103 protein-coding genes, 1 pseudogene and 1 riboswitch (1 of these 105 only partly in view) are annotated in these 111474 nt (G+C 71.6%); of the genes and pseudogenes, 52 read left to right on the forward strand and 52 right to left on the reverse strand.

The genetic code is table 11. The annotated features are described in order from the left end of the window. Nucleotides 1-96: pseudogene (locus tag ACWEJ6_RS32990) on the reverse strand (glycosyltransferase family 2 protein); the annotation flags it as partial. Between the two features lie 9 nt (nt 97-105). Between ACWEJ6_RS32990 and ACWEJ6_RS32995 the strand changes: the two are divergent. Beyond that, nucleotides 106-2637: an ATP-binding protein gene (locus tag ACWEJ6_RS32995; RefSeq protein ID WP_452428847.1), complete on the forward strand. Its 2532-nt coding sequence runs from the start codon at nt 106-108 to the stop codon at nt 2635-2637. 172 nt (nt 2638-2809) lie between these two features. Further along, nucleotides 2810-3826, forward strand: coding sequence for a fatty acid desaturase family protein (locus ACWEJ6_RS33000; RefSeq protein ID WP_449925370.1), 1017 nt, complete (start codon nt 2810-2812; stop codon nt 3824-3826). Between the two features lie 3 nt (nt 3827-3829). Here the strand turns inward: ACWEJ6_RS33000 and ACWEJ6_RS33005 are convergent, their stop codons facing one another. Then, nucleotides 3830-4045 carry a hypothetical protein gene (locus tag ACWEJ6_RS33005; protein ID WP_358000040.1) on the reverse strand — a complete coding sequence of 72 codons (216 nt, stop codon included), beginning with the start codon at nt 4043-4045 and terminating at the stop codon, nt 3830-3832. 47 nt (nt 4046-4092) lie between these two features. Between ACWEJ6_RS33005 and ACWEJ6_RS33010 the strand changes: the two genes are divergently transcribed. From ACWEJ6_RS33010 to ACWEJ6_RS33025, 4 genes are all read left to right on the forward strand, one after another. Then, nucleotides 4093-5214 (forward strand): sensor histidine kinase, encoded by a 1122-nt coding sequence (locus tag ACWEJ6_RS33010; RefSeq protein WP_452428850.1) that lies wholly within the window; start codon nt 4093-4095, stop codon nt 5212-5214. After that, nucleotides 5211-5879: a response regulator transcription factor gene (locus tag ACWEJ6_RS33015; RefSeq protein ID WP_352361586.1), complete on the forward strand. Its 669-nt coding sequence runs from the start codon at nt 5211-5213 to the stop codon at nt 5877-5879. The genes ACWEJ6_RS33010 and ACWEJ6_RS33015 overlap by 4 nt, the downstream gene beginning before the upstream one ends. 97 nt (nt 5880-5976) lie before the next feature. After that, nucleotides 5977-7227, forward strand: a complete 1251-nt coding sequence (locus ACWEJ6_RS33020; RefSeq protein ID WP_452428852.1) for a cytochrome ubiquinol oxidase subunit I — start codon at nt 5977-5979, stop codon at nt 7225-7227. Between the two features lie 11 nt (nt 7228-7238). Next, nucleotides 7239-7979: a cytochrome d ubiquinol oxidase subunit II gene (locus tag ACWEJ6_RS33025; RefSeq protein WP_452428854.1), complete on the forward strand. Its 741-nt coding sequence runs from the start codon at nt 7239-7241 to the stop codon at nt 7977-7979. Nucleotides 7980-8020: 41 nt separating this feature from the next. On the opposite strand, the gene ACWEJ6_RS33030 is transcribed toward ACWEJ6_RS33025, so the two are convergent. The 3 genes from ACWEJ6_RS33030 to ACWEJ6_RS33040 are packed head-to-tail and all read right to left on the reverse strand — an operon-like array spanning nt 8021 to nt 11303. Then, the gene (locus ACWEJ6_RS33030) at nt 8021-9772 is read right to left on the reverse strand and encodes a bifunctional metallophosphatase/5'-nucleotidase (protein WP_452428856.1); all 1752 of its coding nucleotides are present in this window, start codon (nt 9770-9772) and stop codon (nt 8021-8023) included. 25 nt (nt 9773-9797) lie between these two features. Next, entirely contained in the window at nt 9798-10571 is a 774-nt protein-coding gene (locus ACWEJ6_RS33035) for an alpha/beta fold hydrolase (protein WP_452428858.1), read from the reverse strand. A gap of 9 nt (nt 10572-10580) precedes the next feature. After that, complete coding sequence (locus ACWEJ6_RS33040; protein ID WP_452428860.1) at nt 10581-11303, reverse strand: SDR family NAD(P)-dependent oxidoreductase; 723 nt, start codon at nt 11301-11303, stop codon at nt 10581-10583. 67 nt (nt 11304-11370) lie between these two features. On the opposite strand from ACWEJ6_RS33040, the gene ACWEJ6_RS33045 reads away from it, so the two are divergent. After that, on the forward strand, nt 11371-11964 hold the full coding sequence (locus tag ACWEJ6_RS33045) for a TetR/AcrR family transcriptional regulator (protein ID WP_452428862.1): 594 nt from the start codon (nt 11371-11373) through the stop codon (nt 11962-11964). Between the two features lie 77 nt (nt 11965-12041). Here the strand turns inward: ACWEJ6_RS33045 and ACWEJ6_RS33050 are convergent, their stop codons facing one another. Continuing rightward, nucleotides 12042-13706 carry an alpha-amylase family protein gene (locus tag ACWEJ6_RS33050; protein WP_387681213.1) on the reverse strand — a complete coding sequence of 555 codons (1665 nt, stop codon included), beginning with the start codon at nt 13704-13706 and terminating at the stop codon, nt 12042-12044. A gap of 161 nt (nt 13707-13867) precedes the next feature. Here ACWEJ6_RS33050 and ACWEJ6_RS33055 point away from each other — a divergent pair, with 161 nt between their 5' ends. Then, nucleotides 13868-14329, forward strand: a complete 462-nt coding sequence (locus ACWEJ6_RS33055) for a MarR family winged helix-turn-helix transcriptional regulator (protein ID WP_358000015.1) — start codon at nt 13868-13870, stop codon at nt 14327-14329. 13 nt (nt 14330-14342) lie between these two features. Here ACWEJ6_RS33055 and ACWEJ6_RS33060 read toward each other — a convergent pair whose 3' ends face one another. Next, nucleotides 14343-15455: an NAD(P)/FAD-dependent oxidoreductase gene (locus tag ACWEJ6_RS33060; RefSeq protein ID WP_387681216.1), complete on the reverse strand. Its 1113-nt coding sequence runs from the start codon at nt 15453-15455 to the stop codon at nt 14343-14345. Nucleotides 15456-15621: 166 nt separating this feature from the next. Here ACWEJ6_RS33060 and ACWEJ6_RS33065 point away from each other — a divergent pair, with 166 nt between their 5' ends. From ACWEJ6_RS33065 to ACWEJ6_RS33075, 3 genes are all read left to right on the forward strand, one after another. Then, nucleotides 15622-16029: an SgcJ/EcaC family oxidoreductase gene (locus ACWEJ6_RS33065; protein ID WP_452428865.1), complete on the forward strand. Its 408-nt coding sequence runs from the start codon at nt 15622-15624 to the stop codon at nt 16027-16029. Between the two features lie 35 nt (nt 16030-16064). After that, nucleotides 16065-17042 carry a sigma-70 family RNA polymerase sigma factor gene (locus tag ACWEJ6_RS33070; protein ID WP_452428867.1) on the forward strand — a complete coding sequence of 326 codons (978 nt, stop codon included), beginning with the start codon at nt 16065-16067 and terminating at the stop codon, nt 17040-17042. A 94-nt stretch (nt 17043-17136) separates the two neighbouring features. Further along, a complete protein-coding gene (locus tag ACWEJ6_RS33075; RefSeq protein WP_452428869.1) occupies nt 17137-18525 on the forward strand; it encodes an MFS transporter in 1389 nt (462 codons plus the stop codon). On the opposite strand, the gene ACWEJ6_RS33080 is transcribed toward ACWEJ6_RS33075, so the two are convergent. Continuing rightward, complete coding sequence (locus ACWEJ6_RS33080; protein ID WP_452428871.1) at nt 18491-19474, reverse strand: aldo/keto reductase; 984 nt, start codon at nt 19472-19474, stop codon at nt 18491-18493. The two genes, ACWEJ6_RS33075 and ACWEJ6_RS33080, sit on opposite strands and share 35 nt — an antisense overlap. Before the next feature lie 62 nt (nt 19475-19536). On the opposite strand from ACWEJ6_RS33080, the gene ACWEJ6_RS33085 reads away from it, so the two are divergent. From ACWEJ6_RS33085 to ACWEJ6_RS33095, 3 genes are all read left to right on the forward strand, one after another. Further along, on the forward strand, nt 19537-20466 hold the full coding sequence (locus ACWEJ6_RS33085) for a LysR family transcriptional regulator (protein ID WP_452428873.1): 930 nt from the start codon (nt 19537-19539) through the stop codon (nt 20464-20466). A gap of 84 nt (nt 20467-20550) precedes the next feature. Next, nucleotides 20551-20751, forward strand: coding sequence for an EF-hand domain-containing protein (locus tag ACWEJ6_RS33090; protein ID WP_352324961.1), 201 nt, complete (start codon nt 20551-20553; stop codon nt 20749-20751). Between the two features lie 62 nt (nt 20752-20813). Beyond that, nucleotides 20814-21998, forward strand: a complete 1185-nt coding sequence (locus ACWEJ6_RS33095; protein ID WP_452428875.1) for a PucR family transcriptional regulator — start codon at nt 20814-20816, stop codon at nt 21996-21998. A 39-nt stretch (nt 21999-22037) separates the two neighbouring features. Here ACWEJ6_RS33095 and ACWEJ6_RS33100 read toward each other — a convergent pair whose 3' ends face one another. Further along, nucleotides 22038-23324: a hypothetical protein gene (locus ACWEJ6_RS33100; protein WP_397161646.1), complete on the reverse strand. Its 1287-nt coding sequence runs from the start codon at nt 23322-23324 to the stop codon at nt 22038-22040. Between the two features lie 272 nt (nt 23325-23596). On the opposite strand from ACWEJ6_RS33100, the gene ACWEJ6_RS33105 reads away from it, so the two are divergent. After that, nucleotides 23597-24847, forward strand: a complete 1251-nt coding sequence (locus tag ACWEJ6_RS33105; RefSeq protein WP_452428877.1) for an MFS transporter — start codon at nt 23597-23599, stop codon at nt 24845-24847. Here the strand turns inward: ACWEJ6_RS33105 and ACWEJ6_RS33110 are convergent. From ACWEJ6_RS33110 to ACWEJ6_RS33120, 3 genes are read right to left on the reverse strand one after another with little or no spacing between them, the layout of a single operon-like run. Further along, complete coding sequence (locus ACWEJ6_RS33110) at nt 24839-25318, reverse strand: hypothetical protein (protein ID WP_387681236.1); 480 nt, start codon at nt 25316-25318, stop codon at nt 24839-24841. The genes ACWEJ6_RS33105 and ACWEJ6_RS33110 overlap by 9 nt on opposite strands. A 57-nt stretch (nt 25319-25375) precedes the next feature. Then, entirely contained in the window at nt 25376-26530 is a 1155-nt protein-coding gene (locus ACWEJ6_RS33115; protein WP_452428880.1) for an NAD(P)/FAD-dependent oxidoreductase, read from the reverse strand. A gap of 39 nt (nt 26531-26569) precedes the next feature. Continuing rightward, nucleotides 26570-27208, reverse strand: coding sequence for a hypothetical protein (locus ACWEJ6_RS33120; protein WP_452428882.1), 639 nt, complete (start codon nt 27206-27208; stop codon nt 26570-26572). Between the two features lie 84 nt (nt 27209-27292). On the opposite strand from ACWEJ6_RS33120, the gene ACWEJ6_RS33125 reads away from it, so the two are divergent. The 7 genes from ACWEJ6_RS33125 to ACWEJ6_RS33155 all read left to right on the forward strand — a co-directional run bounded on the left by ACWEJ6_RS33125 (nt 27293) and on the right by ACWEJ6_RS33155 (nt 33866). After that, nucleotides 27293-27922: a helix-turn-helix domain-containing protein gene (locus ACWEJ6_RS33125; RefSeq protein ID WP_352361631.1), complete on the forward strand. Its 630-nt coding sequence runs from the start codon at nt 27293-27295 to the stop codon at nt 27920-27922. 77 nt (nt 27923-27999) lie between these two features. Next, nucleotides 28000-29169 carry a homogentisate 1,2-dioxygenase gene (locus tag ACWEJ6_RS33130; RefSeq protein WP_358298814.1) on the forward strand — a complete coding sequence of 390 codons (1170 nt, stop codon included), beginning with the start codon at nt 28000-28002 and terminating at the stop codon, nt 29167-29169. Then, nucleotides 29166-29924 (forward strand): hypothetical protein, encoded by a 759-nt coding sequence (locus ACWEJ6_RS33135; protein ID WP_452428884.1) that lies wholly within the window; start codon nt 29166-29168, stop codon nt 29922-29924. The genes ACWEJ6_RS33130 and ACWEJ6_RS33135 overlap by 4 nt, the downstream gene beginning before the upstream one ends. Further along, the gene (gene fahA / locus ACWEJ6_RS33140; RefSeq protein ID WP_357976260.1) at nt 29921-31024 is read left to right on the forward strand and encodes a fumarylacetoacetase; all 1104 of its coding nucleotides are present in this window, start codon (nt 29921-29923) and stop codon (nt 31022-31024) included. Before ACWEJ6_RS33135 ends, fahA begins: the two co-directional genes overlap by 4 nt. A gap of 78 nt (nt 31025-31102) precedes the next feature. Continuing rightward, a complete protein-coding gene (locus ACWEJ6_RS33145; protein ID WP_452428887.1) occupies nt 31103-32254 on the forward strand; it encodes an Ig-like domain-containing protein in 1152 nt (383 codons plus the stop codon). A gap of 90 nt (nt 32255-32344) precedes the next feature. Then, the gene (locus tag ACWEJ6_RS33150) at nt 32345-32776 is read left to right on the forward strand and encodes an NfeD family protein (protein WP_352324976.1); all 432 of its coding nucleotides are present in this window, start codon (nt 32345-32347) and stop codon (nt 32774-32776) included. 4 nt (nt 32777-32780) lie between these two features. Further along, nucleotides 32781-33866, forward strand: a complete 1086-nt coding sequence (locus ACWEJ6_RS33155) for an SPFH domain-containing protein (RefSeq protein WP_352361641.1) — start codon at nt 32781-32783, stop codon at nt 33864-33866. Between the two features lie 46 nt (nt 33867-33912). Here ACWEJ6_RS33155 and ACWEJ6_RS33160 read toward each other — a convergent pair whose 3' ends face one another. The 5 genes from ACWEJ6_RS33160 to ACWEJ6_RS33180 form a co-directional block, all read right to left on the reverse strand. After that, nucleotides 33913-35082, reverse strand: a complete 1170-nt coding sequence (locus ACWEJ6_RS33160) for a Gfo/Idh/MocA family protein (RefSeq protein ID WP_387681253.1) — start codon at nt 35080-35082, stop codon at nt 33913-33915. A 26-nt stretch (nt 35083-35108) separates the two neighbouring features. After that, nucleotides 35109-36731, reverse strand: coding sequence for a hypothetical protein (locus ACWEJ6_RS33165; RefSeq protein ID WP_452428890.1), 1623 nt, complete (start codon nt 36729-36731; stop codon nt 35109-35111). A gap of 16 nt (nt 36732-36747) precedes the next feature. Beyond that, nucleotides 36748-37614 carry a carbohydrate ABC transporter permease gene (locus ACWEJ6_RS33170; RefSeq protein WP_352325035.1) on the reverse strand — a complete coding sequence of 289 codons (867 nt, stop codon included), beginning with the start codon at nt 37612-37614 and terminating at the stop codon, nt 36748-36750. A gap of 11 nt (nt 37615-37625) precedes the next feature. Then, the gene (locus ACWEJ6_RS33175; RefSeq protein WP_357976243.1) at nt 37626-38537 is read right to left on the reverse strand and encodes an ABC transporter permease; all 912 of its coding nucleotides are present in this window, start codon (nt 38535-38537) and stop codon (nt 37626-37628) included. Nucleotides 38538-38690: 153 nt separating this feature from the next. After that, nucleotides 38691-39824, reverse strand: a complete 1134-nt coding sequence (locus tag ACWEJ6_RS33180; protein WP_387681259.1) for an ROK family protein — start codon at nt 39822-39824, stop codon at nt 38691-38693. A gap of 170 nt (nt 39825-39994) precedes the next feature. On the opposite strand from ACWEJ6_RS33180, the gene tdh reads away from it, so the two are divergent. The 4 genes from tdh to ACWEJ6_RS33200 all read left to right on the forward strand — a co-directional run bounded on the left by tdh (nt 39995) and on the right by ACWEJ6_RS33200 (nt 44338). Beyond that, nucleotides 39995-41023, forward strand: coding sequence for an L-threonine 3-dehydrogenase (tdh, locus tag ACWEJ6_RS33185; RefSeq protein WP_452428892.1), 1029 nt, complete (start codon nt 39995-39997; stop codon nt 41021-41023). Beyond that, nucleotides 41023-42195, forward strand: a complete 1173-nt coding sequence (locus ACWEJ6_RS33190) for a glycine C-acetyltransferase (RefSeq protein WP_387681264.1) — start codon at nt 41023-41025, stop codon at nt 42193-42195. Before tdh ends, ACWEJ6_RS33190 begins: the two co-directional genes overlap by 1 nt. A gap of 13 nt (nt 42196-42208) precedes the next feature. After that, nucleotides 42209-43111 (forward strand): LysR family transcriptional regulator, encoded by a 903-nt coding sequence (locus ACWEJ6_RS33195; protein WP_387681267.1) that lies wholly within the window; start codon nt 42209-42211, stop codon nt 43109-43111. 69 nt (nt 43112-43180) lie between these two features. Next, the gene (locus tag ACWEJ6_RS33200; RefSeq protein ID WP_452428895.1) at nt 43181-44338 is read left to right on the forward strand and encodes an MFS transporter; all 1158 of its coding nucleotides are present in this window, start codon (nt 43181-43183) and stop codon (nt 44336-44338) included. A 36-nt stretch (nt 44339-44374) separates the two neighbouring features. Here ACWEJ6_RS33200 and ACWEJ6_RS33205 read toward each other — a convergent pair whose 3' ends face one another. The 6 genes from ACWEJ6_RS33205 to lhgO form a co-directional block, all read right to left on the reverse strand. Further along, nucleotides 44375-45982 (reverse strand): GTPase family protein, encoded by a 1608-nt coding sequence (locus ACWEJ6_RS33205; RefSeq protein ID WP_452428897.1) that lies wholly within the window; start codon nt 45980-45982, stop codon nt 44375-44377. Further along, a complete protein-coding gene (locus ACWEJ6_RS33210) occupies nt 45979-47781 on the reverse strand; it encodes an ABC transporter (RefSeq protein ID WP_452428898.1) in 1803 nt (600 codons plus the stop codon). Before ACWEJ6_RS33210 ends, ACWEJ6_RS33205 begins: the two co-directional genes overlap by 4 nt. 109 nt (nt 47782-47890) lie before the next feature. Beyond that, nucleotides 47891-48550 carry a response regulator transcription factor gene (locus ACWEJ6_RS33215; RefSeq protein WP_352361783.1) on the reverse strand — a complete coding sequence of 220 codons (660 nt, stop codon included), beginning with the start codon at nt 48548-48550 and terminating at the stop codon, nt 47891-47893. A gap of 83 nt (nt 48551-48633) precedes the next feature. Next, nucleotides 48634-50046: a sensor histidine kinase gene (locus tag ACWEJ6_RS33220; protein ID WP_387681278.1), complete on the reverse strand. Its 1413-nt coding sequence runs from the start codon at nt 50044-50046 to the stop codon at nt 48634-48636. After that, complete coding sequence (locus tag ACWEJ6_RS33225; protein ID WP_352361663.1) at nt 50046-50738, reverse strand: response regulator transcription factor; 693 nt, start codon at nt 50736-50738, stop codon at nt 50046-50048. The genes ACWEJ6_RS33220 and ACWEJ6_RS33225 overlap by 1 nt, the downstream gene beginning before the upstream one ends. A gap of 17 nt (nt 50739-50755) precedes the next feature. Next, nucleotides 50756-52003 (reverse strand): L-2-hydroxyglutarate oxidase, encoded by a 1248-nt coding sequence (gene lhgO, locus ACWEJ6_RS33230; protein WP_452428901.1) that lies wholly within the window; start codon nt 52001-52003, stop codon nt 50756-50758. Between the two features lie 16 nt (nt 52004-52019). Here lhgO and ACWEJ6_RS33235 point away from each other — a divergent pair, with 16 nt between their 5' ends. Then, on the forward strand, nt 52020-52391 hold the full coding sequence (locus ACWEJ6_RS33235) for a hypothetical protein (protein ID WP_452428903.1): 372 nt from the start codon (nt 52020-52022) through the stop codon (nt 52389-52391). A gap of 4 nt (nt 52392-52395) precedes the next feature. Here ACWEJ6_RS33235 and ACWEJ6_RS33240 read toward each other — a convergent pair whose 3' ends face one another. Together ACWEJ6_RS33240 and ACWEJ6_RS33245 are read right to left on the reverse strand one after the other, a co-directional pair. Further along, nucleotides 52396-53394, reverse strand: coding sequence for a hypothetical protein (locus ACWEJ6_RS33240; RefSeq protein ID WP_452428905.1), 999 nt, complete (start codon nt 53392-53394; stop codon nt 52396-52398). Between the two features lie 35 nt (nt 53395-53429). After that, nucleotides 53430-54701, reverse strand: coding sequence for an MATE family efflux transporter (locus ACWEJ6_RS33245; RefSeq protein ID WP_452428907.1), 1272 nt, complete (start codon nt 54699-54701; stop codon nt 53430-53432). Between the two features lie 70 nt (nt 54702-54771). Between ACWEJ6_RS33245 and ACWEJ6_RS33250 the strand changes: the two genes are divergently transcribed. Continuing rightward, a complete protein-coding gene (locus tag ACWEJ6_RS33250) occupies nt 54772-55740 on the forward strand; it encodes an aldo/keto reductase (RefSeq protein ID WP_452428909.1) in 969 nt (322 codons plus the stop codon). Between the two features lie 148 nt (nt 55741-55888). On the opposite strand, the gene thpR is transcribed toward ACWEJ6_RS33250, so the two are convergent. From thpR to ACWEJ6_RS33270, 4 genes are all read right to left on the reverse strand, one after another. Beyond that, nucleotides 55889-56446: an RNA 2',3'-cyclic phosphodiesterase gene (gene thpR / locus ACWEJ6_RS33255; protein ID WP_387681292.1), complete on the reverse strand. Its 558-nt coding sequence runs from the start codon at nt 56444-56446 to the stop codon at nt 55889-55891. 30 nt (nt 56447-56476) lie between these two features. Then, nucleotides 56477-57718, reverse strand: a complete 1242-nt coding sequence (locus ACWEJ6_RS33260; RefSeq protein ID WP_452428911.1) for an MFS transporter — start codon at nt 57716-57718, stop codon at nt 56477-56479. A gap of 23 nt (nt 57719-57741) precedes the next feature. Then, nucleotides 57742-58188, reverse strand: coding sequence for a MarR family winged helix-turn-helix transcriptional regulator (locus ACWEJ6_RS33265; protein ID WP_357696577.1), 447 nt, complete (start codon nt 58186-58188; stop codon nt 57742-57744). 125 nt (nt 58189-58313) lie between these two features. Further along, nucleotides 58314-59759 (reverse strand): NCS2 family permease, encoded by a 1446-nt coding sequence (locus ACWEJ6_RS33270; protein WP_452428914.1) that lies wholly within the window; start codon nt 59757-59759, stop codon nt 58314-58316. 82 nt (nt 59760-59841) lie between these two features. Here ACWEJ6_RS33270 and ACWEJ6_RS33275 point away from each other — a divergent pair, with 82 nt between their 5' ends. Both ACWEJ6_RS33275 and ACWEJ6_RS33280 read left to right on the forward strand, forming a co-directional pair. Beyond that, nucleotides 59842-60054, forward strand: a complete 213-nt coding sequence (locus tag ACWEJ6_RS33275) for a DUF2530 domain-containing protein (RefSeq protein WP_358298770.1) — start codon at nt 59842-59844, stop codon at nt 60052-60054. 92 nt (nt 60055-60146) lie between these two features. Beyond that, entirely contained in the window at nt 60147-61607 is a 1461-nt protein-coding gene (locus ACWEJ6_RS33280) for an alpha/beta hydrolase (RefSeq protein WP_452428916.1), read from the forward strand. Nucleotides 61608-61690: 83 nt separating this feature from the next. On the opposite strand, the gene ACWEJ6_RS33285 is transcribed toward ACWEJ6_RS33280, so the two are convergent. Beyond that, complete coding sequence (locus ACWEJ6_RS33285) at nt 61691-64723, reverse strand: sacsin N-terminal ATP-binding-like domain-containing protein (RefSeq protein WP_452428918.1); 3033 nt, start codon at nt 64721-64723, stop codon at nt 61691-61693. Nucleotides 64724-64817: 94 nt separating this feature from the next. Further along, nucleotides 64818-65618 (reverse strand): DUF3027 domain-containing protein, encoded by an 801-nt coding sequence (locus ACWEJ6_RS33290; RefSeq protein ID WP_387681305.1) that lies wholly within the window; start codon nt 65616-65618, stop codon nt 64818-64820. Between the two features lie 125 nt (nt 65619-65743). Between ACWEJ6_RS33290 and ACWEJ6_RS33295 the strand changes: the two genes are divergently transcribed. Next, nucleotides 65744-67252, forward strand: a complete 1509-nt coding sequence (locus ACWEJ6_RS33295; protein ID WP_452428920.1) for an MFS transporter — start codon at nt 65744-65746, stop codon at nt 67250-67252. Here ACWEJ6_RS33295 and ACWEJ6_RS33300 read toward each other — a convergent pair. Both ACWEJ6_RS33300 and ACWEJ6_RS33305 read right to left on the reverse strand, forming a co-directional pair. Beyond that, the gene (locus ACWEJ6_RS33300) at nt 67249-67644 is read right to left on the reverse strand and encodes a cold-shock protein (RefSeq protein WP_352320910.1); all 396 of its coding nucleotides are present in this window, start codon (nt 67642-67644) and stop codon (nt 67249-67251) included. The genes ACWEJ6_RS33295 and ACWEJ6_RS33300 overlap by 4 nt on opposite strands. A gap of 90 nt (nt 67645-67734) precedes the next feature. Then, on the reverse strand, nt 67735-68343 hold the full coding sequence (locus ACWEJ6_RS33305; protein ID WP_397161672.1) for an HAD family hydrolase: 609 nt from the start codon (nt 68341-68343) through the stop codon (nt 67735-67737). A gap of 112 nt (nt 68344-68455) precedes the next feature. On the opposite strand from ACWEJ6_RS33305, the gene ACWEJ6_RS33310 reads away from it, so the two are divergent. Beyond that, complete coding sequence (locus ACWEJ6_RS33310; protein WP_387681313.1) at nt 68456-68845, forward strand: hypothetical protein; 390 nt, start codon at nt 68456-68458, stop codon at nt 68843-68845. A 34-nt stretch (nt 68846-68879) separates the two neighbouring features. Continuing rightward, the gene (locus ACWEJ6_RS33315) at nt 68880-69497 is read left to right on the forward strand and encodes a TetR/AcrR family transcriptional regulator (RefSeq protein ID WP_357976178.1); all 618 of its coding nucleotides are present in this window, start codon (nt 68880-68882) and stop codon (nt 69495-69497) included. Here ACWEJ6_RS33315 and ACWEJ6_RS33320 read toward each other — a convergent pair. After that, the gene (locus ACWEJ6_RS33320; RefSeq protein WP_452428923.1) at nt 69490-70251 is read right to left on the reverse strand and encodes a hypothetical protein; all 762 of its coding nucleotides are present in this window, start codon (nt 70249-70251) and stop codon (nt 69490-69492) included. The genes ACWEJ6_RS33315 and ACWEJ6_RS33320 overlap by 8 nt on opposite strands. 66 nt (nt 70252-70317) lie before the next feature. Between ACWEJ6_RS33320 and ACWEJ6_RS33325 the strand changes: the two genes are divergently transcribed. Next, nucleotides 70318-72648, forward strand: coding sequence for a helicase-associated domain-containing protein (locus ACWEJ6_RS33325; RefSeq protein WP_452428925.1), 2331 nt, complete (start codon nt 70318-70320; stop codon nt 72646-72648). Between the two features lie 25 nt (nt 72649-72673). Here the strand turns inward: ACWEJ6_RS33325 and ACWEJ6_RS33330 are convergent, their stop codons facing one another. Continuing rightward, a complete protein-coding gene (locus ACWEJ6_RS33330) occupies nt 72674-74026 on the reverse strand; it encodes a hypothetical protein (RefSeq protein ID WP_452428927.1) in 1353 nt (450 codons plus the stop codon). A 422-nt stretch (nt 74027-74448) separates the two neighbouring features. On the opposite strand from ACWEJ6_RS33330, the gene ACWEJ6_RS33335 reads away from it, so the two are divergent. The 3 genes from ACWEJ6_RS33335 (at nt 74449) to ACWEJ6_RS33345 (ending at nt 78066) form a co-directional block, all read left to right on the forward strand. Next, entirely contained in the window at nt 74449-75924 is a 1476-nt protein-coding gene (locus ACWEJ6_RS33335; RefSeq protein WP_452428929.1) for an AMP-binding protein, read from the forward strand. Between the two features lie 68 nt (nt 75925-75992). Continuing rightward, nucleotides 75993-76346: a hypothetical protein gene (locus tag ACWEJ6_RS33340; protein WP_358298748.1), complete on the forward strand. Its 354-nt coding sequence runs from the start codon at nt 75993-75995 to the stop codon at nt 76344-76346. A gap of 67 nt (nt 76347-76413) precedes the next feature. Then, entirely contained in the window at nt 76414-78066 is a 1653-nt protein-coding gene (locus tag ACWEJ6_RS33345; RefSeq protein WP_449914097.1) for a DNA repair helicase XPB, read from the forward strand. A 219-nt stretch (nt 78067-78285) separates the two neighbouring features. Here ACWEJ6_RS33345 and ACWEJ6_RS33350 read toward each other — a convergent pair whose 3' ends face one another. Next, complete coding sequence (locus tag ACWEJ6_RS33350) at nt 78286-78591, reverse strand: hypothetical protein (protein ID WP_387681326.1); 306 nt, start codon at nt 78589-78591, stop codon at nt 78286-78288. Between the two features lie 150 nt (nt 78592-78741). Between ACWEJ6_RS33350 and ACWEJ6_RS33355 the strand changes: the two genes are divergently transcribed. After that, the gene (locus tag ACWEJ6_RS33355; RefSeq protein ID WP_397161681.1) at nt 78742-80742 is read left to right on the forward strand and encodes a HelD family protein; all 2001 of its coding nucleotides are present in this window, start codon (nt 78742-78744) and stop codon (nt 80740-80742) included. 62 nt (nt 80743-80804) lie between these two features. Then, a complete protein-coding gene (locus ACWEJ6_RS33360) occupies nt 80805-81335 on the forward strand; it encodes a YbhB/YbcL family Raf kinase inhibitor-like protein (protein WP_397217311.1) in 531 nt (176 codons plus the stop codon). Between the two features lie 100 nt (nt 81336-81435). Here ACWEJ6_RS33360 and ACWEJ6_RS33365 read toward each other — a convergent pair whose 3' ends face one another. The 6 genes from ACWEJ6_RS33365 to ACWEJ6_RS33390 all read right to left on the reverse strand — a co-directional run bounded on the left by ACWEJ6_RS33365 (nt 81436) and on the right by ACWEJ6_RS33390 (nt 86887). Continuing rightward, nucleotides 81436-81996, reverse strand: coding sequence for a hypothetical protein (locus tag ACWEJ6_RS33365; protein ID WP_452428933.1), 561 nt, complete (start codon nt 81994-81996; stop codon nt 81436-81438). 152 nt (nt 81997-82148) lie between these two features. After that, complete coding sequence (gene groL / locus ACWEJ6_RS33370) at nt 82149-83777, reverse strand: chaperonin GroEL (RefSeq protein WP_357696638.1); 1629 nt, start codon at nt 83775-83777, stop codon at nt 82149-82151. 344 nt (nt 83778-84121) lie between these two features. Continuing rightward, nucleotides 84122-84322 (reverse strand): cold-shock protein, encoded by a 201-nt coding sequence (locus tag ACWEJ6_RS33375; RefSeq protein ID WP_106250594.1) that lies wholly within the window; start codon nt 84320-84322, stop codon nt 84122-84124. A gap of 243 nt (nt 84323-84565) precedes the next feature. Next, a complete protein-coding gene (locus ACWEJ6_RS33380) occupies nt 84566-84841 on the reverse strand; it encodes a MoaD/ThiS family protein (protein WP_352361720.1) in 276 nt (91 codons plus the stop codon). A 25-nt stretch (nt 84842-84866) separates the two neighbouring features. Continuing rightward, on the reverse strand, nt 84867-86099 hold the full coding sequence (gene thrC / locus ACWEJ6_RS33385; RefSeq protein WP_364339916.1) for a threonine synthase: 1233 nt from the start codon (nt 86097-86099) through the stop codon (nt 84867-84869). Nucleotides 86100-86112: 13 nt separating this feature from the next. Then, nucleotides 86113-86253: riboswitch (SAM riboswitch) on the reverse strand. 79 nt (nt 86254-86332) lie between these two features. Further along, nucleotides 86333-86887, reverse strand: coding sequence for an RNA polymerase sigma factor (locus ACWEJ6_RS33390; protein WP_189654051.1), 555 nt, complete (start codon nt 86885-86887; stop codon nt 86333-86335). A 31-nt stretch (nt 86888-86918) separates the two neighbouring features. Between ACWEJ6_RS33390 and ACWEJ6_RS33395 the strand changes: the two genes are divergently transcribed. Both ACWEJ6_RS33395 and ACWEJ6_RS33400 read left to right on the forward strand, forming a co-directional pair. Further along, nucleotides 86919-88343 (forward strand): alpha,alpha-trehalose-phosphate synthase (UDP-forming), encoded by a 1425-nt coding sequence (locus ACWEJ6_RS33395; RefSeq protein WP_452428937.1) that lies wholly within the window; start codon nt 86919-86921, stop codon nt 88341-88343. Between the two features lie 41 nt (nt 88344-88384). After that, nucleotides 88385-89569 (forward strand): MFS transporter, encoded by a 1185-nt coding sequence (locus ACWEJ6_RS33400; RefSeq protein WP_452428939.1) that lies wholly within the window; start codon nt 88385-88387, stop codon nt 89567-89569. Here ACWEJ6_RS33400 and ACWEJ6_RS33405 read toward each other — a convergent pair. The 3 genes from ACWEJ6_RS33405 to ACWEJ6_RS33415 all read right to left on the reverse strand — a co-directional run bounded on the left by ACWEJ6_RS33405 (nt 89547) and on the right by ACWEJ6_RS33415 (nt 91349). Next, a complete protein-coding gene (locus ACWEJ6_RS33405) occupies nt 89547-90131 on the reverse strand; it encodes a hypothetical protein (RefSeq protein WP_452428941.1) in 585 nt (194 codons plus the stop codon). The two genes, ACWEJ6_RS33400 and ACWEJ6_RS33405, sit on opposite strands and share 23 nt — an antisense overlap. A 108-nt stretch (nt 90132-90239) precedes the next feature. After that, a complete protein-coding gene (otsB, locus tag ACWEJ6_RS33410) occupies nt 90240-91010 on the reverse strand; it encodes a trehalose-phosphatase (protein ID WP_387681348.1) in 771 nt (256 codons plus the stop codon). 39 nt (nt 91011-91049) lie between these two features. After that, nucleotides 91050-91349 carry a DUF3263 domain-containing protein gene (locus tag ACWEJ6_RS33415; protein WP_364339926.1) on the reverse strand — a complete coding sequence of 100 codons (300 nt, stop codon included), beginning with the start codon at nt 91347-91349 and terminating at the stop codon, nt 91050-91052. 120 nt (nt 91350-91469) lie between these two features. On the opposite strand from ACWEJ6_RS33415, the gene ACWEJ6_RS33420 reads away from it, so the two are divergent. The 5 genes from ACWEJ6_RS33420 (at nt 91470) to ACWEJ6_RS33440 (ending at nt 95768) form a co-directional block, all read left to right on the forward strand. Then, nucleotides 91470-92276 (forward strand): SAM hydrolase/SAM-dependent halogenase family protein, encoded by an 807-nt coding sequence (locus tag ACWEJ6_RS33420; protein ID WP_387681351.1) that lies wholly within the window; start codon nt 91470-91472, stop codon nt 92274-92276. Nucleotides 92277-92405: 129 nt separating this feature from the next. Then, nucleotides 92406-92969 (forward strand): hypothetical protein, encoded by a 564-nt coding sequence (locus tag ACWEJ6_RS33425; RefSeq protein ID WP_452428944.1) that lies wholly within the window; start codon nt 92406-92408, stop codon nt 92967-92969. After that, nucleotides 92966-94150: a S8 family serine peptidase gene (locus tag ACWEJ6_RS33430; protein ID WP_452428946.1), complete on the forward strand. Its 1185-nt coding sequence runs from the start codon at nt 92966-92968 to the stop codon at nt 94148-94150. The genes ACWEJ6_RS33425 and ACWEJ6_RS33430 overlap by 4 nt, the downstream gene beginning before the upstream one ends. Before the next feature lie 26 nt (nt 94151-94176). Further along, nucleotides 94177-94584: a Zn-ribbon domain-containing OB-fold protein gene (locus tag ACWEJ6_RS33435; RefSeq protein ID WP_397217324.1), complete on the forward strand. Its 408-nt coding sequence runs from the start codon at nt 94177-94179 to the stop codon at nt 94582-94584. Between the two features lie 26 nt (nt 94585-94610). After that, on the forward strand, nt 94611-95768 hold the full coding sequence (locus ACWEJ6_RS33440; protein ID WP_452428970.1) for a lipid-transfer protein: 1158 nt from the start codon (nt 94611-94613) through the stop codon (nt 95766-95768). A gap of 48 nt (nt 95769-95816) precedes the next feature. Here the strand turns inward: ACWEJ6_RS33440 and ACWEJ6_RS33445 are convergent, their stop codons facing one another. The 5 genes from ACWEJ6_RS33445 to ACWEJ6_RS33465 all read right to left on the reverse strand — a co-directional run bounded on the left by ACWEJ6_RS33445 (nt 95817) and on the right by ACWEJ6_RS33465 (nt 101550). Next, nucleotides 95817-96833, reverse strand: coding sequence for an ABC transporter ATP-binding protein (locus tag ACWEJ6_RS33445; RefSeq protein ID WP_452428948.1), 1017 nt, complete (start codon nt 96831-96833; stop codon nt 95817-95819). Further along, complete coding sequence (locus ACWEJ6_RS33450) at nt 96817-97854, reverse strand: ABC transporter ATP-binding protein (RefSeq protein WP_352361745.1); 1038 nt, start codon at nt 97852-97854, stop codon at nt 96817-96819. The genes ACWEJ6_RS33445 and ACWEJ6_RS33450 overlap by 17 nt, the downstream gene beginning before the upstream one ends. A 13-nt stretch (nt 97855-97867) precedes the next feature. Further along, nucleotides 97868-98848, reverse strand: a complete 981-nt coding sequence (locus ACWEJ6_RS33455) for an ABC transporter permease (RefSeq protein WP_387681367.1) — start codon at nt 98846-98848, stop codon at nt 97868-97870. Next, nucleotides 98841-99785, reverse strand: coding sequence for an ABC transporter permease (locus ACWEJ6_RS33460; RefSeq protein WP_357999824.1), 945 nt, complete (start codon nt 99783-99785; stop codon nt 98841-98843). Before ACWEJ6_RS33460 ends, ACWEJ6_RS33455 begins: the two co-directional genes overlap by 8 nt. A gap of 130 nt (nt 99786-99915) precedes the next feature. Beyond that, nucleotides 99916-101550: a peptide ABC transporter substrate-binding protein gene (locus ACWEJ6_RS33465; protein WP_452428951.1), complete on the reverse strand. Its 1635-nt coding sequence runs from the start codon at nt 101548-101550 to the stop codon at nt 99916-99918. A gap of 470 nt (nt 101551-102020) precedes the next feature. On the opposite strand from ACWEJ6_RS33465, the gene ACWEJ6_RS33470 reads away from it, so the two are divergent. The 3 genes from ACWEJ6_RS33470 (at nt 102021) to ACWEJ6_RS33480 (ending at nt 104107) form a co-directional block, all read left to right on the forward strand. Then, a complete protein-coding gene (locus ACWEJ6_RS33470; RefSeq protein ID WP_352320850.1) occupies nt 102021-102956 on the forward strand; it encodes an ABC transporter permease in 936 nt (311 codons plus the stop codon). After that, entirely contained in the window at nt 102949-103815 is an 867-nt protein-coding gene (locus tag ACWEJ6_RS33475) for an ABC transporter ATP-binding protein (RefSeq protein ID WP_352361753.1), read from the forward strand. Before ACWEJ6_RS33470 ends, ACWEJ6_RS33475 begins: the two co-directional genes overlap by 8 nt. Nucleotides 103816-103951: 136 nt before the next feature. After that, nucleotides 103952-104107, forward strand: a complete 156-nt coding sequence (locus ACWEJ6_RS33480) for a hypothetical protein (RefSeq protein ID WP_185845322.1) — start codon at nt 103952-103954, stop codon at nt 104105-104107. Between the two features lie 510 nt (nt 104108-104617). Here ACWEJ6_RS33480 and ACWEJ6_RS33485 read toward each other — a convergent pair. Then, entirely contained in the window at nt 104618-105541 is a 924-nt protein-coding gene (locus ACWEJ6_RS33485; RefSeq protein ID WP_452428954.1) for a hypothetical protein, read from the reverse strand. Between the two features lie 465 nt (nt 105542-106006). After that, the gene (locus ACWEJ6_RS33490; RefSeq protein ID WP_358298713.1) at nt 106007-107323 is read right to left on the reverse strand and encodes a KamA family radical SAM protein; all 1317 of its coding nucleotides are present in this window, start codon (nt 107321-107323) and stop codon (nt 106007-106009) included. Nucleotides 107324-107498: 175 nt separating this feature from the next. Between ACWEJ6_RS33490 and ACWEJ6_RS33495 the strand changes: the two genes are divergently transcribed. The 3 genes from ACWEJ6_RS33495 to ACWEJ6_RS33505 all read left to right on the forward strand — a co-directional run. After that, entirely contained in the window at nt 107499-108059 is a 561-nt protein-coding gene (locus tag ACWEJ6_RS33495) for a DUF1707 SHOCT-like domain-containing protein (protein ID WP_452428957.1), read from the forward strand. A 155-nt stretch (nt 108060-108214) separates the two neighbouring features. Continuing rightward, on the forward strand, nt 108215-109234 hold the full coding sequence (plsX, locus tag ACWEJ6_RS33500; RefSeq protein WP_387681380.1) for a phosphate acyltransferase PlsX: 1020 nt from the start codon (nt 108215-108217) through the stop codon (nt 109232-109234). 41 nt (nt 109235-109275) lie between these two features. Further along, nucleotides 109276-111474, forward strand: partial view of an HAD-IC family P-type ATPase gene (locus ACWEJ6_RS33505; protein WP_452428959.1) — the 5' portion only. Its footprint extends 93 nt past the window's final position; only the first 2199 of its 2292 coding nucleotides appear in the window; it begins with the start codon at nt 109276-109278; the stop codon falls past the right edge of the window.

Consider the following 111474-nt stretch of genomic DNA (forward strand, 5'->3'; position numbering starts at 1 on the left):
GTTGGCGTACCAGCCGTCGTCGTCGAGGAACAGCACGACGTCGCCGGAGCACTCCTCGACGCCGCGGTTACGGCCGGCGGGAATGCCGGTGTTGTCGCGCTGGCGTTGTGGCGCGGGCCCGCGCTGGCGGACGCGGCCGGGCTGGCCTTCGCCGCCGCGCCCGCGGCCCGGCTGGAGGAACTGCGCCTCACGGCCCTGGCCGCCGCGATCACCGCCGACCTGACCGCCGAGCCCGCCTCCGCCCTCGCGGCCGAGCCCGTGGCCGAGCTGGAGGAGCTGGTCGCGGCGCACCGGCTGCGCGAGCCGTTCCACGCGCTGCTCATGCGGGCGCTGGTGGCGCGCGGGCGGCGCGGCGAGGCGCTGGAGGTCTTCGAGCGGATCAGGGCCGACCTGGCCGACGAGCTGGGCGTCGATCCCGGCCCCGAGCTGCGCGCGGCCCACATGGCGGCGTTGCGCGACCCGGCTCCCGCGCCGAGGGGCAACCTGCCCGCCCGGCTGACCGGTTTCGTCGGCCGGGCCGGCGACGTCGCCCGGCTGCACGCCCTGCTGGGCGGCCGGGACGAGCGGCTGGTCACGCTGGTCGGCCCCGGCGGCGTGGGCAAGACCCGCCTGGCGCTGGAGGCGGCCCGCGGTCTCGACGTGCCCGACGGCGTGTGGCTGGTCGAGCTGGCCTCCGCCACGGGGGTGCGGGCCGCGGTCGAGAGCGTGCTGCGGACGACCGACGTGGTCCGGGCGCTGCGCGGCACGTCGCCGCTCATCGTGCTGGACAACTGCGAGCACGTCGTGGAGGAGGCCGCCACGGTCGCGCGGTGGCTGCTGTCGGAGGTCGCCGGACTTCGCGTCCTGGCCACCAGCAGGGAGCCGCTCGACATCCCCGGCGAGGTGCTGCATCCCGTCCTGCCGCTGCCCGAGGCCGCGGAGCTGTTCCTGGCGCGGGCCGCGGCGGCCAGGCCCGGCCTGGAGGTGAGCGCGGCCGACGCCGGGCGCGTCTGCCGGGAGCTCGACGGCATCCCGCTGGCGATCGAGCTGGCCGCCGCCCGGCTGCGCACGATGCCGGTGTCCGTGCTGGTCCGGCAGCTCGGCGACCGGCTGGCCTTCCGCGGAGGGCGTACGTCCGAGCCGCGCCATCGCACGTTGCGCGACGTCGTCGACTGGAGCTGGAACCTGCTGTCGGCGCCCGAGCGCGAGCTGCTGCGCGGGCTGACGGTCTTCTCCGGCGGCGCGACGTACGAGGCCGTCGCGGAGGTGTGCGGCGGCGACCCGGACGATCTCGCCTCGCTCGTGGACAAGTCGCTCGTCTCGGTCTCCGGCGAGCGCTACTCGATGCTGGCCACCATCAGGCAGTACGCCGCCGCCGACCTGCCCGCCCTCCGGCAGGCCCACGCCCGCTACTACACCCGGCTGGCCGAGACCGCCGATCCACTCCTGCGTACCGGCGAGCAGCTCGCCTGGCTGGAGGTGCTGGACGCCGAGCAGGACAACCTCGACGCCGCGCTGCGCCACTCCGACGACCCGCTCAGGCTGATCCTGCCCCGGTTCTGGCCCTGGATCATGCGCGGACGGCGGCGCGAGATGAGCGAGCGGGCGGCGGCCGTGCTGCGCCGGGTCGGTGACGTGCCGCCGCCGGGACGCGAGCTGGCGCACGGGCTGTGCCGGGTGCTCACGGGCGGCGAGCCGACCCCGGCGGTGCTCGACTCCGACCATCCCGCCGCGCTGAACTTCTGGGCCATGAGCGGCGCGCAACGCCCGCCCGACGACGTCGTCGAGCTCACCGAGGACGTCGTCGAGCGCCTGCGCGACTCCCCCGACCTGTGGACGCGCTCGGCCGCGCTGCTGGTCGGCGGCATCGTCCGGTTCGAGTACGGCACGGTCGCCGGGGCGCAGGACCTGCTCGGCCCGGCGCTCGACGGCTTCCGCCGCACCGGCGACCGCTGGGGCCAGTGGGCCTGCCTCTACTGGTTGTCGCTGGTCGCCGAGAACCGGGGCGACTTCGCCGCCGCGCTCGCCCGTGCCGAGGAGCCGGGACGCCTGGCCGCGGAGCTGTCGGGGCTGGACGCGCCGTTCGGCCCGATGACGTTCCTGCTCCGGCTCGGGCAGCTCAAGGCGCGGGCGGGCGACCACGAAGGAGCCGCGACCACGCTGGCGGAGGCGTGGCGATCGGCGCTGCGGGCCGAGGACGCGGTGACCCAGGCCAGGGTCCTGCACGCCCGCGCCGAGCTGGCCCGGCGCACCGGCGACCGGTCGGAGGCGGCCCGGCTGCTCGACCGCGCGCTGACCCTGGACAACGGCGACGGGCCCGCGCAGTTCAGGGCGTTCATGCAGGTCGAGCTGGCCCGCGTGGCGGAGCCCGGGCCGCCGCTGCGCACGGCGCTGGAGCTGATGGAGACCTGCGGCGACCGGACGGCCCGCGCGACCGTGCTGGAAGGCGTCGCCGAGCACCTGCCGCCCCGGCCGGCGGCCGAGCTGCTGGGCGCGGCCCGCGCGCTGCGCGGCGTCACCGGCTCCGCCGACCCCGCCGTGGTGGCCCTGGTCGGACGGTGCCGCTCCGCCCTCGGCCCCGACGCCTTCCACGAGGCTCTGACCAGCGGAGCGGCGCTGCCGGACCCGGAGCGGCACGCACTGTCCCTGCTCGGCTGAGCCCGTCGCGTACGCGGCATGCGCCGCCGGGCCATATGGTCGGGGAAGAGGCCACGGAAACCGACGACGAACCCCTTCTCCGCCGCTCCCCGGACGAGCATGGAACACCTTCCGGTTTCGCGGCGGATACGCCAGGGTTGTGGCAACTTTCCACCGCAATGTGAGGAGATCTGTGGCCAGTCCAAGTGTGGTCGACACCCGGGGCAGTGACTTCGCCCGACTAGCCCGCCGAATCTCTGACGCCGGTCTCCTCGACCGGCGTCCGGTCTATTACGCGGTGCGGCTGACCATCGTGGTCGCCGCGTACCTCGGCTGCTGGGCGTTGTTCGCCTGGGTGGGCGACTCGTGGTGGCAACTGCTCGTCGCGGTCGCGCTGGCCGTGGTCTTCGCGCAGATCGGCTTCGTCTCCCACGACCTGGGCCACCGCCAGGTGTTCAGGAAGCGGCGGCCGAGCGACGTGACCGGCCTCCTGCTGGGGAACCTCGGCATCGGCCTGGGCTGGGGATGGTGGACCAGCAAGCACAACCGCCACCACGCCAACCCCAACCACGAGGACCACGACCCGGACGTCTCCCCCGCGGTGATCGTCTGGTCGGACGACCAGGTGGCGCGGAGCGCGGGCCTGCCGCGGGCCGTCGCGAGGTACCAGGCGTTCCTGTTCTTCCCGCTGCTCACCCTTGAGGCCTGGCACCTGCACATCGCCAGCTTCAAGGCGCTGCTCGCGCCGGCGGCCAAGCGGCCGTGGGCGGAGCTGGCGCTGCTGACCACCCACTTCGTGCTCTACTTCGGCGCGGTCTTCGCCGTGCTGCCGTTCGGCAAGGCGCTGGTGTTCCTGGCCGTGCATCAGGGGCTGTTCGGCCTCTACCTGGGCTCCACGTTCGCGCCCAACCACAAGGGCATGCCCGTCCTGACCAAGGACGACAAGCTGGACTTCCTCCGCAAGCAGGTGCTGACCTCCCGCAACGTCAGGGGCGGCCTGTTCACCGACGTGGCGCTCGGCCAGCTCAACTACCAGATCGAGCACCACCTGTTCCCGAACATGCCCGCGCCCAACCTGCGCAAGGCGCAGCCCATCGTCGAGAGCTACTGCGCCGAGGTCGGCGTCAGCTACCTGCAGACCGGGCTCGTCGCCTCCTACGGCCAGGCCCTGCGCCACCTGCACGAGGTGGGCGCTCCGCTGCGCCGCTGAGCCTCAGCCCTCCTCCTCGACCCGCCTCTCCAGATCGGCACGGCGTCGTTCGAGGTCGGCGATCAGCTCGGACTGCTCGTCGGCCTGGGCGATCATGGCCGCGGTCTCGATCTGGTCGGTCGCGCCCATGGTGCCCACCTGGTCGCGCACGTCCTGGTTCTCCGCCTTCAGCCGGGCCAGGTCCTCTTCGACCTGCCGGAGCTCATCCTTGGTACTCATCTCGGTCAACTACCCCATCACTCGCACGACCATACAAAATGGAGCACATGCCTAGATTGTCGGCGAGCACCGCGGTGTCCCTCGTGGTGGTCGCCGTCGCGCTCGCCGGCACCCTGGTCGCCGGGCTCAGGAGCGAGCAGTCTCCCAGCGCGCTCGACGTGCTGCTGCCGATCGTGTCGTGCGGCGCGCTGCTGTTGCGGCGGCGCCTTCCCGTCACGTCGCTGATCGTGGTCGTCGTGGCGGTGTCCGCCTACTATCCGCTCGCCCGGTTCGACGGGCCGCTGGTCGTGCTGGTGTTCGTGGCCCTCTACACCGCCGCCGACCAGGGACGGCTGGCCGCCGCGATCGCCACCGGGGCCGCCGTGCTGCTGGCGATGGGGTTCGGCGAGTCCCACGGGTCCAGGCACGTGGACGACGGCACGTTCGGCGCGATCACCGGCTGGGTGGTGGCCGCCATCGCGTTCGGCGGGGTCACCAGGAACCGCCGGGCGTACCTGCTGGAGGCGCAGCGGCGCGCGCTGGACGCCGAGCACTCCAAGGAGGAGGAGGCCAGGCGGCGCGAGAGCGAGGAACGGCTGCGCATCGCCAGGGAGCTGCACGACGTGCTCGGGCACAACATCTCCATGATCAACGTGCAGGCGTCGGCCGCGCTGCACGGGCTGGCCAGGCGTCCCGAGAAGGCCGAGGCCGCGCTGCGGACCATCAAGGAGACCAGCAAGGAGACGCTGCGCGAGCTGCGCACCACGCTGGGGGTGCTGCGCCAGGTGGACGAGGACGCGCCGACCAGGCCCGCGGACAGCCTGGCGCGGCTGCCGGACCTGGTCGCGGCGTCGGGGCTGGAGGTGGCCGTCGAGCCGTCCGGGCCCCTGGACGCCGTGCCGACCGAGGTCGACCTGGCCGCCGCCCGCATCATCAGGGAGTCGCTGACCAACGTCGCCCGCCACTCCGGCACGACGAAGGCCACCCTCTCGGTCAGCAACTCCTCAGGGAACATCCTGATCCGGGTCGAGGACGACGGCCCGGGCGCCACGTACACCGAAGGCAGCGGCTTCGGCCTGCAGGGCATGCGCGAGCGCGCCGCCGCGCTCGGCGGCGACCTGGAGGCCGGCCCGCGCCCCGAGGGCGGCTTCCGCGTCGTCGCCCGCCTGCCACTGAACGGAGTCCGATGATCCGCGTACTGCTCGCCGACGACCAGACCCTGGTCCGCGCCGGATTCCGGTCGATACTCTCCGACGAGGACGACATCGAGGTCGTCGGCGAGGCCGGCACCGGCGCCGCGGCCGTGGCGGGCGCCCACGAGCACCGGCCCGACGTGGTGCTCATGGACATCCGCATGCCCGAGCTCGACGGCCTGGAGGCCACCCGGCGCATCGCCGGCGACCCGCGGCTCGACGGCGTCAAGGTCATCATCCTGACCACCTTCGACCTGGACGACTACGTCTACGGCGCGCTGCGCGCGGGCGCGGGCGGGTTCCTGGTCAAGGACACCGAGCCGGCCGAGCTGATCCACGCGGTCCGCGTCGTGGCCAGGGGCGACGCGCTGATCTCGCCGTCGGTGACGCGGCGGCTGATCGCGGAGTTCGCCGGCCGGGTCAAGCGGCCGGAGCCGGGCCCCGAGCTCAACGCGCTCACCGAGCGCGAGCGGGAGGTCATGGGCCTGGTGGCGGCCGGGCTGTCCAACGACGAGATCGCCGCCCGGCTCGTGCTCAGCCCCGCCACGGCGAAGACGCACGTCAGCCGCATCATGACCAAGCTCGGCGTGCGCGACAGGGCCCAGCTCGTGGTGGTCGCCTACGAGGCCGGGATGATCACGCCGGGCTGGCTTACAACCTGAGTCGTACGACTTCAGTGATCTTCGGCCCGGGGTTGTACGCCGGATTGCAGACCGGAGGCTGACGCGGCGGAGCAGGCCGTGACGCCAAGCTCTCGGCATGGACACCGTCGACCTCGCCCGGCTGCAGTTCGCGTTCACCGCGGGCGCGCACTTCCTCTTCGTCGCGCTGACGCTCGGCCTGGCGACGCTGGTGGCCGTCGTCCAGACCCGGGCCACGTTCAGCGGCGACCCCGTCCACCTGCGGATGACGAGGTTCTGGGGGCAGCTCTACATCATCAACTACGCCATGGGCATCGTCACCGGGCTGGTCATGGAGTTCCAGCTCGGGCTGTCGTGGAGCGGGCTGACCGACTACGCGGGCAACGTCTTCGGCGCCTCGCTGGCGATCGAGACGCTGGTGGCCTTCTTCGTCGAGGCCACGTTCCTGGGCCTGTGGATCTTCGGCTGGAACCGGCTGAACCGCTGGGCGCACCTGGCGCTGATCTGGGTCGTCACGCTCACCGCGTACGCGTCCGCGTTCTGGATCATGATCTCCAACGGCTTCCTGCAGAACCCGGTCGGTCACGCCGTCGAGGGCGGCAGGCTGCGGCTGACCGACTTCGGGGCGATGATCGCCAACCCGGCCGCGCAGATCGCGTTCGGGCACGTCATCGGCGGCGCGATGATCGTCGGCGGGTTCTTCATGGCCGGGGTGAGCGCCTACCACCTGCGCAGACGCACGGCCGAGCAGGACCTGTTCAGGAAGTCGCTGCGGATCGGCGTCGGCGTCGCGCTGCCGGCCTCGTTCTTCACGGTGACGTTCGGCGGCCTCGGGTTCCAGACCCTCCAGCCGTCCAAGGCGGCGGCCTGGACGGGCCAGGCCGAGCGGCTGGCCGCCGTGCAGGCGGACATGACGGCCAGGTTCGGACCGGGCGACTACCTGCCGCCGACCGGCTGGGTGCAGGGGGCCGGCATCACGATGATGATCCTCTGGCTGGTGATGACCGTCGTGGCGGGGCTGAGCCTGCTGCTGATGTTCTTCCGGCCGGTCGTGCGCGGCTTCCGGGCCTGGCACTGGCTGCTGACGCTGATGATCCCTGTGCCGTTCGTCACCATGCTCGCCGGGTGGACCTTCCGCGAGGTGGGGCGTCAGCCGTGGGTGGTCTACGGGCTGCTGCGCACGTCCGAGGCCATGTCGCCGGTGACGGCGGGCGAGATGCGGCTGTCGCTGACGGCGTTCGTGTCGGTGTTCACGGTGCTGATCGCGGTCAACTACTGGCTGCTGGCCCGGGCGGCCACGCGCGGGCCAGGCGCGGTCGCGCTCGGCGCCCTCCCGGCCGAGACCCCCGTCCCCGTCCCCGCGTTCTGAGGGAGCCGATCATGGAGATCTTCGTCCTGGCCTTCTTCGCCCTCGGCTACCTCGTGCTGGGCGGGGCCGACATCGGGGTCGGCATGGCGCTGCCGTACCTCGGGCGGTCGGCGGGCGAGCGGCGCGAGGTGATCGCCGCCATCGCGCCGTTCTTCCTCGGCAACGAGGTGTGGCTGGTGGCCTCGGCCGGTGTGCTCGCGGGGCTCTTCCCCGATCTGGAGGGCCATCTCCTGAGCGGCAACTACGCGGTGGTCGTCGCGCTGCTCGTCTCGTGGGTGGTCAGGGACATGGGCCTGTGGCTGCGCGGGCGGGTGCCCGGGGCGCTCTGGCAGGCGTTCTGGGACGGCGGGATCGTGGCCGGGAGCTGGGGGCTGGCGCTGAGCTGGGGGCTGCTGCTCGCCGAGGTGCTGCTCGGCATCCAGGGGCCGCTCGTGCTGCTGGCCGCGCTGGTGGTGGCGGCGCTGTTCGCGGTGCACGGGCTGGCGTTCGCGGCGCTGCGGCTGCGCGGATCGTTGCGGGAGCGGGCCGGGGTGTTGTCCGGCGAGGCGGGCGAGGGCCGCACGTACGCGCTGACGGTCGGTGCGCTGCTGGTGGTCGGGGTGCTGGCCGGGCTGCGGCTGCCGCTGGTGGCGGGGTCGTCGGGGGCGCTGCTGACGCCGGTGATCCTCGTCCTGATCCCGCTGCTGGTGGCCTCGCAGGGGTGGATGTGGTGGACGTTCCGGCACCGGGTCAGCGGGCCCTCGTACCTGTGACCAGGCGGGTGACCCTGGTGGAGCACCCGCCTGGCGTCGGGTCAGAACAGCGGAGCGCCGTCGCGGGTCAGCCGCCAGTTGGCGGAGGCGAAGTCGGCGGGGTTGATCGTGCCCTTGGCGGTGGCGTACTCGATCAGCGCCTGGCGGATCTCCACCTGCGCGTTGTACAGCACGGGAGCGGTGGTGACGTGCGGGAAGCCGCCGCCGCCCGACTGGCGGTAGTTGTTGATCGCGACCACGAACTCCTTGCCGGCCGGGATCGGCGCGCCCTCGAAGGTGAGGTTGGCGACGCGCTGCCCGGCGGGCTTGGCCACGTCGATGTCGTAGGAGACGCCCGAGAGCTGGTCGTAGTTGTAGTCCGGGGTGTTGCCGGCGTTGGTCAGCTTGGTGACGTCCACCGGGTCGCCCGGGTTGAGCTGGTTGAAGTACCGGGCCGAGTACTCCAGGTAGTCCTTGATCTGGGCGCCGGTCAGCTTGATCGCCAGCAGCGTGTTGTCGTAGACGTAGAGCCCGGCCACGTCCCTGACCCGCACGTCACCGGCGGGGAAGACGGCGGTGCGGCTGAACGGCGCGGCGATCGACAACACCGGCAGCGTGTTGCCCGGCAGGGCGGCCTTCACCGTCTCGGTCTGCACCTGCTGGATGTAGTCGAGGATCGGCGTGTCCTTGTACGGCGACTCGGCCGCCGACAGTTCCTCGGCCGACTTGGCGACGACCTTGTTGACGTAGCCCACCGTGGTGTCGTGCTGCGGCTTGAGCAGCGAGACGATCTTCGGGTCCTCCGTCACCGTGTTGGTGTTGAGCGTGGCCGAGCTCTTGCCGGTGACGACCCACTTCCCGCGCTGCTTGGCGAGGGTGAAGTCGAGCCGCGACAGGCGCTGGCCCCACTTGCCCGGCTCGGTGAGCAGCACCTGCTGCCCGGTGGTCCTGTTGGTCACGAAGCGCTGGGCGACCTCGTTGTGCGCGTGCCCGAACAGCACCGCGTCGATGCCCGGCACCTGCTCGGCGACCATCGCCGAGGCGTTCTCCACGGGCAGGTCGGTGCCGTAGGAGGACATGCCGCTGTCGCCCGCGTGCGCGGTCACCACGACCACGTCCGCGCCGAGGCCGCGGATGACCGGCACCCACTTCCTGGCCGACTCGACCAGGTCGGTGAAGCGCAGCTTGCCCTCGACGTTCGCCTTGTCCCAGATGGCCACGCCGGGGTTGGTCAGGCCGAGCACGCCGACCTTGATCGGCTTGTCGCCCCTGACCTTCATGCTCTTGATCACGAACGGCCGGTACGCCGGCAGCCCGCTCCCGGCGTGCACGGCGTTGGCGCCCAGCACCGGCGCCCGCATCTGCCTGATCCAGGTGGCCAGCAGCGGCAGACCGTAGTTGAACTCGTGGTTCCCGAGGGTGACGGCGTCGTAGCCGATGGCGTTCATGGCCTTGGCCATCGGGTGGGTCTGCCCGGTCTCGGTGATCGGCTCGACCTTGGCGTAGTAGTAGGCCAGGGGCGTGCCCTGGATCGTGTCACCCGAGTCGAACAGCAGCGTGTGGTCCGCCCCGCGCTCGGCCCTGACCTTGTTGACCAGCGACGACACCTGGGCCAGGCCGATGGTGTTGCCCTGCTTGTCGGCGTAGGCGGCGTCCTTGAAGTAGTCCCAGTTGAGGGCGTTGCTGTGGATGTCCGACGTCCCCATCACGGTGACGGTGACGCTCTTGTCCCCGCTCGCGTGGGCGGGGAGCGCCACCAGGGCCAGCGCGGTCAGCGCGGCGGCCCCTGTGGCGGCGAGCTTCTTGGTCTGCATGTGCCTGGAGGGTAACCAGGACAAATTACTCGTTGGTTACGAAATCGCGGATCAAGGCTGTCACCTCTTCGGGACGTTCGTGTAGCACCACATGCCCGCTGTCCAGCTCGGCGTAACGGCTGCCGGGCAACGCGGCGTGCAGGGCGCGGGCGTGCCCGACCGGGACGAGGTGGTCCTGCGTGCAGCCGATCACCAGCGTGGGCGCGGTGATGCTGGGGAGCAGGTCCCTGATGTCGGTCCTGAGGTCCAGCTCGATCTGGCGCACCGTGCCAGGGGGCGGGTCGCCGGCCATCATGGCCTTCAGGCCGTCCTCGCCCTGGTCGCTGACGAAGGCCGGGCTGAAGCCGACCAGCGGGGCGTACGCCGCGAAGCTCTCGGGGTCGGTGGCCGCCAGCCGGGCCCAGGTGCGCAGGCCGAGCCGGAGCCGGGGGTCGCCGGCGTGCGTCCAGCCCGCGATGAGCACCAGCCGCCTGACCAGCTCGGGATGCCGGGCGGCGACCCCCGCCGCCACAACCGCGCCCAGCGAGAAGCCGACCAGGTCGGACGGGCCGCCCTCGGGGAAGGTCGCCGCGACCTGCTCGATCAGCAGGTCGAGGGTGAGGTCGCCGCCGGGGTCGGTGGTCTCGCCGCTGCCCGCGTAGTCGGGGGTGATCACCGTGCGGATGTCGGTGAAGTTCTGGACGAGGTGGCCGTAGTTGCTGACGGCGTCGCCGCCGGTGCCGTGCACCATGACCAGGCCGGGGCCGCTGCCCGCCCGGTTGAAGTGCACGCGTCCGCCGTCGTGGACGATTGTGGGCATGGGGGTCTCCTAGAGGTTTCCGCCGCCGGTGGCGTCGAGGGTGGTGCCGGTGATGAAGCTCGCCGCGGGCGAGGCGGCGAACGCGACCACGTCGGCGATCTCGCCGGGCTCGCCGATGCGGTTGAGCGCGTGCCTGCTCGCCGCGTAGGCGCGGGCCCCGGGGTCGCTCAGCCAGCCCGCGTTGACGTCGGTGTCGATGATGCCGGGCGCGACGTTGTTGACCGTGATGCCGCGCGGCCCCAGCTCCTTGGCCAGGGCCAGCGTGAACACCTGCACCGCGCCCTTGGTCATCGCGTACGCGATGCCCTCGGGATAGGCGATGCGGGCCGCGCCGGAGGTGATGTTCACGATGCGGCCGCCGTCGGGGATCAGCGGCAGCACCTGCCGGGTGAGGAAGAACAGGCCCTTGACGTTGACCGCGAACAGCCGGTCGTAGCCCTCCTCCGTCTCCTGCGCGAGCGGCTTGGACAGGCCGATGCCGGCGTTGTTGACCAGCACGTCGAGCACGTCGGTCTCCTCGGCCACCCGGCGGGCGAGCCGCTCGACCTCCTCGGGCACGCCCAGGTCGGCCCGCACGGCCACGGCGTTCGCCCCGATCAGCCCGACGACCTCCTCGGCCGCGGCGGCGTCCCTGGCGTAGTTCACGATCACGCGGAACCCGTCCTTGGCCAGGCGCAGCGCGATGGCCCGGCCGATGCCCCTGCCGGCGCCCGTCACCAGGGCAGTCCTCATCGCTCGAATCCTTTCTTTAGCGATCGATACAGAAACCATAACATAGCGATCGCTATAGAATGGGCGCATGGCGAGGCAGCGGGCATTCGACAGGGACGCGGCACTGGAGAGCGCGCTGCGCGCGTTCTGGGAGCACGGCTACGAGGCGACCTCGATCGCGGCGCTGACCGCCGCCATGGGCATCAGGCCCCCCAGTCTGTACGCGGCCTTCGGCGACAAACGGCGGCTGTTCGAGGAGGCGGTGCGCCGCTACCAGCTCACCCACGGCGCGTTCACCACCAGGGCGCTGGCCGAGGAGCCCACCGGCCGCCAGGCCGTCGAACGTGTGCTGCGCGAGTCGGCCGCCGAGTACACGAACGCGGACCACCCGCCCGGCTGCCTGATCATCAGCGCCGCGGTCAACTGCGGGCCGGAGTCCGCCGACGTGGCGGAGTTGCTGCGCGGGTTCAGGGAGGCGGCGAAGGCGGCGATCAGGAGGCGCGTGGACGACGACGTGGCGGCCGGCCGGCTGGCCCCCGGCACCGACACGGAAGCCCTGGCCACCTTCTTCGCGTCGGTGATCCAGGGCATGTCCACGCAGTCCCGCGACGGCGCCTCCTACGCCGGCCTGCTGGGGGTCGCCGAACTCGCCATGGCGGCCTACCCGCCGCCAGCGGACTGACGGCCGCACGACCGTCCGGCGCCCAAAAACCTGACCCGCGCGGCCGCCCGGCTCGTGAAGGCTTTCGCGCGTCCGGATTATTGCGACATGACGCCCGCGTCCTCCGGGGGCAGCTCGGGGGGCGAGGCGCGCAGCCAGCGGCAGCCGTGCGGTCCCAGCGCGAGCTTGGCCGTGCCGTCGGCCGACACCTTGATCGTGCCGTCCACCAGCAGGTCCGTGAGGTCGCAGTTCTCCAGGCCGTCCAGCCGCAGCTCGACGTCCCTGGCCGTGTCGCACAGGTTGTGGGCGACCACGACCGTCGCGCCGTCGGCGTCGCAGCGGTGCGAGAAGATCGCGTCGTCGCCGGTGTCCAGCACCGTGTACTGCCCCCAGGCCAGCTCAGGGCATTCGCGGTACCGCTCGATGAGGAGCTGGAACCAGCGCAGCAGCGAGTCGGTGTCGCGTTTCTGGTCGGCCACGTTGACCCGGTCGGGCGCGAACGAGCCCTCGGGGATCTCGCGGACCGTCTCCTCCTTCTGGCTGAAGCCGCCGTCCTCGGACCACTGCATGGGGATGCGGACGGCCATCCGCCCCTCTTCGTCCAGGTTCTCCCCCATGCCGATTTCCTCGCCGTAGAAGATCACGGGGGTGCCGGGAAGGGAGAACAGCAGGCTGTAGGCCATCTTGATGCGCCGCAGGTCGCCGCCGAACATCGTGGGCAGCCGCCGCCGCAGCCCGCGGCCGAAGATCTGCATGTCCTTACGGGGGCCGAACGCCTCGAAGATCTCCTGGCGTTCCTCTTCGGTGAGCTTGTCGAGGGTCAGTTCGTCGTGGTTGCGGAGGAACATCGCCCATTGACAGTCCTTGGGGGCCCGGGGGCGTTCCTGCAGGGCGTCCATCAGGGGGCGGGCGTTGTTACGGGCGAAGGAGAGCCAGCTGTTCTGCATGCCGATGAAGTCGAAGCACATGGTGATCTGGTCACCGAGCCCTTCACCGAAGTACCGCAGTAACTCCTTGTAGGGCAGGTTGACCTCGCCCAGCAGGATCGAGCCGCCCTTGCGCCTGGTCATGAAGGCCCGCAGGTCGGCCAGGAACTCGTGCGGGTTGGCCAGCTTGGGGTTGACGTTCTCGATGAGGAACGGCACCGCGTCCACCCGGAAGCCCGACAGGCCGAGCTCCATCCAGAAGCCGAGGATGCGGGTGATCTCGTCCCTGACCTCGGGGTTGCCGACGTTCAGGTCCGGCTGGTGACGGTAGAAGCTGTGCAGGTAGTACTGGCCGCTGCCCTCGTCGTACTGCCAGATGGAGTCCTCCTTGTCGGGGAAGACCACCTGTTTCGGGTCGTCGGGCTCGGGGGTGTCGGACCAGACGTACCAGTCGCGCATCGGCGAGTCCTTGCTCCTGCGCGACTCCTTGAACCAGGGGTGCTGGTCCGAGGTGTGGTTGACGACCAGGTCCGCGATCACCCGCAGGCCCCGGTCGTTGGCGGTCCGCATGAACTCCACGAAGTCGCCCAGGGTCCCCAGCCGGGGGTCGATGCTGTAGAAGTCGGTGATGTCGTAACCGTCGTCCCGGTTGGGGGTGGGGAAGAACGGCATCAGCCAGAGGCAGGTCACGCCGAGACCCGCGAGGTAGTCGATCTGCTGGGTCAAGCCGCGGAAGTCGCCCACACCGTCGCCGTTACCGTCCTTGAACGTCTCCACGTCCAGGCAGTACACGACGGCGTTCTTCCACCAGACGTCGGAGGTGTACGTCAGTCGCATGGCGGGCCTGCTACCCACCCGGCCAGAAGAAATGTCCTTTTGGTGGTTTGCGTCCGGTTCTAATCCCGTGACCTCGGGCCACCAGGGCATTGCCGAACCCGAGCAGCCGTGCGGATCCCGCGCAAATAGTTCGGGAGCCGAACTGATGGTAATCTGATCTCATGGCCAAGCCCGAGGAGCAGCTGGGAGTCGTCTCCGCCCTGGTGCGCTCGACCTTCCTGGTCAACGCCGTCTACGCCGAGTCCGCCCGCGCGTACGGGCTGACCTCCCAGCAGGGCCAGCTCCTGTGCGTGCTGATGGCCCAGCCGTACGGGATGAGCGAGCTGGGCGCGATGTTGCGCCTGGCCAAGTCGAGCCTCACCGAGCTGGTCGACCGCACCGCGCAGCGCGGCATGGTGCGCCGCGAGCCCAACCCCGCCGACCGGCGCGCCGTCCAGGTCACGCTGACCGAGGAGGGCGCCAAGCTCGCCGACGAGTTCTACACCGAGGCGTGCCGGCGCATCGACGAGCTTCCGTCGGGGCTCGACGAGGCCGAGCGCGCCACGCTCGCCGACCTGCTCTCCCGCCTGGTGCGGGACAACAACGCCCCCACGGTCTTCATCGAGCGCGCCGACACCCCCTGACCGCCGCGCGCGGTCACACCCCGGCCGGCGCCGGCTCGCCGGCGACCCCGAACAGCTCGGCGAACCGTCCGGTGAACAGGTCCCGGCCCTTGTAGTCGGCCACCGACTCGGCCGGCAGCACGATCGGCCCCTCGGGCGAGGGCAGCTGGCCGACGCCCCCTTCGGCCCCCAGCGGCAGCAGCACGAACGGCAGCGGCGAGGGCCGGTACACCGACGAGGGCCGCTCGCCGCGCAGCTGGGCGATGATGTTCGCGGCCACGACCTCGGCGTGCTGCATCGCGTTCCCGGCCATCTTGGCCTCGGCCAGGTCGGTGATGTCGCCGATCGCGTAGACGTGCTCGTGGCCCTCGACGTTGAGCCGTTCGGTCACCCGTACGTGGCCGCGGGGCGTGCGCGCGTCGCCGAGGTCGCCGTCGAGGTAGCCGGTCCGGACGCGCACGCCGTACGCGCGGAACCAGATGTCGGCCGACAGCTCCCCCGCCGTGGACCCGACGGTGAACGGCCCGGCCCGCCCCGGCCCGGTGGGCGGCTCGGCGTCCAGCGTGGTGCCGAGCAGCAGCTCCACCCCCAGCTCGGCGAGCTGCCTGCGCAGGTCGGCGCGCACCTGCGGCTCGAACGCCGGCAGCAGCTCCGTGCCGTGATCGACGATCGTGACCCGCTTGTCCGGCCACACGGCCTTGATCTCCCCGGCCAGCTCCAGCCCGACCGGCCCGGCCCCGGCGATCAGCACCCGACCGGCCCCCGCCAGCTCCCCGTGGACGGCGTGGATGCGCTCCCGCGCCTGCCCGGCCAGGTCGTCCTCGAACTTGAACGGGAAGGGGTACCCCGACCCGGTGGCCAGCACGAGGTAGTCGGCCTCCACCCGTTCCCCGGACGCCAGCAGCACGCCCCGCGAATCCACCGAGACCGCCCGCTCCCGGACGATCCGGCCACGCTCCATCAACCGGTCGTAGGGGAAGAACATCTTCCCGGCCCATTCCGGCCGGGCCAGCGCCCGCATGGACGCGGCGTTCTGGACGAAGGCGTCCTTGGGCTCGATGAGCACGACGTCCGCGTGCTCGTCCAGCGCCTTGGCGGCCGCCGCGCCGCCGTAACCACCACCGATGATCGCCACAGTACGGCTCATGGTGCACATCTCCCATCGGGACAACAGCTCGTTCGTATTACGAACCATAATAGTTCGTAACCCGAACCGCAACTGCTCGAAAGTTCTCCGTCCCGGCGCGATGAGTTCCGGCGGCCCCGCCGGTACGTATCCGTGAACCTGTCACCAGCGATGAGGAGAGACAGCCATGACCGAGACCCGAGAGCACGACGTGGCCGCCATCAAGAGCGTCCTTGAGCGCCTCTACCAGGCATGGGCCGACGGCGACGCCGACGCCTTCGTCACCGACTACACCGAGGACGCCACCGCGATCATGCCCGGCAGCGTGCGCCGGTCCAGGGAGGAGGTGCGCGGGAAGATGGCCGAGGGCTTCGCGTCCTACCTCAAGGGCAGCACGACCGCCGACCGGCTGGAGAGCATCCGTTTCCTGGGCGAGAGCGCCGCGATCGCGGTGAGCGAGACCGGCGTCCTCTTCCCCGGCGATGCCGAGGTCCCCGCCGAGCGTATGGTGTACGCGACCTGGGTGCTGGAGAAGCGGGACGGCGCCTGGCTGCTCGCGGCCTACCACAACAGCCCGGCCGTCGTGGCAGGCTGACGTACCCGTAGGCAGGCGGAAGGCAGGGCAAGGGCGTGGACGCGGTGACGCCGGGACAAGAGGGCTTCGATCGCCGGATCGAGCCGTTCCGCAAGGAGCTGCTGGCGTACTGCTACCGGATGCTCGGCTCACCCCACGACGCCGAGGACCTGGTCCAGGAGACGTACCTGCGGGCGTGGCGGGCGCGGGAGCAGTACGACGGCACCCGCAGCTCCCTGCGCACCTGGCTCTACCGGATCGCGACCAACGCCTGCCTGACGGCCCTGGAGGTGCGGGGGCGCCGGCCGCTGCCGTCGGGGCTGGTGGCCGCGTCCGACCCGCTGGCGCCGCTCGTCCAGGGGGAGAACCTGGCCTGGCTCCAGCCCCTGCCGGACTCGATGCTGGACGCGGGCGACCCGGCCGGCGCCGTGGTCGCGCGCAGCGGCCTGCGCCTGGCGTTCGCCGCCGCCCTGCAACACCTGTCGGCGCGCCAGCGCGGCGCGCTGATCCTGCGGGACGTGCTGAGCTTCTCCGCGTCGGAGTCCGCGGAGATCCTCGGCACCACCGTCGTGTCGGTGAACAGCTCCCTGCAACGGGCGCGCGCCCGGGTGAAGGAGGCCGGCGTCCGGCGCGAACCGCTCGGCGAGCCGCCGCTGGCCGAGCAGCGCGCCTGGGTCGACCGCTACATGCGCGCCTTCGAGCACGCCGACGTCGAGGAGCTCAAACGGCTGCTCACCGAGGACGTCGTCATGGAGATGCCGCCGATGCTCAACTGGTTCGCCGGGCGCGGCAACTACGGCCTGTTCATGGACTGGGTCTTCGAGGCGGCCGGCACCGACTGGCGGCTGGCGGCGGTCACGGCCAACGGCCAGCCGGGGTTCGGCGCCTTCCGGCGCGCCGGCGACCGGTACGAGCCCCACACGCTGCAGATCTTCACCGTCACCGCCGAGGGCATCAGCCGGAACTCGGTGTTCCAGGGGACCGAGATCTTCTCGGCCTTCGGTCTGGCGGCCGGATTCGACGCGCCCCGATGACCCCGGCGGGCCCGCAAGTTTCTTCAAGACCGGGCAGGGTCGGACGGCCGATGCTGGGCGGGTGATTTCACCCGTTTCTACCCTGGTGACCGGCGTGCGCCGTGGCCCGATGCTCGCCGTGCTGCTCACCGGTCAGGTCATGGCCTCCATGGACGGCTCGATCGTGTCGGTCGCCGCGCAGACCATCCGCCAGGACCTCCACGCCGGCGGCACGGCGATCCAGCTCGTCGTGTCGGGCTACCTGCTGACCGTCGGCGTGCTCCTGGTCACCTGCGCGCGCATCGGCGACCTCGTCGGGCAGCGGCGCGCGTTCCTGTTCGGGCTGGGCTGGTTCACCGCCGCCTCGCTGCTGTGCGGGCTGGCCCCCGACGTGGGCGTGCTGGTGCTCGCGCGCGTCGCGCAGGCCGCCGGGGCGGCGCTGCTCACGCCGCAGATCTTCGCGCTCATCCAGACGCACTGGCAGGGCGACGCCCGCCGCCGGGCGATCGGCCTGTACAGCATGGTGCTCGCCCTGGGCGTCGCGCTGGGGCAGGTGGTCGGCGGGCTGGTCGTCAGCGCGGACTTCCTGGGCCTGTCCTGGCGGCCGGTGTTCCTGATCAACATCCCGATCGGCGTGATCGCGCTGGCCGTGGGGCCGCGCCTGCTGCCGCCCTCGCCCGTGAACGCGCGGGCGCGCCTCGACCCGGGCGGCGTGGCGATCCTGACCGCGGCCATGGCCGCGATCACCGTCCCGCTGATCTTCGGCCGCGACCTCGGCCAGCCGCTCTGGATGTGGATCTCGCTGGCCTGCGGCGCCGCGCTGTCGGTGGTGTTCGTCCGGCACGAGACCAGGGCCCGGCACCCGCTGCTCGACCTGGCCTCGGTACGGCCGCGCGGGGTGCGGCCGGGGCTGGCGGCGTGCTGGATCGTCATGGGCTGCTACACCGTCTTCCTGCTCACCCTCACGCTGCACCTCCAGACCGCGCTGGGGTACTCGCCGCTGTGGGCGGGGCTGGCCTTCGTCCCGTACGCGCTGGGATTCGGCGCGCTCAGCCTGAGCTGGACCCGGTATCCGCAGAGGTTGCAGCGGGTCCTGCCGGTCGCGGGTCCGGTCGCCTTCGCGGTGGGGGCGGGCCTGCTGGCGCTGCTGTGCCGGGACGAGTGGCGGCCGGTCCTGGCCGTCCCGCTGCTGCTGCTGGCCGGGGCCGGGCACGCCGCCGGGTACAGCCCGCTGATCGCGCGCGTCACCACGCTGGTCGAGCCGCGGCTGGCGTCGGCGATCTCGGCGCTGAACGCCACCGGGCCGGTGCTGGCCGGGGTGACCGCCGTCGCCGGGCTCGGCAGCGTCTACTTCGCCGCGCCGTCCTCGGCCGACGGGCTGCTGCGGGTCGTGGCCGCGGTCGCCGTCCTGCTCGTGGGCGCGGCCCTGTGCGCCGTCCGGGCGACGCTGGGGAGCGGCGGCCCGGCGGTCACAGGAGGGTCCCGCCGGACACGTCGAACCTGACCAGCGCCTCGTCGATCCTGGCCAGGGTGTCCGGGTGCAGGGTGAGGTCGGCGGCGGCCAGGTTCTCCTCGATGTGGGCGGGGGTGCGGCTGCCCGGGATCGCCACGACGTGCTCGTCCTGGTGCAGCAGCCAGGACAGGGCCAGCTGGGCGGGGGTGATGCCGAGGTTGGTGGCCAGGGTGCGGATGGGGGCGTACCTGTCGTTGTTGCCGGCCAGGTTCTCCGCCGAGAACCGGGGCGCGTTGTGGCGGAAGTCGCCTTCCTCCAGCCGCTGGACCGTGCCGGTCAGGAAGCCGTTGCCCAGCGGGCTCCAGGCCACCAGGCCGACGCCGAGCTCGCGGGCCGCGGCCAGCAGGTCCGGGTCCACCGGCCGCCACATCGACCACTCGTTCTGCACGGCCGTCACCGGATGGACCGCGTGCGCGGCCCTGAGCTGGGCCGCCGTCACGTTGGACAGGCCGATGTGCCTGATCAGGCCGTCGCGCACCAGGTCCGCCATCGCGCCGACCGTCTCCTCCACCGGGACGCCGGGGTCCGGGTAGTGCAGGTAGTACAGGTCGATCACGTCGGTGTCCAGGTTGCGCAGGCTGCGTTCGGCGTAGCGGCGGACCAGGCGCGGGTCGGCGTTCACGCGCAGCTCGTTGAAGGCGTACCCGACCGGGTACGGGCGGCTGGGCTCGCCTTCGGGGATCGCCAGGCCGAACTTGGTGGCCACCACGACCTCGTCGCGGGGGCGGCCCTTGAGCGCGCGGCCGACCAGGCGCTCGTTGTGGCCGTCCACGCCGTAGGCGTCGCTGGTGTCGATGTGGCCGGCGCCGCCATCCAGGGCCGCCCGCAACGCCTTCTCGGCCCGGGTGTCGTCGATGTCGCCGTACACACCGGGCGAGAGCACCATCGCGCCGAAACCGAGCGCGGGGACCTGCAGTGTTCCGAGTTCGCGTGTCTTCATGACGATGATCGTGCCGCCGGGGGGCGCCCGGCGTCCAAGACCCTTTGCTATAACCATCGGTTATGGACGTGCACCTGCGGGACCTCCGCTACTTCGTCGCGGTGGCCGAGGAGCTGAACGTGACGCGCGCCGCCGAGCGCCTCTTCGTCTCGCAGCCGGCCCTGTCCAAGCAGCTCAGGGTGCTGGAGCGGCAGCTCGGGTTCGCGCTGCTGGAACGCGTGCACGGCGGCGTGACGCTGACCCGGCAGGGCGCGGCGCTGCTGCCCATGGCCCGCGACCTGCTCGGACGCTGGGCTACCGGCGTGGAGACGGCCCGCGCCGCCGCCCCCGCCGGGACGCTGGTCATCGGCATGCAGACGGCCGTCGGCCGGGGGTTGCAGCAGGAGGCGCTGCGGCTGTTCCGGCAGGCGCGGCCCGGATGGGAGGTGTCGCTCCGGCTCGTGGGCTGGGACGACCCGAGCGGCGGCCTCGCCGACGGCTCCTCCGACGTGGCGTTCATCTGGCTGCCGGTGCCGCCGGGGCTGGAGACGTACGTGCTGGTCACCGAGGAGCGGGGGGTGGCGATGCCGGCCGGTCACCGGCTGGCCGGCCTGGCCGAGGTCCCGTTCGCCGAGCTGCGGGACGAGCCGTTCATCGCGCTGCCCGCCGCGGCCGGCCCGCTGCGCGACTTCTGGCTCGCCCGCGACGCCCGGGACGACGACCCGGTCGTCGGCGTCACGGCGAACACGCCCGAGGAGGTGTTCGAGGCCGTGATCAGCGGGCTGGGCGTCGTCCTGGTCGCCGAGGGGAACGCGGCGCTCTACAAGCGTCCTGGCATGGTCTACCGCCCGGTGACGGGTCTGCAGCCGGGCCGGCTCGCCATCGCCTGGCGCCGCGGGGACGCCCGTCCCCACGTCACCGCCTTCGTCGAGGCCCTGAAACGGGCCGCCGCCACGGTCCGCGTCGTCGTCCCGGAAGCCGCAAATCCGGGGAAGGGCTCGCTTTTCCGGTGATCACCCCGAATTCATCGGCACGTTTCGGGAAGTCGCCACTAAGGTCTGACCCGACGCACCGGTAACACAGGAAAGGCACCCCCTATGAGCGACCACGCCATCACCTTCGACCTCATCGACGTCGACAAGGACGGCCGCATCTCCGCCGTCGAACTCGTCCGCCTGATGGAGATCCTCGGCCAGCCCATCACGCTGGACGCGGCCCAGGAAGGCGTGCGGAAACTGGACAAGGACGGCGACGGCCTGATTGACGTGGACGAGTTCGGCGCATTCCTGCAGAAATGACAGAAACAAGCTCTTGCTAGGCAAGTCTTGTCGCCTGAGCCACAATGGCGACATGAGGGACGATGGCCATCAAGAGTGACATCAACGAAACCGGGCTCCCCGCGGACATCGTGAGAACGCTCAGGGCGGGCATCGGAAAGGTCTCGGCCGAGGTGGTCGAGGAGATCCGGACCCGGATCCCCGAGTACGCCCGACCGGCCGACGAGATCTCCATCAAAGTCGTGAAGATGGCGGTCGAGGAGGCCATCGACGGCTTCCTCGACCGCATCGAGAACCCGGGCGCCCCCTTCGACCCCGAGCCGTTCCGCATGATCGGCAAGGGCGAGGCGGCCGAGGGCCGCAACCTGGAGCCGCTGCAGACGGCCATGCGGCTCGGCGCCCGCGTCTGCTGGCGGCGGCTGACGGAGATCGCCGACCCGCTCGGCCTGACCCCGCAGACCCTGTACGACCTGGGCGAGGCCATCTTCGTCTGCCTCGACCGGCTCGCCGACGCCGCCGCCCAGGGCTTCGACGAGGCCAGGGCGCACGCCGCCGGCGAGCTCGAACGCCGCCGCAACCGCCTGCTCGACCTGCTGCTCAGCCGGCCGCCCGCCGCCCCCGAGGCCGTCGCCGACCTGGCCAGGGCCGCCGGATGGCGGCTGCCGCGGACCGTGGCGGGCGTGGCGCTCGACGACCGGCACGGCACGTACCGGGCGCCCGCGCTGCCGCCGGACGTGCTCGGCGGCCTGGAGCGGCCCGCGCCGTGCCTGCTGGTGCCCGACCCGGACGGGCCGGGACAGGCACAGCTGCTCGACCACGCGCTGCGCGGCCACCGTGCCGCGATCGGCCCGGCGGTGCCGTTGGCCGCGGCGGCGACGTCCCTGAGGTGGGCGCGCGAGGCGCTGGAGCTGTCCCGGCGCGGCGTGCTGCCGCGCGGGCTGCTGCGCTGCGCCGACCACATGGCCACGCTCGTGGTGTTCAAGGACGAGGAGCTGGTCGGCGCCATGGCGCAGGCCCGCCTCGCGCCGCTGGCCCACCTGCGGCCCGCCCAGCAGGACCGGCTGGCCGAGACGCTGCTGGCCTGGTTGCGGCACGGCCGGGGCGCCGGCGAGGTGGCCGCCCGGCTGCACGTGCATCCGCAGACCGTGCGCTACCGGCTGCGGCAGCTCGAAGAGCTCTACGGCGACCAGCTCGCCGATCCCGACGTCCGGTTCGAGCTGGAGATCGTGCTCAGGGCCCGCCAGGCCCTCATCGCCGCCGGGCCGTGACCGGCGCGGCGAGGACCGGGCGGGGCCGGGCGGCTGCCGTCAGGCGGTGTGCAGGTAGACCTGGCCGAAGACCTCGGACAGGTTCTTGATGTCCGTGGCGACGTCGGCCTCGGGGCTGCTGTAGTCGTAGACCGTGGCCAGCCGCGGGCGCACGGTGCCGAGCTTCTTGAGCTGGTCCCAGGTGGTGTTGGCCGCCCACTTCTCGCCGTACACCCGGTTGACCTGGCCCTGCGCGTCCTGCCAGCGGCTCCACAGGACGACGGTCTCGGCGGCGTCGGCCTGGAGCGGGGCGGCGATGCGGTCGGTGATGGCCTGGGTGGCCTGCTCGGCGGTGAGCTTGGAGGTGCCGGCGGCGGTGAACCCGGCGTCCTCGGCGGCGATCTGGGCGTAGGCGTCCCAGGCGCGGGCGCGGACCTGGATCCACTGGTTGCGCTGGGCCTCGGCGGCGTCGATCTTCCAGGTGGCGTACTCGGTGGCCAGGTGGCCGGTGTCCAGGGTCAGCTGGTCGATCTGGCCGCCGGAGAGCCAGGCGCCGATGCGGGCGGGGTCGAGCAGCGGGTACTTCTTGGTCATCTCGGCCTTGCAGGCGTCGTTGGCGCCGCAGCCGAACAGCGGGACCACCGTGTGCGCCGCCAGCTTCCTGCCCGGCACGAGGTTGCGCAGCGCGGTCGTGGCCTCGGTGACGAACTTGTCCAGCTCCTCGGCCGTGGCGAAGGTCTGGTTGTAGCCGAGCTGCGAGGTGAACCTGATCCCGGCGACCCCCGGCTGCGCGGCCAGGGCGGCGACCTTCTTGGCGGCCTCGGCCAGCTTGCCGGCCTTGTAGTCGTCGGCCAGCTCGGTCTCGATCCAGGTCCGCAGGCCGGCCTCGACCGCGCTCTTCACGGCCTGGCCCGCCGGGCTCTCGGCGGCGGCCGTCTTGGCGGCGGCCGAGATCCCGTCGGGGTCGACGTGGCACTTCTGGCCGTCCGGGCACTGGTCGGGGGTGCCGCCGTCCTCGGCGCCGTCGACGTCCGGGGAGCCGACGTCGTGCATCTCGCCGTCGCCCTCGGAGTCGGTCGCGCACTCGTTGCCCGCTTCGCTGCAGTCGACCACGATCTCGTGCATCGGGCCGGAGTCGATCATGTTCTTGCCGTCGTTGTCCAGCCAGAACCGGGCGATGTCGGCGGCCTCCTCGGGAGTGGCCAGCCAGCGGCAGACGACGAACGCCGGGGTGTCGGCGGACATCAGGTCGTTGCAGCCCCGTGGATCGTCCTCCGACCAGGCGGGAACTCCGACGCCGAGCAACGACAGGGCCAGTCCGATGACGAAGATCTTCCGCAGTCGCATGGCGCCTTTACTCCCATGGGGGGCGATCGTGGGCAGATAGCACAATATCGGGACGATCAACAACCTTCAATGAGATCCACGGCGATCCTCACGCGGTTCTCGACGCGCAGTAGGCGTCGCAGTCGAGCGCGGGCGAGGCCGCAGGACGATCATCCCTCCGCCCGCGCTTCCCGACCGGCCCCGTCACCCCCATGACGAATATTGGGACGACACCGCACTGCCACAAGCGGCAGACTGGGACGGATTTGAACGTTTTCGAGGGGACCGGCCCAGTGCACAGCTATCTCCGCGACCTCGGGCTGCTCCGCGACCGCAAGTTCGCCCTGTTGTTGTCCGCGCGGACCATCTCCATGCTCGGCAGCGCCTTCGCGCCCGTGGCGCTCGCCTTCGGCATCCTGGAACTACCCGGCGCGGACGCCACGACGTTGTCGGTGGTGCTCACCGCCGAGTCACTGCCCATGATCGTGTTCATGCTGATCGGCGGGGTGATCGCGGACCGGCTGCCGCGGCAGCGGGTGATGATGGCCGGCGAGCTGCTCATGGCGCTGGGCTACTTCGCGCTGGCGGCGATGCTGCTGACCGGCTGGGCGCCGCTGCCCGTGATGAGCGTCGCGGCGGCGGCCTGCGGCGTGGGCACGGCGGTCATGTTCCCGGCGCTGACCGGCATCATCCCCGAGATCGTGCCCGCCGAGCGGCTGCAGGCCGGCAACGCGCTGCTCGGCCTCGGCGCGAACGCCTCGCGCGTGGCCGGGGTGGTGCTGAGCGGCGCCACGGTGCTGTGGTTCGGCGGCGGCTGGGCCCTGCTGGTCAGCGGTGCGATGTTCGCGGTGGCCGGCGTGCTGATCGCGCTGCTGCGCCCGACCCCCGCCGAGCGCGTGGCGGCCGAGCGGCACTCGGTGCTGGCCGACCTGCGCCACGGGTGGCGGGAGTTCCGCTCGCGGCAGTGGATCTGGGTGGTCGTCGCCCAGTTCTCGGTGCTGGTGATGGCGATCCAGGCCGGGCACGGCGTGCTCGGGCCGCTGCTGGCCAAGGAGACGCTGGGCGGGCCGGCGGCCTGGTCGGCGTTCCTGGCGGGCGAGGCCGTCGGGACGATCGCCGGGGTGCTGGTGTCGTTGCGGCTGCGTCCGCGCCGGCCGATCCTGCTCGGCACGCTGTTGTGCCTGCCGACCGCGCTGCCGTACGTGCTGCTCGGGCTGGACGCGCCGCTGTGGGCGATCGTGGCGGGGGCGTTCGTGCTGGGCGTGTGCTTCGACGTCTTCGGCGTGCTGTGGCAGACGACGATGCAGCGCGAGATCCCGGCGGAGTCGTTGTCGCGGGTCAGCTCGTACGACGCGCTCGGGTCACTGATGTTCGGGCCGATCGGGCTGATGCTGGCCGCGCCGGCGGCGGTGGCCTTCGGCACCGAGGGGGCGCTGCTCGGCTGCGCCGCCCTCGTCGTGCTGTCCACGCTCGCCGCGCTGACCGCGCCGGGGGTGCGCAACCTGCGCGCCCCCGAGCCGGAGCCCGAGCCGGTCTCACTCTGAGCGGAACCAGGCGTTGGCCCTCGGCTGGAACATCAGCGTGACGGCCCCGAGCACGGCCGTCACGTGCAGCACCCGGCTGATCGTGAAGAGCCAGGTCACCACGTCGGCCCCGGCGGCGGCCCCGGCGATCGAGCCGCCGTGCAGCAGCCACTGGATCGGCCCCACGACCAGCGACAACGTGCCGAACACGCCGAGCCCCACGGCCAGCGTGAGCCTGGCCCAGTTCTGCCCCGCGCGCATCCGCAGCGCCAGGAAGACCGCCGCGGCGAAGACGGCCACCCGCAGACCGGCGCCGGGCAGCAGGTCCAGGACGCCCGAAGTGCCCTCGTAGAGCTCCCTGCCGACGGCGAGCACGGTCTCGAACGCCCCCGCCGCGACGGCGGACATCCACAGCAGCGCGGCGGCGTGCACGACGGGCGGCGGCTGGGGGGTACGAGGCTCGGCGGTCTGCGAGGCGAGGGCGGTGGTCATGGCGGGCTCCCTGTCGTTTCGGCTACAGGGAAAGTCTGATCCGCGCGCCCGCGCCGATCACGCCCGTCGTCCCCCGAATCCCGGTGAGGCGGGCCCTACCCCGAGGTCTCCGCTCGTGCGCAGGCCGCGGGCCACCACGCGCTCGTGGCCGAGCCCGAAGCGCGGCTCGGGGGCGCGCTCGCCGTCCAGGATCTCGGCCACGTACGCGGCCAGGGCCGGGGCGTGCTTGAACCCGTGGCCCGAGTCGCCGCCGAGCAGCCACACGCCGGGCGCGTCCTCGGCGATGATCCACTCGGCGTCGGGGGTGAGCGCGTACTGGCAGACCTGGCTGAACAGCACCGGCGCGGCCGCCAGCGAGGGGAACCTGCGCCGCAGGTAGTCGCGGGCCTGCTCGACCGCGGACGGGTCCACCGCCCGGCTGCCCTCCTCCGGCTCGTACGGCTGCCCTTCGGCGTCGGAGGTGGCCTTCATGCCGACCCCGTCCACGTCGCCGTGCCCGTAGGCCGAGGAGCCGTAGTCCACCCAGGCGGGCGTCTCGGGGGACGACCACGCGGCGGGCGCGGCGAAGTGCACCGTGTCCTGCCTGGTCACCGTGACCGGCACGGAGAACAGGCCGGGCAGCCAGGCGCCGCACGCCCACACGACGCGGTCGGCCCGCCGCACCTCGCCGTCCACCTCGACCGCGCTCAGCCCCGGCACGGGCGCCGCCCGTCCTCTGACCAGCCGGACGCCGGCCGCCTGGGCCAGCCGGGCGGTCACCTGCGTCGCCCGCCGCGCCCTGAGCACGCCCGCGTGCGGCTCGCGGAGCAGGAAGCTCAGGTCGTCGCCGCGGTAGTCGGGGAAGAAGCGCCGGCCGTCCGCCGGGTCGAGCACCTCAACCGGGATGTCCAGATTTTTCAGTACTTGGGCGCTGGCGTGCTCCCACCCGTCCGGCCGGGCCGCGAACCACACCATGCCCGACTCCAGGAACAGTTCCTCGCCGGCCCGCTCGCCCAGCCGCCGCCAGCCCTCCCGCGCCTCCCAGGCCAGCCGCGCGTACCAGTCGTCGGCGCCGTGCGCGCAGCGCAGGAGCCGCGTCTCCCCCGCGCTGGCCTGCCGGACGTGTCCGGGCTTGTGCTGTTCGACCAGAGTCACCTGCCAGCCGGTTTCGGCCAGCCGCAACGCCAGCGACGACCCCCATATACCGGCTCCGACCACAATGACCGATTTCATGGAACCACCGTGACCGCAGGAACCGGCCCGCGCAAGGGTTCAGACGATGATCAACCGGACCACGACGCCCGCGCAGTTGCCCGCCACGCAGACACGCACCGGGACCTCGGAGATGCCGGCCGCCTGGGGCACCCCGCCCACATGCCCGTCGGGGCCGATCGTCACGCCCGCGGGCAGCTTGGCGTGGTCAGTCACGCTGAAGGTGGGGACGACGCCCGGGGGGCCGCCGTTGATGCCGATCTCGCCGGCGAGCGGGACGCCGGCCCGGCCCGGGAAGGTCAGCTCGCGCGGCTCCCATGGAACGTTCCCGAGCACGACGAGGGTGATGAGCTGCTCGTCGCACGAGTGCCCGGCGCAGAGCCGGACCGGGGCGATGAACGTGCCCACGCGCGAGGGCGTGCCGGACAGCCGCCCGCCCGCGTCGACGCTGACCCCCACGGCGACGTAGCCGGGACGGAAGGTCACGCCCTTGGCGACCGGCAGCAGCCACTGGCTCACCGTGATGCCCTGGGTGAGGTAGAAGGTGTTCTCGACCAGCCGGTCGCCCTCCGCGCGCGGCGGCGGGTCGATCAGGGTCTCCCTCGCCATGTACGCGATCGGCGTGGTGAGCGACGGCACGGCCGGCGGCAGGGCGCAGAGAGCCAGCCCGGCGACCAGGAACAGCCACCTCTGCCGCATCTCCACCCCCCCGACGCCTCTCGTCCCTACGTACCCCTTCACCGTGCTCTTTCACTGGTCAGCCGTCACTCCATAATCGAAGTCATGGCCGCCGAATCCGCCCAGACGCTCGAACGCGGGCTGCGCCTGCTGCGACTTCTCGCCGACGGGAAGGGCGGGCGCACCCCGACCGAGCTGAGCACCGAGCTGTCGCTGAGCCGGCCGGTGGTCTACCGGCTGCTGACGACGCTGCTGAACGAGGGGTTCGTCCGCCGCGACGCCGAAGGGCGGGTGCATCTCGGGTTCGGGGTGCTGGTGCTGGCCCAGGCCGTGCAGCCGTTGCTGCGGGCGGCGGCGGTGCCGACGCTGCGGCGGCTGGCCGAGCAGGTGGGCGCGACCGCGCACCTGACCGTGGCCGAGGGCGACGACGGGCTGGCGGTGGCGGTGGTGGAGCCGTCCTGGACCGATCTGCACGTGGCCTACCGGGAGGGGTCGCGCCATCCGCTGGCGAAAGGCGCGGCGGGCCGGGCGATCCTGGCCCTGCGCGAGGGGCGCGACGAATACCTCGTGACGGAGGGGCAGTTGCAGGTGGGGGCGCGGGGCATCGCCGCGCCCGTGACCGGGCTGCCGTGGCTGGAGGCTTCGGTGGGGGTGGTGACGTTCGGCCCGCTGGAGGAGGAGACGGGGCCGCGCGTGGTGGCGGCGGCCGCCGAGCTGGCCGCCGCGCTGGGTTGACATCTCCACACCGATGTCGGACGGTGGTCACACATAGAGGACACATGCGTCCGATAAGCGGACAACATGGAGGGCGGATGCCGTACTACCGCGTCGTTGGGGAAGTGCCACGCAAGCGGCACACGCAGTTCAGGCGGCCGGACGGCGGCCTCTACGCCGAGGAGCTGATGGGCGAGGAGGGCTTCTCGTCCGACTCCTCGCTGCTCTACCACCGCCACCTGCCCACCGCGATCATCAAGGCCGAGGCGGTCACGCCCGCGTCCGCGACGCGGCTGGAGCCCAATCTGCCGCTCTCCCCGCGCCATTTCCGCACGCAGGAGCTGTCCAGCGCCGGTGACCTGGTCGACGGCCGCATCCTGCTCGCCGGCAACGCCGACGTCCGGTTGTCGTACGCCACCAGCGACCGCCCCAGCGAGCTGTACCGCAACTCCATGGGCGACGAGTGCGTCTACGTGCAGCGCGGCTCGGTCCGCTTCGAGTCCACCTACGGCGTCATCGAGGCCGGCGAGGGCGACTACGTCGTCGTCCCGACCGGCACGATCCACCGCTGGGTGCCCGACGGGCAGGTCAACGTGCTGGCCATCGAGGCGTCCGGGCACATCAGGCCGCCCAAGCGCTACCTGTCGCAGTACGGGCAGTTCCTGGAGCACGCGCCGTACTGCGAACGCGACCTGCGCGCCCCCACGCAGACCCTGCTCGCCGAGGGCGAGGAGGTGCCCGTCCTGGTCCGCACGCGGGGCGGCCTGACCAGGCTGGTCTACCGCAACCACCCCTTCGACGTGGTCGGCTGGGACGGCTACCTCTATCCGTACGCTTTCAACATCGACGACTTCGAGCCGATCGTGAAGAAGACGCACGCGCCGCCGCCGGTGCACCAGACGTTCGAGGGGCCCGGGTTCGTGGTCTGCTCGTTCTGCCCGCGGCCGCTCGACTACCACCCCGAGGCCATCCCGATCCCGTACAACCACCACAACGTGGACTCCGACGAGTTCATGTTCTACGTGGGCGGCGACTACACCGCGCGCAAGGGCTCGGGCATCGACGTCGGCTCGGTCTCGCTGCACCCGGCCGGGTTCACGCACGGCCCGCAGCCCGGCGCGGTCGAGGCGGTGATCGACGCGGTCGCCCGCGGCGTCACCACCACGAGCGAGATGGCCGTGATGGTCGACACCTTCCGCCCGCTCGACCTCGGGCCGGGCGCGCTGTCCTGTGAGGATCCCGGCTACGCATGGACCTGGGCACGATGACTCTCTTCAGCGAACTGGTCGACGACGCGGGCCTGTTCCCGCCGACGTCGCTGCACATGGACGAGGCGCTGGCCCGCAACCAGCGCGACCTGGAGCACGGCAACGGCGTGCTCACCCACCGCTTCCTCTGCCCGGCCAGCCGGCTAGACCGGCTGCGGGGGCACGCCTACCGGCCGCGGCGCATCGGGCTGATCGTGGACACGCCCGAGCTCCCCGACTTCGGCGACCTGCCGGTGGACTTCGTCGAGATCCCGCTCGGGGCCGACGAGTCCGTCGCCGAGCTGGCCCGGCGCCTCGGCCTGCCGGCGCACGTGCGGCTGTTCGTCGAGGTCCCGCCGGACCGGAAGGTCGCCGGGGTGCCCGACGGGGTGGGGCTGAAGGTGCGCTGCGGCGGGCTCAAGGCCGAGGCGTTCCCGTCGGTGGAGCACCTCGCGGCGTTCGTCCGGGCCTGCGTCGAGGCCGACGTCCCGTTCAAGGCCACGGCCGGGCTGCACCACGCCGTGCGGCACTTCGACCCGAGCCTCGGCGTCGACCGGCACGGCTTCCTCAACCTGCTGCTGTCGGTCTGCGAGGCTGTGGAAGGCCGGGACCCCGCGCCCGTGCTGCGCACCACCGACGTCGGCCATCTCGTGCGGCTGGCCGGCGCCGTGACCGAGGAGACCGCGAAGCGGGCGCGGCGGCTGCTGGTCAGCTACGGCTCCTGCAGCACCGGCACGCCCGTCGAGGACCTGCAGACGCTAGGAGTGATTCAGTGAGCTGGGGAGTGGACAACCTGCCCTACGGCGTGTTCTCCCGTCAGGGCGAATCGCCCAGAGTGGGCGTCAGGTACGGCGACAAGGTGCTCGACCTGGCCGCCGCGCTGCACGACGAGGTGTTCGCCGCCCCCTCGCTCAACCCGTTCATGGCGAGGGGCCGCTCGGCCTGGCACGACACCAGGACCCTCATCCAGAACAAGCTGACCGGCGACTCCTCGGTCACCGAGAGCCACCTGATCCCGCTCGACCAGGTGCGGCTGCACATGCCGTTCGAGGTGGCCGACTACGTCGACTTCTACTGCTCGCTCGACCACGCCAGCAACATCGGCCGGATCTTCCGTCCCGACGCCGAGCCGCTGCTGCCCAACTGGCGTCACCTGCCCGTCGGCTACCACGGCAGGTCGGGCACGGTCGTCGTGTCCGGCACGCCGGTCCGGCGCCCGCACGGCCAGCTCAGGGCCGGGGTCTACGGGCCGTGCGCCAAGCTCGACATCGAGGCCGAGCTGGGGTTCGTGGTCGGCGTGCCGTCGGAGCTGGGCTCGCCGGCCGGGGCGTTCGAGGACCACGTGTTCGGGGTGACGCTGGTCAACGACTGGAGCGCGCGCGACATCCAGGCGTGGGAGTACGTGCCGCTCGGGCCGTTCCTGGGCAAGTCGTTCGCGACCTCGGTCTCGCCGTGGGTCACGCCGCTGGAGGCGCTGCCCAGGGTCCCGGGCCGCCCGCAGGACCCCGAGCCGCTCGACTACCTGCGCAGGCAGGGCGACTGGGGCCTGGACATCGCCGTCGAGGTCGTGCTCAACGGCGACGTGATCTCGCGCCCGCCGTACCCGAGCATGTACTGGACGCCCGACCAGATGCTCGCCCACATGACCGTGAACGGCGCCTCCCTGCGCACCGGAGACCTGTTCGCCAGCGGCACGATCTCCGGCCCTGAACGCGACGAGCGCGGCTCGCTCATCGAGCTGACCTGGAACGGCGCCGAACCGATCAAGCTGTCCGGCGGCGACACCCGCACCTTCCTCCAGGACGGCGACACGGTGACGATCCGGGCCACCGCGGGCGGCCTGACATTGGGCGAGGTGTCCGGAACCATCGGATAAGTAACTCAAGGTGCTTCGACCGTCACTCACCGCTAACCTGGGAAGTCCCCTTCCCTCGGAAAGCCCTCGGAGAGTGACGTGCGGCGTGCCGCGATCCTGTGTGTCGCCTTCCTCCTGGCCTGCTGCGCCTGCGGTCCCGTCGGCGACTCCCCGGCCGCGCCCGCGGTCGTGCACGTCTCCCCCGCCTTCGACGCCAAGCGGGCCCGTCCCGACAAGGGGCTGCTCATCACGGCGCAGGGCGGCCGGCTGACCCAGGTCCTGGTCTACGAGGGAGGCGAGCACGTCCCGGGCCGGCTCGACGCCTCGCACACCAGGTGGCGCTCCGACTGGACGCTCAAACCCGCGACCGAGTACACCGTCACCGCCACGGCCGCGGGCGAGAACGGCCCGTCCACGGTCTCCATGGGCCGCTTCCGCACCCGCGCCGCCGAGCACACGTTCGGGGTGGCCGCCACCGCGCCGCTGCCCGGCGAGACCGTGGGCGTGGGCATGCCGGTCGTCATCGACTTCGACACCCCGATCCAGGACAAGGCGGCCGTCGAGCGGTCGCTGGAGGTCACCACGAAGACCCCGGCCGAGGGCGCCTGGCGCTGGACCAGCGACACGCAGGTGGTCTACCGCACCCGCCGGTTCTGGGCCTCGGGGCAGCAGGTGATGGTCAGCGCCCACCTGGCCGGGGTGCGCCCGGCCCCGGGCGTCTACGGCACCCTCGACTCCACCTTCGCCTTCACCGTGGGCCGCCGGCAGACCAGCACGGTCGACGCCCGCACCCACCAGATGGTCGTGCGCCGCGACGGCCGGGTGGTGCAGCAGATGGCCATCAGCGCCGGCATGGCCACCACGCGGGAATACACCACCACCAGCGGCATGCACCTGACCATGGACAAGGGCAACCCGGTCCGGATGATCTCCCCAGGCCGCGCCAAGGGCGACCCCGGCTACTACGACCTGCTGATCGAGCACGCCGTGCGCATCTCCAACAGCGGCGAGTACGTGCACGCGAAGGACAACGTGTGGGCCCAGGGAAGGGAAAACGTCAGCCACGGCTGCATCAACGCCCGCCCCGACCAGGCGGCCTGGTTCTACGCCGGTTCGCTGCGCGGCGACCCGGTACTGATCACGGGCACCGCCCGCCGGCTGGAATGGGACAACGGATGGGGCTTCTGGCAACTTCCGTGGGAGAAGTGGATCCTGGGAAGCGCCCTGACCGCCCCGGCGACCGGCCGGTGACGGGTGCTCTGCGGACGAATGGGGGATTACGGTGGTAAGGGGGAACCAGTCCTACACACAGGCCCGTTATAGGTTCAGGAGGGCCGGAGCATGGATGAATGGGTCATCTGGATAATCCTCGCAGTCGTCCTCGGTGTGGCCGAACTGTTCACTCTCACGGCGGCCCTCGGGCTCCTGGGCGTGGCCGCTCTCCTGACCGCCGTGACGGCCGCCGTCGGGCTGCCCGTCCCCTTGCAGATCCTCGTGTTCGCCCTGTCGTCCGCGGCGGGGATGGTGGTCATCCGGCCGCTCGCCGTCCGCCATCTTCAGCAGCCGCCGTTGCAGCGTTTCGGCGTGGAGGCGCTGGTCGGCAAGCCCGCGTACGTGGTCTCCGAGGTCACGGGCCGCGACGGGCGGGTCCGCATCGGGGGTGAGGAGTGGTCCGCACGCGCTTATGACGAGACCCTGGTGATCCCCACCGGGGCGACCGTCGACATCATCGAGATCGAGGGCGCCACGGCCCTCGTGTATCCACGGGAGTGACCACATGGACCCGTTGCTGATAGCCGGACTGCTGATCATCCTTTTCGCCGCGTTCACCGTGCTCAAGGCCGTGCGGATCGTGCCCCAGGCGCGGGCCCGCAACGTGGAGCGGCTCGGCCGCTACCACCGCACGCTCAAGCCGGGTCTCAACTTCGTCATCCCCTACGTCGACCGCGTCTATCCGATGATCGACCTGCGCGAGCAGGTGGTGACCTTCCGCCCGCAGCCGGTCATCACCGAGGACAACCTGGTCGTCGAGATCGACAACGTCCTGTACTTCCAGGTCACCGACCCGCGGGCGGCGGCGTACGAGATCGCCAACTACATCACGGCCATAGAGCAGCTCACCGTCACGACCATGCGTAACGTGATCGGCTCGATGGACCTGGAGAAGACGCTCACCTCGCGCGACACCATCAACAGCCAGCTGCGCGGCGTGCTCGACGAGGCCACCGGCAAGTGGGGCATCCGGGTCAACCGCGTCGAGGTCAAGGCCATCGACCCGCCCAAGACCATCAAGGACGCGATGGAGAAGCAGATGCGGGCCGAGCGCGACAAGCGGGCCGCGATCCTCAACGCCGAGGGCCAGCGCCAGTCGCAGATCCTCACGGCCGAGGGTGACAAGCAGAGCCGCATCCTGCGGGCCGAGGGCCAGCGCTCGGCCGCCATCCTGGAGGCCGAGGGCCAGTCGCGCGCCATCGACCAGGTCTTCCAGGCCGTCCACCGCAACGACCCCGACCCCAAGCTGCTGGCCTACCAGTACCTTCAGGTGCTGCCGCAGCTCGCCCAGGGCAGCGGCAACACGTTCTGGGTCATCCCGAGCGAGGTGACCTCGGCGTTGCAGGGCGTCTCGAAGGCGTTCACCGAGGCGCTGCCGAAGTCGGCCGCCACCCGCGAGGAGCAGCCCCGGCCGTCGGAGGAGCTGGACCGGGAGATCGCGGCGGCCTCGGAGGCGGCGGCCGAGGCGGTCGCCGACGCCCAGGAGGCCGAGAGCCCCAAGGGCCCCCGCCAGATCGCCCAGGCCGTCAACGAGCCGTCCCCGTTCCCCGACCTGGAGCGCGAGCGCGACCCCAAGGACACCGGCCGCTGACGTCCGCCGGGGCCGCGCGGGTTCCCCCGCCCGGCCCCGGCGCCGCTCAGCGCTGGCCGTTGTCGAAGTACGCGGCCAGCTCCGGGTCCAGCGGCGGCACGTCGTACGGCATGCCGCCGTCGCGCAGCGACATCGTGGCCATGTACCCGGCGGCGACGCTCATCCTGGCCGCCACGGGTGAGGTGTCGGTCGCCCCGCCCTCCGTGACGAACCGGCAGAACTCGGCCATGATCTGCGGATCGGCCCCACCGTGCGAGCCCTGCGCGGCCGGCACCTGGTAGGCGATGTCGCAGTCGTCCCGGTAGGAGGTGGGGCCGGTGTTCCACACCTTGACCGTGTCCCCTGGGCCGTCGCCGAAGTTCTCCAGCCGGCCCTCGGTCCCGATGACCGTGTAGTTGCGCACGTAGTCGGGGCTGAAGTGGCACTGCTGGTAGGCGGCGATGACGCCGTTGTCCAGGCGCATGTTCATGACCGACACGTCCTCGACGTCGATCACGTGGTGCAGGTCGCGCCGCTGCGTGGGCGGCCACTCGAACTCCCGCAGCCAGCCCTCCGGCCGGGGCGTCCCGGGCTCGCGGCGCGGCAGGTCGCCGTAGACCATCAGGTCGCCGAGGGCGTTCACGCGGGTGGTGTAGCCGCCGGCCAGCCAGTGGATCACGTCGAGGTCGTGCGCCGCCTTCTGCAGCAGCAGGCCCGTCGTACGGGTGCGGTCGGCGTGCCAGTCCTTGAAGTAGTAGTCGCCGCCGTAGGACACGAAGTGGCGTACCCACACGGTCTTGGGCTCACCGATCACACCCTTGCGGATGATGTCCCGCATCAGGCGCACCACGCCCATGTGGCGCATGTTGTGCCCCACGTACAGGCGGCTGCCCGTCTCGCGGGCGGCCCGCAGGATGTTGTCGCAGCCCTCGACAGTGATGGCCATCGGCTTCTCCAGGTAGACGGCCTTGCCGGCCTGGAGGGCGTCGATGGCGATGCGCTCGTGCGTGTCGTCGGGGGTGTTGACGACGATCGCGTCGAGATCCGGCCGGTCGAGCAGCTCGCGGTACTCCCCGGTCAGGAACTCCGCCTCGAACCGCTCCGACTGCTTCTTGAGCACTGCCGGGTCGGAGTCGCACAGCGCCGCCACGACCGAGCCCTTGCCCGGCCGGTGGGCGGCCAGGGCGAGACTCGTCCGCAGGCCGAGCCCGATGACTCCGATGCGCAGGTCTTCCACAAGTGTCCTTTCAAACGGTAGAACGATCAGCCCTTGGCGATGGATGCCTCGTACTCGGCCCGCATCGCCTCGCCGCCCCTGCCCAGCCACTTCTTGACGAAGGCCGGCCAGTCCGACATCGACTTACGCCCGGTGACGATGTCGTCGACCATGTCCTTGCCCATGGTGCTCAGCTCGCCGTTCTTCTGGGTGTAGGTGTCGGAGAAGTGGCCGGTGGTGACGCGCTCCTGAAGCATGGGAGCGATCTTGGTCTCGAAGTCGTGGATGAGCTTGGTGCGCTCGGGCTGGCCGGGCAGGAACAGCGCGGACGGCGAGCCGATCACGAACGAGAGCGGCTGCTGCGTGGTGGGCACCTCGGCCTTGCCCTTGTCGGTGAAGGCGAGGTCGCCGTCCTTCTTGGTGAAGTGGGTGCCCTCGACGCCGAAGTTGACGCGCTCGTACTCCTCCGTGCCGAACGGGGCGGCCAGGTAGTTGAGCACGCCGAGCAGGGTCTCGATGCGCTTGGCGTCCACCTTCTTGCTGATCGAGGTGAAGCCCACCGAGCCGAGCCCGGCGTTGTAGACCGGCTTGGACGACGGCGTCGCCGCGAACGGCACGATCGCGCCCAGGTTGTACTTCTGGGTCTTGGCGTCGTTGAGGAAGCCGGGGAACGACTCGACGTACGCGCCGATCTGGCCGTTGGCGACCTTGTCCTTGATGGTGGGCAGGGCGGGGTCGGGCCAGAACAGGTTGGCCTTGAAGCACTTGACCGCCAGCTCCAGCGCCGCCTGGTACTCGGGCGTCTCGAACTGGTGGATCAGCTTGCCGCCGGTCAGCTTCCAGGTGTTGGGGGCGCCGTACCAGTGGCTGAACATGTGCACGTGGTTGTAGTAGCTCGGTTCGAGCGGGTACTTGTTCTTCTTCACGTCGAGCAGCTGCTTGGCCTTGGCCAGGAAGTCGTCGGCGCCGGTGAACTCGGTGCCGCCGACCGGCTGCCAGTAGTCCTGGTTGACCAGGAACACCTGGCCAAAGCGGCTGTAGGCGACCGCCACGCCGTACAGCTTCCCATCGGTGACCGCGGACTTCCAGGTCACGTCGCCCAGGTTGGCCAGGTTCGGGTACTTCTTGATCGCGTCGCCGCTCAGGTACGACGTCAGGTCGTGGAACTTGGCCGCCAGCAGCTCGGGCACCCGCTGCAGGCCCTGGTTCGGCGGGAACCAGACCAGGTCGGGCAGGTCGTCGCTGGCGATGATGGCGTTGAACTTGTCGGGGTAGCCGTCGCCCACGACGATGTTCATGCTCCACTCGGAGCCCAGGGCCTTGCCCAGCTCCTGCAGGTAGGTGTTCTGACCGGGGGCGGGCGGCGCGACGTCCCACGTCTGGGTGAGCGAGGTGATCTTCTGGCCGTCGCCCGGGGCGGTGGCGACCGACTTGACCAGCTCGCTCGGGTACTTCAGGTACGCGGGGTCCTGGCCGGCGTCGATCGGCAGGTCGGGCGTGGGGATCTTGGCGGCGGTGTACGTCGGCAGCGTCAGCTTCTTGGACAGATCCGCGCCGCCCTTCTTCACGCCTGCGGGGCCGCTCTCGCCGCCGCAGGCCGCGAGCCCGGCGACCGTGGCGCCGGCGAGCGCGAGTCCGAGGAATCCACGACGGGACATGATGGATGACATGGTTGCTCCCGGGTTCTCAGCCCTTGATGGCGCCGGTGAGGACGCCCTTGGTGAAGTACTTCTGGAGGAATGGGTAGGCGAGCAGGATCGGCACGAGCGCGATGATGAGCACCGCCATCTGCACCGACGAGGCGGGCAGGTCACGCACGATCGCGACGTCCGAGCCCGTGGCCGAGGTGCCGCGGAAGATGAACTGCCGCAGCACGACCTGGATGGGGTGCTTGGTCTGGTCGTTGATGTAGAGGATCGCGGTGAAGAACGTGTTCCAGTACGAGACCGCGTAGAACAGGCCGACGACGGCGATCACCGCCTTGGACAGCGGGATCGCGATCCGCCACATCATCCGGAACTCGCCGCACCCGTCCATGCGGGCCGCCTCGAACAGCTCCTCGGGCAGGTTCTGGAAGAACGACCTGACCACGACCACGTTGAACGCGTTGACCAGCACCGGCACGATGAGCGACTGGTAGGTGTCGATCATGCCGAGTTCCTTGACCATGAGGTAGCTCGGGATCATGCCCGGCGTGAACAGGAACGTGGCCAGCACCATGAGCAGGATCGGCTTGCCGCCGAGCATGCCGCGCCGCGACAGCGCGTAGCCGAGGAAGACCGTGCAGATCAGGCTGAGCGCGGTGCCGGTGAGCGTGATGCCGATGCTGATCAGCACCGACCGGGTGACCGCGCCGCCGGACAGGATCAGCGAGTACGCCTCGAAGGTCGGGTGCGAGGGCCAGAGCACGTAGCTGCCGCCGTTGGCGATGCTCTCGGCGCGGCCCATCAGGCTCGTGCCGACGGCCAGCCCGAACGGGTACAGCACGGCCACGGTGATCGCGGTCAGCACGACGAACTTGAGCGTGCGCCCGGCGATGGTCGGGCGTTCCATCCACGGCGGCCTCATCGATAGATCCCCTGCTCTCCGAAGCGGTGCGCGAGCTTGTTGGCCGCGTAGATGAGCGCCGCGCCGATGAGGCCCTTCATGAGGCCGGCGGCGGTGCTCATGCCCCAGTCGCCGTCACGGATGCCGTGGTAGTAGACGTAGGTGTCGATGACCTCGGCCGCTCCGGCGCCCACGGCCTCCCGTTGCAGGACCATCTGCTCGAAGCCGACGGACAGGATGTCGCCCAGGCGCAGGATGAGCATCATGAGGATGACCGAGCGGATGCCGGGCAGCGTGACGTGCCACAGGCGGCGCTTCCAGTCGGCGCCGTCGATGGCGGCGGCCTCGTACTGGCTCATGTCGATCGCGGTGATCGCGGCCAGGAAGATGATCGTGCCCCAGCCGCAGTCCTTCCAGATGACCTGGGCCGTCACGAGCAGCTTGAACGTGTCCGCGTTCGACATCAGGTTGCCGATGGTGATGCCGTGCGAGTTCAGGAACGAGCTGACCGTGCCGGCGCCTCCGATGACCTGCTGGAACATCGCCACCACGACCACCCACGACAGGAAGTGCGGCAGGTAGACGACGGTCTGGATGAACCGCTTGACGCGGTGGCCGATCAGGGAGTTCAGCAGGAGCGCGAGCGCGATCGGGGCCGGGAAGTACAGGACGAGCTGGAGCGCCGTGATCTGCAGGGTGTTGCCGACCGCGCTCCAGAACTCCGGCTCCTCCAGCAGCATCACGAAGTTGTCCAGGCCCACCCAGGGGCTGCCCGCGATGCCGAGGAACGGCGCGTAGTCCTTGAAGGCGATGACGTTGCCGAGCAGCGGCACGTAGAAGAAGGCCACGAAGTACAGGACGCCGGGCAGGCACAGGGCCAGCAGCGTCCAGTCGCGCTTCAGCCGCTCAAGCAGGGTGACAGCGGCCACACGCTCACCTCCAGTCGGGTCGGGATGGCTGGAGGCTAGTACCGATTTATGCAAATAACTAGGTTAAAGCGATCAGATCTGAGCATGCTTGCTGGATCGATGTCGCACAGCGACATGCCTGTGACAGAACGGTTATCTAATTAGCCAAGTTGGCTACGTAAAGAGCAGGCGATCTGCCTGATCGAGGGCAAACCGGACGGCGCCCAGCGTGATGCACTCGCTGCCCAGCCCCGACGCCACCACCTCCGGCGGGTAGAGGCAGTACTCCTCGAACAGCTCGCGTACCGGCTCGACCAGCAGGTCTCCGGCCGAGGACAGGCTGCCGCCGATGACGACCATGTCCGGGTCGAGCGGGTTGACCACCGTGACGAGCCCGGCGGCCAGGCCGCGCGCGAACTCCCTGACAGCCTGGCCCGCCCGCTCGTCGCCGGCGCGGGCCCGGGCGATCGCGAACTCGGCGCACTGCCGGCTGGAGCGCAGCTCGCCCGGCTCGACGGCCATCGCGTAGTCGAGGACGTACCGGAAGGCGGTCCAGTTGTTGTTCGGCTGGGCCCCGATCTCCCCGCCCGCCGCGTGCGCCCCCCGGTACGGCCGGCCGCCGATGAGCAGGCCCATGCCGATGCGGTCGCCGGTGAACAGGTAGACGACGTCGTCGCGGCCCTGCGCGGCGCCCCGCCAGTGCTCGGCCAGGACGGCCAGGCGCATGTCGTTCTCGACCAGCACCGGCGCGGGGATCCGGGCCGACAGCTCGCCCTGCAGGTCGAGGCCGGTCCAGTCGGACAGGGCGATGCTCTTGACGACGCGCCCGGAGCCGTCGACCGTGCCGGTGGTGCCCACGCCGACGACGGTGACGTCCGCCAGCGCCAGCCCGGCCTGGGCGGCGGTCTCCGTGGCCAGCCCGACGATCTGGTCGAGCCGCTCGGCGGCGGGCATGTCGCGGTGGTTGGGCGCGCGGCGGGTGACGGCGATCGTGCCGTTCAGGTCGGCCAGCATGGCGCGCAGGCTGGAACCGCCGATGCCGACGCCCAGCACGTGCCCCGCGGAGGCGCGGAACCGGAAGCGTTTGGCCGGGCGTCCTCGCTGGCGGTCGCCGGCCTCCTCCTCGCACTCCTCCGCCCAGCCCTCGGTGACCAGGTCGTCGACGATGACCTCGGCCGTCGGCCTGGACACCCGGGCGGACCTGGCCAGCTCCGACAGCGTGGCCACGTCGGCCTCGCGCAGCACGCGCAGGATGGCCGCCGAGTTGAGCTTGCGCAGAAGCGAGGCGTCGCCGCTCTGCTGTCGCACCGATACCTCCGAGTCGCCGGGCAGGTCATCTTCAAGCTTATTTCGTAATTGTGCCTGGTCCCGCTGCCGCGTGAAGCTGAGCTGTGGGGGCACTTAAGAATCCCTCGATGGACATGTTCCGAGGGGAGCGGGCACAGTGCGTTAGGTTCGGAACAGGGGGAAGTGAAGCGATGAAAGCGCTGGTCAAGCAGAAGGCCGAGCCCGGCCTTTGGCTGGTGGACGTGCCGGAGCCCGAGGTCGGGCCGGGCGAGGTGAAGATCCGGGTGCTGCGTACCGGCATCTGTGGCACCGACCTGCACATCCGCAAATATGACGACTGGGCGCGGCACACGCTGAAGCTCCCGCTCGTCGTCGGGCACGAGTTCTCCGGCCACGTGGTCGAGGTCGCGCCCGGCGTGGAGGACATCGCCGTCGGCGACCTGGTGAGCGGCGAGGGCCACATCGTCTGCGGCAAGTGCCGCAACTGCATGGCCGGACGCCGTCACCTGTGCCGCAACACGGTCGGCCTCGGCGTCAACAGGGACGGCGCGTTCGCCGAGTTCGTCACGCTGCCCGCCTCGAACGTGTGGGTGCACCGGGTTCCCGTTCATCCCGACGTGGCGGCCATCTTCGACCCGTTCGGCAACGCCGTGCACACCGCGTTGTCCTTCCCCCTGGTCGGTGAGGACGTGCTGATCACCGGCGCGGGCCCGATCGGGCTGATGGCGGCGGCCGTCGCGACGCACGTCGGCGCGCGCAACGTGATGATCACCGACGTCAGCGACGAGCGCCTCGACCTGGCCGGCAAGCTCGGCGTCACGCTCGCGCTCAACGTCTCCAGGGCGACGATCGACGAAGGCATGCGCCAGCTCCACATGCGGGAGGGCTTCGACGTCGGGCTTGAGATGTCCGGTAACCCTGGGGCCATGCGTGACATGATCGCGAACATGACGCACGGAGGGAAGATCGCGATGCTCGGTCTTCCCGCCGAGGAGTTCGCCGTCGACTGGGCCACCGTGGTGACCTCGATGCTCACCATCAAGGGCATTTACGGCCGGGAGATGTACGAGACCTGGTACAACATGTCAGTCCTGCTGGAAAAGGGTCTCGACCTCTCCCCCGTGATCACCGATCGGTTCCCGTACCACGACTTCGACGCCGCCTTCGACACGGCCGCGAGCGGCCGTACGGGCAAGGTCATCCTCGATTGGAGCGCTTGATGTTCACGAACGTGCGCGAGCAGCTGCGTGCGACGCTCGACGAGATCACCGAGGCCGGGCTGCTCAAGCCCGAGCGGGTGATCACCACCCCGCAGAGCTCCCAGGTCGGCGTGGCCGGGCGCGAGGTGCTGAACTTCTGCGCCAACAACTACCTGGGCCTGGCCGACCACCCCGAGGTGGTCGAGGCGGCCAAGCAGGCGCTCGACCGCTGGGGCTTCGGCATGGCCTCCGTACGGTTCATCTGCGGCACCCAGGAGGTGCACAAGGAGCTCGAATCCCGCCTGTCGGACTTCCTGGGCATGGAGGACACCGTCCTCTACAGCTCGTGCTTCGACGCCAACGGCGGCGTGTTCGAGACCCTGCTCGACGCCCAGGACGCGGTCATCTCCGACGCCCTCAACCACGCGAGCATCATCGACGGCATCCGCCTGTCCAAGGCCCAGCGCTTCCGCTACGCCAACCGCGACATGGCCGAGCTGGAGGCCAGGCTCAAGGAGGCGTCCGACGCCCGGCGGCGGCTGATCGTCACCGACGGCGTCTTCTCCATGGACGGCTACCTCGCCCCGCTGCGCGAGATCTGCGACCTGGCCGACCGCTACGACGCCATGGTCATGGTGGACGACTCCCACGCCGTCGGCTTCGTCGGCCCCACCGGCCGCGGCACGCCCGAGCTGCACGGCGTCACCGACCGGGTCGACATCATCACCGGCACCCTGGGCAAGGCGCTCGGCGGGGCCAGCGGCGGCTACGTCTCGGCCCGCAAGGAGGTCTGCGAGCTGCTGCGCCAGCGGTCGCGGCCGTACCTGTTCTCCAACTCCCTCGCCCCGGTCATCGCCTCGGCCTCGCTGCGCATCCTCGACCTGCTGGAGACCTCCGGCGAGGCGCGCGAGCGGCTGCGCTCGAACACCGCGCGCTTCCGCAGCGAGATGACCAAGGCCGGGTTCGACATCCTGCCCGGCGAGCACCCGATCGTGCCCGTGATGATCGGCGACGCCGCCGAGGCGGGGGCCATGGCCGAACGCCTCCTCGACCTGGGCGTCTACGTGATCGGCTTCTCCTACCCGGTCGTGCCGCACGGCCAGGCCAGGATCCGGGTGCAGCTCTCGGCCGCCCACTCCACCGAGGACGTCGACCGGGCCGTGGCGGCTTTCGTCCAAGCACGCCAGGGTTGAGTATCCTCGCTGCGTGATTGACACGCGGCGGCTGCGCACACTGCGGGCGGTGGCCGACCACGGCACGGTCACCGCCGCCGCGGCGGCGCTCCACCTGACCCCGTCGGCGGTCTCCCAGCAGCTCGTGGCGCTGGAGCACGAGGTGGGCCACCGGCTGTTCACGCGTGACGGCCGGGGCGTGCACCTCACCGCCGTGGGCAAGATCATGGTGGGGCACGCCAACGAGGTCCTGGCCCAGCTCGAACGCGCCGAGGCCGAGGTGGCCGCGTACGCCACCGGCGAGGCCGGCGAGGTGGCCGTGGCCTGCTTCGCCACCGCCATCAGCGCCGTGCTCTCCCCCGCCATCGCCGCCCTGCGCGCCACCGCGCCCCGCCTGCAGGTCCGGGTGCTCGACGCCGAGGGCGACCACAGCCTGGCCATGCTGCTCGACGGCGGGGCCGACCTGGCGGTGACGGTCGAGTACCGGGGCGGCCCCGACGCCGCCGACCGCCGGCTGTCGCGCATCCCGCTGTACGCCGAGCCGTTCGACCTGGTCCTGCCCGAGGGGCATCCGGAGGCGGGGTCGGCCACGCTGGTGTCGCTCGCCGCCGACACCTGGATCGGTCCCTATCCGGGCAATCCCGTGCACGACGTCATCACGTTCGCGTGCCAGCAGGTGGGGTTCACGCCCAACGTCGTCCACTGCTCCGACGACTTCCGGGCCGTGGTGGCGCTGGTGGGGGCGGGTGCGGGGGTGGCGCTCGTGCCGCGGCTCGCGTTGCGGGACATGGCGCTGTCCGGGGTCGTGGTGCGCCAGACGCCGGGGCCCGACCGCCGCGTCTTCGCCGCGATCCGCCGCGGGGCCGACGCGCACCCCCTGCTCCGGCCGCTGTTGTCGACGTTGCGCACGGTCGCCGCCTCCCTCACCTCCGACTGACCGCCCCGCCGATCCCGGGCGCCGCTGGAGGGCGATCTTGCGGGTTAGCGTGGGCGTATGGGGAGGGACATGCCGTATCGGGACCTGTTCCGGCTGCCCGGGGTCGGGGCGCAGGCCGTGTCCGGCTTCCTGTCCCAGCTCACCCAGCAGGTCGCGCCCGTGGGGATGGTGCTGGTCGTGCAGGACGCGACCGGGTCGCTGGCGCTGGCGGGCACGTGCGCGGCGGCGTTCTCGGTGGGCGCGGGCATGGGCAGGCCCGTCCAGGGGCGGCTCATGGACCGGCGCGGGCCGCGGCCGGTGCTCGCGGCGACGGCGTTCCTGCACGTCGTCGCGTTGATCGCGCTCGTCGCGGCGGCGGCGGCCGGGTGGCCGGTGTGGACGTCCGTGGTGCTGGCCTGGGTCGCCGGGGCCGGGCTGCCGCCGATCTCGGTGAGCATGCGCGTCGAGTGGGGGCGGCGGGTGTCCGACGGCGCCCGCACGGCCGTCTACAGCCTGGTCTACCTGGTGCAGGAGCTGGCCATGCTGGCCGGGCCGCTGCTGTTCGGGCTGGTGATCGCGGTGGCCTCGGCCTCCCTGGCGCTGGGGGCGGTGGCGGTGGCGGCGGGGGCGGGCACGCTGGCGTTCTCGCGGGCGTTGCGGGCGGGCGGGGCGGCATCCGTGCGGGAGGGCGGGCGGGTCTTCGCGGACCGCCGGATGCCGGTGCTGCTGGCCGTGGTGCTGCTGCTCGGCGGGACCATCGGGGCGTTGCAGGTGGGGGTGCCCGCGCTGTCGGCCGCCCGTGGCGTGCCCGCCGCCACCGGGGTGCTGGTGGCGGCGCTCTCGCTGGGCGGCATCGCGGGGGCGGCCGGGTACGGGGCCCGTACGTGGGCGTCCTCGCCGGCGGCGCGGCTGGTGGGGGCGATGCTGGCGCTCGGGGTCGTGCTGGCGCCGCTGGCGGTCGTGGAGGCGTTGCCGGTGTTCTGGGTGGTGCTGTTCGCCGGGGGGATGGTGCTGAATCCGGCGTTGACGACGTCGTCGCTGCTGGTGGACCGGTTCGCGCCCGGGGCACAGGGCGAGGCGTTCGGGTGGTTGTCCACGGCCGTGGGGGTGGGGGGCGCGGCCGGGGCGGGGGTGGCCGGGGTGGCCGGGCAGTGGTTCGGGGCGCCCGCGCCGTTCCTGGTCGGCGCGGCGTCCGCCCTGCTGGGCGCACTGCTCGCGGTCCCCCTGCTCGGCCGGAGGCACGGGTGACGGCGGTCCTGCTCACGGGGACGCGGGTGACGGCGGTCAGGAGCGGGCTGTGGTGACGGCCTCGGTGAAGCGGGCGTAGCGGTCGAGCTCGGCCGTCACGGGGTCCAGCACGTAGGTCCCGGCGACCTCGCCGATGGCGGCGCGCAGGGCGCGGGCCGTACGTCTGGCCCGGCGCCGCCCGCCCGCCCACGCGGCCAGCCTGGACAACAAGGCGATCACCACCCCCGCCAGCGCGCCGCCCGCCAGCAGCACGGTCGGCCACGGCACCGCGCCCACGGTCGGGAGCGGCGGCTGCGGCAGGCGCAGGTAGTCCATCCCGAACAGCACGCCCAGCCACAACGCGCCCGCCACCATGACGGCGAAGACCAGCCACTGCAGCACGTTCACCATCCGCCACCACCGCGGCCTGCGGGTCGTGCCGGCGGTGGTGCGGCCCACGGCCCGGTCCACCGCGTCGGCCAGCTCCGGGGAGCGCGAACGCGCGGCCTGCCGCACCGCCGCCGCCCACGGGCCGGGCAGGTCCGCGGCGGCCGCCTCGCCGACGTCCCTGATCGCCGTCTCGACCTGCGCCCGCTGTACGGCCGACGCCGCCGGCACCGACGTACGCCCCACGATCTCCTTGCCCGGCTTCCCCACCCCGATCCTGAGCCTGCGCAACGGGTCGGGACGGAACCTGCGCAACCAGCGGGTGACCGGCCAGCCGGTGGCGACCACGGCGCGGTGCCGGTGTCCCTTGGCCACGGCCTCCAGGACCAGCGGCACCCCGGCGGCCTGGGAGAGCGCGCCCGTGAGCCGCCGGTCCAGCCCGGCCGCCCGCCGGTCGCCGGGGTCCGGCCGCGCGCCGTCCGCGGCCAGGTGACCGGCGGCGGCGGTGACGTCGGCGGCCAGGCGGGCGGCCCACGACTCGCGCTCGGCGACCCGGTCGGCGAGCACCGCGCGCAGCTCCGGCAGGCCCGCCCCGGTCCTGGCGGAGACCGGCAGCACCGGCACGCCCGCCAGCCCGTCCTCCTCCAGGAGGCGGCGCAGGTCGGCCACGCAGCGGTCCACAGCCTGTGCAGGCAGGCGGTCCACCTGGTTGAGCACCACCAGCATCACGTCGCGGTGCCCGGCCAGCGGGCGCAGGTAGCGTTCGTGCAGCGCGGCGTCGGCGTACTTCTGCGGGTCCACGACCCAGACGAGCAGGTCCACCAGCGCCACCAGGCGGTCCACCTCAAGGCGGTGGGAGAGCCGGATGGAGTCGTGGTCGGGAAGGTCGAGGAGGACGAGACCCGACATCCCGGGCGCCTCGGCGGCGGAGTGGCGGCGCGGGACGTCCAGCCAGTCCAGCAGCGGGCCGGCTCCCTGGCCGTCCCACAGGGCGGCCTGGGCGGTGGACGTCGTCGGCCTGGTGACGCCCACGGCGGCCAGGTCCTCGCCGGCCAGGGCGTTGTAGAGCGAGGACTTGCCGCTGCCGGTCGCGCCGGCGAGCGCGGCCACGGTGTGGTCGACGGAGAGGCTACGGCGGGCGCCGGCCCGTTCGGCGACGGACCGCGCGGCGGACACGTCCTGCTCGGGGAGGCGTCCTTCGGCCAGCTCGGCGGCCTCCAGCAGGGCGGCCAGCCGGGAGTCGAGCGAGGGCCCCTCCTTGCGGCGCAGCAGCTTCACGGCCCCTCCGAGCGGTCGCGAGCGGGCGACTCGGCCGTGGGAGCGGAGGGAGCCGGGGGAACCGGGAGTTCCGCCGTCGGGGCGGAGGCGGCGGGGAGTTCGGCGCGGTGGTCGTGGACGGCGCGGGCCGCCGCGCGCAGGGCGTCGGCCGTGCCCCTGGGCGGTTCGACGGTCTCCAGCCGGTCGGTGAAGCGGGCGGCCTCCTCCGCCAGCAGCACCCGCACCCGTTCGCGCAGGTCCTCGCGGGCCCGCGTGGTCAGCGAGCGCACGGCCTGGTCGCCGAAGACGGCCTCCAGCAGCTTCTGCGACAACACGCTCGTGCCGCCCGCGATGCCGACCTCGATCCCGGTGAGCCCGCCGGTCGAGGCGAACACGGCCAGCATGAGCAGCAGCCCCGCCCCGTTGACCCCGAACGAGGCCAGCCGGGCGGTGGTGCGTTTCTCCGCCCCCTCCTCGCGGACGAGGTCGAGGACGAACTCCTGCCAGCCGCGCACCGCCGCCTCGGCCCGTCCGGCCAGGTCGGGAGAGGCCCGGCCGAGCCGCGCGGCCTCCATGGCGCCGAGCCGGTCGAGCAGCCCGCCACCGCCCGGCGCGGCCGACCACCCTTCGAGCGCGCGTTCGGCGGCGCCGTCGGCCGCGCCCCTGATCAGCGACTCGACGCCGCTCTCCAGGGCGTCCTTGAGCTCGACGGCGGGGGCGCGGCCGGTGAAGAAGCCGACGATCCGGTCACGCAGCCACCCCACCCGGCTCTCCAGGGAACGCATGAGATCGCCGGTGCCGATGAAGTCCTGCCAGCGGGCCAGCACCTCGCCGCGCAGCAGGGACCCGTCGCGCATGCCCTCGTCGAAGTCGGCCATGCCGCCCGCGTACGCGCCGGTCACGATCGTCCGCAGCCCGTCGAAGGCGGCCTGCTGGCGTTCGACGGCCGTGGCCAGCGCGGGGACGCGGGTGTCCAGGCTGTCCAGGGCGCCCGACAACGTCTGGCGGACGACCCGGGACCGCTCGGCGGCGTCGGCGGCCAGCCCCGTGAGCCAGGAGACGATGGGCCGCACCGACTCCTCCGGCAGCCGCGCCTTCTCGTCGGGCAGCGCGGCCTCGGGCACGGTGAACAGCCGGGTGCCCGGCAGGCCGTTCTCCACCAGGAGCCGGTCGAGGTCGCGCGAGACGGGCTCGACGGCCTCGGGCGCGATCCGGTCGAGGACGACGGCCAGGGCCGTGCTGCGTTCGCGGGCCGAGCGCAGGAAGCTCCAGGGCACCTCGTCGGCGTACCGGGCGGCGGTGGTGACGAACAGCCACAGGTCGGCGGCGGCGAGCAGCTGCGCGGCCAGCTCCCGGTTGGAGGTGACCACGGAGTCGATGTCGGGGGCGTCGAGCAGCGCCAGCCCGGCGCCCAGCGCGTTGGAGGCGACCACGCGCAACGCGCCCGCGCCGCCGCCACCGGAGTCGCCGGTGGCGCGGGACAGGCCGGGCAGCACGTTCTGGCCCGTGAACCAGTCGCGGTCGGCCGGGTTGACGACGAGCGTGGGCACCAGCGTGGTGGGCCGCAGCACGCCGGGCTCGGCCACGTCGGCCCCCACCAGCGAGTTGACCAGCGTGGACTTGCCCGCCCCGGTGGACCCGCCGACGACGGCGAGCAGCGGCGCGTCGATCGCCCGCAGCCGCGGCAGCAGGTAGTCGTCGAGCTGCCCGGCCAGCTCGCGCAGGGCACGCCGGTCCGCCGCGGCCTCGCCGATCGCCAGCGGGAACAGCTCGCGGTCGAGCGGGCGGCGCAACGACTCCAACGCCCCCAGCAGATCCATAGGTGCCAACCCCGCTTCCCGCGGTACGCCGCTCGACACCTCGCGCCCGCAGGTCCACGCTACGGTGAGCGCCCGGGACGGTCCACCGGCCGGGGCCGCGCGGCGGGGATCAACCGGCGGGCGGCGGCTCCCTGAGCACGTACCCGACGCTGCGCAGCGTGTGGATCAGGCGGGGCTCGACGTCGTCCACCTTGCGCCGCAGGTAGGAGACGTACGACTCGACGACGCCGGCGTCGCCGCCGAAGTCGTAGTTCCACACGTGGTCGAGGATCTGCGCCTTCGACAACACGCGGCCGGCGTTGACCATGAAGTAGTGCAGCAGCTTGAACTCCGTCGGGGACAGCCGCACCTGGCGGCCGGCCCGCCAGACCTCGCGGGCGTCCTCGTCCAGCTCCAGGTCGGCCACCTTCAGCCGGCTGGCCGGCGCCCCCTCCGTCCTGGTACGGCGCAGCACCGCCCGGATCCTGGCCTGCACCTCCTCCAGGCTGAACGGCTTGGTGACGTAGTCGTCGCCCACCCGGAGACCGGCGATCTTGTCCTCGGTGGCGTCCCGGGCGGTGAGGAACAGCACGGGCGCGTCGATCCGCCTGGCCACCTCGAACCCGTCCAGGTCGGGCAGCATGACGTCGAGCACCACCAGGTCGGGCGCGGCACGTTCGGCGACCTCGACGGCCTCCTGCCCGTCGGCCGCGGTCAGCACCTCGAATCCGGAGAAGCGCAGGCTGGCGGAGAGCAGGTCCCTGATGCTGGGCTCGTCGTCCACCACCATGATCAGCGCCTCGCGGACCTCGCGGAGCTCGGGTTTTGTCACGATTCCAGGGTGACCCAGGCACCTGAGGGTTAGCTGAAGGCTCACTCCAAGGCGAGTGGGAGTTCGACCCGGAAGGTGGAGCCCTCCTCGGGCGAGCTGGTCAGCGTCACGGTCCCGCCGTGGGCCTGGACGAGCGCCTGCACGATGGCCAGGCCGAGCCCGCTGCCGCGGTCCTCGGAGGAACGGCGGCGGCTGCGCGCGGAGTCGGCGCGGTAGAAGCGTTCGAAGACCCGCTCGACCTGCTCGGGCGGCAGGCCGGGGCCGCTGTCGGCGACCTCGGTGAAGACGGTGTCGTCGGTCGCCCCGGCCCGGACGACGATGGGCGTGCCGGGCTCGGTGTGCACGATGGCGTTGGTCATGAGGTTGCTGATGACCTGCCGCAGGCGCACCTCGTCGCCGGAGACGATGAGCGCCGCGCCGCCGACCACGTCCAGCTTCACCGTCCGGTCGGGGGCGAGGATCCTGGCGTCGTGCACGGCGTCGGCGACCAGGGCCAGCATGTCCACCGGGCGCATCTGGAGCGGGCGCTGCTGGTCCACCCTGGCCAGCAGCAGCAGGTCGTCCACCAGCAGGCTCATGCGCCCGGCGGCCTTCTCCACGCGCTGCATCAGCTCGGCGGGGTCGGCGCCGGGGTTCTGGCGGGCGTACTCGGCGAAGCCGCGGATGGAGGTGAGCGGGGTGCGCAGCTCGTGGGAGGCGTCGCCGACGAACTGGCGCATGCGGTCCTCGGAGCGGCGGGCCGCCGCCTCCGACGCAGAGCGCGCGGCGAAGGCGGTCTCGATCTGCGCGAGCATGCCGTTGAGCGACCTGGCCAGGCGGCCCACCTCGGTGCGGGGGTCGGCGTCCGGCACCCGGCGGCCGAGCTCGCCGCCCGCGATGGCCTCGGCCGTGCGCTCGATCTGGCCGAGCGGGCGCATGCTGCGGCGCACGATCGTGACGCCCGCGACCGCCAGGATGAGCAGGATGCCGCCGCCGCCGAGCAGCTCGATCAGCACGAGCCGCCGGGTGATGGCGTCCACCTCCTCCAGGTCCACCGCGACGACCAGCGTGCGCCGCTGGATCTCGCTCTGCAGCACCCGCCACTCGCCGTCGCCGCCGGCGGCGGGCGCGGTGTAGGCGTCCTCGCCGGGCGACTCGCGCAGCACGGGCTTGGGCTTGGCGTCCACGTCGCGGTCGCGCAGCATCGGGACGAACGCCTCACCCGGCTCCTTGACCAGCGCGATCGCGTCGGACTCGATGAGGATCGGGCGGTCGGGGGTCTCCCTGTCCCGCCGCCAGTCGCTGACGACCTTCTTGTGCATGCGCACGCTGAGCAGGTTGAGCTGGCTGTCCACCCGGTCCATGAGGTAACCGTGCAGGACCGAGACGCTGACCAGGCCGACGAAGGTCATGCCGCAGCCCAGCAGGGCCAGCATCGCCGCGATCAGCTTGACCCTCAGCGGCAGGGCTCTCATCAGGGGCTCGGCGGCAGGCGCAGCACGTATCCGACGCCCCGCAGGGTGTGGATGAGCCGGGGGCTACGGTTGTCGATCTTCCGGCGCAGGACGGACACGTACGACTCCACGATGCCCACCTCGCCCCTGAAGTCGTAGTCCCAGACGTGGTCGAGGATCTGCGGCTTGGACAGCACGCGACCGGCGTTGGTCATGAAGTAGCGCAGCAGCTTGAACTCGGTCGGCGAGAGCGAGACGGCGTTGCCGCCGCGCCAGACCTCGTGGCTCTCCTCGTCCAGCTCGATGTCGGCGAAGGTCAGCCTGGGCGGCGCGGCCTGCGCGTCCCCGCTCGTGCGCCGGAGCACCGCGTGGATCCTGGCCACGACCTCCTCCAGGCTGAACGGCTTGGTGACGTAGTCGTCGCCGCCGATCGTGAGCCCGCGGATCTTGTCCTCGGTCTCGTCGCGGGCGGTCAGGAACACCACGGGCGTGTGCAGCCCGCCGCTCCGCATCCGGCGGACGATCTCGAACCCGTCCAGGTCGGGCAGCATGACGTCGAGCACGACGAGGTCGGGCCGGTGCCGTTGCACGGCGTTGACGGCGTCGAGGCCGCTCTTGGCCGTGGTCACGTCGAAGCCCGCGAACCTCAGGCTCGCGGCGAGGAGTTCGAGGATGTTGGGGTCGTCCTCGACGATCAGCAGGCGTGATTCCATCACCTCCAAGGATGCCCTCATCGGGAGAGTGCTGGAACAATTCCGGCAATATGCCGGGCAATTGCCAGACTTGACGTCGCCGCGGGCGAGGGCGCGTTGCGGACCAGCACCACGCTCCCGTGGACGTCGACCACGAAGTCGTCCACCAGCCGGCCGTCCCTGGCGACGGCCTGGGCGCGTACGCCGCCGCCGGTCCTGACGAGGTCGGCGGCGGTGAGCTCGGGCACGTACCGCCGGGCGGCCCGGACGAACGCGCTCTTGACGAGCGAGCCGTAGACCTCCTTGATCCCGGTACGCCAGTGGGTGCGAGCCATGCGAAGTGTCCCCGGCCAACGCATAATTTGACCGAAATTTCGTACATCTCGCCATCGGTAGCCTTCGTAGGCCAGGGCCAGCACCGCGTTCGGCCCCACCAGGACCTCGTCGTCGATGTGCCGGGTCAGATGCACGCCCAGGAACGGGTACCGCGGGTCGGGCACCGGGTAGATCAGCCCGCGCACCAGCTCCCTGGCCGCCCCCGCCAGCGCGTAGTACTCGCCGCGGAACGGCACGATCCGCACGTCCCCCGCCGCCCCGGCCATCCTGGCGACCGCGTCCGTGCCCAGGCCGCCGCAGACCACCAGCCGGTCGAAGGTGAACCGCCGCCCCCCGGCCAGCACCTCGACGCCCCTCGACGTCTCGCGGATCGCCCGGACGGGGTGCGACAGGCGGACCGAGCCGCCCGTCCTGGCCACGTCGAGGGCGAGCGCGCGGGCGACGGCGGGGAAGTCGGCGATGGCGGTGTGCGGCGAGTGGATCGCGGCGACGCCGACCGCGTGCGGCTCGATCTCGCGCAGGCCGAGGCCGTCCAGCTCGGCGACGCCCGGCACGCCGTTGGCCCGCGCCCGCTCGGCCAGCGCGCGCAGCGGCGCGCGCTCGGCCCGCGTGCTCGCCACGACCAGCTTGCCGACCTCCCGGTAGGGCAGCTCGCGCTCGGCGCAGTACGCCTTGAGCAGCGCCACGCCCTCCCGGCACAGCCTGGCCTTGAGCGACCCCGGCGGGTAGTAGATCCCGGCGTGCACGACGCCGCTGTTGTGCCCGGTCTGGTGGGCGCCGACGCGCGGCTCCTTGTCCAGCACGGTCACCTCGGCGCCGCGGGCGGCGGCCAGCTCGCGCGCCACGGCCAGTCCGACGATCCCGGCGCCGACGACACCGATCTTTTCCGTCACACACCTGATTTTCCTGGTAAAGGCCGCCCTGCCGCCATACCTGGGCGAATCGAACATGAGTACGATGGCCTTCATGTACGTCCCGCCAGAGTGGCCCGCCGAGGTCCGCCCGCCCAGCGTCCCCGACTGGGAGACCTCGGCGGTGGCCTGGCTGCTCGACGCGGTGCCGCCCGACTACCGGGCCTACGAAGTGCTGAGGCGGCACCCGGTGGCCCTGGCCAGCATGGCCAGGCATCACGTGCGGTCGGCGGTCGAGGCCGCCCGCGCGGGCTATCGCGGCGCGGCCATCGATCTCAAGGGCCACCTGCCGCCGCACGCCATCGAGGCCGTGCTCGACACCTACCGCGAGGAGGGGCCGCGGCTGGTGCGCCTGTCACGCTCGATCGAGGTGGTCGAGCGCGCGCTGCGCGGCGACATGTTCACCGCGACCATGCGTCACCCCTGACGGCTCACCGGGTGCGGCGCGCGATGAAGGTGATCACCCCGGTCGCGCCCGCGGCCGCGGCCAGCCAGATCAGCACGTCTTTGGCGGTCAGGCCGCTCGGCTCGCCGGTGTCGGACGGCCGCGCGCTCTCCTGGGCGGCGACGGGCTTCGGCGTGGGGGTGCGCGTGGCCTGGGCGCGCTCGGGCAGCGGCACCCGGTAGACCGGGCTGTCCGGGCCCTCCGAGCCGACCAGCAGGGCCTTGCCGTCGGCGGTGTAGGCGATCGACTCGGCCTGCCGCAGCTCCGGCATGGGCACCCTGGCCAGGGTCTCCCCCGACGGGCGGTAGAGGGTGGCCGAGAAGTACGTGCGGATGACGTAGGAGGAGCCGTCGGGGGCGTAGGCGGCGTCCGTGGCCATGATCGGGGCCGCGGCGACCCGGCGCAGGATGTTGACCTTGTCGGTGCGGAGCTTCTTCGGCGCGGCGTAGACGGACCCGGAGAACTCCTTGGACACGACGTACAGGCGGCCGGTGCGCGGGTTGATCATGATGCCCTCGGCGTTGCGGCCGCCGCCGGCGTAGCGGAAGCGGTAGCGGGTGGCCGGCAGCGTGGCGTCCCGGAGCGTGCGCGGCTCGGCGACCTTGTAGATCGACACGTCGGGCCAGGCGCCGTCGAGGTTGTCGCCGATGTCGGCGAACCAGAGCGTGCCCTGCCCGGTGTCCGGGTCCCTGGTCGCGGCCATGGCCTCCCAGTCCCTGGCCTCGGCGCCACGCAGGTGGAAGGTGGCCTTCGTCCGCCCGTCGGCGCCGACCGCGTAGAACACGGGGGCGGCGGAGCTGTCGTTGTGGGTGTAGAAGACGTTCTCGTGCGTGGGCGACACGGCCAGGCCGCTCGACTCGGTGATGTTCCGATCCTTGAACGTGAACAGCTTCTCCGGCCCGTCGTCGTCGGCCCACGCCGGAGCCGCCGACAGCGCGAACGTCGCCGCCACGGCGGCCAGGACCCGGAACACGACATCCCCCACCTCGCCATCATGCCCCACGGCTGCGCCCGGGACGCTCAGGCCACCGCCTCGGCCGTGCCCACGCGGGCGCTGTGACGGCGGAACCCGGCTCCCTGGAGCACCAGGAGCAGGCCGTTGGCCGCCGCCATGGCCACCCAGAGCCCGGTGATGCCCCACGTGCGCGCCACCGGCACGGCGGCCGCCAGGAGCACGCCGTAGCCGAGGACGAAGTAGGCCAGGCTCGCGCCGGACCTCTTGAGCGCGGTCAGCCCCATGCCCTGCACCGCCTGCGCGGCGTCGGCCAGCGACGACGCCAGCATCAGCGGCAGCAGCGCGAGGGCCCGCTCGCGTACGGCGGCGTCGCCGGTGAACAGCCCGAGCACCCGCTCGCCGAGCAGCAGCAGCACCAGGGCCGCGGCCAGCGTCCCGGCGACGGCGAGCAGGGCGGCGGCGCGGTTGGCCCGCCGCGCCCCGGCCGGGTCGCCGGCGCGGGCCACCTCGGGCACCGACGCCTGCGCGACGGACAGCGAGACCAGCATGATGAGGCCGGTGAGCGTGGTCAGCACCGCGTGCGCCGCGGTGTCGCGGGCGCCGGTCGCGCCCGCGGCGAACGTGACCACGCCGAGCACCCCGAACTTGATCAGCACGGTCGCCGCCAGCGGCACGCTGACCCTGGCCAGCCGGACGATCTCGGCCACCCTGGGCCGCCCCTGACCGATCGGCCGCCCGAGCGCCCGGCGCAGCAGGCGGCTCGCCACGACCGCGGCCACCACGCCGGCGACCACCCAGGCCACGCCCACGCCGTCGAGGCCGAGCCGCGGCGCCAGCACCGCGGTCAGCACGCTCAGCAGCAGGCCGAAGGTGAGGCTGGGCCACAACACGTCGCGGCTGCGCCCGAGGGCCACCAGGATCGTGCTCGCGCCGCCGGTCGTGGCGAAGACCAGCAGGTAGGCGGCCAGGAACCAGGGCAGCAGGCCCAGCTCGCCGACCACCTCGCCGGGCACCCCGCTCATCCGCGCGAGCGCGGGCACGCAGATCACGGCGAGCGCCCCCAGCGTGCCCGTGACCAGGCTCAGCCAGCGCGCGTCCCGTACCACAGGGACCGCCGCGCCCGGATCGTCCCGGTACGGCGCCACGAACGGCCCGAGCCCCCGCAGCGCGCCCTGCACGGCGGCGGTGGCCGGGTTGAGCACCGCGGTCATCACCGCGAAGGCGGCCAGCGCGACCGTCTCGTGGTTGCCCAGCACGGACGTGACCACCAGCGTGCCCGCCATGCCGGTGACCATCGCCAGGAAGACCGGCAGCGCGGCGCGGAGCAGGGCGATCACGACGACCCCGCGCAGATCATGAACTCACCCTATGGCCTGGAGCGCACTCCAGGTACTTAGTGTGGACCCCATGGACTATGTCAACCTCGGACGCAGCGGCCTCCAGGTGAGCCCGCTCTGCCTCGGCACGATGAACTTCGGCCCGCTGACCTCGGAGGAAGACTCCTTCGCGATCATGGACAAGGCCCACGACCTGGGCATCAACTTCTTCGACACCGCGAACGTCTACGGCTGGAAGAAGGGCGAGGGCATCACGGAGAACATCCTGGGCCGCTGGTTCGCCCAGGGCGGCGGCCGGCGCGAGCGCACGGTCATCGCGACCAAGCTCTACGGCGACATGGGCGACTGGCCCAACGAGCGCCGCCTGTCGGCGCTGAACATCCGCCGGGCCTGCGACGCCTCGCTGAAGCGCATGCAGACCGACTACATCGACGTCTACCAGGCCCACCACGTCGACCGGAACACGCCGTTCGAGGAGTTCTGGGAGGCCATGGAGGTCCTGCGGCAGCAGGGCAAGGTCATCTACGTGGGCTCGTCCAACTTCGCGGGCTGGCACATCGCCAAGGCCCAGGAGACGGCGGCGCGGCGCGGCACGTTCGGGCTGACCAGCGAGCAGAGCCACTACAACCTGCTCACCCGGGCGGTGGAGCTGGAGGTGCTGCCCGCCTGCGAGGACTACGGCATCGGCGTGATCCCGTGGAGCCCGCTGGCCGGCGGCCTGCTCGGCGGCGTCCTGCGCAAGATCGACAAGGGCCGGTCCGCCTCCGACACCATGGTGCGGGAGCTGGACAAGCACCGGGACAAGATCGAGGCGTACGAGAAGCTCTGCGACGAGCTGGGCGAGGACCCGGCGTACGTGGCGCTGGCCTGGCTGCTGCGGCAGCGCGCGGTGACCGCCCCGATCATCGGCCCGCGCACGCTGGAGCAGCTCGAAGGCAGCATGCGCACGCTGGAGATCCAGCTGGACGAGGCCACCCTGGCCCGCCTCGACGAGATCTTCCCCGGCCACCGCACCGCCCCGGAGGACTACGCCTGGTGACGGCGTGACCGGCCGGGCCCGGCACGACCAGCGGGCCCGGCCGCTCGGGGCGGCTCAGGTCAGCAGGGCGCCGAGAAGGACGATCAGGAACAGCAGGCCGAGCACGAGGGGCAGCAGCCAGGGGCGAGGACGGTCCACGCCCTGGAGCTTAGCCCTGCTTCACCGGTGCGAGCGCCCAATCGCCGAGTGACTCGTACCTCACCGCAGGCCCGGTGTGGCTGCGGAACAGGTGCAGCCGCTCGGCCCGCCACGGCGACCCGGCGAACCCGGCCAGCGACTCCACCAGCTCTCTGAGGTCGAGGTCCGTCCGGGCCCTGGCCAGGGTGAGATGGGCGTGGAACCGTTTCTCGTCGGTCTGCACGGCCCCCGCGCGGCGGCCGGCCGCGCGGGCCGAGTCGGCCAGCCGGGTCATGGGGTCGCCCGCGACCCCGGCCCAGAGCACCCTGGCCCGCCGCGCCGAGGAGAACGCCCCGGCCCCGGCGAGGGCCACGTCGAGCACCGTGTGCCGGTGGGCGGCCCGCTCCAGGCGCACCTGGAGGTCGGGCAGCGCCCGTTCGGGCACCTCGCCGTAGAAGGCCAGCGTGACGTGCCAGGTGGGGCGGCCGGCCCAGCGCAGCCCCGGCACCTGCCCGACGTACGGCGCCACGGCCCGCTCGACCTCGTCGAGCGCCTCCTCAGGCGGGACCACGGCCGCGAAGAGCCTCATGTCATGCGATTGTCCCCAGGCGGGGACGGATCACGCCATCGCCAGCGCCGGCCTGGCCATCCGGTTGCCGATCAGCTTGGTCACCATCACCGCGAGCCCGGTGCCCACCAGGACGAGCACGCCCGACAGCAGCACGCCCGTACGCGGCCCGCCCACTTCCGACAGCCACCCGATCAGCGGCGCCCCGATGGGCGCTCCCCCGGTGAAGACCAGCATGTAGATGCCCATGACCCGGCCCCGCATCTCGGGGGACGTGGCGATCTGCACGCTGGCGTTCGCGGCCGTGTTGATGGTGATCAACGCGATGCCGGTCGGGACGAGTAGCAGCAGATAGACCGGGTAGAAGGGGGCCAGCCCGGTCAGCACCTGGAACAGCCCGAACCCGATCGCCCCGGAGAAGAGCACCTTGCGCGAGAGTCTGGCCCGCCGCGCCGCCAGCAGCGCGCCGCCCAGCGCGCCCACCGCGAACATGCTGGAGGCCAGCCCGAACGACGACGCCCCGGCGCCGAACACCTCGCGGGCCATCAGCGCGATCGACATCGAGAACGACTGCGAGAACATCGACACGAAGGCGATCAGCAGTATCGGCATGAGAAGTTCCTCGCGCCGCAGCACGTACCGCAGGCCCTCCCTGAGCTGGCCCTTGGCCCTGGGCACCGGCTCGGACAGGTTGAGCTCGGACTTCCGCATGAAGACCAGGCTGGAGATCACCGCGCCGAAGGTGAGCGCGTTGATCAGGAAGATCGGTCCGGTGCCGCCCAGCAGGGAGATCAGGATGCCGGCCAGCGCGGGGCCCACCACGCGGGCGAGGTTGAAGATGGAGCTGTTCAGGGCGATGGCGTTGGGCAGGTCCTGCCGTCCGACCATCTCGACCACGAACGCCTGCCTGGTCGGCACCTCCACGCAGGAGATCAGGCCGAGCAGGAACGCCATCACGAACACGTGCCACACCTGCGCGGCGCCGGTCATGGTCAGCACGCCGATGGTGAGCGCGAGCACCGCCATCATCGACTGGGCGGCGATGAGGATGGGCCGCTTGGGGTACCGGTCGGCGAGCACGCCGCCGAAGAGCCCGAACAACAACATCGGCAGGAACTGCAGGGCGGTCGCCAGGCCGAGGGCCGCCGCGCTGCCGCCCACGCCGTGCGGGCCCTTGGTCAGGTCGAGCACCAGCCAGTCCTGGGCGGTGCGCTGCAGCCAGGTGCCGACGTTGGAGACGGCGCCACCTGCCGCGAACATGCGATAGTTGCGAACCTTGAGCGACCGGAACATCCCGGTCTTGGGTTGCTCAGGCTCTATATCTTGCTGAGCTTCTCCAGGATCGGCGCCGCCTGCCGCAGGATCGACCGCTCCTCCGGCGAGAGCTCCTTCAGCCGCTGTGTCAGCCACGCCTCCTTGCGGCGGCGTTCCTCCTTCAGCAACGTCTGGGCGGCCTCGGTCACGGTCACGGTCACCTGACGCCGGTCGGTCGGGTGCGGGGTGCGTGCGACCAGGCCGCGTTCCTCTAGCGCGGCGATCACGCGCGTCATCGAGGGCGGTTGCACCTTCTCTAGCTCGGCCAATTCGCCGGGGGTTATCCCGGAATGCCGTTCCACGGCGGCGAGCGTCGCGAACTGGGTGGGCGTCAGCGAGTGCGCCGCCGCCTGACGCCGGAGTCGCCTGGTCAGCCTTGCCATCGACACGCGCAGGGCTGAGGCCAGGCCCGCGTCGCTGCGCAGGTCCATCTTGGGCTGGTTGTTCATTAGCACGTCTCATTACCTTTGCTAACTATATGCGAAGGCAAGATATTTCCCTAGGTCAGGTTCGTCTCACTCCTTGATACCCCGAAGCCGCCCCACATGCGCGGGGCGGCTCCTGGACGTCGAGGTCAGAGACCGATCGCGGCCCGGATCGGGCCGATCGCAAAGTACAGGACGAACAGCGCGGTGACGCCCCACATGAGCGGGTGGACCTCGCGCGCCTTGCCCCGCACGACCTTGACCAGCACGTAGCTGATGAAGCCGGCGCCGATGCCGTTCGAGATGGAGTAGGTGAACGGCATGACGACGATGGTGAGGAAGGCCGGGATGGCGATCTCGTAGTCGTCCCAGTCGATGTCGCGGATGGCGGTCATCATGAGGAAGCCGACGACGACCAGCGCGGGCGTGGCGGCCTCGTAAGGCACGACGGCGACCAGCGGCGCGAAGAAGATGGCGATCAGGAACAGCGCACCGGTGACCACGCTGGCCAGACCGGTCCGCGCGCCCTCCCCGACGCCGGCGGCCGACTCGATGTAGGTGGTGTTCGACGAGACCGAGCCGGCGCCGCCCGCCGCCGCGGCGATCGAGTCGACGAGCAGGATCTCCCTGGTCCGCGGCAGCGTGCCGTCGGCCTGCACCAGGCCCGCCTGGCGGCCGACGCCGACGATCGTGCCCATCGTGTCGAAGAAGTCGGTGATGAGCAGGGTGAACACGAACAGCACGGCCAGCAGCACGGAGATCCGGCTGAAGGCGCCGATCGGGTCGAACTCCGTGAACAGCGTCAGCGGGTTGTGGAACCCGAAGATCTTGTCGGCCGAGGGCAGGGCGGGGACGTTGAGCTGCCAGCCGCCGGGGGCCTCCGGCGTGGCCCGGTCCAGCTTGGTCAGCGTCTGGACGACGATCGCCAGCACGGTCGAGCCGACGATGCCGATCAGGATCGCGCCCTTGACCTTCCGCGCCACCATGGCGGCCGTGGCCAGCAGGCCCACGATGAACACGAGCACCGGCCAGGAGGTGAGCTGGCCGCCGATGCCCAGCTCCAGCGGCGTGCCCGCGGCCTTGCGCACGAAACCGGCGTCCACGAAGCCGATCAGCGCGATGAACAGGCCGATGCCGACGCTGATGGCGGTCTTGAGCTGGGCCGGGATGGCGCGGAACACCGCCGTCCGCAGGCCGGTGAGCACCAGGATCGCGATGATGACGCCTTCGAGGAAGACCAGGCCCATGGCCTCCTCCCAGGTCATCATCGTGGCGATGTTGAAGGTCACGAAGGCGTTCAGCCCGAGCCCGGCGGCCATCGCGAACGGCACCCGGCCGACCAGGCCCATGATGATCGTCAGGACGCCGGCCACGAACGCCGTGCCCGCGGCGACCAGCGGCACCTGCGGGGTCGTGCCGTCACCGATGACCTGGCCCTCGATGTCCTTGCCGTAGGCGAGGATGATCGGGTTCAGCACCACGATGTAGGCCATCGTGAAGAACGTGGCCAGGCCGCCGCGCACCTCGCGGGAGACCGTCGAGCCTCGTTCAGAGATTGCGAAGAAACGGTCTATTGCATTACGTATGTCACTCACGCGCCGAAGAGTGACAGTAGTGGTGAGCTGGGAAAAGTGTCCGCAATCGGATCGAGACCCGATTGGAAGCTAGGCTGGACACGTGAAGCAGCAGTGGCGCCCCGATCCCGAGCCGATCAAGACCAACGACACGGCCGCCGTCGGGGCCGGCACCGCCCTGTGGGCCGTCGCCCTGATCGTCCTGCTGATCTTCCGCCCGGCCCCCGAGAACACGTGGTGGATCTGGACCTGCGCCACCGGGGTCGGCTTCGGCCTCTTCGGCATGTGGTTCGTCAGCCGCCCGCGCCGGGGTTGACATTCATCATCTTCCGGACATCTCCGAAGTCATCAGGAACCCATGTCTCCCTCCACTACCTGGGCGGACACCGTCCCGGCAGGCTGGTCAGCATGAAGAAGGCGATGTTGACGATCCTGCTGGGCGCCGCCGTCCTCGCCGGTTGCGGCACCACAGGTGAGCCCGCGAAGCAGGCCGGGCCCGGCAAGGGCACCGTCGCCTGGAGCCCGTGCACCGGGCTGACCGGGCCCGACGGCAAGCCGCTGCCGGAGGACGAGGCCGTCCAGTGCGGGACCGTACCGGTGCCGCTCGACTACGGCGACCCCGGCGGCCAGAAGATCGACCTGGCGCTGATCCGGATCAAGGCCGACGGCGACCCGCTCGGCTCGCTGGTCTTCAACTTCGGCGGGCCCGGCGGGTCGGGCGTCGACACGCTGGCCCAGGCCGCGAAGGCGTTCGGCAGCCTGGGCACGCGCTACGACCTCGTCAGCTTCGACCCCCGCGGCGTCGACCGCAGCGCGGGCGTCAGGTGCGGCGGCGAGCTCGACGCCCTCCTTGCCGCGCCCGCGGGGGCCGACGGCGAGGCCATGTCGAAGAAGTTCGCCGCCGCCTGCGAGAAGGACTCGGGCAAGATCCTGCCCCACGTGGGCACCGTGAACGCCGCCCAGGACCTCGACCGCATCAGGGCCGCGCTCGGCGACCGGCGGCTCAACTACTTCGGCTTCTCCTACGGCACCCACCTCGGCGCCGTCTACGCCACCCGCTTCCCCGCCAACGTCGGCCGTTTCGTCCTCGACGGCGCCTTCGACCCCACGGTCACCTTCGAGCAGCGCGCCGTCACCCAGGCCACCGGCTTCGCCCACGCCTTCGAGGCGTTCGCCAAGGACTGCGTGGCCCAGACCTGCGACCTCGGCCAGGACCCGGCCGCCGTGAAGAGCGCCGTCGAGAAGCTGCTCGACGGGCTCAGGAGCAAGCCGCTCAAGGTCGGCGACCGGCAGCTCACCTACGGCCTGGCCCAGCTCGCCGTCATCACCCCGCTGTACGCCAAGTCCGCCTGGCCGGTGCTGGAGCAGGCCGCCGCGGCCGGGATCAAGGGCGACGGCGCCACCCTGCTCGCCCTGGCCGACGCCTACACCGGACGGCGGCCCGACGGCACCTACTCCACCATGATGACCAGCCTGCAGGCCATCACCTGCGCCGACACCACCGAACGCCCGACCGCCGCCGACATGGCCCGGGTGGACGACAAGATCAAGAAGATCTTCCCCATCCTGTCGGCGGACGGCACCGCCACCGCCTGCGGCCACTGGCCCACCCCCGGCGACGACGCGGCCAAGCGCATCGACGCCACCGGCTCGGCGCCCATCGTGGTCATCGGCGGCAAGGGCGACCCGGCCACGCCGTACGAGTGGGCCACCGGGCTCAACGCCAAGCTCAAGACCGGCGTGCTCATGACGTACGAGGGCGAGGGCCACGGCGCCTACCTGAGCGGCGACGGGTGCGTGACGCGCACGGTGGACGCGTACCTGCTGAACGGCAAGGTGCCGGCGGCCGGCACCACCTGCGCGGCCTGACCGGGAAAGCGCCGGAAGCGGGCGCCACCTGCGCGGCCTGACCGCGGCGGGCCGCCCCCGCGACGGGAGGCGGCCCGCCGGTCTCAGGACAGGTCGGCCTCGGCCAGCAGCAGCGGCACCGCCTCCGGGTCGCGCAGCAGCGCGGCCACGGCCAGCCGGTCGTTCCACTGGCCCGTGGCCCAGGCCAGCCCGCGGGCCAGCCCGTCGACGCCGGTGCAGTGGACCGCGCCCTCGAAGAACCGCCACGTGCAGGCGACGCCGTCGACCAGCAGCTTCTCGTGCTCGACGTACGTCTCGGGCGCAGTGGGCAGCAGCGAGCGCACCTGCGGCGGCACCGCGCGCACCTCGCCCTGCGAGGTCACCTCACCGCTGGCCAGCTCACCGGCCAGCGGCAGGTCGAGCAGCTCCGACAGCGCCTCGGCCAGGTCGTAGGAGGCCAGCACCAGCGGCCGATCGGTGACGAGCTGCAGCAGGTCGGGGGCCTCGACCACCACGGCGTCCTCGGCGGCGGCCACCACGATGTCGCCGCCGAGCACCGCGCGCACCCGCGAGGGCGGCTCGACCCGGGCCGGATCGACGGCGGCCAGCGCGATCCACAACGCCCGCAGCTGCGCCCGGTCGACCTCGATCGCCGGGTCGGCCATCAGCTCCAGCAGCTCCTCCGGGCCGCCGTGGGCGGCCAGCAGCTCGGCCAGCGTGGTGCGCACGCCGAGCATCGACAGCGCCGCCTCGTCGAGCCCGGCCGGCGCGTCGGCGTAGAGGCCCTGCAGCAGCGGGTCGGCGCCGGGCAGCCGCAGCTCAAGCGGCTTGCGGCCGCCGAGCACCGGATGGTTGGCCAGCCACCACGCGGTGTAGGAGGGCACCTCCACGCCCTCGACGCGCAGCGGGTGCAGCGCGGCCCGCAGCGGCGGCCGGGTCAGCAGCGGCAGCGCGGCTTCCCAGTCGGCCACCAGCTCAAGGTCGCGCACCGCCGCGAACTCGGCCACCACCGGCGGCACCGCGAGGTCGGGCAGCAGGTCGAGCACGTGGTCGAGCCAGTCGGTCTCGCCGTCGAGGTCGTGGTCGCAGTCGTCGGGGTCGAGCAGCACGTCGGAGTCGTGGGCGACGGCGAACCCGTCGAGCACGCCCGCCGCCGCCAGCACCCGCGCCCCGTAGGTCTCCTCCAGCTCGGGCGCGGCCACGCCGAGGTGGGTGTCGGGGGCCAGCAGCCCGGCCAGGGCGCCGTCGGCGAGCATCAGCTCACCGGCCGCGTAGAGCTCGCCGTCGGCGCCGCGCAGCGCCAGCTCGGCCAGCCACGGCGCCTCGCCGGGAACCAGCCCGGACGCCGCCACCAGCGACAACACCGCCCGCGCGACCGGCTCGGGGTCGGCGCTGTCGAGCGACTGCGCGACGGCCGCCTTGGTCAGCGGGTCTTCGAGCACCGTGCGCGGGGTGGCCTCGGCGGCGCCCAGCCGCAGCAGCGCCGGATGGGCCGCCTCCGGATGCACGATGCGCAGCCCGAGCGGGGTGAGGTCGAGGTCGGCGCCGCCGTCGGTGAGGATCAGCGTGCCGCGCGGGCCGCGCACCACACGGCCGTCGGTCAGCGGCACCGGCAGCGCGCCCAGCGACTCGGGGTCGTCGGCGGGCAGCACCGCGTACAGGGAGCGCCACCAGGACGGCTCACGCGCCTCCACGGCCTCCCCGGACAGCAGGTCGACCACGTCGGCCAGCTCCACCCGGCGCACGCCCAGGGCGACCATGGCCGGATGCCTGGCCGGCCATCCGGCGGGCAGCAGCCCCGGCACGAAGTCGGCCACGGTGTCGAGCAGCTCGGCGGTGGCCCCGGCCACGACGGCCGCCTCCCGGCCCGCGACCACCCAGCCGTCGCCCTCGGGCTCGCGCGCCGGATGCTCGACCCGCCACTCGGCGTCGGGCTCGTAGACCTCGGCCTCGGCGAAGGAGGGAGTCTGGACCGCGGGCGCGGGCGCCGACAACGCCGGCAGCAGCGGCGCGGACGGCAGGCGTTCGAGCACGGCCCGCCGGACGCGCGCGTCGAGCTCGCCCTTGCCCATGAGCGACGGCACCAGGTCGAGCAGCCTGGACGTGCGAGGCAGCTCGCCCAGCAGCCGGACGTAGGCGTCGGCTGCCCGCTCGACCAGGAAGTCGGTGAGCGGCCCCTTGGCGACGTGCCGTCGGTCGGTGGCCATCGGGAAGGACGCGATCAGCAGCGCGGGCAGGTCGATGGGCTCGTCGCTCGGCGTCGGGGCGTGCACGACGGGCGGCACGGCGGCGGGCAGCGGGCCGGGCTCGCCGGTGCCGGTGACGGGCACCGCCCAGCGCAGCGACCAGAAGGGCCGCGCCCGCTCCTCGGTGGGCCGGTCGGCGAACAGCCTGGCGACCTCGTCGGGGGTGAACTCGCCGGAGTCCGACACGACGTGCCAGCCGTCGGCCACGACCGTGCGGGTGGCGCCGTCGAGGTCGATCTCGATGGCCTCCAGCGCGGGCAGGCCGAGCAGCAGCGCCGGGCTGGTCTCGGCCAGCATGGCGCGGACGGCGTCGACCGCCGCGGCGTCGCGCAGCGGCAGCCGGACGAGCGTGTCGAACCCGCCCGGCACCTCCAGCGGCGGCGCGTCGAACGGCAGCCTGAGCAGCGGCACGTGGCCCGCCCGGTCGGCCAGCTCGCCCGCCAGCACGGGGATGCCCGCGACCAGCTCGGACGTGCCGGCCCGCGACCAGCGCACCGAGCCGCCGCCGCGCGAGCCGATGGCCGGCTCGTCGCAGACGGAGACGACGGCCGCGAAGCCCACGCCGAACCGGCCGGCCGCGCCGATCTCGTCGCGCTTGCCCGACACGCGCAACGTGGACAGGCCCTCCACGCCGGTAGCGTCGAGCGGGGCGCCGGTGTTGGCGGCCGTCAGCACGTCGCCGCGCAACGTCAGCCGCAACACCCCTGGCACCCCCGCGCGCAGCGCCGCGTCGGCGGCGTTCTGGGCGAGCTCGACGATCAGCCGGTCGCGGTAGCCGCCGAGCGCGAAGTCCTCCTCGGCGTTGGCGTCCTCGCGGAAGCGGGCGGGCGAGGCCGTCCAGGCGGAGAGGACGGCGGCTCGCATCCGGTCAGTGCCAAAGGTGTCGGTCATCGATCACGATCCTGGTCGAGTGAAGAGGGGCCAGGGTAGGTTAGCCCCCCTGACCGACGAAACCGCCGTGCCCGCGCTCGCGCCCGTGCTCCGGTCAGGAGTGGCCGAGCTCCTCGGTGGCGGATCCGTCCACCGAGCCCTCTTCCTCCTCGATCAGGTCGTAACCCAGGTCGTCGAGGATCGGGATGGCCTGCTCGACCGGCGGGGGCAGCACGGCCGCCTCCGAGTGGGCGCCGCAGCCGTGGTCGGCGGCGACGACCTTGCCGTCGTCGGGGGCGTACTCGTTGGCGCAGACGCCGAACGACAGCCGCAGCTCACCGGAGAGCAGCCAGTAGAACCCGCAGGTGGAACACTGCGCGGGCGCGGCGTGTGCGATCGGAGTGTGCGGCCCGTGCTCGCCCGCGTGCCAGCGTCTGGCAGCCCGGTCTCTGCCGATGGCCGAGAGCACACGGGCTCGGCCCAGGCCGTACTCGAAAACCATCTGACGGTCGGCATCTTCGTCGAGCTCGGTGAAACCGGGCGCCAGCCTGTCGTCGTCGTCGGGGGTCGGCAGCAGGTCGCCGACGCCCAGGTCGCCCGGCCGCAGCCGCTCGCTCCACGGCAGCCACTCGGGGGCGAGCAGCGCCCCCGAGCCGGGCAGCAGCACGGCCTCGCTGACCGTGACCTTCTTCGCGCGCGAGGCGCGGGTGACCGTGACGGCCCACCGCCAGCCGCGATAGGCCCGGTCGAGGCAGGCGAAGTAGTGGGTGACGATCCGGTCGCCCTCGCTCTCGAAGCCGAGGTGCTCGCCGGCCTCGCCCGGGTGCGCCAGCTCCTGCGCCGCGGCGCGCGCCAGATCGACTGCGGCGACGCAGGCCTGGTCGGGAGCGGGGACGCGGGCCCGGGTGCGGCTCATCGGGCCGCCTCCGCCTGAAGGTGCTGTTCGCTCACACTTCATTCTCACCCATAGGCGGACCTGGCAGACCCACAACCGCCGATCCGAAGCTGAGAAGAGGGGTGAATCGGGTAAGACTGGTAGGCGTGGGGGGTGGCTGGGAGCAGGCTCGGGACATCTCGCGGCGGATGGGCCAGGCCATCGGCGGCGCGGGGCGCGCCGGCGTGCGCGCGGGCCGGGCCACCGCGAGCGGCGCCGTCCGGGCCGGCCGCGCCACGGCCAGGGGGGCGCGCAAGGCGGGCAGGGCGACCAGGAAGCTGACGTACGCGGGCGGCGCGGGCCGTACCGGGCTCGGCCGGCTGATCGAGCTGTCGGCCGGCAACAGCGCCGCCGACGCGCTGGTCACGGTGGCCCTGGCCAGCACGGTGTTCTTCGGCGTGCCGGTCGGCGAGGCACGCGGGTCGGTCGCGCTCTACCTGGTCATCACGATGTTGCCGTTCGGGCTGCTCGCGCCGTTCGTGGGGCCGATCCTCGACCGGTTCAGGTCGGGGCGCCGCTACGTGATGGCCGGCACGCTGTTCGGCCGGGGGCTGCTCTGCTTCGCCATGGCCGCCGCCGTGGGGGCGGGCGACCTGCCGACGCTGTTCATCGGCGCGCTGGGCGTGCTGGTGTTGTCGAAGGCGTACAACGTGTCCAGGGCGGCGATCATGCCGAGCGTGCTGCCCGCCGACATCACCCTGGTCTCGGCCAACGCGCGGGTGGCGCTGTTCACGCTGGTGGCGGCCGGGGTGGCGGTGCCGGTCGGGGCGGGCCTGACCGCGTGGCTGGGCAGCGCCGTGGTGCTGCGCGTGGCCATGCCGGCCTTCCTGCTGCTCGGCGTCGCCGCCGTACGCCTGCCGCGGCACGTCGACTCGCCCGACCAGGAGGAGGAGGGCGTGGCGCCGCGCTGGCGCACCCTGCTCAAGGTGGGCCCGGCCGTGGCCGAGGCGGTCTGGGCGAACGTGGCGCTCCGGATCTTCTCCGGTTTCCTGGTGTTCTTCCTGCTCTTCCTGGTCCAGGACAAAGCGGTGCCGTGGCTGGCCGCGCCGGCGGCGGCCGCCTCGTTCTTCGACGTGCCGAGGACGATCGCGCTGCTCGCCCTGGCCGCCGGGCTGGGCGGCCTGGCCGGGGCCGCGATCGCCAACTGGACGCGCAACCACTCCCCCCAGGTGATCGTGCTGGTCACGCTGGCGGTGACGGCCGCGACCACGATCGCCACGGCCGTCCTGTTCGGCCTGTGGACCGCGCTGGCGGTCTCGCTGGTCACCGCGTTCGCCCAGGAGCTGGGCAAGCTCGCGCTCGACGCGATCGTGCAGCGGGAGATCGGCGAGGAGGTGCGCTCGTCCACGTTCGGGGTGGTGGAGGCGGTGCTGCAGTTCGCCTGGGTGTTCGGCGGCCTGCTCGGGCTGGTGTTGTCGCTGACCCGCAGCTCCCTGGCCGGCTTCGTCGCGCCGGCGGTCGCGCTGACCGGCGCGCTCGGCTGGCTGCTGGTCACCAGGCGGGGACGGGTGCGGGCGGCCGAGGCCAAGCTGGCCGGGCAGCGGGCCGAGGACCCCGATCAGCAACGGACCGAGACCCTCGACCGCACCAAACCCCTGACGAACCCGGGCGGTTAGGCGTCGAGGTCGTCCGCGACGGCCCTGAGCACTTGGGCGATCTTCTTGGCGTGCGCCGCCTCGGGGTGCTTGCCCCGCTGGTAGGAGGTGGAGACGCCGTCGAGCAGCTTGATCAGGTCTTCGACGATGACGACCATCTCGTCGGGCGTCTTCCGCTTGCCCTTGGGCTTCGTCTTGGCCAGGGTCGGCGGCTGGTCCAGGATCCGGACCGACAGCGCCTGCTGGCCCCGGCGGCCCTCGGCCACGCCGAACTCCACCTTCTGGCCTGGTTTGAGCGGGCCGGCGTTTGTGGGAAGCGCGGAGGAATGCACGAAGACCTCACCGCCGTCGTCACGGGTGAGGAAGCCGAAACCCTTGTCGGCGTCGTACCACTTGACCTTGCCACTCGGCACAGGAGGACCTCGTTCAAACAGTCGAAAAGGATGAATGGATGTAGGTTATGCCCCGAAGCGCGCGGAGGCGACCGGGAAAATGCCCGGCAATTACCGTAGTTCGTCGCGCGCACGCCATCCGGCGAACCAGTCGGCGAATTCGGTCAGGTCGGCGAGCGCCACATCGGCTCCGTGCTCACGCAGCTCTCCCACCGTGTAAGGGCCCGTCGCGACGGTCACGCTCATGGCGCCGCCCGCGCGTGCCGCCTCGATGTCGGCGACATGGTCACCAACATAAGCCGCCGCGCCGAAGCGCGCGAGTGCCGTTCCCTTGGCGGCGCCGAACACCGATCCGACCACTTCGTCCACGGCCAGCCCGAGCAGTTCGACGGTGCCGGCGGCGTCGCGCGGGTTCTTGCCCGTCACCACGATCACCCGGCCGCCGCGGGCCCGTACGGCGGCGATGGCCTCGTACGCGCCCGCCATCGCGGTGTGCACCGGAACGCCCACCGCGGGATAGATCTCCCGGAACAGCTCGGCGGCCGCGGGAATGGCCTCCGCCGGCATCCAGTTGGCCAGCTCGTACTCCAGCGGCGGCCCCAGCCGGGTGACGATCTCACCGCTGTCGATGTGCACGCCCAAACGGCTTGACAGCTCGTCGTAAACGGCCGCGATGCCTGATCGCGTGTCGGCCAATGTCATGTCCAGGTCGAAACCCACTGAGGTAGTCACCCGTGCAGGATGCCAAACGCCGCATCCACGTCGGTAACGACCCTTGTTGTGGGACTCTGGGAATGGGCAGAAAGGAATTACTTATCGGAGAGGAGTGACCGTGTCAGAGACCCCCCGCACGCCCGGCACGGAAGACCGGCTCGTCGCCGCCGCTCCCCGTCCCCATCGGCCCGCCCGGCCGCGCGGCACGCCGGTGACGGCCTGGCGGCGGGTCGTGTCGCTCGTGGCGTACGCGGTGCGGCTCGCGTCCAGGCTGGCGGCGCTCTCCTTGGCGCTGCACGGCGTCTTCACGGTGTTCCGGGCCAATCCGGCCAACGGCTGGTACCAGCTCGTCGAGTCGCTGGCCTCGGGGCTCTCGCTGGGCCTGGCCGGCCTGTTCCAGCTCGCCGACCCGCGCTGGACCACGCTCGTCAACGACGGGCTGGCCGCGCTGGTGTGGCTCGTGGCCGGTTCGGCGCTGGCTGGCCTGGTCAGGCGCACCGCGCCCTGACGACTACTCTCGTTGCGGAGGTATCTGCACAGACATGACCAGATCGACCCGTGAGCGGATCATCGACGAGGCCCTGCGGCTGTTCGCCGAGCGTGGCTACGCCGCCACCTCCGTGGCCGAGATCGAGGCCGCCTCAGGGCTCTCCCCGGGCGCGGGCGGGCTCTACAGGCACTTCAAGTCCAAGTACGAGGTGCTCGCGGCGGCGATCAACGAGCATGCCGCCCGCACCAGGAGCCAGGTCGCCGAGAGCCTGGCCGAGCTGAGCACCATGGAGGCCGCCGCCGGCCTGGAGGACCGCCTGTCGCTGCTGTGCCGGGCGGGCCTGGCCAAGGTGCGGGAGGAGTCGGAGCTCACCCGGGTGTTCTTCCGGGACCTGAGCCAGTTCCCCGAGCTGGTCGCGGTGGTCCGCGAGGGGCTGCTGCAGCCCATGTTCGACGCGATCACCACCTGGTTCCGCGCCCAGCCCGAGTACGCCGACGCCAAGGTCGACTGGACGGGCATCGCCGCGGTGCTCGGCGGCTCGGTGGTCCACTACCGGCTGTTCCAGGAGACCGTGGGCGAGATGCCGGGCCACGCGGAGAAGGACCAGTTCGTCGCCGCCTGGGTACGTCTGGCCGTCGGACTGCTCCCCAGCCCCGCGCCGGTCAGCTGACGTCGAGCAGCCGGTAGGCCAGCCAGGCGACGCCCAGGGCCGTACCGATCATGAACATGACCCCGCTGACCTCGAAGAACCGGGCGACGAACGCCGCCGGCCCCGGCTCGGCCGCCTGGAACCCCCCGACGAGCACGCCGCCGACCGTGTAGCCGAACAGCGGCGCCCCGGCCCCGGCCAGCTTGTCGCCCGCCGTCCACGTGTCGCTGAACAGCACGGCCGCCGCCCCCGCCGCCCACACCAGCACCGGCACCTGGAAGATCGCCACGGCCGGCAGCCCCACCGGCACCAGCAGCGCGGCCAGCGCCAGCACCACGAGGGCGGCGAGGTCGCCCGGCCGCCCCCTGACCACGCTCCCGGCGCCCCTGCGGCCGGTCGCCGCCGGACCGGTCCCGGGCCGGACGGCCGGGAGGCGCAGGGTGGGCCGCGGCCCGGCGGACGTCCTCGGCGCGGACTCGCCGCGCCGTTCGGCGGGCTGGTCGGCGGGCTGGTCGGCGGGCTGGTCGGCGGGCGGGCCGATGGCTGGGTCGGTGAGGGCCGCGGTTGGGTTGGCCAGGCGGCGGGCCTCGCGTTCCACCAGGGCCACCGGGTCGCCGAAGCGCGTCAGCACCTTGGCGACGTCCCGGGCGTCCTGGCTGCCCCGCCGCTCCGCCTCGATCCTGGCCCGCAGCCGCCGGGCGAAGTCGAGCCGCTGGTCGGGCCTGAGCACGCCGTGCGCCGCGTCGGCCGCCCTGCTGACGTAGTTCAGCACCATTTGGTCCGCGCGCTCCATCACGTCTGGCAATGCTGCCCCGATCAGGCGGGACATACCATGGCAACGATGGAGTTCACGGAGTGGATCAGGGGGCGCACCGACGAACAGCTTCGGGCGCTCGTCTCCGCGCGGCCTGAGTTGATCACTCCGGTGCCCGCGCATCTGGAAGGGCTGGCCGCGCGGGCCGCCAGCCCTTCGGCGATCGGCAGGGTGCTCGACCGGCTCGACCGGTTCACGCTGGCCGTCGTCGAGACGCTGGCCGTACAGGACGGGCCGGTGACGAAGGCGGCGCTGCGCGGCCTGATCGGGCGGGCGCTGGCGGCGGGCAGGCCCGAGCCCGCGCTGACCGCGGCCCTCGACCGGCTGCGTGACCTGGCGCTGGTCTTCGGCCCCGACAACGCGCTCGACCTCGGACCGGGCGTGCGCAAGGTCCTGGAGGAGCCCGCCGGGCTCGGCCCCAGGGTCGTCGACGTGTTCCGGCACCACCCGCCCGAGCAGCTCGACGAGATGGCCGACGACGTCGCCCCCGGCACCGACGGGCCCGGCAAGGAGCGGCTGGCCGCCGCGCTGTCCGCGCCCGAGGCCCTGGTGGCGGCGGTCTCGCCCGAGGCCAGGGGCGCGCTCGACCAGCTCGTGTGGGGGCCGCCGACCGGACGGGTGCCCAACGCCAGGCGCGAGGTGCGCGTGGCCTCGGCCCGTTCGCCCATCGAGGAGCTGCTGGCGCGCGGGCTGCTCGCGGCCACCGGCGAGGAGAGCGTGACGCTGCCCCGCGAGGTGGGCCTGCACCTGCGCGGCGGGCGCGTCCACCGTGACCTGCTCGCCGTGCCGCCCGCGCTGGGCGGGGCCGCGCGCGACCGCGAGCTGGCCGACCGCACGGCGGCGGGCCAGGCGTTCTCGTTCGTCAGGTCCGTGGAGGAGCTGTGCGAGCGGTGGAGCATCGATCCGCCGGGGGTGCTGCGCACCGGCGGGCTCGGCGTACGCGACATGAAGCGCACCGCGACCGACCTCGACCTGCCCGAATGGGCGGCGGCGCTGGTCGTCGAGGTGGCGCACGCGGCGGGGCTGGTCGCCGCGGGCGGCGGCGTCGACGGCGAGTGGCTGCCGACCTCCGGCTACGACCTGTGGCGGGTCAGGGCCACCGCCGACCGCTGGGTGACGCTCGCCGCGGCCTGGCTGCACATGGACCGCGTGCCCGGCCTGGTCGGCGAGCGCGACGACCGCGACCGGCCGCTCAACGCCCTGCACACCGACCTGCGCCGGGCCTCCGCGCCGGGGGTGCGCACGGCGGCCCTCGGCGTGCTGGCCGCCGCGCCGGGCCTCGCGCCCGACCGCGACTCGGTGCTCGAACGATTGGCCTGGGAGCAGCCGCGCCGGCGCGGGCCGCTGCGCGAGCAGCTCACCGAGTTCGCGCTGCGCGAGGCCGAGCAGATCGGCGTGACCGGGCTCGGCACGCTGTCCGGCCACGGACGGGCGCTGCTCGACGGCGGCGACGCGGCCGGCCTGCTCGCGCCGCTGCTGCCCGAGCCGGTCGACCACGTGCTGCTGCAGGCCGACCTCACCGCCGTCGCCCCCGGGCCGCTGACCAGCGAGCTCAACCGCTGGATGACGCTCACCGCCGACGTCGAGTCCAAGGGCGGGGCGACCGTCTACCGGTTCGGCGAGGGCTCGATCCGGCGGGCGCTCGACGCCGGGCACGGCGGCGAGGAGCTGCTGGCGATGCTGGCCCGCCATTCGGCCACGCCGGTGCCGCAGGCCCTGTCGTACCTGGTGACGGACGTGGCGCGGCGGCACGGGCGGATCCGGGTGGGCACGGCCAGCGCCTACGTCCGGTGCGACGATCCGGCGCTGCTCGACCAGATCACCGCCGACCGCCGCGCCGCCGCGCTGCGCCTGCGCCGGCTGGCCCCCACGGTGATCGCCTCGCGCTCGTCCAGGGCGGCGCTGGTGGACTCGCTGCGGGCCATGGGGTACGCGCCGGTCGCCGAGTCGCTCGACGGCGACGTGATCATCTCCCAGCTCGACAGCAGGCGCACCGAGGGGGTGGCGCCCGTACGCGCCGTGGCCTCGGTCAGCGGGCTCGATCCCGAGGTGGCCTCGGCGGCCGTCCGCGCGCTGCGCGCGGGCGACGCGGCTCACCTGGCGCGGCGCGAGCCGGTCGACGCCCCTGGCGGCGCGGTGCCCCGTGGCCCCGCCACCGCCACGATCTCGGCCCTCCAGGACGCCATCAAGCAGGGCGTACGGGTGTGGATCGGTTACCTCGACTCGCAGGGCAACGCCACCTCGCGCATCCTGGAGCCGGCCCGGATGGAGGGCGGCTACCTGACCGCGTACGACGAGACCAGGGCGGCCGTCCACCGCTTCGCCCTCCACCGCATCACCGGCGTCGCCGGCCTCTGACCTGGCTTCCCGGCCCGCGTCCGGGTCAGGGGTGGCGGGTGAGCGCGTGGGCCGCGAGCCGGGCCGCGGGGCCGTCCCCGGCGGCCAGGCGGCGCAGGTGGGCCGCCGCGTCGGCCGGGTAGCGCAGGGACAGCCCGCCGCACAGCCCGGCGACCGCCGCGGCCGCCCGCGGGTCGGCCGGGTCGCGGGCCCAGGTGAGCGCCAGGCGCAGGGCCTCGGGGGCGAGGGCGTCGTCGGCGCACATGTACGACAGCGCACCGCCCGCCGCCAGCCGTTCGCCCGCCCGCCCCCGGGCCCACACCTCCAGGAACTCCTGCCGCGCCTCCCTGAACGACCAGGCGGCCAGCAACGCCACGCCCTCGGCCGCCCGCGCGCGCACGTCGTCCCCCTGGAGGGCCAGCGAGCGCACCCACTCGCGCAGCGGCTGCCACAGCCAGTAGCCGTACCGGGCGACCAGCTCGCCGAGCACCTGGGCGCGGTGGTCCGGGACGCGGAAGACGACCAGACCGTCCCGCACGGCGATCAGCGAGTGCGGCGCGCCGGTCGGCCCCGGCCCCGGCTCGTGGGTCTCCCGGCTCCGCTCGAACGCGGCCAGCCGGCGGGCGAACTCCGGCTCGGGCAGCCCGTGCGCGAACGCGAGCGCCGCCACCGCCCGCACCTCGTGCATCGGCGGCTTGGTGTCGAACCAGGCGGCCACCTCCTCGCCCGCGGGCTCGTCGTCCCGCACCAGGCGCGTGGCCAGGCGGACGACCTCGGCGGGCGTGCGCAGCGCCAGCGCGCGGACCCGGGCGGTGGCGGCCCCGGCCGGGGCGCTCCGGCCGCCGAACGCGCTCAGGTACAGGTCGAACAGCTCGCCGGGGTCGGGCGCGCACCACGGCTGCTCCACCTCGACCGCCTGCGACGGGACGCCGTTCCGGGTGATCACCAGGTACGACCCCAGCTCGGCGAGCTTGCGGGCCAGGTCGAGCAGCTCGCCGGGGTCGGGGCTGCCGGCGATCCAGTCGTGCAGCAGGTACGCCCGCCCCGGCCCGTACTCGGTCCTGGCGAGCAGGTCGGCGGCGCTGCCGGTCGGCGAGAGCACGGTGATCCTGCCCTCGGCCAGCGACATGCGCGACAGCAGGGCGATGGCGCCGAGCCGCTTGCCCAGGTCCGCCTCCCCCACCAGGACGAGCAGATGCCGCATGGACAGCCGGCGCACCGCGTCGGCGAAGCCGGCGGGCTCCAGGTAGGAGCGCAGCAGGGTGTCGGCCGCGCGCCGGTCGAGGTCGCGGGCCACCGGGACGACCAGAGGCCGGAGCTGCTCGTTGATGGCGATGACAAGCTCGGTGAGCGTTTTGTCGTCGAGGTCGCTCTCGCCTGCTTCAGGCGTGTCGATCACGAAGTCACCTCGGGCCTGACTGGGACGTTGACTGTGGAAAATGTCTTTCGCGAACTTTTTTGTCCGGCGACTTGTTTCCCCGGCTTATGGATTGACCGTGCGCCGCCTGGCAGCCACCGCTCTGACCAGGCATTCCTCGCGAAGCTCGCGGCCACGGCCGCCGGCGCGCGCATGTCGATCATGTCCTCCATTGCTCTGGGCGACGGGCCGGTGACAAGAACCGCGACAGGCCATCTGGTAGCACGGAACCCTAGTTATCCCACCAATACACGATCTAGCGCCACCCGAAAACTCGAATGACCTTCTAGGCCGATATTGGACATTTACTCGGCATGAGAGCATCGTCCACAATCGTCAGTCAAGGGCCGACATGGGAACGTTCAGGGTTGACTGCGCGCGGCGCCTCCGATCAGGTTGTGCATGTGACCGAGCAAACGCTGGGCCAGCTGGCCGAGGAGTCATGGAACCGCTTCGACGACCACGACTCGGTGTTCTACGAAGGGGTCTGGCACCGCAGCCACGCGCTGGCCGGACGCGCGCGCCGGATGTGCGGCGGGTTCGTCGAGGCCGGGGTCCGGCCGGGCGACCGGGTGGTCGTGATGATGGCGACCTCCCCCGAGGTCCCGATCGTCTACCAGGCGTTGTGGGCGGCGGGCGCGGTGGTCACGCCCGTGGTCTTCCTGGTGGGGGCCGAGGAGCTGCGGCACATCCTGCTCGACAGCGGCGCGTCCGCCGTCGTCACCTCGCCCGAGCTGGTGGAGACCGTACGGGCCGCCGCGGTGGACGTCCCGATACATGTGGACACGGCCGAGCTGGAGAGCGCCACCGAGCACGGACGGGTGCGCAGGGACCCCGGCGACCTGGCCGCGCTCATGTACACCGGCGGCACCACGGGCGTCGCGAAGGGGGTCATGCTGAGCCATCGCGGCCTCTGGCAGGTGGCGAAGGACGCGTACGAAATATCCTATCAAGAGGGGAAAAATCGTGCGATCGTGCCTGTGCCGCTCTCGCATGCGTACGGGTTGATCATCACCGTGGCCGGCCTGCACGCCACCGAGCCCCAGCAGGCCGTGCTCATGCGCTGGTTCGAGCCGGAGGCGTTCCTGCGACTGGCCGCCGAGCAGCACGTCCAGTACGGCACCGTGGTGCCCGCCATGATCCACATGCTCCTGGCGCAGCCGCTGGAGTCGCACCCGCTCCCCGACCTGGCCTACCTGACCTGCGGCGCGGCGCCGCTGGGCCGGGAGGCGCTGCAGGAGTTCGAACGCCGGATGCCGGGCACGCAGATCCTGGAGGGCTACGGCCTGACCGAGACCAGCGCCGTCACCACCTTCAACCCGCCGGGCAGGCGCCGGCCGGGCAGCGTCGGCCTGCCGCTGGCCGGCTACACGATCACCATCCGCGACGCCGCGGGCGAGGCGGTGGAGTGCGGCGACGTCGGCGAGATCTGCGTCAGCGGCGACTCCCTGATGCTCGGCTACTGGGGCGAGCACGAACCCGACCCCGAGGGCACCGCGCTGGTCGGCGACGAGCTGCGCACCGGCGACATCGGCTGCGTGGACGACGACGGCTACCTCTACATCGTCGACCGCAAGAAGGACCTGATCATCCGCGGCGGCTTCAACGTCTTCCCGCGCGACGTCGAGGACGCGCTCAACCAGCACCCCGACGTGGTCATGTCGGGCGTCGTCGGCCGTCCCGACCCGCGGCTGGGCGAGGAGGTCGTGGCGTTCGTGCAGCTCAGGCCGGGGGCCGAGGAGAACGCCGAGGAGCTCGTCGAGTGGGCGCGCGACCGGGTCGGACGGGTGAAGTACCCGCGCGAGGTGCGTTTCGTCGAGTCGATCCCGGTCACCAGCGTGCTCAAGCTCGACAGGAAGGCCCTGCGCGGGCGGTTGTGACCGTCCGCGCACACCGGGTCGGGCGCGCCCGTATTCCGTGATAAACGTTGACCTGTCTGGAGGTGAACGTGAGTCAAGAAGATCCGTCCGGCTACCCGCAGCTGCCTTACGGGGCGCCCTACGGCGAGCAGCCGCCTCCGCAGTACGGCTACGGCTACGGCGTGCCGCCGCGGCGCGACGAGGGCCCGCAGGCCGCCGCGATCGTCGCCGTCGTGCTCAACTTCCTGTCCCTCGCCTCCTGCCTCAACGTGCTCGGGCTGCCCGGCGGCATCCTGGCCGCCGTGGCGCTGACGCGGGTCCGCGAGCAGCCGAGGAGCGCCCGTTCGCTGCTGGTCTGGAGCTGGGTGCTGTTCGGCGCCGGTTTCGTGCTGAACGTCGGGCTCTTCCTCTTCCTGGGCCTCACCGGCCGCCTGGACGACTGATCGATTACCCGTTCCGGGACTGTTCCTGCCGTCGTGTGTGTTGGATAAGGGTCAACCGTAGGAAGGGATGTCCGTGAACGACGGCCCGCTCATCGTCCAGTCGGACAAAACGCTGCTGCTCGAGGTCGACCACGAGAAGGCCGACGCGTGCCGCAAGGCGATCGCGCCGTTCGCCGAGCTCGAACGAGCGCCTGAACACGTCCACACCTACCGCGTCACGCCGCTCGCCCTGTGGAACGCGCGTGCCGCCGGCCACGACGCCGAGCAGGTCGTCGACGCGCTGATCGGCTTCAGCCGCTACCCGGTGCCGCACGCGCTGCTCGTCGACATCGCCGAGACCATGGCCCGCTACGGGCGCCTGCGCCTGGAGAAGGACCCGGTCAACGGGCTGGTCCTGACCTCGACCGACCGCGCGGTGCTCGAAGAGGTGCTGCGCTCGAAGAAGATCCAGCCGATGCTGGGCGAGCGCCTCGGCGCCGACTCGGTCATCGTGCACCCGAGCGACCGCGGCAACGTCAAGCAGGCGCTGCTCAAGCTGGGCTGGCCCGCTGAAGACCTGGCCGGTTACGTCGACGGCGAGGCCCACCCCATCAAGCTGCTCCAGGACGGCTGGGAGCTGCGCCCCTACCAGCGCGAGGCGGCCGACGCCTTCTGGCACGGCGGCTCCGGCGTGGTCGTGCTGCCCTGCGGCGCGGGCAAGACCATCGTGGGCGCGGCGGCCATGGCCCACGCCCAGGCCACCACGCTGATCATGGTGACCAACACGGTCAGCGCCCACCAGTGGAAGACCGAGCTGCTCAAGCGCACCTCGCTGACCGAGGACGAGATCGGCGAGTACTCCGGCAACAAGAAGGAGATCCGCCCGGTCACCATCGCCACGTACCAGGTGATGACGACCAGGCGGAAGGGCGTCTACAGCCACCTGGAGCTGTTCGACGCGCGCGACTGGGGCCTGATCGTCTACGACGAGGTCCACCTGCTGCCCGCGCCCATCTTCCGGATGACCGCCGACCTCCAGGCCCGCCGGCGGGTGGGCCTGACCGCGACGCTCGTGCGCGAGGACGGCCGCGAGGGCGACGTGTTCTCCCTCATCGGCCCCAAGCGCTACGACGCGCCGTGGAAGGAGATGGAGAACCAGGGCTGGATCGCGCCGGCCGACTGCGTCGAGGTGCGGGTCACGCTGACCGACGAGGAGCGGCTGGCGTACGCGATGGCCGAGGCCGAGGAGCGTTACCGCTACTGCGCCACCACGCCGTCCAAGACGTACGTGACCGAGGCGCTGGTCCGGCGGCATCTGGGCGAGCAGGTGCTGGTCATCGGCCAGTACATCGACCAGCTCGACGAGCTCGGCGAGCACCTCAACGCGCCGGTCATCAAGGGCGAGACCAGGGTCAAGGAGCGCGAGCGGCTCTACCAGGCGTTCCGCGACAAGGAGATCCAGGTCCTGGTGGTGTCGAAGGTGGCGAACTTCTCCATCGACCTGCCCGAGGCGGCCATCGCGATCCAGGTGTCGGGCACGTTCGGGTCGCGGCAGGAGGAGGCCCAGCGGCTCGGGCGGGTGCTGCGGCCCAAGGCCGACGGCGGTGGCGCCCGGTTCTACACGGTGGTCAGCAGGGACACCGTCGACCAGGAGTTCGCCGCCCACCGGCAGCGATTCCTGGCCGAGCAGGGATACGCCTACCAGATCATCGACGCCGACGACGTGCACGGCGAGGTGTGACCGGTTGAATGCCCGGCCGCTCGTTGCCTGAGCGGCCAGGCACGGCGTTTATGTCACGTCCACGAGACTCCACGGGTCGTCGACATCGAACCACCCCCCTCACCTGCGTACTATCACGCCGCCTGCGACATACCCCCATGATCCGACAAACGCACCTGAAATGCCCGACTTTTTCGGTATTCCCACGTTCACTCAGAGATACGGTCTTTGCCGGGTTCGCTAGCCGGCCAGCAGGCCGCCGAGGAACAGCACCGCGCCGGCGACGATCCAGGCGGCGACCCCCGTCCCCATGAGCCGGCTGAACGTGCGCGGGTCCTGCCGGGACGCCGGCACCAGCCAGGCGGCCAGCGTGGCGCAGGCGGCCGGCACGGCGAACAACCCCGACACCGCGCAGACCACGCCGAGACGCCGGGAGCACGCCGCCGGGGACTCGCCGCCCGCGCAGAACGCCTCCAGCCCCCAACCGGCGAAGACCGACATCCCCCAGAGCGCCGCCAGCAGGAAGCTCGCGACCGTGGGGATCATCGGCGAGAGGATCAGGCGAAGCCGCGCCACCTTCCCTCCGTACCCCGCCGCGCGCCGGTAAATGCTTTGGAGGCGCCGCACGGCCGCCGTTAAACTAGTCGATTCGCTGCCTTGACCACCTCCGTTTTCCAGCATGGGAGGCGCTTTCGCATGCCCACACACCAACTGGCTCCCGACATACCCTCCGACGTGCTCGCCGCCGAGCAGGCCCACCTGGCCGAGTCCAGGGCCGCGCTCAAGGCGATGCGGGCCCACGCCCAGTCGTTGTCGGCCGACGCGGCCGGCGACTGGGTCTCGCAGCAGATCCTCCAGTCGCTGCTGGACCAGCGCGTGGCCGCCCTGGCCGACCATCCGGACACCCCGCTGTTCTTCGGCCGCCTCGACCGCGAGGGCGGCGACGACCTGCCGGGCACCCTCTACGTCGGCCGCCGCCACGTGCACGACGGCACCAGCCGGCCGCTGGTCATCGACTGGCGCGCGCCGGTGTCCCGCGCGTTCTACCAGGCCAGCCCGGCCGACCCGATGGGCGTCGTCCGCCGCCGCCGCTTCGGCTACCACGGCGGCGCGCTGACCGCGTTCGAGGACGAGCCGCTCGGCGAGGGCGGCGAGGTCGGCCCCTCGAAGATCCTCACCGAGGAGATCGAACGCCCGCGCACCGGCCCGATGCGCGACATCGTGGCCACCATCCAGCCCGACCAGGACGAGATCGTCCGCGCGACGCTGGCCCAGACCGTGTGCGTCCAGGGCGCCCCCGGCACCGGGAAGACCGCCGTGGGCCTCCACCGGGCCGCGTACCTGCTGTTCACCCACCGCGAGCGGCTGGCCAGGTCGGGCGTGATGATCGTGGGCCCGAACCGGGCGTTCCTGTCCTACATCTCCTCCGTCCTGCCCGCGCTGGGCGAGGTCAAGGTCGACCAGACCACCGTGGCCGGGCTGCTCGGCGAGCACGCCGCCGAGGAGGACCCGATGGTCTCCGCGGTCAAGGGCGACGCCAGGATGGCCGCGGTGCTCGAACGGGCGCTGTGGATGCACATCGTCAAGCCCGAGGACGGCCTGGTGTTCACGAAGGGCGCCTACCGCTACCGGGTCGCCGACCACGAGGTGCGCGAGATGGTGGCCTCCCTGCGCGGCACCACCCGCTACTCGCCGGGGCGGGCCGCGCTGGCCCAGCGCCTGGCCCACCAGGTGCTCGTACGGATGGAGCAGCGCGGCGAGTCGCCCGACGACCGGGTCCAGGACGCGGTGGCCAGGTCGAGGCCGGTCAAGCAGCTCGTCGACGCGGTGTGGCCGAAACTGACGCCGGAACAGGTTCTGCACCGCCTGTTGTCCGACCCAGAATTCCTCACAAAGGCCGCCAAAACTGATTTGTCGCCTGACGAGCAGGAAATGCTGCTTTGGCGGAAGCCTTATCGGAGCTGGAAGTCCGCCAAATGGTCGGCCGCCGACGCCGCGCTCCTCGACGAGCTGCGCGACCTCATGGAGCGCACCCCGTCCCTCGGCCACCTCGTCGTGGACGAGGCCCAGGACCTGTCCGAGATGCAGCTGCGGGCGCTCGGCCGGCGCTGCCGCAACGGCTCGGCCACCGTGCTCGGCGACCTGGCCCAGGGCACCACGCCGTGGTCCACCACCTCGTGGGAGACCGTGCTGAAGCACCTCGGCCAGGACGAGGGCGAGGTGACCGAGCTGACGCTCGGCTTCCGCGTGCCGCGCGAGGTGCTCGACTACGCGGCCCGTCTGCTGCCCTCGATCGCCCCCGCGCTGGCCGCCCCGCGGTCGCTGCGTCCGGGCGCCGGCTCGCTCACGGTCCGGCCGGGCGGCACGGTCGCCGAGGCCGCCCGGGAGGTCCTGGCCAGGGAGGGCTCGATCGGGGTCATCGTCCCCGACGCGATGGTGGCGGCGGTCTCCGAGTCGCTGTCCGGCCTGCCGCACGCGGTGCTCGACCCCGACGCGACGCAGGAGCACCGCCTGCTCATCGTGCCCGCCACGCTCGCCAAGGGCCTGGAGTACGACCACGTGATCGTCGTGGAGCCGGCCGACATCGTCGAGGCCGAGCCCCGCGGCCTGGCCCGCCTGTACGTGGTCCTGACCCGCGCGGTCACCTCGCTCACGGTGCTGCACGACAGGCCGCTCCCGGCGCAGCTCGGAACCTGACGGAGGGCGGGCACGGCCGCTTCTAGGATGGCCTGAAGGAGCTGTCAACCTAGGAGGATGCCGTGCCCGCACCGCTTCCGCATGAACACCTGCCCCCGGTCCCCGCGCTCGTGGTGGAGAGCGACGACATCCGCGACGGCGAGCGGCTGAACGACCTCCACGTCTTCGACGACTGGGGGATGACCGGCGGGAACGTCTCGCCCCAGCTGCGCTGGTCGGGCGCGCCCGAGGGCACCCGCGGCTACGCCGTCACCTGCCACGACCCCGACGCCCCCACCGGCAGCGGCTTCTGGCACTGGGTGCTGTTCGACCTGCCCGGCGACACCACGGAGCTGCCCAGGGGCGCGGGCACCGGCCCCGACTTCAAGGGCCTGCCCGCCGGCGCGGTCCACGCCCGCAACGACTACGGCACCAAAGACTACGGCGGCGCCGCTCCCCCGCCCGGCGCCCCTCACCGCTACGTCTTCACGGTGCACGCGCTCGGGGTCGACGAGCTGGGCGTCGGCGGCGACGCGAGCCCGGCCGTGGTCGGCTTCAACATCACCGCCAACACGCTGGCCCGCGGCCACATCGTCGCGCACTTCGGCGTCTGAGACCGGCACAACACCGCGGCGAAGGCGCCCCGTTCGCGTTCGGGGCGCCTTCGCCGTGGTGCCGCGTCGGGTTCGTACGCCCGGCGCCACCAGACGGGGTTCAGTCGCCCTGCACCAGCTCGTCCGCGAACGTGAAGTCCCCGGGGGCGTTGGACGACAGGTCCTCGCTCTCGCCGCCCGACTCGCCCGCGAAGGCGTCCGAGACGTCCTCGCGCTCGCCCGACGTGTCCTGACCCTCGTCCGAGACGTCCTCACGCTCGCCGGACATCTCCTGCCCCTCGTCCGAGACGTCCTCGCGCTCGCCGGACATGTCCACGCCCTCGTCCGAGGCGTCGCCGCGCTCGCCGGACCGCTCGTCGGCCTCGTCCGTCGACCGCTCGTCGGCCTGGTCCGACGACCTGTCCTCGGCTTCCTCCGACGACCTGTCCTCACCCTCCTCCGACATCTCCCCGCGCTCGTCCTGCGACGTCCACCTGGACGGCGAGGCGCAGTAGTCGCGGTCGTACAGTTCCAGGTAGCCCGCGCAGTAGGGCACGTCGACGTACTCCAGGGCCTCGTCCAGGTAACCGTGGTCGTCTGCCTGGGCGGGCATCGTCATGGCGGCCGCGGCGGCCAGCATGACGGCTCCGAGCCCGAGAACGCGCGCGGTGCGGGAATTCATGTAACTACTCCTTTGTGCGGTGAATCGTCACTTAGTTTCGTTACTGTCCGTAGTCTATAACTACTAAACGTGACAGGATCGGACACAACAAAAGGCGGCCGGATCCTTGGAGATCCGAACCGCCTTCTGATGCGTCAGCGACCAGGCGAGGCCTAGAAGTCCATGTCGCCGCCGCCGGGCATGCCGGCCGGAGCAGCAGGGGTCTTCTCGGGCTTCTCGGCGATGACGGCCTCGGTGGTGAGGAAGAGCGCCGCGATGGAGGCGGCGTTCTGCAGCGCGGAGCGCGTCACCTTGGCCGGGTCGATGATCCCGGACTCGAACATGTTGACGTACTCGCCGGAAGCGGCGTTGAGGCCCTCGCCCGGGGTCAGGTTGCGCACCTTCTCCACGACGACGCCGCCCTCAAGACCGGCGTTGACCGCGATCTGCTTGAGGGGCTCCTCAAGAGCCTTCTTCACGATCGCCGCGCCGGTGGCCTCGTCGCCGTTGAGCTCGAGCTTGTCGAACGCCTTGGCGCCGGCCTGCAGCAGCGCCACGCCACCGCCGGGGACGATGCCCTCCTCGACGGCCGCCTTGGCGTTGCGCACGGCGTCCTCGATGCGGTGCTTGCGCTCCTTGAGCTCGACCTCGGTCGCCGCGCCGGCCTTGATGACCGCCACGCCACCGGCCAGCTTGGCCAGGCGCTCCTGCAGCTTCTCGCGGTCGTAGTCGGAGTCGGTGCGCTCGATCTCGGCGCGGATCTCGTTGACCCGGCCGGAGATCGCCTCGGCGTCACCGGCGCCGTCGACGATGGTGGTCTCGTCCTTGGTCACCACGACCTTGCGGGCGCGGCCGAGCAGGTCGAGGGTGGCGGTCTCGAGCTTGAGGCCGACCTCCTCGGCGATGACCTGACCACCGGTCAGGATCGCGATGTCGCCCAGCATGGCCTTGCGGCGGTCGCCGAAGCCCGGGGCCTTGACGGCCACGGAGCGGAACAGGCCGCGGATCTTGTTGACCACCAGGGTCGCCAGGGCCTCGCCGTCGACGTCCTCGGCGATGATCAGCAGCGGCTTGCCGGACTGCACGACCTTGTCGAGCAGCGGCAGCAGGTCCTTGTTGGCCGAGACCTTGCTGTTGACGATCAGGATGTACGGGTCTTCGAGAACGGCCTCCATGCGGTCGGAGTCGGTCACGAAGTACATCGACGTCATGCCCTTGTCGAAGCGCATGCCCTCGGTGAGCTCAAGCTCCAGGCCGAAGGTGTTGCTCTCCTCGACGGTGATGACGCCTTCCTTGCCGACCTTGTCCATCGCCTCGGCGATGAGCGAGCCGATCTCGGGGTCGGCGGCGGAGATGGAGGCGGTGGAGGCGATCTGCTCCTTGGTCTCCACGTCCTTGGCCAGCTTGGAGAGCTCCTCGCTGACCCGCTCGACGGCGGCCTCGATGCCCTTCTTCAGGGCCATCGGGTTGGCGCCGGCGGCCACGTTGCGCAGACCTTCGCGCACCAGAGCCTGGGCGAGCACGGTGGCCGTGGTGGTGCCGTCGCCGGCGACGTCGTCAGTCTTCTTGGCGACTTCCTTGACCAGCTCGGCGCCGATCTTCTCCCACGGGTCCTCGAGCTCGATCTCCTTGGCGATGGAGACGCCGTCGTTGGTGATCGTGGGAGCGCCCCACTTCTTCTCCAGCACGACGTTGCGCCCCTTGGGGCCCAAGGTCACCTTGACGGCGTCGGCGAGCTGGTTCATACCGCGCTCGAGACCGCGCCGGGCGTCCTCGTCAAACGCGATCATCTTGGCTGCCATAAGGCTAGACCTCCCAGATGCAGGGTGGCGTGTCCTGGACCGAGCCGACGCCCGCGACGGCATAGGCCTGCATCTCCGTTCGGCAGACCCCATCGTCTCGATCCGAGTTGTTGGCACTCTGCCACACAGAGTGCCAACGAACTGTTTAGCACTCTACCCTGCCGAGTGCAAGCCACGGGCACCCCACCCCAGCTCATCGGGCAGGTCATCGGGTGCGCCGGTTCGCACGGCGAGCCGCCCCTGAGGCGCGGCCCGCCGTGCGAAGCCGACGGAGGAAACAGTGGCGAGCCCGTACGGACTGCGCTGCCGCACGTCCCGCCTTGGTGCATACCAGCGAGGGTGAATCAGACCGTGCGGACGGACTCCGCCTGCGGCCCCTTCTGGCCCTGCGTGATCTCGAACTCGACGCGCTGTCCCTGTTCGAGAGAGCGGTACCCGTCCATCATGATCGCTGAGTAATGGACGAATACATCCTTACCACCGTCTACCGCGATGAAGCCGTAGCCCTTGTCCGCGTTGAACCACTTGACGGTGCCCTGCGCCACTTCCGACTCCTCTTACTGGGCTCGCAGATCTCGCCCATTCCTTCGCGAGACCCGTAATCGCATGACTTTTGGGAAAATCAGCCAGACGATCGCCCTCGACCATACCTGTGGCACGGGGTTTGGCAACAGAGTCAACCGACAAAACGCTAATTTCATCGAAGGCTGAGTCGTTCGAGGTTGAATTTGGTTCTAAAACAAGAAGGCGCCCACAAGGGGCGCCTTCAAGAGTCGGTGGTCCGGCGGTCAGCCGCCCGCGACGGCGGGGATGATGGAGATCTGAGTGCCTTCAGGGGCGGGAGTGTCCAGGCCCTCGGCGAAACGGACATCCTCATCACCAACGTATACGTTGACAAAACGACGAATCTTGCCCGATTCATCCAGAATTCTCGCGCCGATCCCCGGGTAGTCGGAGTCAAGCTTGGCGAGAACGTCACGAAGAGTCGCCCCTTCGCCACTCACTTCGGCGTTACCCCCGGTGTAAGTGCGCAGAATGGTGGGAATCCGCACAGAAACGCTCATGGTTTTTGTTGCCTTTCCTGGATTGTCAGACAGTCGCGCGGAACGCGTCGAGAGAGGGCCGGATCACGGCGGTGGGCCGCGCGTCGTCGCTGATCGCGTCGAGCGTCTTCAGGCCGTCGCCGGTGTTCAGGACCACCGTCTCGGCCTCGGGGTCGAGCCTGCCCGTCTCGACGAGCTTCTTCAGCACGCCCACCGTGACGCCGCCCGCGGTCTCGGCGAAGATGCCCTCGGTGGAGGCCAGGAGCTTGATGGCGGCGACGATCTCGGGGTCGGTGACGTCCTCGACGCCCCCGCCCGTGCGCCGGGCGATGTCCAGCACGTACGGCCCGTCGGCGGGGTTGCCGATGGCCAGCGACTTGGCGATCGTGTCCGGCTTGACCGGCTGGACGACGTCGTGCCCCGCCTTGTACGCCGTCGAGACCGGCGAGCACCCGGCCGCCTGGGCCCCGAACACCTTGTAGGGGGTGTCCTCGACCAGCCCGAGCGCGATCAGCTCCTTGAACCCCTTGTCGATCTTCGTGAGCTGGGAACCGGAGGCGATGGGGATGACGATCTGCTCCGGCAGCCGCCAGCCGAGCTGCTCGGCGATCTCGTACGCGAGCGTCTTGGACCCCTCGGCGTAGTAGGGCCGCAGGTTGACGTTGACGAACCCCCACCGCTCGCCCAGCGGGTCGCCGATCAGCTCCGAACAGAACCGGTTGACCTCGTCGTACGTGCCGTCGATGCCGATCAGCCGGCCGCCGAACACCCGGGCCATGGCGATCTTGGCCGCTTCGAGGTCGGCCGGGATGAACACGCACGCGTCGAGGCCGGCCCGCGCGGCGGCGGCGGTGACCGCGCCGGCGAGGTTGCCCGTGGAGGAGCAGGAGAGCGTGTGGAAGCCGAAGTTCCTGGCCGCCTCGACGGCGATGGCGACCACCCGGTCCTTGAAGGAGTGGGTGGGGTTGCCCGAGTCGTCCTTCACGTGCAGGGACCGGATGCCGAGCGCCTTGCCGAGGTTGCCGGCCTTGACCAGCTTCGTCCAGCCCGGGTTCATGTTGGGCTTGCTCGCCACGTCGGCGGGGACCGGGAGCAGGGAGCGGTAGCGCCAGATGTTGGCGGGGCCGGACTCGATGTCCGCGCGGGTCACCTGGCCGAAGGAGTAGGCCGCTTCGAGCGGCCCGAAACACTCCAGGCAGGCGAAGCTGGGACCCAGGGGGTAGCGCGTGCCGCACTCGCGGCAGGACAGAGCGACGGCAGGACCAAAGTCGAGCGACATGAAGCGAGGCCTTCCCTCATCTTCGCCCGCGGCCACCTTGACCGCGAACCGGAATTGGCACCTTGTCCCGGTCGGCCTCGCCAGGTCGCGAGCACAAGCCGGGAGGGTTGCCGGGGCTTCGCAGGGCCGGTCCCTCCACCCCTCTGGATGAGCAATATTCAGTTGTCGAAAAGGACTCTACCTTCTCAAGTGGCGGAAACGACCACCCGTCTCACCATGCGAGAGGACGCGTCTCACCGATAGTCCTCCCCGAGGACTCCCTGCACGTACTTGCGGGCCTGGTGGATGCGGGACTTGGCGGTGCCGAGCGGGATGTTGAGCTGCTCGGCCACCTCGTTGTAGTCGAGCTGGACGATGTCGCGCAGCACCAGCGCCTGGGCCAGGTCGGGCTTGTCGGCCTCCAGCGCCTCCATCGCGTCGAGCAGGTCGAGCCGCGAGCCGGCGATCACGCTGACCCGCCGCGCGTCCGGCTTCTGCATCGGCAGCTCCTCCGACGTCTGCTCGGCGGCCCTGCGCTTCAGCGAGCGGTACGTGGTGCGCGCGCAGTTGGCGGTCACGATGTGCAGCCAGGTGCTGAACCTGGCCCGCCCCTCGAACCGGCCGATGTTGCGCGCCACGGCCAGCAGAGTGTCCTGCGAGGCTTCTTCCGCGTCCTGGTGATAGGGCAGGATCCGGGCGCAGTGGCGCATCACGTCAGGCTCGATCCTGGCCAGGAGCTCGCCGAGCGCGCGATGGTCTCCGGCCGCGGCCGAGCGGGCGAGTTCCTCGGTTAGCTCATCTAGCGCCATAGCTGGGATCCTATGGGCGAAGGGAGCCCAAATGAACAGCGTTCTCGTGGCGTCCAACCGCGGGCCGGTCTCCTTCACCGTCGACGACGACGGTGAGCTGACCATGAAACGCGGTGGTGGCGGCCTTGTCTCGGGCCTGTCGGGGGTGGCCAAGGAGCACGGCGTGCTGTGGGTGTGCGCCGCGCTGTCCGACGGCGACCGCAGCGCCGTGCGCCTGGCCCCGGGGGGCCGGCTCGACCGCGGCGGCTACGACACGGGCGCCCTGCGGATGCTCGACATCCCCGCGGCCACCTTCCACCGCGCCTACAACGCGGTGGCCAACTCGACCCTGTGGTTCGTCAACCACCTGCTGTACGACATCCCCAACTCCCCCAGTTTCGGCACCAAGTTCCGGCGCGAGTGGGAGTCCTACCGCGACTACAACGGCGCGTTCGCGCTGGCGCTGGCCGAAGAGGCCGGGCACGGCGCGCGCGTGATGGTCCAGGACTACCACCTGACGCTCACCCCGGCGATGCTCCGCGCCGAGCGGCCCGACCTGCGCATCGCCCACTTCAGCCACACGCCGTGGGCGCCTCCCGAGTACTTCTCCCTGCTGCCCGACGCGGTGACCAGGGAGGTGCTCGACGGCATCCTGGGGGCCGACCACGCGGGCTTCCTCACCGCCCGGTGGGCGGCGGCGTTCATGGACTGCTGCGAGGCGCTGCTGGGCGCGCGGGTGGACCGCGCGGCCGGCACGGTCGCCCACGAGGGCAGGACTACCCGCGTCGGCGTGCACAGTCTGGGCGTGGACGGCGCGGCGCTGTGGGCGCGGGCCTGCGAGCCCGACGTCGAGTCGCACATGGCCGCGCTGGCCGAGCAGGTGGCCGGACGCCGGCTGATCGTCCGCATCGACCGCACCGAGCTGTCCAAGAACATCGTGCGCGGGCTGCTGGCCTACCGCGAGTTCCTGGCCGCCCATCCGGAGTGGCACGGCAAGGTGGTCCACCTGGCCTTCGCCTATCCCAGCCGGCACGACCTGCCCGAATACCGCGAGTACACCGCGTCGGTGCAGCGCTGCGCGCGCGAGATCGAGGACGAGTACGCCACCGAGGACTGGGACCCGGTCATCCTCAACGTCAACGACGACTACCCGCGCTCGCTGGCCGCCTACCGGCTGGCGGACGTGCTGCTGGTCAACCCCATCCGCGACGGCATGAACCTGGTCGCCAAGGAGGGGCCGGTCCTGTCGCCGCGCTGCGCCCTGGTGCTCTCGCGCGAGGCGGGGGCGGCCGCCGAGCTGGGCCCGTACGCGCTGGTGGTCAACCCCTACGACGTGAGCGGCACGGCGGACGCGCTGCACGAGGCGCTGGTGATGCCCGAGGACGAACGCCGGCGGCGCCGCGACCGGCTGCACGAGGCGGCCACCGCGCTGCCGCCGCACAAGTGGCTGGAATCCCAACTCGACGCCCTGCTTTAACATGAGAAGTCGGGTTCACTGCCAATGACGGAGGCTGCCGGGTGTCGACGGTCTCAGTGCCCATCAGACTCGTCCGGGACCGTCCGACCTGGCTCATCTACTTCCTGCTCGGCACGTTCGCCACGTTCGTGTACGGCCTGAGCGCCGCCCTCCCGCTCCTGCGCGCCGACCAGCGCACCACGGCCACCGTCGCCGGGCTGCACGGCACCGCGATGGCGGTCGGGACGATCGGCGCCGGGCTCGCGCTGCCCCTGCTCACCAGGCTGCTCGGCCGGCGCACGACGTGCTGGTTCGGCCTGGCCGGGATGAACGCCGGCGTGCTGCTGGTCATGGCCGCCTCCGCGCTGCCCCTGACGCTGCTCGGCTACGGCGTGGCCGGCGGTTTCGGCTCGGTCATGCTCTACGCGGCGATGGCCGAGCTCAGCGACCACCACGGGGCCGCCGGACCGGCCGCGCTCAGCGAGGCCAACGCCGTGGGCGTGCTGGTGGGGATGGTGGCGACGTTCGTGCTCAGCCAGGTGGCGCAGAGCGCGCTCGGCTGGCGGGCCGCCCTGCTGGTCACCCCGGCCGTCAGCGCCCTGCTGGCGCTGTCGCTGGGCCGCTCCTGGCCCGCGCCCCGGCGGGTCGCCGGAGAGCGGGGCGGCGCGGTCGCCGGGGAGGCCGTCCCGGCGCGGGAGGGCGGCGGGTGGCGCTTCCATCTGGCCGGGGGCGTGCTGTTCTGCTGCGTGGCGCTGGAGTTCACGTTCAACCTGTGGGCCGCCGACCTGTTCGCCCTCAGGACGGGCGTGCCGGCGGCCGTCGCGGCGACCGGGCTGACGGCGTTCGTCTGCGGCATGGCGGCGGGCAGGTTCGCGGGCGCGCAGCTCGCGCTGCGGCTGCCGGCCACGCCGCTGCTGGCCGGCGCTCTGGGGCTGATGGCCCTCGGCTGGGTGCTGTTCTGGGCGAGCACCGCGCCGATCCTGTCGTACGCGGGGCTGGCGCTGAGCGGGCTGGGCGCGTCGCTGCAGTTCCCGCTCGCGCTGAGCACGCTGATCGCCGCCTCGGGCGACCGGGCGGACCGGGCGGCGGCCGCCTCGCCCGTGTGGGCGGGCGCCGCCATGGCGATCGGCCCGCTGCTGCTCGGCGCGCTGGCCGACGGCTACGGCACCGGGAACGCGTTCCTGCTGGTGCCCGTGGTCATCGGCCTGGCGGTCGCCGGGGTGCTCATCTCCAGTCGGCGTACTTGAGCGTGTCGGCCAGGCCGGGCGTGTTCCACTGGTCGACGACGAGGATCTGGCTCTTCGGCAGGTACCACTCGCGCTGCGTGAAGCGGGCCTTGACGCCGCCGCCCGAATAGCTGACGCACGTGGCCTGCCAGGCGTTGTAGGCGGCCTTGTGCCCGGCCCCCATCTGCCGGTAGCCCCTGGTGACCTTGGGGCCGACGACCTCGCCCCACTTGCGGTTGATCGGGCAGGGCTGCACGTCGCTGGCCGGATAGTACGGGTCCTTGCCCGTGTAGGGCCCGAACCCCTCGGCGCCCCGCTTGATCGCGGCGGGACCGAGGACGTAGAACGCGTCGCACTCGGGCGAGCCCCAGCCCTGCGGCTTGGCGCACCGGCCGGTGACCACCTGGACGACGTCGCCGCCCTTGCGGTGGACCACCCACTCGATCGGGATGTAGAGCGTCAGGCCGCCGCGCAGCTTGAGCTGCTGGGCGGGGGCGGCGGAGGCGGCGCCGGGGACGGCGAGCACGGCAGACAGGGTGGCCAGAGCCGCGGCCGAGGCGGCGGCGAGAGATCGTCGTGACATGCGCACCAACGTAGGACCCGCCACTTGCAGCCCAATCACGAACGGCTGAAAGCCGCGAGCCGGCCCAGACGGCGCAAGGCCGCGAGCCGGCTCACGAACGGCTGGGCTCTAGGGACGGGTGAAGGCCGTCGTCAGCTCCCGCAGCAGCGCCACCACGCCGTCGGGCCCGTCGACCACGATGTCGGCCCGCTCGGCCAGCGCGGTCACCTCGGCCGAGCCGCTGCACACGGTCACGCCGGGCAGCCCCGAGGCGCGTACGGCGTCGAAGGCGGCCAGGTCGCCGAGGTCGTCGCCGACGAACATGACGGACCTGGCGTCCCGCTCGGCCAGGAACAGCCCGAGCGCGTGGCCCTTGTCCATGCCGGGCGGGCGCAGCTCCAGGACCATGCGTCCCGGCTCGATCACCAGGCCGTGTCTCCCGGCCAGCTCGGCCAGCGGCTCGCGCAGCACGGCGAGCGCGCCCTCGGGGTCGGGGGCGCGCCTGGTGTGCACGGCCACCGCCCTGCCCTTGTCCTCGATCACCACGCCGTGCAGGCCGAGCGCGTCGAGCAGCAGGGGCAGCTCGGCCCGGACGCGCGGCACGCCGGGTGGCGGCGGCGGCGCCGAGACGCGTCCGTGCTCCCACCGTTCGAAGCCGTAGTGGCCGAGCACCACGAGGCCGGGCACGTCGGCCAGGCCGGGCCCGAGTTCGAGCGCGGTGGCCGCCGGCCTGCCGGTCACGATGGCCACGGCGCCGACGTGCGCGCCCAGGTCGGCGAGCACGGCGGGGGCCTCGGGGTGGATCTTGGCGGAGGCGGGATCGGGCACGATCGGCGACAGGGTTCCGTCGAAGTCGAGCCCGATCACGGCGCCGGACGGATCTTTAAGGATCGCTTCCATACCAGGGATGTTCCTCACGCGGCTGCCGTACCCAGCCGGTCAGGGACGCATGCCGAGCCGTCTCGCCGCACGGTCGCGCTGACGGGTGGAGCGCAACCTTCGCAACCGTTTGACCAGCATCGGGTCCTGCTCCAGCGCCTCCGGTCTGTCGATCAACTCGCCGAGCAACTGGTAGTAGCGGGTGGCCGAGAACCCGAAGGTCTCCTTGATGGCCTGCTCCTTGGCGCCCGCGTGCCGCCACCATTGGCGTTCGAAGGCGAGGAGTTCGAGATCGCGGTCGTTGAGGGATGTCTGGGACGGTTCCTGGGCAGCACTGTCACCGCTGAGCGGTGCTCCCATGATGTCCTCCTCGGGAAGGGGCGTGCGACGATCACATCGCACGCTTCGCGGCCCGTGGCCAATCGTAATGTGCGATCTGCGGCTGTTCACGGCGGATTGCCGGACGTACAGTCACGAAATGTGACCCCAGTCATCACGCTCCTCACGGACTACGGGCTCGAAGACGGCTATGTGGCCGCCTGCCACGGAGTGATCGCCGGGATCGCGCCCGAGGCGCGGGTGATCGACGTGTGCCACCTCGTCCCGTCCGGCGACGTACGGCGGGGCGCGGCGATCCTCGCCCAGACCATCCCCTACCTGCCTGAGGGCGTCCACATCGGCGCGGTCGATCCCGGCGTGGGCGGCGCGCGGCGGTCGGTGGCGGTCGAGGCGGGCGGGCGGGTGTTCGTCGGCCCCGACAACGGGCTGCTGTCCTGGGCGGTGCACGCCAGCGGCGGCGCGCGGGCCGCGTACGCGCTCGGCAACGAGGAGCTCTTCCTGCGGCCGGTGTCGCCGACCTTCCACGGCCGGGACGTCTTCGCGCCGGTCGCCGGGCGGCTGGCCGGCGGCCTGGACCCGGCCGAGCTGGGCCCCCGGGTGCCGGTCGAGCGGCTGGTCACGCTGCCCGCGCCGACCTCGCTGCTGCGGGACGGCTCGGTCGAGGGCGAGGTCGTCTCGGTCGACCGCTACGGCAACACGCAGCTGTCGATCGCGGCCGGCGACCTGCAGGCGCTGGGCGTCCAGGTGGGCGACACGCTGGGGGTGTGGCTCGGGCGGCGGCAGCTCGCGATGCCCTTCCGTGCGACGTTCGCGGCGGTGCCGCCGGGCGAGCTGGTGGCGTTCACGGACTCGGCGGGGCTGATCGCCATCGCGGTCAACTACGGCGACGCGGCGCAGCGGCTGGGGCTCCCACCTGGGGCGCATGTCCGACTTTCGCCGACACCTTAGGGCGAATGGCCGCATAACATCAATTACTCCGCGTATCGGGCTGTTTACCGAAGCGTCGGAACGAATCATCGGCGGCGTGCCAGAATGCACGGCAGATCGGGCGTCCCTCCCCTCCCGTTCGAGGTTGACGTGTACCAACTGTCCGTCGTGCTGCTCTCCATCCTGTCCGTGTTCTGGCCGCAGGCCGACGCGCCCGTGCCGGAGCGCTGGCACGCCTGGCCGGTGACGCGGATCTTCCCCCTGGTCGTGCCGGGCCTCAGCCCGTCGGGGGCCAGGGTGACGTACGTGCTGGCGGGCGTGGCTCCCGAGGCGTCGTGCCGGGTGGCGTTCCAGCCCGCCGCGGTGCGTCCGGGCTGCCTGACCGCCCTGCGGGCCACGTACGCCGACAGCACCCAGACGTACGTGGCCACCGTCGGCATCGCCGTGCTCGGCGGGCCGGGCCCCGGGACGTACCGCGGGGCGCGCCCGGCCACCGTGCGGCCCGTGGCCTTCCCCGGCGGGCCTGCCGAGCGGTTCGGCCGGCGGCAGTACGTCACCGGGGCGCTGTCCGGGTCCGGCGACCCCTACCTCGTGGCGACGGCCGCCGGGTACGCCGACGGGCGGGCGTACCGGCCGGGCGACCGCGCCGCGCCGCGGCTGCGCGCGGTCGCGCGGCAACTCGCCGAGGCGTTGTACCGGGCGCTGACCCGATGAGGGGGCTCGCGTCCCTGCTGCCGGCTCTGATCCTGGCGGCCGGGGTCGCGGGCGTGGCGTCCAGCGCCACCGACGACGTGCGGACGGCGGCCTCGCCGAGCGTCCCCGGCGGTGTGGGCGCCGTCGCGCGGGCCCGGCAGTGGCAGCTCGGAGCGCTGCGCGCGCCCAGGGCCTGGCGGGAGAGCCGGGGCGCGGGCGTGCTGGTGGCCGTGCTGGACACCGGCGTGAACGGTCGCCACCCCGACCTGCGGGGGGCCGTCGCCCAGGGCCCCGACCTGACCGGCGCGCCCCCGCGGCTCTGGGGACACCACGGCACCGCCATGGCCGGCCTGATCGCCGGCCGCGGGCACGGCCGGGGGCGCGCGGAGGGCGTGGTCGGCGTGGCCCCCGCGGCGCGGGTGTTGTCGATCAGGGTCACCTTGGAGAACACCGACCCGCTGCGCGCCGAGCAGCGCGCCGGCCGCCGCGACGCCCTGGCCGCCGGCATCCGGTACGCGGTCGACCACGGCGCGGACGTGATCAGCATGTCCCTCGGCGGCGGCAGCGGCGCGTGGGAGGGCTCGGCGGCCGAGGAGGAGGCCGTGCAGTACGCGCTCGCCCGCGGCGCGGTCCTGGTGGCCTCGGCGGGCAACGACGGCGACACGGCCAACAGGAAGAACTTCCCCGCCGCCTACCCGGGCGTGATCGCCGTGGGCGCGGTGGACCGGCGGCTCAGGGTGGCCCCCTTCTCCAACCGCCAGGACTACCTGTCGGTGGTCGCGCCGGGCACGGACGTCGTCACGGCCGACGGCGGCGACGGGTACGTGGTGGGCGACGGCACCAGCTCGGCGGCGGCCATGGTCGCGGGCGTGGCGGCCCTGGTGCGGTCGGCCCATCCGGAGCTGTCGCCGTACCAGGTGCGCACGGCCATCGAGCGCGGCACCAGGAGACGGCCCGCGGGCGGCCACAGCCCCGCCTACGGGCACGGGGTGGCCGACGCGCCGCTCGCCCTGCGGGAGGCCCGGCGGCTGGCCCACGGAAGGGTCTCACCGGCCGCCCGGCCCGGCCCGTACTTCGGGCGGGGCCCGGCCCGGCCGCCCGCCTCCAGGGCGCCGGTCGTGGCCGGGATGGTGGTGCTGGCGGCGGCCATGTCGGCGCGGGTGGTCGCGACCCGGCGGCGGCGCCGGAGGGATTCACCCTAGCAAGCGCTTGTGTAATACTCCTGGCTATGACCTTAGCGATCGACGGCTGGTTCGCCATCGACGGGGACGGCGCCACCCACCTCATCGGCACCGCCTGCCTGACCTGCGGGACCGTCGCCTTCCCGCCGCAGCCCGGCCTGTGCCGCAACCCGCGCTGCGAGGGCGAGGAGACGGCCGAGGTCCGGCTGCCGCGGCGCGGGCGCGTCTGGTCCTACACCGAGGCGTGTTACCCGCCGCCGGAGCCGTACGTGGCGGCGGAGCCGTACCGGCCGGTCACGCTGGCCGCCGTCGAGCTCGACGACGCCGGGCTGGTGGTGCTCGGCCAGGTCAGGGACCTCACGGCCGGCGACCTGGAGGTGGGCATGGAGCTGGAGCTGGTGCACGGGCCGCTGGCCGACGGGCCGCTGGTGTGGATGTGGGGGCGGGCCTCGTGAGCGCGGTGGTGGTGCTCGGCGCGGGCATGCACCCGTGGGGCAAGTGGGGACGTCCCTTCGCCGAGTACGGCGTGGCCGCCGCCCGCGCCGCCCTCCGCGACGCCGGCGTGGCCTGGACCGACGTCCAGTACGTGGTGGGGGCCGACACGATCAGGAACGGCTACCCCGGCTTCGTCGCCGGCGCCACCTACGCCCAGGCGCTCGGCTGGACGGGCGCCAGGATCGCCTCCTGCTACGCGGCCTGCGCGTCGGGGGCCCAGGCCGTGGACATCGCGCGGACCAGGATCATGGCCGGGCTGTGCGACGTCGCGCTCGTGGTGGGCGCGGACTCCACCCCCAAGGGCTTCTTCAAGCCGGTCGGCGGCGACCGGCACGACGACCCCGACTGGCTGCGCTTCCGCCTGCTCGGCGCGACCAACCCCGCCTACTTCGGCCTGTACGCCCGCAGGCGCATGGCCCTGTACGGCTCCACCAGCGAGGACTTCGCCGCCGTCAAGGTCAAGAACGCGCGCGCCGGCTCGCTCAACCCCATGGCCCGCTACCGCCGCCCGGTCACGGCGGAGGAGGTGCTGGCCTCGCCCATGGTGGCCGACCCGCTGCGGCTGATGGACATCTGCGCCACCTCCGACGGCGGGGCCGCGGTCGTGCTGGCCTCGCAGGCGTACGCCAGGCGGCTCGGCGCGACGGCCCCGGTGCGCCTGGCCGCCGTCTCCACGGTGACCCCGACCTTCCCCAACACGATCCTGGAGCTGCCGAACTTCGCCACCGAGTCCTGCGCCGCCGTTCCCGCGCCCGAGAGGCCCTTCAGGGCCGCGATCGCGCACGCGGCCTACGAGGAGGCCGGCCTGGGCCCCGAGGACGTCTCCTTCGCCGAGGTGTACGACCTGTCCACCGCCCTGGAGCTGGACTGGGTCGAGGACGTCGGCCTGTGCCCGCCGGGCGAGGCGGACAAGCTGCTGCGGGCGGGCGAGACCGCGCTCGGCGGCCGGGTGCCGGTCAACCCGTCGGGCGGCCTGGCCTCCTTCGGCGAGGCGATCCCGGCCCAGGCGATCGCGCAGCTGTGCGAGCTGACGTACCAGCTGCGCGGCGCGGCGGGCGGGCGGCAGGTGCCGGGCGCGCGCGTCGGCCTGGCGGTCAACCAGGGGCTGTTCGGCCACGGCTCGGCGATCGTGGCCACCACGTGACAAGGCCCTCCGGGAGCGTCTCCCGGAGGGCCTCACGATCGCTCGCGGTCAGCCCGCGTGCACCACGTCGTGCGTCTCGGCGAAGTGACAGGCGCTCTCGTGCCCGGTCCCCGTCCGGATCTGCAGCAACGGCTCCTCCTCCGCGCAGATCTCCTGCGCCTTCCAGCAGCGGGTGCGGAAGCGGCAGCCCGACGGCGGGTTGGCGGGCGAGGGCGGGTCGCCCTGCAGGATGATCCGCTCGCGCTGCTCCCGGCCCTCGGGGTCGGGAACCGGCACCGCCGACAGCAGCGCCTGCGTGTACGGATGAGCGGGCTTGTCGTAGATCTCGACGTCCTTGCCGAGCTCCACGAACTTGCCCAGGTACATCACGCCCACCCGGTCGGAGATGTGGCGGACCACCGACAGGTCGTGGGCGATGAAGATGTAGGCCAGGTTGAACTCGTTCTGCAGCCGCTCCAGCAGGTTGATCACCTGGGCCTGGATCGACACGTCCAGCGCCGAGACGGGCTCGTCGCAGACGATGATCTCCGGCTGCAGCGCCAGGCCGCGGGCGATGCCGATGCGCTGCCGCTGGCCGCCCGAGAACTGGTGCGGGTAGCGGTTGATGTGGTCGGGGTTGAGCCCGACGACCTCCAGCAGCTCCTGCACCTTGCGGCGGCGGTCGCCCTTGGGCGCCACCTCCGTGTGGATCTCGTACGGCTCGCCGATGATGTCGCCAACGGTCATCCGGGGGTTCAGCGAGGTGTACGGGTCCTGCATCACCATCTGGATGTTGCGGCGCATGCGCTTGAGCTCGCTGCCCCTGGCCTTGGCGATGTCCTTGCCGTTGATCTTCACCGAGCCCGAGGTCGGCCGCTCCAGCGCCATCAGCACCTTGGCCAGCGTGGACTTGCCACAGCCCGACTCGCCCACGATGCCCAGCGTCTCGCCCCTGTTGAGGTCGAACGAGACGCCGTCCACGGCCTTGATCGCGCCGATCTGCTTCTTGAGGACGATGCCCTGGGTCAGGGGGAAGTGCTTGACCAGGTCGCGAACCTCAAGGATGCGCTCACTGCCGTTCGCCATCGAGGACCTCCCTCCAGTAGTGGCAGGCGCTGCCACGCGTGCCGCTGATCTCGTAGAGCTGGGGGGCGGCGGTCACGCAGTTGTCCTGCCGGTACGGGCACCGGGGATTGAACGCGCACCCGCTCGGCAGGTCGAGCAGGTTGGGCGGCAGGCCCTTGATCGCGTACAGCTCCTGGCCCTTGAGGTCCACCCGGGGGATGGACTCCAGCAGGCCCTTCGTGTACGGGTGCGCCGGCGCCCGGTAGATGTCGTGCACCGGGGCGTTCTCCACGATCCGGCCGGCGTACATGACCGAGATCTTGTCGGCCACGTCCGCCACGACGCCCAGGTCGTGGGTGATCAGGATCATGCCCATCTGGCTCTCGCGCTGCAGCTCGGCCAGCAGTTCCATGATCTGCGCCTGGACGGTCACGTCCAGGGCGGTGGTCGGCTCGTCGGCGATCAGCACCTCGGGGTCGAGCGCGATCGACATCGCGATCATGATGCGCTGCCGCATGCCGCCCGAGAACTGGTGCGGATAGTCGTTGACGCGCTGCCGGGCGGCCGGGATGCGGACCTTGTCCATCAGCTCGACGGCCTTGTTCATGCCGTCGCGCTTGGACATGCCGCGGTGGACCCGGAACATCTCGCTGATCTGCCAGCCCACGGTGAACACCGGGTTGAGCGCCGAGAGGGCGTCCTGGAAGACCATCGCGATGCGCTGGCCGCGCACCTGGGTGCGCGCGTCCTCCGAGAGCTTGAGCAGGTCGGTGCCCTTGAAGCGGATCTCGCCCTTGGGGATGACGGCCGGCGGCATGTCCAGGATGCCCATGATCGCCTGAGCGGTCACGGACTTGCCCGAACCCGACTCGCCGAGCACCGCCAGCGTCTCACCGGGGTTGACCGTGTAGCTCACGCCGTTCACCGCGCGCACGACGCCCTGACGCGTACGGAACTCCACGTGCAGATCGTCAACCGCGAGCAGCGGTTCGTCGCCCAGCCCTCCCTCGGCGGGCAACACGTCTGTCGACGTCTTCTTCACTTGATCCCCCCTTCTACCTGAGCTTCGGATCGAGAGCGTCACGCACGGCGTCGCCCAGCATGATGAACGCGAGCACCGTGATGCTCAGGAACAGGGCCGGGAAGAACAGCGGCAGCGACGCGTCGAGGAACCGCGGCCGGGCGTCGGCGATCATGAGGCCCCACGAGATGTCCGGCGACTGCACGCCGACCCCGAGGAACGACAGCGCCGCCTCCGCCGCGATGTAGCCGCCGAGGTTGATCGTGCTGACCACGATCACCGGCGCCAGCGAGTTCGGCAGCAGGTGCTTGAACATGATGCGCCACTGGCCCGCGCCCACCGCCCGCGCGGCGACCACGAAGTCCTGGCTCTTGGCCGTGATCACCGAGGCCCGCATGATGCGGAACACCATCGGCCAGCCGAGCACCGCCAGGGCCGCGATGACCAGCATGATGCTGTTGATGCCGCTGTCGCGGAAGGTGGCCGCGATCAGCAGGGCGCCCAGGATCGGCGGGATGGCGAAGAAGATCTCGGTGACCCGGGAGGAGACCGAGTCGATCAGGCCGCTGCGGAAGCCGGCGAACAGGCCGAGCAGGCCGCCCAGGATCATGGTGATGATCGTGGTGGTCACGCCGATCACGATCGAGTTGCGGGCGCCGTAGATCGTCCTGGCGAACACGTCACAGCCCTGGCTGTCCTTGCCGAACGGGTGCCCCACGCTGGGGAGCTGCCGGGCGGTGGACAGGTCGCAGGTCTGGGCGTTGGTCGGGTCGATCGAGGTGAACAACGACGGCCAGAACGCCATGACCAGCAGGATCGCGATCAGCACCGCGGAGATGATGAACATCGGCCGGCGGCGCAGGTCGTACCAGGCGTCGGTCCACAGGCTGGCGGGCTTCTCCTGCTTCTGCTTGCCGCGCCTGCCCTGCTTGTCGGGGGACGGTGGCGCCGGGGCCTCCGTGACCAGCGACTTCGCTTCCGGCAGCATGGGCCCGACGTTTGCTTCGTTACTCATAGCGGATCCTCGGGTCGAGCACTGCGTACAACATGTCGACGACCAGGTTGGCCAGGATGTAGATCAGCACCAGCACGGTCACGATGCCCACGACGACCGGCTGTTCTCGCAGCAGGATCGAGTTGAACAGCTGGTTGCCGATGCCCGGCAGGTTGAAGATCGTCTCCGTGATGACCGCGCCGCCCATCAGGTTCCCGAGGTCGGCGCCGAGGTAGGTGACCAGCGGGATCAGGGCGTTGCGGAGCCCGTGCCTGCCGATGACGCGGCGTTTGGCCAGACCCTTGGCGGTGGCCGTGCGGATGTAGTCCGCGCGCAGCGTCTCCACCAGGCTCGTCCGCGTCAACCTGGTGAGATAGGCGATCGACGTGCCGGCGAGCACGAAACCGGGCAGCAGGTAGCTGCGGAACCCGGCCGAGATGCCGGCCACGGGGAAGATGTCGCTTCCCGTCCACAGCTTGAGCTTGACTCCGAGCACGAGCTGCAGCACGAAGCCCGTCACCAGCGTGGGGACGGAGATCAGCAGCAGCGTCGAGGCGAGGATGGCGGTGTCGGAGGCCCTGCCGCGGCGCAGCGCCGCCCACAGGCCGAGGCCGACGCCGATGATGGCCTCCATGACGAGCGCGGTCAGCGCGAGGTTCAGCGTGACCTGGAACTTGCCGGCCATGAGCTGAGAGACCGGGATCCTGGAGAAGGTGGTCCCGAAGTCGCCGTGGAGGAGCACGCCGCTGAGGTAGTACCAGTACTGCAGCAGCAGCGGATCATTCAGGTGGTACTGGTCGCGCAGGACCTCGGCCACAGCCGGGTCCAGGCGCTTCTCGCCCGCCAGTGCCTGGATGGGGTCGCCGGGCAGGGCGAAGACGATCGCGAAGATGAGTAGCGTGGCGCCGAGCAGGACGGGTATCGCCTGCAGCAGTCGCCTGATGACATAACGGCCCATTCAAGCCCTCCGGTACATGCGTGGAGGCAGTCACCCTCGTAGCCGCGGTTTGCCCGGCCCCAAAGTGACTGCCTCCAAGCTCAGTCCTCCGATGGGCGGACGGCAAGAGCCGTCCGCCCGGCGAATGACGTCAGGCCTTCTCGATGTCGGCCCACTGAACCTGGTTGAGCAGGTTCAGCTTGACGCCCTTGACCTTGGCGGAGTGTCCGAAGTTGCTCCGGTAGAAGTACACCGGGATGTACGGCATGTCCTTGATCAGGATGTCGTCGGCCTGCTGGTAGAGCTTGAGGCCCTCGGCGGCGTCGGCGGCCTGGTCGCCCTTGGCGACGATGTCGTCGAACTCCTTGTTCTCGTAACCGCCGTAGTTCGAGCCGGTCGAGATGGCCTGGGTGCCGAAGATCGGCGTCAGGTAGTTCTCGGCCGACGGGTAGTCGATCGACCAGCCCATGCGGAACAGGCCCTTGTACTTCTTGGCGTCCAGGTCGTCCAGGATGGCCTTGAAGTTCTCGAACGGCTTCGGCGTGACCTCGATGCCCAGGTTGGCGCGGAGGTTGTTGGCGACGGCCTCGATCCACTCCTTGTGGCCGCCGTCGCCGTTGTAGCCGAGCTCCAGCTTGGCCGGGCCCTTGGCGTCGGCGTAGAGCTTCTTCGCCTCGGCCGGGTTGTACGTGCAGGCCGTGCAGGCGCCCTGACGGTAACCGGGGATGGCCGGGTTGATGAAGTCGTCGGCCGGGGCGCGGGTGCCCGCGAAGACCGTCTCGGTGATGGTCTTGCGGTCGATGGCCATGGAGATGGCCTTGCGCACGTCCGGGTTCTTGAACTCGGGGTTGTACTTCAGCGGGACGCCGATGTAACCGACAGAGGCGTCGGGCTCGTCGAAGTAGCGGTCGCCGAGGACGGACTTGGCGGTCGCGATCGCCGAGGCGGGCAGCGAGTCGTCCACGTCCAGGTTCTCGGCCTGGAGGTCCTGGAAGGCGGTCTCGGCCGAGCTGTAGATCTTGAACTGCAGCTTGGTCCAGTTCTTCGGCTTGGGGCCGGGGAACTTGTCGTAGACCGTCATGTCGATGGTCTGCGCGCCGCCCTTCTTGTAGGGCTTGTCGACCTTGAACAGGCCCTGGCCGATCGGCTGCTCGCCGTAGGCCTGGGTCACCTTGCCGTCGGCGCCGAGCGCGGAGGCCGGCAGCGGGTAGAAGGCGGTGTACCCGAGCATCGTCTTGAACTGCGAGAACGGTGCGGACAGCGTCACCTCAAGGGTGCTGTCGTCGACAGCCTTGAGGCCCTTCATCTCCTTGGCCGTCGGCGTCTTGCCCTCGCCCGGGTGGACGTCGGCGAAGCCGTCGATGCGGGAGAAGAAGGCGGAGGAGCTCATGGCGTTGTCCTGGTTGGCGCCATAGTTCCAGGCCCGCGCGTAGTCAGCCGCGGTGACCGGCTTGCCGTCGTGCCAGGTGTAGCCGGACTTGAGCTTGATCGTCCAGACCTTGCTGTCCTGGGTGGTGATCGACTCAGCGGCCTCTTCAACCGGCTGCTTGTTCTCGTCGTACTTGACGAGCGGCGAGAACACCGCGGCGAGGACTTCGGAGCCCTCGGTCTCGGTGGTGTTCAGCGGGTTGAGGAGCTCCTGAGGCTCACCGATCTCCATGCGGACCGGCGTTTCGCCGCCGCCCGCGGCAGTGCCGCCGTCCGAGGCACCGCCGCCACACGCGGCAACCGCGAGGGCGAGCAGCGCGGTACCGGCGACGATCTGTGCGCCCTTAGTAACACGCATGGTGAAAAAAATCCTCCCTCTACAGGTGGGCGACAGCGCTGAGCTGCGGTGATGGTAAGCAGCCTGACGGGGGGTTCCTGGTATCCCCCGGATTTGGCTGACATGGTCAAACCAGCCGACGCCCTGCCAGTCGATCGCGACTATCCCTTACTACTTGCCACCAGCGAGTCTCTGGCGCGTTGCAGTTCGGTCACACGTGCGCCAATCCAGCGTCACAGACATTCTTCCTATAACTCTACAAACACCCCAGGGATGCTCAAACAGGTCAAGCCTCGACGTGAACGGCGGATGAAAATTACCCCCTACAGGACCGTGGTCGCGCCCTTCCCGCCATGGCCCGCCTGGCTGGGCTACGGTTGAGCGAGTCTTGACGGCACCTTGGAACCTGGCGCCCCAAGACTCCGTCCAAGCATCTGCCGCGTCCCTCGCGGCAGGCACCCCACCGACCTGGATCCAATAGAGTCCTAGCCATGAGCCAGCCGGAATCCGCTGTCGCGGACGCCCAGGCGGGCGGCCGAAGCGGGCAGGAGCCGCTGGCCAAGCTCGCCGAGAGATACGGACTTCGCCGTGCCATCGCGCGGCCGAGGTTCCCTGTCTATCTGCGCCAGCTCTGGGAGCGGCGACACTTCATCCTGACGTACGCGACGTCCCGCAACGTCTCGAAGTACTCCAGCTCGGCCCTGGGCCAGCTGTGGCAGGTGCTGACCCCCCTCCTGAACGCCGGCATCTACTACGTGATGTTCGGCGTCATCCTGGGCGGCCGGGGCGGCATCGAGAACTACCCGGCGTTCCTGCTGACCGGGATGTTCGTCTTCACCTACACCCAGCGCGTGGTCACGGCGGGCGCCAAGTCGATCTCCGGCAACCTGTCGATGATCCGCGCCCTGCACTTCCCGCGCGCGTCGCTGCCGCTGGCGTACACGATCCAGGAGCTGCAGCAGCTCGCCATCTCCATGGGCGTGCTCCTCGTCATCGTGACGGCCACCGGCGAGTGGCCCACCTGGTTCTGGCTCATGATCCCGGTGGTGCTGGCGCTCCAGACGATGTTCAACATCGGGGCCAGCCTGGTGATCGCCCGGATGGGCGCCCAGATGCGCGACCTCAACCAGTTGCTGCCGTTCATCACCCGCACCTGGCTCTACGCCTCGGGTGTCTTCTTCTCGATCCAGGACAAGGTGGTCGGGTCCGCGAAGCTGCCCCAGTGGGTCGCCGACGTGATGTACCTGAACCCGACGGCTTCCTACATCGAGTGGATGCGCGACATCCTGATCAAGAGCTACCACCCGCAGAACGGGCACTACCCGCCGACCATGGTGTGGGTGTCTTGCGTATTCTGGGCAGTGTTCTCACTCGGCTTCGGCTTCTGGTACTTCTGGCGGTCCGAGGAGAGGTACGGGCGTGGCTGAACTGACCGAGGAGCTGTCACAGGTGAAGGGCGAGGAGCCCGCCGTCCCCGGCAAGGACGTGAGGGTGCACCCCAACCCGGAGCCCCGGGGCAAGAGTCCGCTCGACGTTCCCACGGGCACCCCGACCGTCATCGTCGACGACCTGCACATCGTCTACCGCGTCTACGGCACGGCCACCGACAACGAGAAGGGCAACGCGGTCAACGCCCTCACGCGCCTGCTGAAGCGCCAGGGCCGTCCGCAGATGAAGGAGGTCCACGCCGTCAAGGGCGTGACCTTCGTGGCCTACCACGGCGACGCCATCGGCATCGTGGGCCGCAACGGGTCGGGCAAGTCCACGTTGCTGCGCGCCATCGCCGGCCTGCTCCCGCCGCACGAGGGCGCCGTCTACACCGACGGGCAGCCCTCGCTGCTCGGCGTCAACGCCGCGCTCATGCGCGAGCTGACCGGTGAGCGCAACATCGTCCTCGGCTGTTACGCCATGGGCATGACGCCGGCGGAGGTCAAGGAGAAGTACCAGGAGATCGTCGACTTCTCCGGCATCGACGAGTTCGTCCAGCTGCCCATGTCCACGTACTCGTCGGGCATGGGCGCGCGGCTGCGCTTCGCCATCTCCTCGGCCAAGACCCACGACGTCCTGCTCATCGACGAGGCCCTGGCCACGGGCGACCGCGAGTTCCGCAAGAAGAGCGAGGCCCGCATCCGGCAGATCCGCGAGTCGGCCGGCACGGTCTTCCTGGTGGCCCACGACCTCAAGGTCATCGAGGAGACCTGCAACCGGGTCATCTGGCTGCACAAGGGCAAGATCCGGATGGACGGCGACCCCAAGGAAGTCATCGCCGCCTACAACAAGGGCTGAGCACCCGCCCGCTTTTCGATCACCTGCGCGAAACGTGGGTGACTCGCGCGCCGAAACACTGACAGTGTGACTGCCGTTCCGATAGTATTCGAACGCGAATTCGATCCAAGGAACGCTGATGGAGTGGGGGCGCGCGATGGGAGAGCTTTCGGCCGCGATCGACCACCTGGCCATCGAAGACGTGGCCGAGATCCCCAGGATGCAGCTCGCCGAGCAGCTGCTGGAGCTTCACTGGCAGATGGCCCGGTTGCAGGCCCAGATAGCCCGGCGCACCGGCGTCCGGCTGCCCTAGCGGCCCGCGCCGGACAAGGGGGGACAAGAGAAGGCCGCCGACCCCGTGGCGGGGCCGGCGGCGGGCTCGGCGTGGCGCCGCTGCCCTGCAGTCAGCGGCGGCTCGCGCGCGTGAACCCCCGGGCTGGAGCGCATCCGCCCAGACCCGTGGCGGGCCCGTCCGCCCGAGCGGCGGACCCGCGACCGACGCGCGGCAGTGCCGTCGGGGCGCTCGGCACCTTGTGAGCGCACCCCATCGGCCTGTCCTGTCGGTGCGACGACGCCCCCGTCGTTCCGCGGGCGTCCACCGACGCCGGGGAGAGCGGGAACCCGCCGTCGCGGGAACAACCTGGCACCTGAACGCGGGCCACCTCACGGCCGTCACGGCCGGTTCGCGAACGTCGGCACCTGGGACGCCGGCGAACCGTCGCACGGCCCTCGGCGGGGCCGCGTGCGCGCGTCGTCACGTCATGTCCGGGACGCGCCCGCGCGGGTCACGTCCGCGACACGTCCGGGACGCGCCGCGCTCGTCTCAGTCGCGCACCCAGGAGCCCCGCACCGAGCTCGTCAGCGCGTCGCTGCTCCAGCCGAGGGCGGAGACCATGTCGCTGTAGGAGCCGGCGGCCTTGGAGCCGTTGGCCGAGACGAAGCCCGCGGTGTCCTGCATGAGCGGGGTGATCTCGTCGACGGACGCGGTCCGGGTGGTGCCCGGCAGCGCCTCGACGACCGGCGCGGCCTCGACGGGGGCGACCTGCCCGACCATCGGGGCCAGCTCGCCGCCGGACGCGTGCGGCAGGGCCATCCTGGCGGCGCGGGTGAGCCCGCCCATCCCGGACTCCATGGACAGGTCGCGCAGGCCCTTGGTGGCGCCCGTCATGCTCGTGGTGGCGGTGCCGGCCGTGCCGGAGCCCGTGCCGGGCAGCAGCGCGCCGCCGCCCACCTTGCCCATCGCGCCGCCGACCGAGGCCCCGGCCAGGGCGGTCATCGTGTCCATGGCGCCGCGCAGCGGGGCGCTCGTGCCGGTGAGCCCGCCGTTGCTCTGGGGCGCGCCCTTGACCAGCGGCTGCGCCATGCGGGCGCCGCCGAGCAGCGGCAGCGACTTGGCCAGGCCCCGGCCGCCGCCGCCGATCGCGCCGCTGCCGAGGATGGGCGACAGCTCGGGCAGCGGGCCGCTCGCCTGGGTGACGTCCTCGGCCGCGTTCGGCGTCATCGCCAGGCTGGCGCGCCGGTTCTCGTCGGCGATGTCGCGTGCCCTGGCCTCGCCGGCGGCGTCCGCCGCCTTGGCCTTGCTGGCCCCGGTCAGGCCGCCGAGGCCGCCGCCCAGGCTGCTGAGCAGCCCGCCGCCGAGCAGCCCGCCGAGCAGGTCGAGCGGGCCTCCGCTGGTGCCCCCGCCCAGGCCGTCCAGCGGGACGATCTTGGCGGTGTGAGTGAATTGAACTTCTGCTTGAGCTGGCACGGCCAAAGCCGCCGCCAAGCCGAATGCTGTGACGGCAACGGCCGCCTTGACTACTCGATTCATGATTGCCTTCCCGGCTCGTGATCGATCGCTCTCGAATGCGGTGGAAATGCGAATCGATAACCCCCGAATGCCGTGGCGCACACGCTATGGGCACCACACGAAGCGTGCTGTCACGGCTGAGCTACGGAAGCAGTTGTATCACTCACGGTGATCGCCCGCAGGCGGCCGGAAAGCCCATGTAGCAGGGTTTGCAGCCCGGTTACCGAGTAAAGGGGGAGCGTTGAGCGGAGAGACAAAACGGGAAATACCCCGGTTTTGATTTCGATTCCGCGCGGACCCGATCACCATCGGGACCGCGACACCGACGTGCGCCCGCACGGCCCGCGAACAAGTGGTCGCATTAACAAATGTCACGGGCCGGGGGCGCACAATTCAGGGACGGTGGCGCGGGAACGCGACCACTCAGATGGGCAGCAAGGCGTCGGCCGGCTCGAACGGAAAACGCTCGGCGAACGCCGGCCGCAGATCCGTCAGCCAGACCGCCGACGGGTCGTACCGGGCGAAGAACGGCCGCCCGACCAGCTCCGGGTCGCGGGCCTGGATGAGATGCAGCACGAAGACGCGCTCACCGGCGATCTCGGTCACGCCGTCCACGCACACCTTCCCCGGCGTGGCCGACATGGACGGCCCCCGGACCGTACGGCAGAGCCCGGAGACGGTCGAGTAGGCGTCCCTGAAGATCTCGTACGCGCGGGCCAGCGGGACCGCGAAGTAGTCCTGCGGCCCGGTGTCGCGCTCGACGAACATGTAATAGGGAATCAGCCCCATCCGCAGCTGCCGCCGCCACATCGACGACCACACGGCTGGATCGTCGTTGATGGACCTGATCAGCGGCGCCTGGGTCCTGATGGTGGCCCCGCTGCCGAGGATGCGTTCGACCGCCGACTCCACCAGCGGCGACTCCAGCTCCCGCGGATGCGAGAAGTGGGCCATGAACGCCAGGTTCTTGCCGGCCTTCACCACCTCCTGGAACAGGCCGAGCGTGGCGTCGGCGTCGGGATCGGTGGTGAAGCGCTGCGGCCAGTAAGCCAGCGCCTTGGTGCCGATGCGGATCGATTCGAGCTGGTCGAGGCCGAGCAGCGGCTCGATGTAGCGCCTGATGACCGGCTCACCCATGATCATGGCGTCGCCGCCGGTGATCAGGACGCTGGTGACCTCGGGGTGGTGGCGGATGTAGGACACCATCCGGTCGATGTCGTCGGAGGCGAACTTCAGGTCCGCGTCCCCGATGAACTGCGCCCACCGGAAGCAGTAGGTGCAGTAGGCATGGCAGGTCTGCCCCTGTTTAGGGAAGATCAGCACTGTCTCTGGATATTTGTGCTGCATGCCGGGCACCGGCTCGTCGCCCATCCGCGGGACGTTGAGTTCCTTCTGCCCGGCGGGATGCGGGTTGAGCTGCGCGCGTACCCGGTTGGCCTCGGCCTGGACCTCGCTGTTGGGCGCCTCGGCCTTGAGCAGATCGGCCAGCCTGGCCACGTCCGCGGCGGGAAGCATGTCCTCCTGCGGGAAGACGAGGCGGTAGATGGGATCGTCGGGCGCCGCCGACCAATCTATGAGTTCATCCACGACATAGGCGTTCGTCCGGAAGGGCAGCACCGTGGCCACGGCGCGGACCCTCAGCCGCTCCTCGTCGTCCAGCCCCGCCCGTCGCAGGAGCTCGTCGAGGTGCTTGGACGTGTACGCCTTGAAGCGTCGGGTACCTGCCTGGTTCAAGATCACTAGGCCTTTCCCATCTTTTTTGTTCGATCGCGTGTAAACCTCACGACCCAGTCGCGCGTCTACGGTTCTTAATATCCGGACGCGACGCGCCGCGTCCCCGGTTCCACTGGGCTCCAAGTTTCCTTGCAGGTTTGACACTCGCGACATATCGCGATTCGACATACACTGATTCATCGTGACCGAGGATCTCGATCTGCGCGCCTCCGACGCCGACCGCGACCGCGTCGCGGCCCTGCTGGGCGACGCGCTCGCCACCGGAAGACTCACCAGCGTCGAGCACGCCGACCGTCTGGAGATCGCCTACACGGCGAAGACGATCGGTGAGCTCGTCCCCCTCACCCGGGACCTGCCCGCGGTGTCCGCCCCGTCCGCCCTGCCCGAGGCCATCGAGCACCAGGTGATCAGCTCGAAGTTCAGCAAGATCGTGCGCAAGGGGCGCTGGGTCGCCTCCCGGCGCACCAAGCTGTCGGCCCGCTTCGGCGCCCTCGTCATCGACCTGTCCGACGCCGTGCTCCCCGGCCGGGAGATCACCATCGAGACCGACGCGAAGTTCAGCAAGATGATCGTCCGGGTGCCGGAGAACGCCCACGTGATCGACGAGGGCAGCTCGATCTTCGGCAAGCGGAACGTCAGCGGCGGCTCGGCGGGCGACGGCCCGCTGATCCGGGTCACCGGCTCGTCGAAGTTCTCCAAGGTCGTCGTGACCCGTGGCCTCGACGACTGGAACCTGCACTGACGGGCCCCCGCGACTGGAAGCGCCGCGCCGGGGAAGCAGGGAGGTCCACCCGCCGGTCGACCTGACATCCGGCCTGCCTACGATGCGGACATACACGAGCCCGCGTACCGGCCCGGCCGGGCGACGGCGGGCTCGTCTGTCCCACGAGGTGACCATTGTCCGACAGCAGGCCCGTCGCGCTCGACGCCATGGGTGGCGACCACGCTCCCCACGAGATCGTGGCCGGCGCGGTCCACGCCGTACGGGAGCGCAAGCTGCCCATCGTGCTCGTCGGCTCACCCCGCATCCTGTACGAGGCCCTGGCCGACCACGACGCCACCAAAGAGGTCCCCATCGTCCGGGCGGAAGAGGCCCTGGCCATGGACGAAGGCGCCCTGGCCAGCCTGCGCCGCCCGCGCTCCAGCATCGCCATCGCCTGCCACCTCGTCCGCCGCGGCGACGCCTCGGCCGTGGTGTCGGCCGGCTCGACCGCGGGCATCGTCGCCACCGGCAGGCTCCGGCTCAAGGCCCAGCAGGGCGTCCTGCGACCGGCCATCGCCGTGGCGCTCCCGACGCTCCCCACCCCCACCCTCCTGGTGGACGCCGGCGCCAACGCCGAGGTCAAACCGGAGATGCTGGTGCAGTTCGCCCACCTCGGCGCGGCCTACGCCGAGCTGGCCTACGACATCCCCGAGCCCCGGATCGGCCTGCTCACCATCGGCAGCGAGGCGGAGAAGGGCAACAAGCTCGTCAAACGCGCCCACGAACTGCTGCAGTCCTCCCCCGGCATCCGCTTCACCGGCAACGTCGAGGGCCACGACCTGCTCACCGGCAAGGTCGACGTCGTCACCACCGACGGCTTCACCGGCAACGTCGCGCTCAAGACCATGGAAGGCGCGGTCCGGTACGCCTTCGGCGAGCTGGCCGAGACCATCGGCGAGAGCAGGATCGCCAAGTTCGGCGCGCTCATGCAACGCGGCCGCCTGCGCGAGCTGCGCAGACGCCTCGACGCCGAGGCCCACGGCGGCGCCGTCCTGCTCGGGCTGAACGGGACGGTGGTGATCGCCCACGGCTCCTCCAGGGCGCCCGCGATCAGCGCCGCCTGCCAGGTCGCCGCCGACCTCTCCGCGGGCGGCATCGTCGCCAGGATCGGCGACCGGATCGCCGCCACGCATCGCTCACACAGACTCTGGTGACGCCGTAGTGTGTGAGACCGATCCACAGGAACGGGGGAAATGTGGACGGCCTCACCTCAGCACAGGTCGCGGAGGCGAAGACCAACGAGGTGCCGCGGCGGTCGAGCAGATCGCTCAGCGCGATCATCAGGGCGAACGTGTTCACCCTGTTCAACCTGGTCATCGGCGTGCTCTGGGCGCTGATCCTGATCTTCGGCGAGTGGCAGGACGGCCTGTTCGGCCTGGTGATCGTGGCCAACGCGCTGATCGGCATCGTCCAGGAGCTGCGCGCCAAGCGCACCCTCGACAAGCTCGCCGTGATCAACGAGGCTCCGGTCCGCGTCCGCCGCGACGGCCGTGAGCAGCAGGTCGAGCCGCACCGGGTCGTCCTCGGCGACCTGGTCCTGCTCGGCTCCGGCGACCGCCTGCTGGTCGACGGCGAGGTCGTCGGCTCCGACGGCCTGGAGGTCGACGAGTCGCTGCTGACCGGCGAGGCCGACCCGGTGCACAAGAAGCCCGGCGACCAGGTGTTGTCGGGCAGCTTCGCGGTCGCCGGCGCCGGCGCGTACGTCGCCACCCGCGTCGGCACCGACGCCTACGCCGTGCGGCTGGCGGAGGAGGCCAGCAAGTTCCACCTCGCCCACTCCGAGCTGCGCGAGGGCGTGGCGAACTTCATCAAGTACATCACCTGGCTGGTCGTGCCGATCGGCGCCCTGCTGATCTACAGCCAGCTGCACAACTCCGCCGACTTCTCCACCGCCATCACCGGCGCGGTCGCCGGCATCGTCACCATGATCCCCGAGGGCCTGGTGCTGATGACCTCGATCGCGTTCGCCGTCGGCGTCATCCGCCTCGGCCGGCGCAAGTGCCTGGTCCAGGAGCTGCCCGCGATCGAGGGCCTGGCCAGGGCCGACGTGCTCTGCCTGGACAAGACCGGCACCCTCACCGCCGGCGGCATGGACCTCGACCAGGTGCTCCCGCTGCGCGACGGCCAGCCGGTCGAGCCCGCGCTGGCCGCCCTGGCCCACCTCGACGCCCGTCCCAACGCCACCGCCCAGGCCATCAGGGCCCGTTACCCCGCCCCCGCCGACGGCTGGGCGGCGGCCTCGTCCGTGCCCTTCTCCTCGGCCCGCAAGTGGAGCGGCGCCGACTTCGGCGGGCACGGCGCCTGGCTGCTGGGCGCCCCCGACGTGCTGCTGCACGACGGCGACGGCTACGACAGGGCCGCCGAGCTGGCCGCCACCGGCACCCGCGTGCTCGTCCTGTGCCGCACGCCCGACCTGCGGGCCGCCCAGGACGGCGGGCCCGTCGAGCCCGTCGCGCTGGTCACCCTCAGGCAGCGGATCAGGCCCGACGCGCTCAAGACCCTCGGCTACTTCGCCCAGCAGGGCGTCACGGTCAAGGTGATCTCCGGCGACAACCCGGAGGCGGTCTCCGCCATCGCCATGAGCCTGAAGATCCCCGGCGGCGACCGTTCCATCGACGCCAGGACGCTCCCCCAGGACGACCCCGTCAAGCTCGGCGAGCTGCTCGACTCCCACACCGTGTTCGGCCGGGTCAGCCCGCAGCAGAAGCGGCAGTTCGTCGGCGCGCTGCAGGCCCGCGGGCACACCGTGGCCATGACCGGCGACGGCGTCAACGACGTCCTCGCGCTCAAGGACGCCGACCTCGGCATCGCCATGGGTGCGGGCAGCCCGGCCACCAAGGCGGTGGCCCAGGTGGTGCTGCTGGACGACAAGTTCGCCACGCTGCCGCACGTCGTCGGCGAGGGCCGCCGGGTGCTGGCCAACATCGAACGCGTCTCCAACCTCTTCCTCACCAAGACCTTCTACGCGATCGTGTTGTCGCTGGCCGTCGGGGTGGCCGGGGTGATGTTCCCGTTCGCGCCCCGCCACTCCACCCTCACCAACGCGCTGACCATCGGCATCCCGGCGTTCTTCCTGGCGCTCGCGCCCACGTTCGAACGGGCGCGGCCGGGGTTCGTCCGGCGGGTGCTGCGCTTCGCCGTGCCGGCGGGGGTGTTGTGCGCGGTCGCGGTGCTGCTGTCGTTCTGGGCCGCGCACAGCGGCACCTCCACCCTGACCGAGGACCAGACGTCCGCGGTGATCACGCTCTTCCTCACCACGTGGTGGGTGCTCGTGCTGATCACCAGGCCGCTCAACTGGTGGCGGATCACGCTGCTGGCGTCCATGGCGGGGCTCTTCGCGCTCGCCCTGTCGCTGCCGCCCGTCCGGCGCTTCTTCGCCCTCGCCCCCGGCGAC

Source organism: Nonomuraea sp. NPDC004702, assembly GCF_053601695.1.

Excerpts from the sequence above, each read along its gene's own strand:
- ACWEJ6_RS33005 (WP_358000040.1), bottom strand. The coding sequence starts at position 4,045 with ATGAGTACCAAGGATGAGCTCCGGCAGGTCGAAGAGGACCTGGCCCGG.
- ACWEJ6_RS33010 (WP_452428850.1), top strand. The coding sequence starts at position 4,093 with ATGCCTAGATTGTCGGCGAGCACCGCGGTGTCCCTCGTGGTGGTCGCC.
- ACWEJ6_RS33015 (WP_352361586.1), top strand. The coding sequence starts at position 5,211 with ATGATCCGCGTACTGCTCGCCGACGACCAGACCCTGGTCCGCGCCGGA.
- ACWEJ6_RS33020 (WP_452428852.1), top strand. The coding sequence starts at position 5,977 with ATGGACACCGTCGACCTCGCCCGGCTGCAGTTCGCGTTCACCGCGGGC.
- ACWEJ6_RS33025 (WP_452428854.1), top strand. The coding sequence starts at position 7,239 with ATGGAGATCTTCGTCCTGGCCTTCTTCGCCCTCGGCTACCTCGTGCTG.
- ACWEJ6_RS33030 (WP_452428856.1), bottom strand. The coding sequence starts at position 9,772 with ATGCAGACCAAGAAGCTCGCCGCCACAGGGGCCGCCGCGCTGACCGCG.
- ACWEJ6_RS33035 (WP_452428858.1), bottom strand. The coding sequence starts at position 10,571 with ATGCCCACAATCGTCCACGACGGCGGACGCGTGCACTTCAACCGGGCG.
- ACWEJ6_RS33040 (WP_452428860.1), bottom strand. The coding sequence starts at position 11,303 with ATGAGGACTGCCCTGGTGACGGGCGCCGGCAGGGGCATCGGCCGGGCC.
- ACWEJ6_RS33045 (WP_452428862.1), top strand. The coding sequence starts at position 11,371 with ATGGCGAGGCAGCGGGCATTCGACAGGGACGCGGCACTGGAGAGCGCG.
- ACWEJ6_RS33050 (WP_387681213.1), bottom strand. The coding sequence starts at position 13,706 with ATGCGACTGACGTACACCTCCGACGTCTGGTGGAAGAACGCCGTCGTG.
- ACWEJ6_RS33055 (WP_358000015.1), top strand. The coding sequence starts at position 13,868 with ATGGCCAAGCCCGAGGAGCAGCTGGGAGTCGTCTCCGCCCTGGTGCGC.
- ACWEJ6_RS33060 (WP_387681216.1), bottom strand. The coding sequence starts at position 15,455 with ATGAGCCGTACTGTGGCGATCATCGGTGGTGGTTACGGCGGCGCGGCG.
- ACWEJ6_RS33065 (WP_452428865.1), top strand. The coding sequence starts at position 15,622 with ATGACCGAGACCCGAGAGCACGACGTGGCCGCCATCAAGAGCGTCCTT.
- ACWEJ6_RS33080 (WP_452428871.1), bottom strand. The coding sequence starts at position 19,474 with ATGAAGACACGCGAACTCGGAACACTGCAGGTCCCCGCGCTCGGTTTC.
- ACWEJ6_RS33085 (WP_452428873.1), top strand. The coding sequence starts at position 19,537 with ATGGACGTGCACCTGCGGGACCTCCGCTACTTCGTCGCGGTGGCCGAG.
- ACWEJ6_RS33090 (WP_352324961.1), top strand. The coding sequence starts at position 20,551 with ATGAGCGACCACGCCATCACCTTCGACCTCATCGACGTCGACAAGGAC.
- ACWEJ6_RS33095 (WP_452428875.1), top strand. The coding sequence starts at position 20,814 with ATGGCCATCAAGAGTGACATCAACGAAACCGGGCTCCCCGCGGACATC.
- ACWEJ6_RS33100 (WP_397161646.1), bottom strand. The coding sequence starts at position 23,324 with ATGCGACTGCGGAAGATCTTCGTCATCGGACTGGCCCTGTCGTTGCTC.
- ACWEJ6_RS33110 (WP_387681236.1), bottom strand. The coding sequence starts at position 25,318 with ATGACCACCGCCCTCGCCTCGCAGACCGCCGAGCCTCGTACCCCCCAG.
- ACWEJ6_RS33115 (WP_452428880.1), bottom strand. The coding sequence starts at position 26,530 with ATGAAATCGGTCATTGTGGTCGGAGCCGGTATATGGGGGTCGTCGCTG.
- ACWEJ6_RS33120 (WP_452428882.1), bottom strand. The coding sequence starts at position 27,208 with ATGCGGCAGAGGTGGCTGTTCCTGGTCGCCGGGCTGGCTCTCTGCGCC.
- ACWEJ6_RS33125 (WP_352361631.1), top strand. The coding sequence starts at position 27,293 with ATGGCCGCCGAATCCGCCCAGACGCTCGAACGCGGGCTGCGCCTGCTG.
- ACWEJ6_RS33130 (WP_358298814.1), top strand. The coding sequence starts at position 28,000 with ATGCCGTACTACCGCGTCGTTGGGGAAGTGCCACGCAAGCGGCACACG.
- ACWEJ6_RS33135 (WP_452428884.1), top strand. The coding sequence starts at position 29,166 with ATGACTCTCTTCAGCGAACTGGTCGACGACGCGGGCCTGTTCCCGCCG.
- ACWEJ6_RS33150 (WP_352324976.1), top strand. The coding sequence starts at position 32,345 with ATGGATGAATGGGTCATCTGGATAATCCTCGCAGTCGTCCTCGGTGTG.
- ACWEJ6_RS33155 (WP_352361641.1), top strand. The coding sequence starts at position 32,781 with ATGGACCCGTTGCTGATAGCCGGACTGCTGATCATCCTTTTCGCCGCG.
- ACWEJ6_RS33165 (WP_452428890.1), bottom strand. The coding sequence starts at position 36,731 with ATGTCATCCATCATGTCCCGTCGTGGATTCCTCGGACTCGCGCTCGCC.
- ACWEJ6_RS33170 (WP_352325035.1), bottom strand. The coding sequence starts at position 37,614 with ATGGAACGCCCGACCATCGCCGGGCGCACGCTCAAGTTCGTCGTGCTG.
- tdh (WP_452428892.1), top strand. The coding sequence starts at position 39,995 with ATGAAAGCGCTGGTCAAGCAGAAGGCCGAGCCCGGCCTTTGGCTGGTG.
- ACWEJ6_RS33190 (WP_387681264.1), top strand. The coding sequence starts at position 41,023 with ATGTTCACGAACGTGCGCGAGCAGCTGCGTGCGACGCTCGACGAGATC.
- ACWEJ6_RS33200 (WP_452428895.1), top strand. The coding sequence starts at position 43,181 with ATGCCGTATCGGGACCTGTTCCGGCTGCCCGGGGTCGGGGCGCAGGCC.
- ACWEJ6_RS33210 (WP_452428898.1), bottom strand. The coding sequence starts at position 47,781 with ATGGATCTGCTGGGGGCGTTGGAGTCGTTGCGCCGCCCGCTCGACCGC.
- ACWEJ6_RS33215 (WP_352361783.1), bottom strand. The coding sequence starts at position 48,550 with ATGGTGGTGGACGACGAGCCCAGCATCAGGGACCTGCTCTCCGCCAGC.
- ACWEJ6_RS33220 (WP_387681278.1), bottom strand. The coding sequence starts at position 50,046 with ATGAGAGCCCTGCCGCTGAGGGTCAAGCTGATCGCGGCGATGCTGGCC.
- ACWEJ6_RS33225 (WP_352361663.1), bottom strand. The coding sequence starts at position 50,738 with ATGGAATCACGCCTGCTGATCGTCGAGGACGACCCCAACATCCTCGAA.
- lhgO (WP_452428901.1), bottom strand. The coding sequence starts at position 52,003 with ATGTTCGATTCGCCCAGGTATGGCGGCAGGGCGGCCTTTACCAGGAAA.
- ACWEJ6_RS33235 (WP_452428903.1), top strand. The coding sequence starts at position 52,020 with ATGTACGTCCCGCCAGAGTGGCCCGCCGAGGTCCGCCCGCCCAGCGTC.
- ACWEJ6_RS33250 (WP_452428909.1), top strand. The coding sequence starts at position 54,772 with ATGGACTATGTCAACCTCGGACGCAGCGGCCTCCAGGTGAGCCCGCTC.
- thpR (WP_387681292.1), bottom strand. The coding sequence starts at position 56,446 with ATGAGGCTCTTCGCGGCCGTGGTCCCGCCTGAGGAGGCGCTCGACGAG.
- ACWEJ6_RS33260 (WP_452428911.1), bottom strand. The coding sequence starts at position 57,718 with ATGTTCCGGTCGCTCAAGGTTCGCAACTATCGCATGTTCGCGGCAGGT.
- ACWEJ6_RS33265 (WP_357696577.1), bottom strand. The coding sequence starts at position 58,188 with ATGAACAACCAGCCCAAGATGGACCTGCGCAGCGACGCGGGCCTGGCC.
- ACWEJ6_RS33280 (WP_452428916.1), top strand. The coding sequence starts at position 60,147 with ATGAAGAAGGCGATGTTGACGATCCTGCTGGGCGCCGCCGTCCTCGCC.
- ACWEJ6_RS33285 (WP_452428918.1), bottom strand. The coding sequence starts at position 64,723 with ATGACCGACACCTTTGGCACTGACCGGATGCGAGCCGCCGTCCTCTCC.
- ACWEJ6_RS33290 (WP_387681305.1), bottom strand. The coding sequence starts at position 65,618 with ATGAGCCGCACCCGGGCCCGCGTCCCCGCTCCCGACCAGGCCTGCGTC.
- ACWEJ6_RS33315 (WP_357976178.1), top strand. The coding sequence starts at position 68,880 with ATGACCAGATCGACCCGTGAGCGGATCATCGACGAGGCCCTGCGGCTG.
- ACWEJ6_RS33320 (WP_452428923.1), bottom strand. The coding sequence starts at position 70,251 with ATGGTGCTGAACTACGTCAGCAGGGCGGCCGACGCGGCGCACGGCGTG.
- ACWEJ6_RS33325 (WP_452428925.1), top strand. The coding sequence starts at position 70,318 with ATGGAGTTCACGGAGTGGATCAGGGGGCGCACCGACGAACAGCTTCGG.
- ACWEJ6_RS33345 (WP_449914097.1), top strand. The coding sequence starts at position 76,414 with ATGTCCGTGAACGACGGCCCGCTCATCGTCCAGTCGGACAAAACGCTG.
- ACWEJ6_RS33350 (WP_387681326.1), bottom strand. The coding sequence starts at position 78,591 with ATGATCCCCACGGTCGCGAGCTTCCTGCTGGCGGCGCTCTGGGGGATG.
- ACWEJ6_RS33355 (WP_397161681.1), top strand. The coding sequence starts at position 78,742 with ATGCCCACACACCAACTGGCTCCCGACATACCCTCCGACGTGCTCGCC.
- ACWEJ6_RS33365 (WP_452428933.1), bottom strand. The coding sequence starts at position 81,996 with ATGAATTCCCGCACCGCGCGCGTTCTCGGGCTCGGAGCCGTCATGCTG.
- groL (WP_357696638.1), bottom strand. The coding sequence starts at position 83,777 with ATGGCAGCCAAGATGATCGCGTTTGACGAGGACGCCCGGCGCGGTCTC.
- ACWEJ6_RS33380 (WP_352361720.1), bottom strand. The coding sequence starts at position 84,841 with ATGAGCGTTTCTGTGCGGATTCCCACCATTCTGCGCACTTACACCGGG.
- thrC (WP_364339916.1), bottom strand. The coding sequence starts at position 86,099 with ATGTCGCTCGACTTTGGTCCTGCCGTCGCTCTGTCCTGCCGCGAGTGC.
- ACWEJ6_RS33390 (WP_189654051.1), bottom strand. The coding sequence starts at position 86,887 with ATGGCGCTAGATGAGCTAACCGAGGAACTCGCCCGCTCGGCCGCGGCC.
- ACWEJ6_RS33395 (WP_452428937.1), top strand. The coding sequence starts at position 86,919 with ATGAACAGCGTTCTCGTGGCGTCCAACCGCGGGCCGGTCTCCTTCACC.
- ACWEJ6_RS33405 (WP_452428941.1), bottom strand. The coding sequence starts at position 90,131 with ATGTCACGACGATCTCTCGCCGCCGCCTCGGCCGCGGCTCTGGCCACC.
- otsB (WP_387681348.1), bottom strand. The coding sequence starts at position 91,010 with ATGGAAGCGATCCTTAAAGATCCGTCCGGCGCCGTGATCGGGCTCGAC.
- ACWEJ6_RS33415 (WP_364339926.1), bottom strand. The coding sequence starts at position 91,349 with ATGGGAGCACCGCTCAGCGGTGACAGTGCTGCCCAGGAACCGTCCCAG.
- ACWEJ6_RS33430 (WP_452428946.1), top strand. The coding sequence starts at position 92,966 with ATGAGGGGGCTCGCGTCCCTGCTGCCGGCTCTGATCCTGGCGGCCGGG.
- ACWEJ6_RS33435 (WP_397217324.1), top strand. The coding sequence starts at position 94,177 with ATGACCTTAGCGATCGACGGCTGGTTCGCCATCGACGGGGACGGCGCC.
- ACWEJ6_RS33440 (WP_452428970.1), top strand. The coding sequence starts at position 94,611 with ATGCACCCGTGGGGCAAGTGGGGACGTCCCTTCGCCGAGTACGGCGTG.
- ACWEJ6_RS33445 (WP_452428948.1), bottom strand. The coding sequence starts at position 96,833 with ATGGCGAACGGCAGTGAGCGCATCCTTGAGGTTCGCGACCTGGTCAAG.
- ACWEJ6_RS33455 (WP_387681367.1), bottom strand. The coding sequence starts at position 98,848 with ATGAGTAACGAAGCAAACGTCGGGCCCATGCTGCCGGAAGCGAAGTCG.
- ACWEJ6_RS33460 (WP_357999824.1), bottom strand. The coding sequence starts at position 99,785 with ATGGGCCGTTATGTCATCAGGCGACTGCTGCAGGCGATACCCGTCCTG.
- ACWEJ6_RS33465 (WP_452428951.1), bottom strand. The coding sequence starts at position 101,550 with ATGCGTGTTACTAAGGGCGCACAGATCGTCGCCGGTACCGCGCTGCTC.
- ACWEJ6_RS33470 (WP_352320850.1), top strand. The coding sequence starts at position 102,021 with ATGAGCCAGCCGGAATCCGCTGTCGCGGACGCCCAGGCGGGCGGCCGA.
- ACWEJ6_RS33480 (WP_185845322.1), top strand. The coding sequence starts at position 103,952 with ATGGGAGAGCTTTCGGCCGCGATCGACCACCTGGCCATCGAAGACGTG.